Genomic DNA, 115,343 nt, shown 5'->3' on the forward strand with positions numbered 1-115,343 from the left:
CCGCCCCGAGCGCTCCCGACTCAGCCCGCTCACCCCGCGCCGCCCCGAGCGCTCCCGGCGCCGTCCGCTCACCCCGCGCCGCCCCGGGTTCTCCCGACTCAGCCCGCTCACCCCGCCGCCCCGAGCGCTCCCGGTTCAGCTCGCACTCCCCGCCGCCCCGAGCGCTCCCGGCTCAGCTCGCACTCCCCGCCGCCCCCATCGCTCCCGGCTCAGCTCGCACTCCCCGCCGCCCCCATCGCTCCCGGCTCAGCCCGCTCACCCCGCCACCCCCGGCTCTCCCGGCTCTCCCGGCTCAGCTCGCTCACCCCGCGCCGCCCCCAGCCCGCCGTCAAAGGCCAGCCGGGCCAAGCCACGCGTGCAACCCTATGTCCTCGTCGAACAAGCATCGCGTCCCCGCCCACGCTCCGGCAGCACCTCCCGATAATCATCTACTCACCCGATAATCATCATCTCAGAACCCGTATCCGGCAAGGCCGAAATGAGCAAATGATTATTTCGGTACCTTCCTCCGCCCCTGTAATGTGGAAGTTGTAGCACACCACAAATTTACGGAGGTCTATCCCATATGAAGAGAAAGTTAGTTTCGATTCCGCTTAGCGTCCTGTTAGTTTCCAGCTTTGCTTTGGCAGCATGCTCGGATGGAGGCAAGGCTACTCCTGCCGCTACGACCGGTACAGCCGCAACGGCAGCGCCGAAAGCAACAGCCGATAACACGCCAACGGCGATTACGATCATGGCTCCGCTCAACACGGCGCAGACGCCGCCGGATACGATTATTAAAGAGCTGGAGAAATTAACGAATACGAAGCTGACGTACCAATTTTTCCCGGCAGATACGTATGAGGAGAAATTGAACACAACATTTGCGACAGGTGCACTGCCGCAGGTGACGTACCTGAAAAACCAAGCGACCTTCATTCAGATGAAGTCAGCGATTCGTGACGGACAATTCTGGGAGATTGGGCCGCTGCTCAAGGATTTCCCGAATCTTAGCAAATTGAAATCGACAACGAATGACAACACCAAAGTAGATGGAAAGCTGTACACCCTGTATCGCGGTGTCGATATTGCGCGTCAAGGTCTTATTTATCGCAAAGACTGGGCTGACAAGCTGGGATTGAAGCCGCCTGCTACGACGGAAGATCTATATGCCATGATGAAGGCGTTCACCGAGAACGATCCGGATGGCAACGGGAAAAAGGATACGATCGGTTTAACGGATCGGAACGATCTGATCTATGGTGCTTTCAAAACGGTAGCGACTTGGTTAGGCGTGCCGAACAACTGGGGCGAGAAAGACGGCAAGCTGCAGCCGGAGTTCATGTTCCCGGAATATGTAGCGACGATGGATTATTTTAAAAAGCTGCGCAACGAAGGGCTGATCAACAAGGATTTCGCCGCAACGAGCAAAACAGATCAACAAAAGCTCTTCACCAACGGGACAGCCGGTATGTATATCGGGGCGATGACCGATGTATCGACACTCAATAAAGATTTGATCAAAAACGTGCCAACAGCCGTCGTCGATGTACACAGCATGGTCGCAGGACCAAACGGCAAATTCGCTTCATGGGCGCTTCCAGGCTTTGCGAACGTGGTGCTCTTCCCGAAATCCGCAATCAAAACAGAAGCTGAATTGAAGAAAGTTCTAGCTTTTTTTGACAAGATGATGACGCCGGAAGTGGCTAACCTCGCAAACTGGGGCATCAAAGATGTGAACTACAGCGTCATCGATAACAAAGCGAAGAAGCTGGATGAGGAGAAATGGACGCGTGAAGTGAAGCCGTTCACTGATGCAGCGATTGGCGATGAAGATACGTCGGGAAGATACTTGGGCATTCCTACGATTCCAGCGCAAGGCAAAGCAGATGAGCTGAAGATTGCTAACCTGAAATTTGCTGTGCAGGATCCGGTAGCTGCGTTGGATTCCAAAACGTATTTGGAAAAAGGGGTTCAATTGCAAGAAGTCATTAAAGACGCAACAAACAAATATATCTACGGAACAATCGATAAAGCTGGGTTTGACAAAGCGATTGAGGATTGGAAAAGCCGTGGAGGCAGCAAAATTATTGAAGAATACAACGCTTTGTACAAAAAATAAAAAATGCGCAGTCCGTCACACTGGTTGAAGTTGAATGTTGGGAGGGCTGCTGCACGAGCAGCAGTCTTCTCGTTGGTATGAATCACCCGGAAAGGAAGAAGTGATATGCAAGAAGTGAATGTGGCTAGGCGTGTGGTGGCGAGGAAACAAAGCAGTGAGCTGAGCAGACGGTTGTGGAAAAATAAATGGATTTACGTCATGCTGCTGCCGGGCGTGCTCTATTTTCTGATTTTCAAATATATCCCGATGTACGGACTCATCATTTCGTTTCAGAATTATAAGCCGTTCAAAGGGATTAGCGGAAGCGAGTGGGTTGGGTTTGAGCATTTCCATCGGCTGTTCACCGAACCGGATTTCTTTAACATTTTAAGCAATACACTGATCTTGTTTGTGATGAATCTTGTGTTTTATTTCCCGATTCCGATCATTATGGCGCTGATGCTGAATGAAGTGAAATCGGATTTTTTCAAAAAGACGTTTCAAACGGTTGTTTATCTGCCTCACTTTATGTCCTGGGTAATTATTGTTTCGATTAGTTTTGTCATGTTTACGATGGATGGCGGGATTATCAACGATTTGATTGAGTACTTCGGATTCGAGAAGATTAACTTCTTGCTGGCTCCTGAATGGTTCAGACCTATGTATATTCTGCAAGTCATTTGGCGGGAAGCTGGCTGGGGAACGATTATTTATTTGGCGGCGATTGCTTCCATTGACCCTCAACTCTATGAGGCTGCGCGTATGGATGGTGCGGGACGAATCAGACAGATGTGGCACATTACGCTGCCGGCGATTCGCAGTGTCATTATTGTTTTATTAATTTTGAAAATTGGTGCGGTTCTCGAACTCGGTTTTGAACATGTCTACTTGCTCCTTAACTCCATGAACCGAAATGTTGCGGAGATCATTGATACTTATGTATATACGGCTGGTTTGAAACAAGGTCAATTCAGTTACAGCGCGGCAATTGGACTGTTCAAATCGTTTATTGGACTGGCGCTAGTCATGCTGGTGAACCGAATTGCGAAGAAGATGGGCGAAGAGGGCGTTTATTAAATGGTAACGCTTAGGAGGTTAACACCATGGTTGAAGATAAAACATTAGGCGGCAGGATGTTCGGGATCATCAATTATTTGTTATTGACGATTATTGGTCTCGTTACGGTGATCCCTTTTGTACACGTTGTTGCAGGCTCGTTTACGACCAGCGCCGAAATGGCAGCTAAAAAGTTCGTCATCATTCCGACTGAATGGAGCATTGAGGCGTATCGCTTCATTTTCTCAACGAATACGATTTTCAAAGCGATGGGCGTCTCGATTGGTACTACGCTTGCTGGGACGATCATCAGTATGTTTATCACGGCTTTGATGGCCTATGGCCTTTCCCGCAGAGACGTGGATGGCAGGAAAGTGATTATGTTTCTGGTTGTGTTCACGATGTTGTTTCACGGCGGTTTGGTTCCGACCTTCTTGGTGGTTAAGGAATTAGGCATGATCGATACCTATGCGGCGCTTATCCTGCCTTCGGCGATCAGTGCGTTTAACTTAATTATTCTGAAAAATTTCTTCCAGAACATCCCCGAAGGATTGGAAGAGTCGGCGAAAATTGACGGCTGCAGCGACTTTGGCATCTTGTTCCGAATCGTACTGCCTTTATCCATGCCGGCGATCGCGACGATTTCGTTGTTCTACGCCGTAACGTATTGGAATACGTACCTTAGCGCAATTCTGTACTTGAATGAGAGCGCCAAATGGCCGATTCAAGTTCTTCTGAGACAGATTGTTGTGCTCGCCAGCGGGATGGACCACAGTGTGGATTTGGATAGTGTGACCCCGCCGCCTGCACAATCGATCAAAATGGCGGTTATCGTCGTGGCGACGCTGCCGATTTTGGCGGTGTATCCTTTCTTGCAAAAACATTTTGCTAAGGGAGCTATGATCGGTTCGATTAAGGGATAGAGGGAAGGAAATGAACATGCAGACACAGCAGACAGACAGTACGGAGATTCGCCGGCTTCTCACTGAAATGGATGGTTTGTTTGATGGTTATATGGCTTGGCTGGGCGGTCAGTATGACGCGGCGAGCGGCGGATTTTATTATGCCGCCAGCTCGAGAGGTCTTGCAAACGCGGAGCCAGACATCGAATCTACGGCTCAGGCTTTAAATATCCTTGAGCGATTCGGCTTGCTCGGCAATCTGCCAAGCGGGATGCGACAAGGATTGGTCCGTTTCTTTCAGCAGAAGCAGGACGCGGCTTCGGGCTACTTCTATGACGCTAATCCGCTGATGCGAAATGATGAAGTGATGGTGGCCCGGGCCATCAGCTACAGCTGCAACGCGCTGAGGAAGCTGGGCGGCCAGCCGCTCTATGCGCTGCCTTATGAGGCGCAGCAAGCGCCCGCTTACATGAGCTCGCCGGAATCCTATCTGGCGTGGCTGCAAGCCATCCCCCTGATGAACAGCTGGCGCGGCTGTGATCGATTGTCTACGTCCAGTGTGTACGTAGAGCAGGTTGAGCCTGCCGAGCGCAGAGCGGATTTCGCGCGGATCGCGTTCGACTTCTTCGCACGGAGTCAGGATATCCACTCGGGTTTATGGGGGCAGGGCTCCCATTATGTGCGGATCTCCGGCACATTCAAGCTGCACATTTTCTATGACCGCTTTCATGTGCCCCTGCCGAAAGAGGACCGCATCTATCAGAGCATCCTCTATGCGCTTAAGAATGAAGAAGCGGCGGATATGTGCTATATCCGCAATCCGATTCACTTATTATCCTATATGAAATTGGATATTCCGGCCCATGAGCTGCGCGAAATCATTGAGCTTACGCTGGCGAATATGAAACGTCTTCTGCGCGCAGATGGCGGGTTCTCCCGGGAGCTCGCCCACTCGCCGACAGCGCCCAATGTGGCGCAGGTCAAGCAGGGCGAGTACTACCCGGAGATGCCGCAGGCCGTTCATATCGGCGGCGGCATGGTGGAGGGCGATATGAACGCAGGGACGCAGGCGCTGCTGATTCGATCCGTCTGCTACCAGCTAGCTGGCATTGAAGCGCCGAGTTTGGAGGCGAGCCAGCATGTTTGGTACGCGAACACGAAGCCGTAAGCCGGTGGTTTAGGATGCCAGGGACTGCATCTTCCACGCCTAGAAAGTTATCCACAGAAGCCAAGAACACGCTATGGAATCATGGCATTTATCAGTTTGGCAATGCCTTGGCCGGCGTCTTCATCAGCCTTTATTTATGGAAGCTGACAAACGACCTCTGGATCAATGGCGCGTTCCAATTGATTATGCTGCTGTCTGCGCCGATTGCAACGGTGTATATCGGCAGAATCGCCAAAATCAAAGATCGCTTATATGCCTATCGGGCGGGTATTTATTTAACGGCTTTATTTTATGTGCTCATCTTGATTGTGCAGGAACGCATGGTGGATTACTATGTCTGGTTTGCCTGCTTGAAGGGAGTTTCTACAGCTTTCTACTGGCTGGGCAACTTCACGATGATTTCCGATGTGACGGATAATGAGAACCGGCATAAGTATTTAGGCTGGAATGCCATGGTCACGCATGTAGCGAATTTATCAGGACCTGCCTTGGCCGGTCTGATGATCGCAAGCTTTTCGGAGATGAAGGGGTATATCCTTGTTTTCGGGTTTTCCTCATTGATGTTTGTATTGGCCTCTGTACTTAGCTTGCATATCAAGAAAAAGCCAACACACCACACGGCCTATTATCTTAAATATACGCGTTTAATTTTGAAGAAACGCCCGGATTTCACAAGGTCGCTGGTGGGATGGTTCATTATTGGGCTTCCGCAAGGCATCATGATGTATGTGCCGGCTATCTTGCTTTTTCAAGTGCTGCCTCAAGAGTCGTGGGTCGGCTATTTGAACGCTTTTTTCCTCAGCTTATCCATTATTTCGAGTTATATCTTGTCTGTCAAAGGAAACGAAGCGTCAACGAATGCCTATTTATCCTTAGCGGCTTGGGGTTTTGTTGGTTCTGCGCTGGTTTTATTATGGGACATCTCCCTATGGACGGTCATCGTGTTTATGTGTGTTTCGTCTTTGTTCAAGCCGCTGCAAGCGAACACGTACACAGCCCATTATTATCAACTGATCGGCGATATGCCGCTCAAAGAGAACTTCCGGATCGAATCCATCGTTATTCGCGAGTCCGTTATCAACTGCGGCCGAGCTGCAGGCGTACTGCTTTTCATGCTGACAGCGGGGCAAATTGATCATGTGTGGCTGCCTTGGATCCTCGTATTGATCATGTTTATGCAAGTGTTTATAAGGCCGTTGATTCATAAAACAATTTAAGGATAGAGAGGGAATTCATTATGACGCAACACGATGTAAAATCACCTATCGAATGGGCCCAAGCTGCCTGCGATTCCATTATGAGCACCTACACACCTATGGAGCTGCCGCCTGCGGGGCGCTGGCATTACCATCAAGGTGTATTTTTGTGCGGTATGGAAATGTTGTGGGAAGCCCAGCAGGACGATCGTTATGATGCGTATGTTCAGGCGTACGTTGATGGCTTAATTGATGAGAACGGCAATCTTTACTTTGCACGGGATGAGCTCGATGCGGTGCAGGCGGGACTGCTTTTGTTCCGATTAGAGAAGAAGACAGGCCGCAAGAAATACCGGCTTGCTGCTGATAAGCTAAGAAGCTTGCTGAACACGCTGAACCTGACGTCTGAGGGTGGATACTGGCATAAAGACAAGTATGCCTACAACATGTGGCTGGATGGTTTGTATATGGCAGGCGTGTTCTCTTTGAAATATGCCAACGCCTACGGAGACCCTGCTTTGCGGGAAACTGTGCTGCATCAGGAAGCATTGATGCGCAAATATATGAAAGACGAAGAGACGGGACTGTACTACCATGCATGGGACGAAAGCCGGGCGATGCCTTGGGCGAACCAAGCAAACGGATGCTCGCCGGAATTCTGGGGGCGTTCTCTCGGTTGGTATGGTTTGGCTGTGGCGCAATTTCTCGATGAGCTGGCCGCGGATGACCCAGGTCGCGAAGCTTTAGTGAACTCTTTGCATGATTTCGTTCATGCGTTGATTCGTTATCAGGATGCGGAGAGTGGACTGTGGTATCAAGTTGTCGATAAAGGGGATCAGCCTGATAACTGGCTCGAAACCTCCTGTACAAGTCTTTTCGTCTACACGATTGCCAAAGCGATTAAGCATGGCGTTGTTGGTCAAGAGTGTGCGGCTGCTGCTGTGAAGGGATATGAAGGACTAATCCGCACGTTGCAATTCGATGAGCAGGAGCGGGTGATATTGCCGCTGATCTGCATCGGAACGTCGGCTGGGGACTACGAGAACTATGTGACGCGGCCAACCAGCGAGAACGATCTGCATGGCGTGGGAGCTTTCGTTATGGCGTGTGTAGAAGTGCAATCATTAGTCGAGTAAAGCTTTCAAGAAACGAACAGACGCAACAACTGATCACACAGCTGTTAGTCGTCTGTTCTTTTTTTAATAAAAATAAGAAGGAGCAATGAGACTTGATGAAGCAAAAACGGTGGATGGCAATTCTAATGTCAATGGTATTGTTGTGTTCGATGCTCCCAATGGCAGTGCTTGCGGCTGGACCAGCGATAAGCATTCCAAGTGGCAGCAGCTGGCTGGGAAGCGTGTTTGGCGATCTTGGCGGAGCGCCGACCGATACGAATTTTGCGATTACAGAAGATGCAGCCAAGGGAACAGTAGTACTTAAAAGCACTGGCGATAAAGGTAAAATTGCCACTAGTACAAGCGCCTCCGAAGGAATGGCGTATTATTATCAAGGCATTAGCCAAGCGGATAACTTCGAGTTGTCGGCCAAAGCTACGGTCAATACGTGGACAGCCAACGGTCAAGTTTCCTTCGGTATCATGCTGCGCAGCAATAAGCTGGATAATGCCTCTCAGTCATCCTACACTGGTGATTATGTCGCCGTAGGCGCACTGGACCAGAAGATGGAAGCTTTTTATAAACAGGGCGTTTTCAATAGCTCGACGAATCCGGTGAAGAAAATCACCAATTTTAGCGCAACTGCACCGGGAGTAGGCATTGGCTATGAACTCAGCATCAAAAAATCCGGCAATGTCTTCGTCGTGAGAATAGACAACGAAACAAGGGTCATCGACAATTTCACAGGAAGCCTTGCATATGCGGGTCTTTATGCAGCCAGAAATACGACGGTGACCTTCAGTGATGTTACATTCACAAAGGACACAAGATCTCCAATCCAATTGAAACTTGATTATTCCGCAATGAAAACCGATTATTTCGTAAGCGACAGCCTGGATCTAACCGGATTAAAAGTTACGGCGGTATACCCGGATAACCTTGAGAAGGAGCTTTCGGCAAGTGATTATATTGTCTCTGGATTTGATAATACCAAGGCAGGAGCCAGTTCCATTCTTGTCAATTTCAACGGACAAACGGCATCTGTTCCCTTACAGGTTAAGCCTTTAATCGTTACGGCTTTGGACATTCAATATCTCCCTGCCAAAACGGATTATTACCTTAACGAGGCTTTTGATCCGCAGGGCCTGACGGTGCTTGGACAGTATAACTACGGCAATGAGTGGGTGCCGCTGGCAAGCAGTCAATACGCTTTTTCCATTCCGGCTCAAGATGCAACCGTTTACAATTCTACCTATCAATTCAAAACAGCTGGTGTAAAAACGGTAACAGCGAGATCCACCGTCACTTCAACCACCTATAAGACGTTCGATGTTACGGTTAGAAATGCGCAATTAACAGGTTTGGATATCCAGCCTCCGCATAAGACAATGTACTTCGTCGGGGATTCCTTTGTACAAGACGGCTTAGCCGTAACGGGGAATTATAGCGACAATTCCAAGGAAAAGCTTCTGCGAAGCGAATATACGCTGACAGCGCCTGATATGAGTTCAGCAGGAACGAAAACTATCGAAGTTTCTACCTATAAAGGTGCGCCCAAAGGCACTTTCAGCATCACAGTAAATCCCCAAGCGATCGTAGGCAGCCAAGTCACAGCGTATCCGAAAACGACTTATCTGATTGGCGAAGCTTTTGATCCAGCAGGCATGGAGATATCGACGGTGTACAGCAGTAAGCTGGAGAAGCTGCCAGTTGGCCAATATACGCTAAATCTCGATGCTTTCGACAATACGAAGGCTGGTGTATATGAGATCCCGATTGTTCCTGTCTATACAGCGATTCCGCCAACCGTACTTAAAGTAACCGTGGCTGAACCTAAGGAGTATGCGTGGAAATCGATCCGGTTCGGTCAATCCACGTCGAGCACGAATAACACGGTCACATGGAATGAGGATGGTTCTGTTAAGCTGGTGGCTTTAGAGGGGGGCGGTAAAATAACCGGCGATCACGATGGCATCACCTTCTACTACACAGAGCTGGACGCGGTAAAAGATAACTTTGAATTATCGGCAGATATCAAAGTAATCGCTTATGCCAAAGAACCGCATGACGGTCAAGAATCTTTTGGAATTATGGCAAGGGATGCCATTGGTACACCTGGGGACTCCAGTGTATTCGCTTCGAACATAGCGGCTATCGGCGGCTATAGTGGTGGCACGACTAAACCGAACGGGACGCAATTGTTCGTTAGAACAGGCGTTACCGCCCCGAATGGCGGCAGCCAAGGGATACAAAACAGCATGCTGAGCTCGGTTAAACCAGCCTTAAGCAACACCTATCCAGCAGCCAATTATAAGCTCACGCTGATCAAAACGAACAATGGCTTCACGGGCCGTTTAAATAATGGGACTGAGGATAGCTTCTATGTGCCGGATATTATGACGGTTCAAGATGGCAGCAAGATGTATGTAGGCTTCTATACAGCGCGTCTTGCGACGATTGAGGTAAGCAATAAGCAATTGAAGGTGACGGCTGCTGAGACCGATGCTCCGAGAAAAGAACCGGTTAAACCATCAGTTACGCCTGATGTTAACTTTGAAGGGCTAACGCGGACTTCCTTGACGGCCTACTCGCTAGGGCTTAAGTCGAATGTAGACGGCAAGGTTACAATTAAAAGAGGATCGAGCTACATCGCGCAAGAAGCGGCTATGCAAGCAGGGAAGACGTTAACCTTGGCTACTACGGTTACCGCTAATACGTATACGAACTTTAGCGCGATTTTTGTACCTGACGACGACAAGCAGTCTCTGACTTCCTATGATAAAATCGTCAAAAACCTCACGGTGGATATGAAATCCTTCGATAACGGCGACATTTATGTTTCGCCGGCAGCAACCTCCGCAAGCGGCGGGGATGGTACAATAGGCAACCCGCTTGATCTGGATACGGCGATTGATTACGTCAAGGCAGGTCAGCGCATTCTTCTGCTGGATGGCCATTATGTGCGAAGCACCAAAATCAACATCCAAAAAGGCAACGACGGGACAGCCGAAGCGAGGAAGTACTTGATCGCAGCCCCAGGTGCCAAGCCAATCCTTGATTTTGACAAAAAATCAGAGGGTGCTGTGCTGAGCGGCCATTACTGGCACGTAAAAGGTATTGATTTTACCCGTTCAGCGGCTAATACCAAAGGCTTTACCGTTGGCGGCAGCAACAATATCGTGGAAAGCAGCAGATTTTATGACAATGGAGACACAGGTCTGCAAATTAGCCGTACAGATGAGTCGGAGTCGAACAAGGCGCTGTGGCCTTCCAACAATCTGATCCTTAACTGCGAATCCTTCGATAACGTGGATCCCTCCAATAATAATGCGGATGGCTTTGCTGCCAAGCTGACATCGGGTACGGGCAACATTTTCAGAGGCGATATTTCGCATAATAATATTGACGATGGCTGGGACTTGTACACGAAGGCAGGTACGGGCGCTATTGGCTCCGTTCTCATCGAAAACAGCATTGCTTATCAGAATGGCACTTTAACGAACGGCCGTGTCGGTGAAGGTGACAAAAACGGCTTTAAACTTGGCGGCGAAGGCATCCATGTACCGCATGTCATCCGTAACAGCCTAGCTTTCGGCAATGGCGCGTATGGCTTTGCGAGCAACAGCAACCCGGGCGTTAGAGCGGAGAGTACGAACATTGCGTTCAACAATGCCAAAGGGAATCTGAATTTTACAACGTACTCGGGCATTCAGACAGATTTTAGAATTGATGGCTTTATTTCTTATCAAAAAGATTACACAGCCAAAGATAACTATCCGGCACAATTAAACTCAGCTGCGAATTACTTCTTTAACGGAACCAAATCACTCAATCAATTAGGGGATCAGCTAACCGATGCTAACTTTGCGAGCTTGGTGCCAGTGCTGCCATATTTGAGAGATGTTGACGGCAGCATTATTCGGGGGGATTTCCTTAAATTGCTGACAGGCAAGCCAGACACACCGGATACCCCAGACACCCCAGACACACCGGGCACGCCAGGTACTTCAAACGCCACTTCGGGATCGTCAGGTGGAAGCTCAGTAGGTGCGATGGAAATTGTGTCTGGTGGAGTGTCTATCACAAGCCAGTCGATCAACAAGGTAACAGCTGGGAAAACCGTAGCTACCGTTGTGATTGACGATGAAGCTTTGACGAAAGCCATCAGAGCGGTGGAGAACAATGAGATTGCGAACCGTACTATTTTTATTGAAGTGAACAGCACCGAATTAGCAGCCCGGGTGGAAGTTCCGGCAAGTGTCTTGCGTGGATCAGCGGTGATACTCTCCATAAGAGCTAACGGTGTCGCGTACCATCTGCCTTCACAAGTGATCGATGTCGATGCTTTAGCCAAAGTGCTGGGAATCGATGCGGCGGGCGTGACGTTGGCTGTTGAAATCGAGCGGGATGCAGCCTCGGATTCATTGCTTGCGAAGATCAAAGAACAGGGTGTTGCCCTTCTTTCCAAACCGGTTGCCTTTCATCTTTCGGCTGAAGGCAATGGCAAGACGATTGCGGTGAACGATTTTGGGCGTACCTATGTAGCCCGCAGCTTGATGTTGGATAGAACCGTTGACGCTGATCAAGCGACTGCGGTCCTGATTCATCCGGAAACAGGGGGATTGACGTTTGTTCCGGCTATTTTCCGCGAGGCAAACGGCCAAACAGAAGTGACCCTGAAACGCCCTGGCAACAGCCTGTACGCGATTGTTCAGTCTTCAGCGAGCTTCGAGGATGTGAACGGACATTGGTCCCAAGCCGAGGTGGAATTGCTTGCTTCGAAGCGGGTCATCCAAGGCGTATCTGCCCACAGCTTTGCGCCGGATGCTCAGATTACGCGTGCTGAATTCGCCGCCCTTCTAGTCCGGGCGTTTGGTTTAAATGAAGAAACATCCACACGTTTCTCGGATGTGCCAGCAAACAGCTGGTACGCAGGGACCGTGGGCGCATCGGCTAAGGCTGGCTTCATTGATGGCTTTGAAGATGGCTCGTTCAAGCCAAATGAGCGAATCACGAGAGAACAGATGGCGATCATGATCAAGCGAGCAATGTCGCTCGCAGGTAGAACGACCGCAGTCGATCTTAAGCAGCTAGACAAATTTAGCGATAGTAAGGAACTAAGCACATGGTCCAAGGATGCTGTAGCTGGGGTGTTAAGCGCGGGTATTGTCAATGGTGTAACGGCAACAACCTTTGTCCCGGCAGCCCCTGCGACCCGTTCGGAAGCCGCTGTGATGCTGAAAAGACTATTGCAACTTGTTCAGTTTATTAATTGATTGGCAGAGGGCGCCCGTGGGGCGTCCTTTTTGCTGCTTCTATGAGAGGGCGAAGTTTCCCGCTCGTAGGTGCGCCGAGCCCGCGCAAAAGGCCGTCTCATCGCGCGAATGAGGCCAAATCCGCGGCCATCACAGATAATCCTCTGTCAGGCGAATCTGTATCTAGCAAAATAAGGAATCCCGCACAAAGTAAATTATGATAAGATATACTATTAGAAAAGCTAATTTATAGTGTTAGGTCCTGCTAGAAAAAGGGAATTTTGGTCCAGAACTCACTATCAGGAGGTACCAGATATGAAACGAACGTTAGTCATCAGCGATATTCATGGCTGTGTGGAAGAATTCAAACAATTGCTGGATACAGTAGTTTTTAATGCGGACGAGGACAAGCTTGTATTGCTTGGCGATTATGTAGATCGAGGGCCGGCTAGCCGGGAAGCGGTAGAATTCGTAATGCATTTGGTGCGGGAGAAAGGCGCCATAGCGCTCAAAGGAAATCATGATCAGCGATTCGTGGATGTTCTGGGAGGCGTAGACTCGCTTACCGAAATGAAGTTTTTCGAGCATGGAGGTATTCAGACGTTTAAAAGCTTCAGCCGTGCGGATAATCTGGATATTAAGCAATCCAAAGAGCGGATTATTGCTAATTGCAGCGATCATATTGCCTTTCTGAACAATCTTCCGCTGTATTACGAGGACGAGACCCATATTTATGTTCATGCTGGACTGAACCCTGCTTATACAGATTGGAAAACTCAACCGGAGCGGGATTTTTTGTGGATTCGGGCGCCTTTTGTCCAGCAGCGGACCGTCGTGAAGAAAACCGTCGTATTTGGGCATACGACCACCAAGGATATTCATGGCAAAGCCGATGTATGGTTTGATCGTGATAAAATCGGCATTGATGGCGGGTGCGCTTACGGCATGCAAATCAATTGCTTGGAAATTAAAGGTAAAAACAATTATAAGGCCTATTCGGTTGCTTCCAAAGGCAGCTGGAAATCATAGATAGCGGCTTAAGTACATTTTAGCAAGAAACATCAAGAAGCATAATTTGAAATAAAGTAAACTTTCTATAGAATGCTGGAGGGGGCACAGGATGGACGCCGATTACTACGTGCGGATTCAGAAGACTTTGGACTATATCGAAGATCATCTTTCGGCGCCGTTGTCTTTAGAGTGCTTGGCACGCGTGGCTTGCTTCTCTGAATTTCACTTTCATAGAGTCTTTCAAATCATGGTAGGAGAAGCTGTGATGGAGTATGTTCGGAAAAGAAGATTAGCCAAAGCGGCCTATCAAATTGCGCATACGGATACAAGGCTCATCGATATTGCCCTCGACAATGGGTTCCAGTCCCACGAGAATTTCACTCGAGCATTCAAAAAAATGTTTGAACGCACGCCGCTTGCTTACCGCAAACAAGGTATTGTGACGCCCGTTTATGCCAAAGTGAATGTGCTGCAACAGAAATTCAATCCCTATTTAGGAGGAATACGAATGGAATATCAACTGAAGACAAAACCCGCTTTCAAGCTGATTGGGTATGAGCTGCAAACGACCGTTAAAGAGGGGCAGAACCTCCGTGAGATTCCGGCTTTCTGGACCTCATATATCCAAGAGAATAAAGGGAGCCGCATAGGCAACCGTGTCCACGCTGACACACCAATTGAGCTGGGGCTTTGTACGGATTTCGATATGGAATCAGGGGCAATGTCTTATATCATTGGGATGGAGGCGACAAGCTTCGAGGGTGTGCCTGCCGATTTGGTATGTCGGGAATTTCCGGAAGCGAAATATGCTGTGTTTACGACCCCGAAGGTTGCGAAAGAACAATTTGCAGCTTCTATACAGAGCACATGGAAGGCTATTTTCGCAGAGTGGTTTCCTCATTCGGGTTATGAGCATGCAGGTGGAGTGGAGTTTGAACTGTACGATGAGCGCAGCGATCCTTTCCAAAATGAGCAGGTCGAGATGGATATTTATATCCCGATCAAGAGCAAATCAGCTGCATCCGTGTAATGAAACTAGCATGATTTGTCATAGAAATGAAATCTTGTTTTCATCTTAGTTTAAGGTTCGGGACCTATAATGAAATTCGACCCCCTTTTAAATATATATATACTTAAGACCTGCGGCCCGTTGCTGTGGGTCTCTTTTTTTGCGCGCGATTAGCTGTACAAAATAAAAAAAGGCTTCTCTCGCTTACCTCACCAGAGGATCACGGGAAAAGCCTGCAAAACGTCTTGCATTAAGCGCGCTTGGAACGCCCAATGACGACAATCAAAGCTAGGATAAGGAGGATCAAAGGCATCGCTGCTACGCTCATGCCTTGGCCTGACTTCAGATGCGTCAGCATAGCTCCGGCCATAATGACGACAATCACACCTGCTGAAGAGAAGGCGATGCGCGGCTTCCAGAAGCCGATGACAAGCCCGATGCCAGCGAGCAATTCTATCGTTCCGACGACATACATGAAACCAATTCCGTACCCATAGGTCGTGGTGAAAGCTTCCACCTGCATGGGAACGGCTGTTACTTTCATAAATCCAAACATTAAATAACTAATGGCTAAGAGAACCTGAAGAATACGAGTAACCCACTTCAATTCGGAAACACCTCAATTTTCATTGATTCCTTAAAAGGAAACCGATAGATAGCTAAGTGATCCAACTTCATAGCTGCGATGAATGACCTGGGGTGTGCGAGATGGATCTCCGCTTCCCATAGCAATATAAAGCGGAATGAAATGCTCTGGTCTTGGCACGGCCATTCGAGCATTGGGAGCTTGGCTTTCATAGTTGAACAAGGCTTCCAAGTTCTGAACTTGCATGTTGGTTATGAGCCACTCGTCGAAATCAACAGCCCAAGCATCCGGTTCTTTGGCTTCCCAGTTAAGAGCACGCAAGTTATGCACGGTAGCGCCGCTTCCGATAATCAAGATATCTTCTTGATCCAGGCCGCGCAGCGCTTCGCCGATGCGGTATTGCTCCGCCGGAGGCAAGTAAGGGTTGACGGAAATTTGAATAACCGGAACGGCTGGTGTCGGGAACATTCTCAGAAGAGGAACCCACGAGCCATGATCAAGCCCGCGTGCAGTGTCCAGGTTCACAGCGATGCCTTTGGCTTGAAACCGTGCGGCGATTTGACTAGCCAGCGCTTTATCGCCTTTGGCTGGGTATTTGATTTGAAACAGCTCGTCAGGGAAGCCGCGGAAATCATAAATCGTTTCATACACATCGTCGGAGGCCGAAATCGTCAGAACCTCTGTTTCCCAATGAGCGGTGAAAATTACAATGGCTTTCGGTGAAATGGATTTGCCATATTCGAGCAAGAATTGCGTACAGGCTGTATCCTGGATAGCCATCATAGGTGAGCCGTGCCCAACAAAAATAGGTGAAATCATCAGTAAACACTCCTCTTTAAGTTACAATTAATCACTTAGTTACTTTATGTAACTGATATTACGATATAATTTAGGTTTCGTCAAGTAACTAAATTACTTTTTGTAACCTTGTATATGGACGGCAACTTCCTCTATAATAAATAAAGATATAGAGGTGATAATGATGGAACAAATACCAATGCCAATGTGTCCCCGTTTCGAGAAAGCTGTCGAGATTCTCAGCAAACGCTGGACATCGCTCATCGTTTTTCAATTGCTGTCCGGCCCGCAGCGGTTCGCCCAGATCGACCATGCTCTGCCGAATATTAGCGGCAAGGTCTTATCGGAGAGGTTGAAGGAGCTGGAGCATGAAGGTATTGTACGAAGAGTAGTATTCCCGGAAATTCCGGTCCGTATTGAATATTCCCTATCTGAGAAAGGGCGGGCATTAGCTCCGATTTTTGGAGAGATCGCGAAGTGGTCTTCCGAATGGCTGCCGGTCCCGGAATAAGGGCAACGATAAAAAAGGTCATCCACCTGCTCAGCAGCAGGTAGATGACCTATTCGTCTTATTCGGGTTGATTCGGGTCGACGATTTCCAAAGCAGCAAAAGAGTTTCCGCCGCTTGTTTCATCGTCAGCTTCCACCAATCGTTTCAACACGTTTAATTTATTTTCCCAATAACGCTCATAATAAGCTAACCAACGCTTCAATTCCATGAGAGGTTCTGCCTCCAGCCTATAGCGGGTCTCGCGGCCAACCTTACGCTCTTTCACAAGGCCGGCATCGGCGAGGATGCGAAGATGCTTGGACACCGCGGTGCGGCTTATGGGAAAATGCCCGGAGATGACCGTGACCGGCATCTCTTGTTCACCTAACAGCTGCAGCACCTGACGGCGTGTCGGATCAGCAATGGCCTGAAAGACATCATGTTTCTGCGATGGGACAGCCATCTTAGGCCTCGACGTAAGCGGTAAGCGCCTTCGCCAGTCCGCCCCAGCCCTGCGACATAATCTCGCGAACAACCGTATGTGGTTGACCAAACTCAGTAACCTTGTTCACATCCCAGCCGGAGTGAGTGAGCGTGAATTCTGTTTTGCCGTCCAGCTCCGTTAATTCGAACGTGAGGGACCAGTCTTTGCCCCATTCGAACGACAAGCGGTTCGGAGGAGTGACATCCGTTACTTTACAAGGAGAATTGCCGAATGGACCAGCTTCCAAAATGAATTCATAGCCAATCTCAGGCTTGAAATTATTAGGCATGAACCAAGCGGCGATGCCTTCCGGCGTTGCAACGGCGTTCCAGACCTTTTGAATAGGCGCGTTGAAGACGATCGTTTGCTTAATATCCGGCAGTGTAGGTTGTGTTTGATTTTCCATAAGTTGAAAAGCCTCCAATGAGTGATTAAGATTTTGTTTTGACCTTGTCTTGATGACGCAAGCGCAAAGCAGACCATTTCTCGTCTACGGCGACATTGCTCACAATCGTGTAAGGGGAAATCTCTTCAATTCGTCTAAGCAAGCTGTCACGGTTGATGTCTGTCTTCACCTTAGAGCTTTGCTTCGGGTACGTAATCCAGACGACAGCATCCTCGTTCAGATAAGCGATTACTTGCGGTGTTCGTTCTATGACTTCAGCCGCATTATTCACGAAAAACTGAATGAAATCGTAAGTTCCACTCGGCTCCTCGGAATCTTCAATGCCAAGCTTGTAGCCTTCCGGTGCATGAAGCACGAGGGCTCGTCCTTGCTTATAGCGCAGCTTCTTCAGTAATTCCTCTTGCATCGTTCGTCATTCCTTTCGTCCATTCACAACGCGTATTGTACCCCGAATGAAGTGATGTGTTGCATTGAAGTGAGAATGCGAAACCTTTTGGTTACATAAAGGATTATACGAAACCTTTTGGTTTCGTGTCAAGAGGGTTTTTCAGCGCCAAAGCCGATCCGCCTTAACGAAGATCAGCTCCTGAAATTCTATTTTATAAATATCCGGCATGGTCGTTGATGCCCAAAAGCTAAAATCAAATCGCTTATCAAAATCATTCAACATCAATGTCATGATATCACCATGTGTACCGATGACGATGTTCTTTCCCTTATGCTCATTTAAAATAGTTAACATCACTTTATTAGCTCTTTTTTGAGCAGAGAAAGTGGATTCACCCTCAGGGAATGCATAATGAATATCCGTATATAACTTCAGTTTTGCGTCCTTGAACGTCCATTCGCTGATCTGACCGAGCTCTCGTTCCTTTAGATCTTCAAATAAGAGAATCTCCTTCTCGCCAGCGGCGGCTTGAATCGTTTGGATCGCTCTTTCATACGGACTTGAACAGAAAATATCAATGTGTTCCTTTTTCAAAAGTTCGCTTACTTGAAGGGAGTCTAATCTTCCTTTCTCAGATAATCCTCGCGTTCGCTCCATACCCTCTATGTAAGGTGATTCTGCATGTCTTACGAAGTAAATACATGTGTTTATTTGTAATCCCTACCTTCAAGTTTTACTACAATCATTGGGCATTTTCGTCAAAATGTCTATATTAGAACTCATGAAACAACGCCAAGTTTTTTCAACACCCTCTGAATCATGATATAGTGAGAGAAACATAAACATAGAGTGGAGTGAGGGAGAATTTATGATACGTTTTGCTGTTATTGGTACCAATTGGATCACAGAAGAGTTCATTCACGCTGCCCGTGAGACGGGGGAGTTCGATTTAACGGCTGTTTATTCGCGTACGGAGGAGAAAGCGGCGGAGTTTGCTCAAAAATTCGACATTAAACATCGATTTACGGATCTGGATGCTTTGGTGCAGAGCGAGGAATTCGATGCTGTTTATATCGCTAGTCCTAACTCGCTGCATGCGGAGTATGCAATTCATTGTATGAACCATGGCAAGCATGTGATTTGTGAGAAGCCCGCGGCGTCGAATACGGCTGAGCTGACGGCGATGATTCAAGCTGCGCGCAGCAATGAAGTTGTGTTCATGGAGGCGCTTAAGTCTACACTGCTTCCGAATTTTAAGGCTATCCAAGACAATTTACATAAGCTGGGTAAAATACGACGTTATTTTGCAAGCTATTGCCAATATTCCTCACGCTACGATGCGTATAAGCAAGGGACCGTGCTGAATGCTTTTAATCCAATTTTCTCTAACGGATCGATTATGGACTTAGGTGTCTACTGCATTTATCCGCTAGCGGTTCTATTTGGTGCGCCTGATCGTGTGCAAGCTAACGGCGTTTTGCTGGAATCGGGCGTGGATGGCGAGGGCAGCTTGCTGCTAAGCTACAAGGAAATGGATGCGATTATTATGCATTCCAAAATTTCGAGCTCCTACCTGCCGGCAGAGATCCAAGGTGAGAACGCGACAATGGTGATCGATAAAATTAACCAGCCTGAGAAGGTGGAAATCCGCTATCGCGACGGCTCTGTCGAAGATCTGACACAGGTGCAAGCCGTTCGCAATATGCGATATGAGGCAGAAGAATTTATCCGTTTGATTAAAACCAAAACGCTGGAATCCGCAACGAATTCCCATGCGAATTCGCTGATTACGGTGGGAATTATCGATGAGGCGCGCAAGCAGATGGGCCTTGTGTTTCCGGCTGATCGGAAATAACATCTGCTGAGATCTGCGGGTGATTCGCGGTTGCGATTTCTCGCGGGAAGAGAACAGGCGCTTACTTTCACTGAGAGGGAGGGAACTATGATCCTCTATTTCGGGGAAAAGGCTCATGTGGGTGGGTTAGGCGGAACTGAGATCCTCTATTTGAGAAGAATAGAGCGTTTTGGAGGCGAAAGCCTGGGAATAGGGGAACGTAGTTCCCTCTCAGTCGGTATTTAGGCAGATTAGGCTGGTTTAGCGTACTGTAGTTCCGTCTGAGCTGGAATTAGCTGCAAATGTGCTTGCGGGAGAATGCTTTGTTAGTCTCAGGAGGTAGTTCAAGTAACTGTAACCGGAACCTTCAACTTCCACTTTTAAAGTGGTGGTTGAAGGTTTTTTTTCTACGACTGACCAATTAAGCTCAGAAAATCCAGAAAGCACATCGAATTTCATGAGATCCAGCTATTCTGGGCATCTGGCGGAGTTTGATGTGTTTTTTTACAATGATATAAGGCGAATCGCTTTGTCGTTTATTGGAGGGGATCGTAAATAATTTGTCGAATATAAGGGCTCTCAAGGGATTTCATCTTTAGTAAAGGGGGGGAATTGTGGAATTGTGCTCAAAAGGACTTTGGTTGTTTGCCTGATTGGTTTGATTTCCTTTTTGTTAATCCCGCTATCTATCCTTAAGGATAATGATAAACAAATGAATACGCTGCAAGTCCGGGATGGCGTCATGGACCTCTCAGCTTGGAATTATAAGCAGAATAAGATCATCAGGCTGGACGGAACATGGGAATTTTATTGGAATCGATTATTAACCCCTGATGATTTCAAACAAGGTGGCACAGACAGGATTATGCCCACCGCATTTATGGAAGTACCCTCTACATGGAATGGTAAACGAATGGACGGTTACCCCTTGCCTGCTGATGGGTTTGCTACTTACCGGATTATGCTGAAACATGTGCCTTTCAGTGGAAGCTTTGCTTTAAGGAAAATGAATATACGTTTTTCCAGCGTGATGTATGTCAATGGACAAAAACTTGCCGAGGATGGAAAACCAGCAGCGTCGGCAGCGGATTATCGAGCAGGGAATGTTCCGCAGACCGTTTTCTTTGCTGCCGAAAAAGGCGATGTCGAAATTGTCATTCAGGTTGCCAACTATGATTATTTAAATGCAGGCATACCGATGTCGATTTATTTTGGCGAGCAGACCGCAATGATGGAACTCCTTCAGAAGAACATAGCCCATGAATTCAGCACGTTTGCTATTCTCGGCACCCTTGCTCTTATTTATATCATCTGCTTTGTGACGGCAGCATTATATGGAAAAAAAGATAATACCTTGTTGGTATTTGCAATTATTTGCTCGCTTTATGCCACTTTTAACGGCTTGATTGGGGAGCGGCCTCTCTTATTATTTTTAGACGGAATATCATTCGAGTTCATCTTTAAAGTAAAAGACATTTGTTCGCTTCTAAGCTTTATCGTCCTGACCATCTTTTTTTACCAATTGCAAAAAAGCATTGTCTCATTAAAGTTTACTCAAGTTGTCAGTATGGTGCTGGGCGGTTATCTCATTTTGGTGGCTATTCTCCCGATTCGCTTGTACATGGTGATTCAGCCTTATATTATTTTAGTGTATGAGCTGATGATTATTTGGTTGCTATTGAGAATTGCTGTGCTTTATATCCGAAGTGCCGAAAAGGATCGCTTGAAATCTTTCCTACTATTCATGGCTATCCTCTGTATTAACCTGTATTCGTTGGATGTCATCATGCTGGCCTTCTCGCTCAAAGAAAATCTCTGGCTGGGGCAATTCTATATTGTTATCTTTAATGCCATCCTTATCGTATTGATTGCGATTCGTTTTTTCGAGGCCTATCATACGATAGATGATATGAAAAATCAGCTCCTCCAACTAGACAAGATCAAAGATGATTTTCTTTCCAATACATCGCATGAGCTCAAAACGCCTTTAAATGCCATAGTTAGCATAACGGATTCCCTTCTCAAGGGAGTAGAGGGACCGGTTCCGGATAGGCAAGCACAGAATCTGGCTGTGGTCATGGACAGCGGAAAAAGATTAACTCATTTGGTCAACGAATTGCTCGATTATTCCAAAATGAAGCATGGAGATATTGCTCTGCTTAAGAGCAGTATGGATTTGAAAGCGGTTGTCGATTCCGTGATCAAAATGCATGGTTTTCTGCTTGCTGGGAAACCAATCACGCTTGTGAACGGAGTTTCCGAAGATATTCCTGCGGTATATGCGGATGGCAACCGATTGATACAGATTTTACATAATTTGATCGGCAATGCAGTCAATTTTACAGATCAGGGTGCCATCGAAGTCAGCGCTGAGGTGATCCGCGACATGGTTGAGGTTCGTGTGAGGGATACAGGCCTCGGGATCCCGCCGCATATGCAGGCTCGCATATGGAATGCCTTTGAACAGGCTGATCCTTCCGAAACTAAGAATGTTGGGGGAACGGGTCTCGGGTTAAGCATAACCAAAAAATTAGTAGAGCTTCACGGCGGTCAAATTCGTGTAGATTCTATTGAGAGACAAGGATCGGTATTTAGTTTCACGATTCCGTTATCCGTTGCGGCTTCGAGGAAAAGCAATAGATTCGCCGAGCATAAGGAACGTTCGCCGATCGATTTAAACATCTCCTATCCCGAGTATCCTATCTATGTTCAGGGGGAGAAAGACGAACCTATACTCGTGGTTGATGATGATTTCGCGAACCTCCAATCCATGATTAATTTACTTAAGCTGGAGGGATATTCCTTTGTTGTTGTGAATCGAGGACAGATGGCGCTGGATGAGTTATCGAAGAACAGGGACTTCTTTCTGGTTGTGCTGGATATGATGATGCCTGGCATGTCCGGCTTTGAAGTGCTGCAAGCGATCCGGGAAAGGTTCTCTCTCTTCGAACTGCCGGTGCTGATGTTGACGGCTAAAAATAGAGTTACCGATATGATTTTATCGATGGAACAAGGGGCGAATGATTTTGTCGGGAAGCCGTTTGAAGCCGAGGAGCTTTTGGCACGAGTGAGAAGCCTGACCCGACTGAAAGCTTCCGTGAAAAGCTCGAAGGAAGCCGAGATTGCTTTTTTGCGTTCCCAGATCAAGCCTCATTTCTTGTACAACGCGCTTAACTCCATCGCCGCACTTTGCATGGATGAGCCTCAACACGCGGAGGAGTTGACCCTGCAGCTTTCGCAGTATTTGAGAAGCAGCTTCGATTTTGAGCAATTGGATTCGCTAACCACTATCCAAAACGAGCTGGAGCTGGTACAAGCGTATATCAATATCGAGAAGGCTCGTTTTGGCGCCAGATTACAAGTGGAGTACGATGTGGATGCCAATCTGGATATCGGCCTTCCCCCGCTTATTTTGCAGCCGTTAGTGGAAAATGCGATACGGCACGGCCTGATGTCCAATTTTCGGGGAGGTACGGTCCATATATCGGTTAAACTGAACGCAGAAGGCATGGTCAACATTGTCGTAGCGGACAACGGATGCGGTATGAGCGAGAGCAAGCTTGAGGAAATACGGTTAACGGATACGGGAAGGAAGGGCGTTGGACTGTGGAACATAATCCGGCGTATCAAGCTTCTTTACGGAGCGGACATTCGCATCGAGAGCGAGGAGGGAGTAGGGACGAAGGTTTTCTTTGCCATTCCTGCACACCCGCCCAGACAGATTGGAGGATAATGCATGCTTCGTGCCATTATCGTAGATGATGAGGAATTATCGATAAAAAGGTTGAAAAATATCCTGATCGATAGCGGTGAGATCGAGATTTGCGGTATGTTTCTGAACCCGGTGGAAGCCTACGAGTTTGTGAAATCCAATCCGGTCGATGTTGCCTTCCTGGATATTTCTATGCCGGAAATTAACGGAATGAAGCTTTCCGGCCTGTTGTTTGAACTCGATGCTTCTCTAGACGTGGTTTTCGTAACCGGGCATGACAATTATGCCGTGCAAGCCTACGATATGAGCGCTATAGATTATTTATTAAAGCCTATAACTACCCAGCGAATGTCCAAAACATTGGACAAAATTAGAAAAAAACTTCGAGTCTCATCTGTTGAGCCTTCCATAGCGATTCACCTGCTCAATGGACTGAAGTTGTATCGTAGAGATCAGAATAAAGCGCAGATTAAGCTGAGAAGTCCGAAAACCGAAGAGCTTTTTGCTTTTCTTGTTTGCAAGAGAACCGTCAGCCGGGAAGAAATCATTGATACGTTATGGAGTGGTCTGGAACCGGAGAAGGCGTGGAAGAATCTGAACTCGACCTTGTACTATGTTCGCAAAGCGATCAGCGACAATAAGGCGGTACATTGTATTGTTGCAGACAGAAACGAAATTCGGATTGATGAGAGCGGCGTTTATTGCGACTTGTATGAATTGGAACGGTTAATAAAGAAGATTCGACTGGCCCCGACTAACAATGCCGAACTGTTCGAACAAGCGGAAGCGCTATATACGGGGCAGCTCTTAAAAGGAAAAGCCTATGAATGGGCGAGCGCTCCAATGCGTCAGCTCGAACAGAATTATATCTTACTGCTGGAAGCAGCTGCAAGACTCCATCTGCAGAGGAGTGAGCCGCTAAAATCCTTGCATTACTTTGGCGAAATTCTTAAATTGGATGCTCTGCGAGAAGACGTCAGCCATGAAATGATCCGGTTGTTGATCGAGCTTGGGAGGAGGAATGAAGCGCTGCGACAATATCGTATACTGGAAGCAACGCTGCAGCATGAGCTCGGAACGAAGCCCAATCCTAGTATTATAGACCTGATTACAAGTTAAATGAATGAATAGAAAGAGCCCGTGGGAATCAATTTTGATGCCGGGGCTCTTTTTTGTTTATTCCTTGTTTATCGTGTTTTTGTATAATAAACCCGAATATTGTCGAATTAAGATCCTAACGGTTTAATAGACTATTTTTTTAGAAGACCCATAATCATGTCATGAAGGAGATTCTGATCATGCACCTTGTCCCACAAAATAAAACTTGGAAACTAGCCGCCAAAATAGGTATGCTTGCCGGGACCTTGGCGTTGGCCATTCCATTTGCATCCCTTTCGTTGCCGGTTCAAGCACAGACAGTGAAAGTCAAACCTATTTTTACGAATAACATGAGCTGGGCCCCGCGCGATTCTGCGGCGGATACGGAATCGACGTTCAATTTTAACGTATCCGATCGATTTAATGGATGTACGGGACTAAGCCTTGTATCCAGCGCCCCCAGTTCGGCGACCGGATCATTAAACGGATTCACGGCAACGATTAAAGTGAACGCTCCGGGAACGCCAGTGTTTACGCTTAGCGGAACCGATACTCAGGGCAATCTGGTTACGGATACGTTTCAGGTGGAGATCAATAAGCTTGGCGACTTTACTGGCGATGGCGTTGTGACGACTGCGGACGCATTATTCATCTCTCGTTACCTTAGCGGCAAAGTCTTCGTAAGCGAAGATGAGATACTGATGATGGACATCAATGGGGATGGCGTTATTACGAATGCGGACGCTGTAGCACTGACTAGTTTATATGTCGGGGGATCGGGCAGCAGTTCGGGAGTTTTGAATTATACAGCCATTTTTAGAGATATCAATGATGTACCTATCGCCCGCAGCGTTAGTCTTGACGGTCGAGCGGAAATTGGCCAACAGTTGACGGGGAACTACACTTATTTCGATGTAGAGAAAACACCGGAAGGACCGAAGAAACTGCAATGGTATATCGGCAGTAAGGCGGACGGCAGTGATAAAGTGCCGATTGCGGGGGCTGTTACCTCCACTTACACGGTCAGAGAATCCGATGTGGGCAATTATTTGTTCTTTGGCGTTACCCCTGTCGAACTAAGTGGTTTAGCCGGGAAACAAGTGATTAGTGCCGCAAGCGCCAAGGTAGAGGATACTTCGGGCCCGGTTGCAACATTAATGGCTCCAGTTAATGGGCAGGTCAATGTGGATCCAGGTTTGTCGGCACTCAGCATCACTTTGAGTAAGAATATAACCGCTGCGGACAAACATATACAAATTCGCAAACTGTCTGATAACACAATCCTAGCCGACTATGCAGCGAACGATACAACTAAAATTACGATCAACGGCAATAAAATAGACATTCTTGTCACAGGACTACAGGAAAGCACGGATTATTATGTGGAAATCGAAGCCGGTGCGTTCAAAGACGTCTGGAATAATCCTTTTGGCGGCCTGAGTGGCAGCAGTGCCTGGAAATTCAGTACTTGGGACAAAACGCCGCCGAAGATTGCAGCGCTCACGCCGGGCAATCAAGCAGCGTCCGTCGATGCGGCACTATCATCGCTTAGCGTGACTTTTGATGAAAATGTTTCTGCGGCCAGCGGCAAAGAGGTGATCATCCGTCAATCTGCGGATCATCTTGCACTTGCTACCTATACGGCGAACGATACGAATTCCATTCATGTGAACGGCAAGGTGGTCACGATTTCCCTGCCTCCGTTGGCTGAGAACACAAGTTATTATGTAGAGATCGAAGCGGGAGCCTTCACGGATGCTTCAGGCAATCCATTCGGTGGACTAACGGGTATCAGTGCTTGGACGTTCACGACTTGGGACAAAACGCCTCCTGCGATTGTGGCTCTCTCCCCAGATAGAGGTGCGGTTTCCGTCGATGCGTCTCTGCCGTCCCTAACGGTGAATTTTAGTAAGAATGTTGCTGCAGTGAGCGGAAAATATGTGACATTACGCAAGACTTCGGATCAGAGCGAAGTTGCCAAACAATTAGTAACCGATACAGCTAATGTGTCGGTGGGCGGCGAGACGGTGACGATCAAGATTCCAGCCCTGATGGGCGGGACGGACTACTATGTGGAAATGGATGCAGGGGCATTCGTCGATGCTTTGAACACTCCGTTCGCAGGCCTCACGGGCAGCGGTGCCTGGTCATTTACAACGTCAGCAGTCACGGTAGCAGCAACGGTAACGGCTGAAACGGACCCCGTTTCGTTAACAGAAAACAATCTGGATGCGGCCCTGATCACACTCAGCGTGACTGGCGATACGTTTAAAGCTGCGGCAGATGAATCGGATTTTCAGTTGAACAATGCGCCTCCTGGCTTAAGCATTGCCTTAGCTTACGTTGACAACGGCAAAGCTTACTTATTACTGGAACATGATTGGCACGTCTTCTCAGGCGATATTACGAATTTTAGTGTCACCGCCAAGGCAAGTGCGCTGACGAAAGGGGTTGCCGCCACTTCGAACAGTATGAAGATTACAGCGGTGCCCCAAACGTTGAATCCTTTCTTTTCGGAGTATTTGGATGGAGGAGACGGCCGAATAGCCTTAGCGATTTATTATCCAGGTAACGGACAACCTTCAGATAAAGCGAGTGGTTATGAAGTAGAAGTACAGCGATATATGAAAGCTTCCAAATCGATCAGTTCGTATTCTAGATCTGTTTTCCCTATGTCTCCCCAAGTGCCTTATATCATGATAGACACTATCTTTTATGATGCGTTTGTTCTTTTGGATATCACGTATTTCAATGACGATATGCGGATGTACGACCCGAGTACGTATGTAACGACAGCTCTTCTTTTGAAAAAGAACGGTCAAGTGATTGATGTTCTGGGAACACCAAATGCAACTAGCGCCACGTCGATTTTGCCAGGAGGCGGAATTCTGACTCGTAAATCAGGGACCAAGGGCGGGATGACGACTTTTGCGCTGAATCATTGGGCAAAAACAAATATGGGTCCAACGATTTTCAAAAAATTCAATACTTTCACGTCGTAGTAATTAGATTTGTAGAATGGATACGGAGGTCAATTCATGCCTGGTTTAGTTAAAAATTGTCACAAAGTGATCATGTGGATATGTGCGACGCTGTTCTTGATCGGTATCAGCCAAAGTATCCCCGTTCAAGTGATGGCGGGGGCTCCGGCAAACGTTCAGTTCTCCATCCCATCGGTTCAAGGGATGGCCGGTCAGCAGATCGACATTCCTGTAACGGTTACTCCCGCGTATCCGGGCATTGCAGCCTACGGCTTACAGTTGGATTACGATATGAATGTACTGGAAGCGGTGAGCGTGACGCCATCGTATGGCAATGCATCCGGGACGGCATGCCTAGAGGATCAGGAGGGCTGCTTCCAAGCATCCATCAATTCGGCATCGGGATGGATTCGAATGGGATGGTTTGATATTTCTGGAGGCGACCTTCCGATTGTCGCGGCCAAACAACTATTTGTTGTTCATTTTAAGATTAAGAGCAGCATTCCCTCCGGCAGCACGCTGTTGTCAGTGGATGCTTCCAACCCGGAAAAACTTAACGTAACAGATGCTTCAGGCAACGACATGAGAGCACTTGTAACTATTGGCCAATCCGGTCTGGCCGATCTTAGCGCACTATCGACGACTACTGGCGAATTATCTCCTGTCTTTACAGCAGCGAACAACGCCTATCGTCAAAGTGTCAGTCAATCCGTATATACGACGAGTGTAACGGCGGTATTATATGACCCTGACGCAACGCTTAGAATTAATGGAGCGCCAGCAGTTAGCGGTGTGCCTTCGGCACCGATTGCACTTTCAACCGGCGACAATGCCATTCCGGTGGAGGTGACAGCGGCAAACGGCTCTTACACGAACACGTACACCGTTGTTGTTAATCGTGCGCCTTCAACTAACGCACAATTAAGCAGCCTAACCACAAGTGCAGGCGCGTTGTCACCCGTGTTTTCACCGATAACGACATCCTATAATGTTTATGTGGGTCAAAATGTCACTTCTCTTACCGTGAATGCTGCCGTTTATGAGCCTTCAGCCAAGCTCAGTGTTAATGATGTGAAGCTGAATAGCGGTACGGATTCGGAGAGTATCCCGCTGAAACCAGGCAATAACGCAATTATCGTTACGGTGAAAGCGCAAGACGACGCAACGAAGCAAGATTATACGGTGAATGTGTACCGTGCGCTCCCTGACCGAGATTCATCTTCGGACAACTCGCCGCATTCGAGTGACAGTGCTCCGACAGGTACGGATCCAACGTCCGGTAATCCAGAAGTTGCCATTATCGTAGACGGCGTGAAACAGGACAAACTAGCTAAAGCTTCTACTGAGAAAGCCGGAGATCGTACGATTACTACCGTTAAGCTGGATCAAAACAAGATCATTAGCAAGCTGGAGAAAGAAGGAATCAAAGTTATTACCATCCCAGTATCTGGAAACAGTGAAGTGGTAGTCGGTCAATTAACAGGTCAAATGGTGAAGCTGATGGAAACGAAGGAAGCCGTGCTCGAAATCAAAACCGACCGCGCTTCATATACGCTTCCTGCCAGTCAAATGAAAATTGATGATATTTCCTCTAAACTGGGAAGCAATATCAAGCTGCAGGACATTATTGTGAGTGTGAAAATCGCTTTGCCGTCAAAAGAAACGCTTGCTAGCATGCAGAAGACAGCGGCAGAGAACGGCGTTCATATGGCTGCGCCGCCTGTCAATTTTGAAGTCACGGCTGCATGGGGTGACAAGTCTGTGGATGTCCAGCGCTTTAATAACTACGTGGAGCGAATGATCACACTTCCGGCAGGGGTGCAAGCTTCACAAATCTCGACGGGGATTGTAGTGAACCCAGATGGTTCATTCTCTCATGTACCGACGAAAATTACGACGAAAGACGGCCATGACTACGCTGTTATTAACAGCTTGACGAACAGCACCTACGCCGTCGTGTATAGTCCCAAACAATTTGCCGATGTAGAGACCCATTGGAGCAAGCAGGATGTCAATGACATGGCCTCCCGACTCATTGTCCAAGGTGTAAATGAACAATCGTTCGTACCGGATCAATCGATTACACGAGCAGAATTTATATCTATTATGGTTCGATCGCTTGGCATTAAGCGGGGACTTAGTGCGGCTCTGCCCTCTGACGTTCGGAGCGAAGATTGGTATGCCGACGCGGCAGCAACGGCGCTGTCCTATCAGTTAGTAAGCGGTTATGAGGATGGCTCTTTCCGTCCGAATCAGACCATTACGCGAGCGGAAGCAGCCGTAATCTTGAATCAGGCCTCCAAGCTTGCCAAGCTTCCTCAAACCACTGTGGAAGAGGCAGCCAAGCAGCTGCAAAACTTCAATGATCATCAAGCTGTAGCAGACTGGGCTAAGCAAGCCATGGCGGGTGCGGTATCTAACGGTATTCTTCAAGGAGATCATCAAAGTCTTATGCCGCAGGATAACGTGACCCGTGCTCAGACGGCAGCGATGATGAGAAGATTGCTTCAGCAAGCAAATTTGATTAATAATTAAGGTTGTATTAGGGCTATCCGGCTGCGTCAAAGACGTGAGGATAGTCTTTTTTTACCCAAAACCACCGAACATAAACGGGGCTAAGTTTCTCTTTAATTCCGACTATTCCACTAAACTTTGTTTACAAAGCCAGTGGAAATATTTACAATTAAAGCACGGGGGCTCTTTTCGCTCTGAAAGTCCATTCCATTTACAGGCAAAGGTGATGATTATGAGTAAAACAAATCGAAGAATGATTCTGAATCTCATGCTGCACAATGCCGGATCACATCGAGGAGCATGGCGTCATGCGAGCACCAAAGTTGAGGAGATCCATGACATCAAGCATTTCCAGCGGCTGGCGCAAAAGGCAGAAGCTGCACGAATTGATTCGCTTTTTCTGGCGGATGGCTTGTCGGTTGAAGTCAAAGCTGTTCAGCATGGCCCCATATTTGGCTTTGAACCGTTAACGTTATTATCGGCTATTGCGGCGGTGACAGAGAACATTGGATTGATCGCTACCATGTCTACAAGCTTCAATGAACCGTATAATGTGGCGAGATTGTTCGCATCGCTTGATCATATTAGCAGAGGGCGTGCGGGGTGGAATATGGTGACGACGGGGGTGCAGCGAACTGCGCATAACTTCGGGAAGGAACAGCTGCCGTCCCATTCTCACCGCTATGCGAGGGCGCAGGAATTTGCCGATGTCGTGCTCAAGCTTTGGGATAGCTGGGAAGAAGATGCCCTTGTTCAAGATAAGGTGTCGGGAATTTATGCGAATGCCAATAAAGTCCATGATATTCATCATCAAGGGACCTACTTTACGGTGCGAGGTGCTCTTAACATTATGCGTCCGCCGCAAGGCAGGCCTATTCTTGTGCAGGCAGGCGCTTCTGACGAAGGGAAGAATTTGGCTGCGCGCTATGCCGAGCTTATTTTTACGGTTCAGCATACAATTGAGGAGGCTAGGCTTTTTTATCAAGATGTGAAAGCAAGGACGGCGAAGGAGGGGCGCTCTCCGGGCAGCATCAAAATTTTACCTGGTTTGCATGTTATCGTGGGGGCAACGGAAGCTGAAGCCAGGAAGAAGGCAAGCGAGCTAAGTGAGCTGGGCTCCATCGAACGTTCCGTGATGTCCCTGTCCAACCTGTTGGGGATTGACTTTTCGGTGTATGGGCTCGATGACCCGTTCCCTGAACTGCCGGAATCAACCCAAGTCAATGCGTATCAAACTTTCTATCAAATGGTGCTTAACATTGTGCAAAGGGAGAAGCTGACGCTGCGGGAATTTTTGACGAAACATTGGATAGGCAATGGTCAGCTCTGCATAGCCGGCACGGCCGAGCAAATAGCCGACGTGATGGAGGAGTGGTATACGACCGGTGCGGCGGATGGCTTTAGTGTGATGCCTCAGCTGTCTTTTGGGGGCGTGGAGGATTTTCTAGACCTAGTCGTACCGGAATTGCAGCGAAGAGGCTTGTTTCCGGAATCCTACACGGGCCGTACATTGCGTGAGAATTTAGGTCTATAATAGGGGTAAAAGGGGGATCAGATATGACCATTCATAATGAGTACGAACAGTCCGAGTATCCTAACCAACACTTGCTGGTCGATGCCCAGTGGGTGAAAGAAAACAGCAGCAACCCAGATATCGTTGTTTTGGATACGCGAACGCAAGGCTACGAATCCGGGCATATCCCTGGAGCTATCAGCTTGCCTGTGAAGGTAGTAAAGGATGCGGAGCGTCCTGTCTTCGCTGCTCCAGAGATAATTCAACGCGAACTTGAGAAGCGCGGAGTTAGTAGAGATACAACGATTATCGTGTACGACGATGGAGCGGGTGTATTTGCAACGCGCATCTTCTATGTGCTGGAATATTTCGGACTGAGGGATCGCGTGAAATTGCTGCACGGCGGTTACACGGCTTGGCTTGCAGCGGGCAGCGCAGTATCGACACAAGCTGCAGAGGTGACTGAAGGAAGGATTAATCTGGCTGCTCAAGATCAGCTAGTCGTTACCAAAGAGCGTATACAAAAGGGTGTGGATAACGCCATTCTATTGGATACTCGCTCAGCGCTCGAGTATACGGGGGCCGATCAGCGAACGAACCGGAAGGGCGGCCATATCAAGGGCGCGGTCCATAAAGAGTGGAAGGAAGCGCTAGGCCCTGCTGACGGTAACGGTGTTGTACATTTCAAGGATTACACAACATTAAAACAAGAATTCGAAACGCTTGGCGTGCGACCGGAGCATACGATTATTCCTTATTGCCAATCGAATCAGCGGGGAGCGCACACGTATTTTATTTTACGACTAATGGGTTATCCAGATATTCGTCCCTATGAGGGTTCATGGGATGAGTGGGGAAATGACGAGCATACGGAATGTGTCCGATGAAGGTTGAATAGAGAAGATCTATTTGACAGGATTTAGGGGGCGGTGTTACCATTCGTTAATAACCGAGTAAACAAATTGGAATTTAACAAATTGGCAACAGGAGGATGACCGATGAGCATTCAAAAAGTAACGGGCATTTCGAAAGAACGCAGGGAAAGAGCGTTCGGTGAAGCTTTGACGTACGAACAATTTATTGCAACTGCCCAAGTGAATGTCGACAGGCTGCAAGACAATTACGATCATTATGCATTAAGTGAGCAGGAGCTTGCCTATTTCGCAGGGCTTGCTGAGCCTGTTCATGTGTTGGTTCTGGCTCATGATTGGTGTGGAGATGTCGTTGCCAATTTGCCGCTGTTTGCCAAGATTGAGCAAGTGACAGGCAAGCTGAAGCTGCATATTTTGCTGCGTGACCCGGATAACCAAGATATTGCCGCCGCTTATTTGCAAGAGGATGGAAAAAATCACATTCCTACGTATGTCTTTTTTGATGAAGCGGGGGAGGAACTTGGCGTATTCATTGAACGCCCTGATGTGATAACGGCTCGTATTCGTGATTGGAAAGATGAATTCTGGGAGCAGCATCCGCAGTGGCAGGGACGGGATCTATCGCTTGCTGAACTAGATGAAGATGTGCGCCAAGCTTTTCTTAATTATTTGAAAGAGCAGCGACCCAAAGAACGAAACCAGGAGCAAACGGCCATTATTGAATTCTTGCGCACGATTCTTAACTAGGAGGAGTTTCCGATGCCTAATCAAGCAGCTCCGGCATTAGATCAGAATCATGCTTTCCCAGGAAAGACGTATGCGGAAGTGGTGTTAAGCCCCGCCTACGACCACGCCAAAGAGCAATTGCTAAGCCCTATGCTGGATATTCACAGAGCCCATTTGATTATGCTTCGCGAGCAGTTGTTAATTGATGAACAAGACGCCGACGCCATTGGGCGCGCTCTGCAAGCGTTAGATGCTGAGCGGCTTCGCACAGCTTCCTATACGGGGGAATTTGAGGATCTGTTTTTTGAAGTGGAGCAGGAGCTTCACTTATTGGCTGGCGAAGCGGCAGGCAATCTGCACATCGGGCGCAGCCGCAATGATATGGGGATCGCGATTTATCGGCTTACGCTGAGAGAGAAGCTGCTGCATACGTTGGAATCCGCCTTATTTCTGGAAGAGCATCTGCTGCAGTTTGCGCGTTCGCATGTGGATACGATCATGATTGGCTATACGCATACGCAGCAAGCTCAGCCAACAACGTTAGGCCACTATACGGCAGCTGTATCGGATAGTTTAAGTCGCGATATCCGCCGATTGCAAAATGCGTATGCGAATTGCAACCGCAGCAGCATGGGAGCGGCAGCGTTAACGACATCCGGATTCCCGCTTAACAGGCAGCGGATGGCAGAGCTGCTGGCTTTCGATGGTTTAATCGAGAATGCGTACGATGCCGTGAGCGGAGCCGATTATGTCGGTGAAATCGCGACGGTTGTGCAGCTTGCAGCGATTAATCTAGGCCGTTTCATTCAAGAGCTGCTGCTGTGGAGCACGCAGGAATTCGCGGTGCTGCAGGTGGCGGCGCCCTATGTTCAAATCAGCTCGATCATGCCGCAGAAACGAAATCCGGTTTCGATTGAACATATGCGTTCACTCTTGTCCAGTTGTGTTGGTCTTACACAAACGGTTTTAAGTATGATACATAATACACCTTTCGGCGATATTGTTGATACGGAGGACGATATGCAGCCATACGCCTGGAAAAGTCTTGCCGTTCTCTCATCGGTGTATCGGCTATTGGCGAATGTGATCGCAACGCTATCCATCAACAAGGAGGCGCTGGAGGCTAGGGCAGAAGCAAGCTTCTCTACCGTCACGGAGCTGGCAGATACTTTGGTGCGGGAGGAGAAGCTTTCCTTCCGCACGGCCCATCATATTGTCAGTGCTTCTGTGCGCAAAGCGCTGGCTAACGGCAATGACAAACGATTCTTGACCTTGGGTGTGCTGAACGAGTCAGCGCTGGAGGTCATTGGCAGGAAGTTGTCATTCAATGAGGAGAAACTAGCGCTGGCCTTGAATGCCAAACATTTCGTTCAGGTCAGGACATTGATCGGAGGACCCAACGCCAAGGAGGTGGAGCGGGCCTTGAATGGACAGACACAGCGATTAAACGACGATAATGCGTGGCTCACCGATAAAAGAAGAGCCATACGCGCTGCACAAGAGGATGTTGCGCGCGAGCTTCAGAAGCTGTTCCTATAAGAATTGACCGGACACCCGGAGATGAGTTTTCTTCTGTTGAGAAGATAGGGCACATCTCCTTTTTGTTGTCCAAACTTAGCTCTAAGACCAAGAGACACACAAGGAGGAACACCATGTTGTTTAAAAATGGTTTCAAAGTGTTTGATTTGCACGCCCATCTGCCTTATCCATGGCCTTGGGCGGCGCGCAACGAATTTATTGAGCTTCACAAAGCGGAGCGCAACGAACGCATGCGGCTCACCTGGGATTTCCCCAACCAGCCCGATTCAGAAGAGGAAGCCAGCCGTCCGCTCGTTGATCGCTGGATAGATGAATTGGATCGCTATCAGATTGGCGGGATCAATTTCCTTACGGCCTGGAGCAATGATGATCTCGCTGCGCAAATACAGCAATATCCAGATCGCATGACGGGCTTTGCCCACCATGCAATAGAGGAGCCTAATGCGGTTGAGGAGCTCCAGAGAGCTGTGGACGAACTTGGCTTGAAAGGCTATAAGCTCTTTGGTCCCTTAGTGGAGCTTCCTTTTCATGATCCGAAACTGACCCCGGTTTGGCGCTTTTTGGCGGAAAGAAAGCTGCCGGTGTTGATCCATTTTGGACTATTAGGTCATACGGGGGGCATTGCCCAGCATTTGAACATTAATCCTTTAGCGATCTTCAATGTAGCCAGGGAATATCCCGAAATTCCGTTCATTATTCCCCACTTTGGAGCTGGGTACTTCCAAGAGCTGCTGCATTTGTGCTGGAGCTGCCCCAATGTGCATATTGATACCTCGGGGTCCAATCAATGGATTCGCTGGAGTCCTTATGAATTGACACTGGAGACGTTATTTCGCAAGACGTACGAGCTGATTGGACCTGAACGCATTCTGTTTGGAACGGATTCGAGTGCGTTTCCACGAGGTTTCGTGAACCGTTATTTGCAGGATCAAGTAAGGGTAAGCAGGGATCTGCGTTTTTCGGAAACAGACATCGAGCTTATTTTTGGAAATAATGCCAGAAGACTGCTGAATATCAATCAACAAACACTTGTAAGTGGAGGAGAAAGAAGATGACAATCCATAACCGCGCAGCCAAGGGTGCGATCGTTTCATCCCTGGGTTTTGTAATTTTGTTAACCGGATGCTCGGCAGGAGGAAGTAAACCAGCATCGACGTCAGTCGCATCCAGCGCTGCTCCTAGTGCAACTCAGAGTGCTGCGGCAACCGCATCCAGTTCAGCTGAAAAGGTGACCATCGAATACTGGCAGTATCAGTTTCCCGCAAAGGTCGACCTGATCACAAAGCTAATCGCCGATTTTCAAAAGCAAAATCCGAATATAGAGGTCAAGCAGACGAACTTCCCGTATGATCAGTACAACGAAAAAGTAGCCACGCTCGTTCCAGCGGGGAAAGGTCCGGATGTTATCAATCTGTACTATGGCTGGCTGCCCAAATACGTTGCATCCGGCTATCTGCAGCCTTTGCCGGACAGCGCCTTCTCCGAGGATAAAATCAAGGCGGAGTTCTTCCCGTTCGTGGACACAGCGAAGCTGAACGGCAAGTATTATGCGATTCCGACAGCTGTTCGGACGCTCGCTTTATTTTACAATAAAGATCTATTCACCAAAGCGGGCCTTGATCCGAACAAACCGCCTGCGACGTGGGATGAACTGGTTTCACAGGGCAAGAAGCTGACAGAAAAGGATAAAAACGGCCAATATGTCGTTGAAGGACTAGCGTGGCAGCCGAATGCTCAACTGCATCACTGGTTCCGCGATGCGCTGGTTTATCAGGCTGGCGGCAAAGATATCAGCGATGATCGACGCAAAGTGTTGTGGAAAGAAACGTCTGCGGGTCTCGAGGCATTCAAGTATTTAATTGACCTGTCATTTGTGCATCAATTGGGAACCAAAGACTTCTACAATGATGATATTACAGCGTTCAAAGGCGGCCATGCGGCAATTACGATCGACGGATCTTTCCAACTCGGCGCGATCAAAAAGGATGCTCCAAACTTGAATTATGCCATTGCCCCTCTGCCTTCGTATAAAGATAAAGCGACACAGGTGTCCTTCTGGGCGAATGCCATCACCAAAAACGTGCAGGGCAAAAAGCTTGAAGCCGCAACGAAGTTCTTGCAATTTCTGACAAGCAAAGAAGTGCAGGAGCAGTGGGTTGAGAAGGTAGGGGAACTCCCGGCCAAGAAGGATGTAGCGCTGCAGGATATCTATAAAAAGGATGAGAAACTGGGGCCGTTCATTAGCCAGCTGTCTTATGCGCATGCGCATTATTTTGTAGATGAGAAGTTGGAAAAAGACTATTTCACGGATGCTGTCGATCAAGTGGTATTGAACAAAGTGCCCTACGACAAAGCTTATGACGAGCTCGTTGCCAAAACGCAAAAGCTATATGACGAGTATTGGGCTAAACAGGACAAAAAATAATGGTCAGGCATAAGTATGTCTTCGTCTACAGCTGCTTGCTGATTCCATTATTGTTTTTTCTAGGCATCCGTATCGCGCCTATCTTGTATTCGTTCAACATCAGTCTGCGGGAGTGGGATATGCTGTCGGAAGAAAAGCCCTTCATTGGGCTGCAAAATTTTGTTCAGCTGTTTCACGATGAGATCTTTCTCATTGCCTTGCGGAACACGGTTAAATACGTTGTTATTGGTGTGCCGGTGCAGCTGCTGGCTGGTCTCGCTATTGCGCTTTTGCTGCAGCGGGTGAATCGCTTCAAAGGTTTATTTCGCACCTTGTATTTTATCCCTTATGTCACAAGCGTTGTAGCTGTTAGTTGGGTGTTCCGATGGACGCTGTTGAAGAATGGCATTGTGAATGCTTGGCTGATTAAGCTTGGTTTGGAACCGCAGCTCTTTCTCGGCTCGCCTTCCCAAGGGATCTATGTCGTTATTGCCGTTATGATTTGGCAAAGTGTCGGTTTCCAAATGCTGATTTTCCTAACAGGCTTGGAGACGATCCCCAAATCCTATGAGGAAGCGGCGGCCATTGATGGTGCGAATAGTTGGCAGCGATTGTGGCATATCACCTTGCCTCTGCTGAATCCAGTCATTGTATTTTCGGTTGTCATCGCCAGTATAAGTTTCCTGCAATCTTTTACGCAGATCTTAAATATGACGGGCGGAGGGCCGCTGAACTCCACCATTTCTATGGTGCTTTATATTTATAATTTGGCTTTTAAGCATTTCAAAATGGGGGAGGCTGCCGCAGCAACCATCATCCTGTTCGTCATCATTCTCTCGTTGTCCCTGATCCAAATGAAAGTGCTGAACAGGCGAGTCGATTATGAGTAAAGGAGGCGGGGGTTCTGCGTAAAGCAGCTTGGTATTTGCTGTTGAGTGTGGGCAGTGTCGGGATGATTTTTCCGCTGGTTTGGATGATTGCTACGTCGTTGAAGGATTCAACGGGCGCTTTCTCGCTAAGCGTGATACCGACGGGGCTGACACTAGACAATTATGTGGAAGTGTTTAAAAAGACCCCGTTCACCCAGTGGGTTCGAAACAGCTTGGTTGTCGCTGTGATCACAACGTTAAGTGTTTGTCTTTTTGATACAGTCATCGGCTATGTATTAGCTAAATTCACTTTTGTCGGCAAGAAGCTGATTTTTGTTGCGATCCTTAGTACGCTGATGGTCCCTACCGAAATGTTGATCATTCCTTGGTATTTGCTGACGGTCAAGTTCGGGTGGGTAGATTCCTATGCGGGCATTTTATTTCCGGGCTTGATCTCGGCGTTTGGTATCTTCCTGATGAAACAGTTCTTGGAATCATTGCCTAGCGATCTATTGGATGCGGCCCGAATCGATGGCATGAACGAGTGGAGCATCATGCTGCGCATTGCCGTTCCGCTTGTGAAGCCGGCGCTCGCTACCTTGTGCATCCTGTCATTCTTAGGCAGCTGGAACGCGTTTATCTGGCCGCTGATCGTCACGCAAACTCCGGAGCATTTGACGATTCCGGTAGGGATTTCTTATTTCTCCAGCGAGCTGAAGGATCGCGCCAGCTGGGTGTTGGTGATGACTGGTGCCTCTTTGTCGGTCATCCCGCTCATTGTCTTGTTTTTCATTTTCCAGAAACAGATTATTCGGGGAATTGCTTTAACGGGTTTTAAATAAGTGATAAGGACCAGATGATACATAATGCCCAAGGCGAGCCATATGCCGCCCATCCATAGCGCATCTCGATCCAGCAGTGAAAGCAAATAGCCAATGAAGCCAGCGCCCAGCAGAGGGAGAACCAAGTACAGCATTGTTTGCTGCGGGGAACGCTGGCTTTCTTTGATGTACTTTTGCGCGATGACGGAGATGTTGACGAAGAAGAAGGCGGTTAGAGCGCCGAAATTAACGAATTTCACTGCGTTGTCCAGCGAGATAGCGAGAGCGAGCAGCGAGACGCAGCTGACGATCACGATGTTGATGACAGGTGTGTTGAACTTCGGATGAAGGAAGCCGAACACCTTCTTAGGCAGGATGGAATCGCGTCCCATGACGAAGAGCAGTCGGGAAACGCTGGTCACCGAGGATAAGCCTTGGGTAAAAATGGCGAGGATAAGCACGATAATGAACACAGAACTAAGCGCTGCGCCTCCGACTAGCTGGACAATTTCGAAGCCGGCTGAATCTAGGTTGATGAAGGTTAGGTGTGGATAAACGAGCTGTGTTAGTACGGACGGAACTAAGTAGAGAATGCTCGCTGTAAGGATGATAATCATGATCGCTCGAGGGATTGTTTTCTCTGAATTCCGCGTCTCTTCAGACATCGTTGTAACGGTGTCAAAGCCTAGGAAGGAGAAGCAGATGATGGACGCCCCGGCCAGAATGGTGGAGAAAGGCACATCCGATTGCAGGAATAGCTGCATGGGATGAACATCCCCGTTCAGATTACGGAACAGGAAGACACAGAAAACGGCAATAAACAAAATTTGAATCCAAACGAAAAGCTTGCTGATGTTAGCTGAGAATTTAATGCCGATGATATTCACGAGTGCGAGAACGATATTGAGGCCGATGATCCAGACATAAGCCGGAACCGACGGGAACTGCGCATGCAGATAGATGCCGAAGGTGAGACAAGCGATAATAGGAGAGAAGAAATAATCGAGCAGAAGCGCCCAACCGACTAGGAAACCTAAGTAGGGATGGATGCTTTTTTTCGTATAGGTGTAGGCGGAGCCGGATGTGGGAAAGGTTTTGGACATGACGCCATAGCTGTAAGCCGTGAAGAAAATAGCAATGAAGGCAAGCAGGTAAGCCTGCGTCAGCATTCCATGGGCGTTCTCGTAGGCAATGCCATAGATGGAGAAATAAATCATAGGCGTCATCCAGGCTAGTCCCATATAAACGACTTGGAATAAGCTTAAGGATTTACGGAGTTGGACTTCGGTTGTCATGTTGGTAACACTCCTTTTTTGTTGGTTTTCTTGATCAAGCAGGCATCTTATATGCAAAAAAGCCAAGGAGATATCTATGAAACAGATATCCTCCCGGGCTTTTGTCCCTCCGTGAACACAGGGTGAGCTGTGCGTTTTCTCTTGGACCAGACCGGCGTATGTACAACCACGGAACCCTAGAAAACAATGTATGTGATGAATCATTAGTTATGTTAATTACCTCTCATTTGTGTAAGTTAATATAACATACAATTCGTGTTTCGAGAAGCATTTTACATGAAAAATACAAATTTAATAGAAATTATTGACACGTATCCATGTTGATGTTATGTTTGATAACACAAAAGAATACGATTGTTTACTAGGGTTCCGCCGGTTGTTCCAACGCCGGGCTGGTCCGAGAGTAAACCGCTCTTCTCGAAGGGCGACACGGAAGGATAAAAACCTGGGAGATATCACCAAGACACCCAAAGTCTTGTGATGTCTCCCTTTTTGTTTAATTACATGACAAAGGAGTGGGCAGCATGACAACGATTTGGAGCATGACAATAGGCCCTGGAGGCAAATGGTCGGGTGCGATTGGCAGAGGGAAGTTAATTCGTTTTACAGCGCTGGAGGCGGGTGCGAATGTGTCCATACAATTGTTCCACGCCAAAGATTTGACGGAACGCTACAATATGCCCGATACGCTGAAGGCCCAGTATACGGCTCATCTAACCAAAGGCAACGTGCTCATGAGCGACAATGGCAGAGCGCTGGCAAGTATCGTGGAGGACAGTATTGGCTGGCATGATCCACTAAGCGGCTATACAAGTCGTGAAGCAACGGACGCCAAATATGGCGCTACGAATTACCAAGAGCTGCGAAATGATTGGCTGCGGAGCGGGCAGGAGAATTTCGCTGTGGAGCTGGTCCGCAACGGACTCAGCATGCGGGATATGATGCCGGTCGTGAATTTATTTTCCAAAGTGTTTTGCGATGAGCAGGGGAATATGCATTTTGGCCAGGACCATTGTCCGGCAGGCGCAGTCGTTACACTGCGAACGGAGCTGGATACGCTGCTTCTCGTTTCGAATACACCAAACCCGCTTGACCCCAGAACGTCTTATCCATCGGTGCCTGTCCGAATAGAAGTACTCAAGGCCGAGCCTGTGAATGAAGATGATTATTGTGTCAATTATCGTTCGGAGAATCGCCGGGCTTTTGAAAATACATGGGAATACCACACATTGCTAGGCTTATAAATCAGGCGGAGGAGGAACGAATATGGCGGTATTTAATCGAGTTGAAAGCCCTCGCAAGGTTGAGGATGCGGTGCATAGTGAAGTGATACAGGCAGGAGATGGCTGGATGCATGTTTTGAAGCCGGGGCAAGTGCTGCGTATTGTCGATCTGGAAGGGAACCAAGCAGCGGATACGCTGTTTTATGATGCTGATCATCCCGAGGATCATTATAGTGCGGTTGCCACGATTGCAGGCCAAGGCAATATATATCTGAGTACAGGATCGGTGCTGCGGGCGGAATCCGGCAAGGCACTGCTGAGAATCGTCGCAGACACCTGCGGCCGTCATGATACCGTCGGAGGTTCATGTTCAGCTCAAAGCAACACAGTGCGCTACTCGCACGATAAGCTGTCGATGCACAACTGCCGGGATACTTTTATGCTGCAGCTGGCCGGGCAGGATGGTGCGTACACGAAGCGCGATTTGGCGCCTAATATTAATTTCTTTATGAATGTACCTGTAACCGCAGACGGAGGGCTCAAGTTCGATGACGGCGTATCCGCTCCAGGATGCTATGTGGAAGTGGAGTCGCTTGGCAGCTCCATGGTGCTCATCAGTAACTGTCCGCAGCTGAATAATCCATGCAATGCTTATAATCCAACACCGATTCAGGTGCTTATATGGGAGAAATAGATAAAGAAACTTGAAGGAGTGTGATGGCGATGTTCACAAAAGTGCTAATTGCGAATCGCGGTGCGATTGCCGTGCGCATTGAGCGTACACTACGCAAGCTCGGAGTTGCCTCCGTTGCTGTTTATACACAGGCAGATCAAGACAGCTTGCACGTGGATGGCGCGGACGAAGCTGTTCTGATTGGTGAAGGTCCTGCCAAAGAAAGCTACTTGAACACAGAGTTGATTATGAAAATAGCGCTGGAAACCGGCGCCCAAGCGATTCATCCGGGCTATGGCTTCTTGAGCGAAAATGCCGACTTTGCCCGCGCTTGCCGCGAAAATGGACTTGTGTTCATCGGACCTACACCGGAGCAAATGGAGATGTTCGGACTTAAGCATTCAGCGCGTGAAATCGCGGAAAAAGCCGGCGTACCCATGCTGCCGGGCACTTCGCTTATAACGGAGCTTGAAGCGGCTCTTACGGAAGCGGCGCGGATTGGCTATCCGGTTATTCTCAAAAGCACCGCAGGCGGCGGCGGGATCGGCATGCGCGTATGTGCGGACGAAGCATCCTTAAGCGCTGCATTTGACGGCGTACGCCATTTGGCCGAGACGAATTTCAAAAACGGCGGGATGTTCCTTGAGAAATATATCGCAAGAGCGCGCCATGTGGAGGTGCAGATCTTCGGCAACAGCTTCGGTGAAGTTGTAACGTTAGGCGAGCGCGACTGCTCAATTCAGCGCCGTAATCAGAAGGTGATCGAAGAAAGCCCGGCTCCGAACTTGTCGGATGAAGTGCGCGAAGCGATGTTTGCTTCGGCGAAAAGGCTTGCCGCAGAAGTAGGTTACCGCAGTGCCGGGACGATTGAGTATCTCTATGATCCGCAAACGTGTGATTTTTATTTCTTGGAAGTGAATACGAGGCTTCAAGTAGAGCATGGCGTGACAGAGGAAGTGCTGGGTGTTGACCTCGTGGAGTGGATGGTGCGTGAAGCGGCGAATGAGCTGCAAGACATCCAGTCTTTGATTCGGAAGCCGCAAGGGCACAGCATGCAAGCGCGGATTTATGCCGAGGACTGCCTCCACCAGTTTCGTCCAAGTGCAGGGCAGCTGGACCGTGCGATATTCTCGAGTCAGTCGCGCAATGAGACGTGGGTGAGGGATGGCTTGAATGTAACGACACTTTATGACCCGATGCTGGCCAAAATTATTGTCCACGGCAAGGACCGCATGGACGCTATTCAGAAGCTGATCGAGGCGTTAGGTGAGACGCGCATGTATGGCCTTACGACGAATCTGCAATATTTGCAGGCTCTCCTTCAAGAGAAGGATTGCGTAGACGGGAACGTCTTCACGCAATTGCTGCAAACATTTGAGCCTGTGGAACAGGCTTTGGAGGTTGTGGATGGCGGCATCCAAACCACAGTACAGGACTTCCCGGGCCGCATCAGTCACTGGGATGTGGGAGTGCCGCCCTGCGGGCCGATGGATCCGTTCTCGTTCCGAATCGGCAACAAGCTGCTGGGCAACCCTGACGATGCCTGTGGTTTAGAGATGACACTGCGTGGAGGCTCGTATAAGTTCCGCAGCGATATGTGGTTCTGTGTCACCGGCGCAGATATGCAGGCGGAGCTGGATGGATCGGCGATTGCCACGTATAAGCCAGTGTTTGCGTCCCGTGGGCAAGTGCTCAGCTTTGGCGAAGCCAAAGAAGGTATGCGCACATACCTTCTGATCAGCGGTGGCTTGGATATGCCGACAATTCTAGGCAGCTCGTCCACATTTACACTAGGCGGCTTCGGTGGTCATGGCGGCCGTGCCTTGCGGACTGGGGATGTACTGGGTGTGAACAAGGGCGAAGGCCCTGCTCAAGAAGCTGTAGAGCTTCCCGCGCAGCATCGACCGGCAATGACACGTGAGTGGACGATTGGCGTTATCCCTGGACCGCATTGTACAGGTGAGTTTTTGCATGCGGAGTATTTGGATCAGTTAACCGAAACAAGCTGGGAAGTGCATTTCAACTCCTCAAGGACGGGCGTCCGCTTGAAAGGGCCTGCTCCGCTTTGGACGCGTGAAGATGGGGGCGAAGCGGGGCTTCACCCCTCCAATATTCATGATAATGCCTACGCCATCGGAACGCTTGATTTGACGGGAGATATGCCGATTCTGCTCGGTCCGGACGGTCCGAGTCTTGGCGGGTTCGTTTGTCCGGTGACGACGGCATCGGCTGAATTCTGGAAGCTCGGTCAGCTGCACCCCGGAGATACGATTCGTTTCCACTTGCTGACGCTTCCGGAAGCGGAGGCTTTGCGTGATTTGCAGGAAAGCAACTTGCGGGCAATCGGTGAAGGCGATCTGAGGCGGTTGGTGCACGTTCAGCTGCCTGCCATGAATGAAAAGATTACGCCGGAATATCCGCGCCTGTTCCATGAAGCGGCTAATCGCCGATTCCCAATCACCATCCGCTGCTGCGGCGATCAGAATTTGCTCGTGGAGTACGGGGAGCTTGAGCTGGATTTGCTGCTGCGGTTCCAAGTGCAGGCTTTGATGCAAGCGATTGTGGAAAGCGGCTCGATTCCTGTGCTGGATCTGACTCCGGGAATTCGCTCCCTGCAAATACACATTGATCCTTCTCGAATTACGGTCAGCGAAGCATGCGGCAAAGTCGTTGCTATTGACGCAGCGCTGCCTCCACTCGAGGAGTTCCGTGTTCCTTCGCGGATCGTCCGTTTGCCGCTTTCTTGGGATGATCCTGCTACGCAGCTGGCGATTCAACGCTACCAGCAGGGTGTGCGCCCGGATGCGCCGTGGTGTCCGAGCAATCTTGAATTTATTAGGCGGATTAACGGATTAGACACGATAGATGATGTGAAGAAAATTGTTTATGACGCTAACTATTTGGTGCTTGGATTAGGCGATGTTTATCTTGGGGCTCCCGTAGCTACACCAGTTGATCCGCGTCATCGTTTGGTCACGACGAAGTATAATCCTGCGCGTACATGGACACCGGAAAATGCCGTTGGCATCGGCGGAGCTTACATGTGTGTGTATGGGATGGAAGGTCCAGGCGGCTATCAATTCGTAGGACGGACCATTCAAATGTGGAATCGGCTGCGCTCCACCGAGAGCTTCAAAGCAGGGAAACCGTGGTTGTTGAGATTTTTTGATCAAATTCAATTCTATGAAGTCAGCGCAGAAGAGCTGCTGCAATTGCGTGAAGACTTCCCGAGAGGGCGGTACGAAGCAGATATTCAGGAAACAACCTTCGATTTGGGCGAATATCTAGCATTCCTAAGCGCAATTGAGGAGAATGTGGAAACGTTCCGATCGCAGCAGCAGATTGCTTTTAAAGAAGAGCGGGAGAGCTGGAAGGCAAAGGGCTTGGCGGAGTATGTATCCGAGCAGGAAACGGTGAACGAAGCGCCTGAGGATGAATTGCCGGCAGGCACGGTTGCTGTACGTGGCATTATGCCCGGAAGTGTGTGGAAGGTGCTCGTTTCGCCGGGTGAGCAAGTCAAGAAAGGCGACCAGCTGGCTATTCTGGAAAGCATGAAGATGGAATTCCCGCAGCATGCGCCTTGTGATGGCATTGTTTCGATCATTCAAGTGAAGCCGGGAGATCAGGTTTATGCCGGACAATTGATTTTGGGCATTGCACAATCTGCTTAGGGAGGGTGTTGGAGATGGGAAATGCAACTGATGTGAGTATCGATTTGCCCGATGAATTAACCATTCCTTGGCTGAGGGCTCAGTACAGGAACCAAGCGTTGACCCCGCAAGGTGTGGCGGCTGCTATTGTGCAGCGTGCTGCTGCGGATGCTGGGATGAATATATGGATTACCCCGCCTTCGATGGAGCGAATTCAGCCGTATTTGGACGGATTGGCGTTGATTCCCATGGAAGATGCTCCGCTTTGGGGGATTCCTTTTGCGATCAAGGATAACATTGATCTGGCAGGGGTGCCGACGACAGCTGGCTGTTCGGAGTATGTCTATACGCCGACGGAGCATGCGGGCGTCGTAGAAAGATTGATTGCCGCAGGAGCGATTCCGCTCGGCAAAACGAATTTGGACCAGTTCGCGACGGGACTCGTCGGCGCGAGAAGCCCTTACGGCGACACGCATAACGCGCTGCGGCCGGAGCTGATCAGCGGCGGCTCGAGCTCAGGCTCGGCCGTCTCGGTCGCCCGCGGCCAAGCGGCGTTCTCGCTTGGCACGGATACGGCAGGCTCAGGCCGTGTGCCTGCCGCCTTGAACCGCTTGGTTGGCTATAAGCCGAGTCTCGGCGCTTGGCCAACCAAAGGCGTAGTGCCGGCCTGTGCGAGTCTAGACTGTGTAACCGTCTTCGCGCACAGCTTGGAGGACGCGCTCGCCGTAGACGGCGTGGCGCGCGGGGTTCATGCTGATGACCCGTGGTCACGAAGTGTGACGAGGGAATCATCCGCACTTCCGAACCGGCTGTTCCTGCCGGACGGTCCGCTCAGTTTTTATGGCCCTTATGCCTCGGAGTACAGCGCTGCGTGGGACGCGGCAGTGGCGAGGCTGCAAGGGCTGGCGGAGAAAACGAAGGGCATCTCCATTGAATATGTAGATGTTGCGTTGTTCGCTCAAGCGGCAGCGATTCTCTATGAAGGGCCCTGGGTGGCCGAACGTTGGGCGGCCTTGGGCAGCTTTATTGAGGCGCATCCGGGAATTGCCTATCCGGTAACAGAGAAGATCCTTCGTTCCGGCGTCGCTGCCGAATATGATGCTGCTTCTGTGTTCACCGCAATGCACAAGCTGCAGCAATTTAAGCTGGAGGCCCGCCAACTGTTGAAGGGCGCAGTGCTCGTGATGCCAACTTGCGGAGGCACGTGGACCCGCGAGCAAGTGCTTGCTGATCCGATAAGCACGAATCGGGACATGGGACGCTACACGAATCATTGCAATCTGCTTGATTTGTGCGCGGTGGCTGTTCCGGCGGGTGAGGCGGCTTCGCGGACGCCTTTTGGCATTACACTCTTCGGGCTTGCCGAAGAGGAGGGTTTGATTTGCGGGGCAGCCGAGCTGATCTTGGCGAGCGAGGTGAAGGGTGAGGGTTTGGGTGAAGCTGTGCAATCGGTTGATGATAGGGCAAGTGATATGGGGAGCGTAGCGAGGGGTACCGGAGGAAGTGCTGCTGCAGGCATTCACGCAAATGACATGGGGAGCGTAGCGAGAGGTACCGGAGGAAGTGCTGCTGCAGGCATTCATGCAAATGACGTGGGGAGCGTGGCGAGAGGTACCGGAGGAAGTACTGCTGCTGGCAATCACGCAAATGACATAGGGAGCATGACAAGCGATATTGGAAAAGGGGCTCCGAATGTTGAGGCGAGCAGTGCTTCTGTACCAGCGGTGACACTGGTTGCGGTTTGCGGTTTGCACATGCGCGGCTACCCGCTGGAGAAACAGATGCTTGGCTGTGGCGCGCGTTTCATCCGGGAGGATGAAACGGCGGCGAAGTACAGCCTCGTGAAGCTGCCAACCACACCGGCGAAGCCGGGGTTGATCAAGCGGCAGCAGGGTGGCTCTGCCATCCTGCTGGAGGTTTGGGAGATGCCGCTGGAGGCCTTCGGCGGCTTCGCGGCGGCGATCCCGGCTCCGCTGGGGATCGGCAAGGTTGAGCTCCGGGACGGCACGGAAGTCCCAGGCTTCGTTTGTGAAGCTTACGCGGCTGTGGACGCGGAAGATGTCACTTCACTTGGCGGCTGGCGCCAAGTGGTTCCTTTATAAAGCCTACGCAGCTGAGGCTTGGACCTCGAGTGTATAGCGTATCTTAGTTTCATACTCCCGATGTGGGAGAGGGGGCTGTGATACGCTATTTGCGATTCCGCTGATGAAGCGGAACTAGATAAAATATTTCGGGGGACTTGGCAGCTCCCTGAAAAAAAAGAAGATTTTCAACACGCCGAAATGACGCTTCTCCTCGAACGAATGCTTATACTGCTGTAATTGACTCATACGTGATCTGGAGTAGCTAACTACATCGAGAGGCCGGAGAAGCCGACTCAACACGCCCCGATGATGCTTCTCCTCGAACGAATGCTAAGACTACCAAATTGACTCTTAGGTGGTCTGGAGTAGCTAACTACATCGAGAGGCCGAAAAAGCCGACTTAACACGTCCCGATGATGCTTCTCCTCGAACAAATGCTTATACTGCTGCAATTGACTCATACGTGATCTGGAGTAGCTAATGATCATTAAGAGGTGGTAGAAGCCAACTCAACTCGCTTGATCGAACCGTCAGGTTCGCCAAAGCCTGCAAAAGTGCAGGGATTTTCACCGAAATCGTGTGAAAAGTGAAAATGCCTGTGATTATGCAGGAATTTTTGGCATTTCTGTCTTATGTCCTGAAAAGACCTCGAAAAAGATGTACAATCGCAGGAATTTAATGATTTGGGCTAGTTCAAGGCTGAAAAAGATGCATAATCGCAGGAATTTAGCGATATGGGTTGGCAGAGGGTACTTAGTTGGGTGTGTAATCAAGGCTGGGCGATTTTCAATGGAAACAAAGTATGTCCTTAACGGGAATGTCATCTGAAATCATGCAGTTTTTCTTCATCTGACTCACCGGCGTTCTTCTTCGGACATCTGGCTGACTGTCATCGAGAGGCCGATAAAGCCGATTCAACACGCTGAAATGACGCTTCTCCTCGAACAGATGCTAAGACTTTTGAAATTCACTCATACGTGGTCTGAAGTAGCTAACTACATCGAGAGGCTGAAAAGCCACTCAACACGCCGCAATGATGCTTCTCCTCGAACGAATGCAAAGGCCGCTGAAATTGACTCATAGGTGATCTGGAGTAGCTAACTACATCGAGAGGCCGAAAAGCCGCTCAACACGCCAAAATGATCCTTCTCCTCGAACGAATGCAAAGACTCATAAGTGATCTGGAGTAGCTAATGGTCATTAAGAGGTGGTAGAAGCCGGCTCAACTCGCTTAACCGAACCGTCAGGTTCGCCAAAGCCTGCAAAAATGCAGGAATTTTCACCGAAATCGTGTGAAAAGTGAAAATGCCTGCGATTATGCAGGAATTTTTGGCATTTCTGTCTTATGTCCTGAAAAGACCTCGAAAAAGATGCACAATCGCAGGAATTTAATGATTTGGGCTAGTTCAAGGCTGAAAAAGATGCATAATCGCAGGAATTTAGCATTTTTGGCTGGCGGAGGATGTGTATAGGGTGTGTACTCAAGGTTGGGCCATTTCCAATGGAAACAGAGCATTGATACCCAAAGTGTTCCGCAAAATCCAGTTTGATCCGCGCTAAATCCAGCAACTACCAACGCACATAACAAAAAGAGGGCTGTCCCAGCAGCTCTCTGCATAAGGGACAATCCTCTTTTCACTAAGTTAAACGCGCTGTGAAGAACCTGTGATAACAGGCTTGGCGGCAGTTGATTGCCTAGACGACAAAGTCGTGATGACGAGTGCGATCCCAACGCCGATCGCGCCCATCCAAGTGACGGCGGTCAGGGAGATCTGACTAACGACAACGCCGCCGATGCCGGCTCCGGCCGCCATGGCCAATTGCATGACAGAGCTGTTCAAGCTAAGCATGATGCCTGACGACTCCGGAGCTAGCGTTACAAGGTTGTATTGCTGCGTAGGGCCGGAAGACCAAGCAGAGAAGGACCATAAGAGCAGCAACGGAAATACGATGATCGGCGAATGGGCAGCCAAAGTCAGGAGAACCAACGTAATCATGTGCAAAAGCATACCTGATCGCAAGGTGCGTTGGACGCCCCAACGATCTGTACTGAAGCCTCCGAGCTTGGAGCCGACTAGGCTGGCGATGCCGAAGGCGAACAGCGCGGTGCTTAATGTTTTTTCGCTCATTCCCGTTATTGACAAGAGGAACGGAGAAATATAGGTGTAGGCGATGGAGTAACCGCCGAGCCAAAAGAAGCTGACGGCCAAACCTATAGCTATTTTCGGGCTTTTCAACAATGCTAACTGTTTGCGGAGCGGAATGGCAGCTTCACTTTGCAAGGCGGGAATTGTCAGGGCGATGACAACTATAGCCAATAAACCGAGGGCGCCGATTCCGCCGAACACGACTTTCCAGTTGTAGGCGGTAGCCACCATTCTCCCCAGTGGGACCCCGACGATTAATGAAGCGGTGAAGCCCATGATAACCGTAGCAATGGCGCTTGCTTGTCTGCCTGAAGGAGCGATCATTGCCGCGATGCTCAGCGAGGTGACGACAACAACCCCGGCGCCAAGCGCCATCAATACGCGAGCGCTAACGAACAAGCCGAACCCTGGCATGATGAAGGCGAGGATGTTGGCTAGAATGAAGAGGCCGAGCGCATAGAGGAGCAGCTTTTTCCGATTCCAACCCGAGGTGAATGCCATGATGATCGGAGTACCCAAGGCGTAGACGAGGGAGAATACAGTAATTAGCTGGCCTGCAGCCACTAGCGAGATATGCATGGAGTCAGATATTTTATCCAAAATTCCAGCGATAATATACTCGGATGTTCCAACCAAAAAACTAAGAAGTGCTAATATATAAATTCGCCAAGTTTTTGACATGGGAAAACCTCTTTCTATTTACTATTTTTATTTTTCTAAAATCATCGAAATACAAGGTGGATTGCACCGTGAAAACTGTTGACCGGAATTACGATTATTGAATTTCTATATTTCTAAATATATAAAATTATTGAACAAAAAAAGTAAGCTAACGATTCAAATAAGGGACGAATTTATTCACGGTTTCCCAGTTCACACTGAAGTGGACGAACGTGCCTTTTTTCTCGGAATTCAACAGGCCGCAGTCGGTCAATTGTTTTAAATGATGAGACAGTGTGGATAAAGCGACCGATTCCAATCGGTTTTCCAGCTCAGCAGGGCATAAGTTGCTTTCTTTGATCAGCATTTCGAGAATTGTGTAGCGTGTTGGCTCGCCTAAAGCTTTATGAACCTTGACTGCTTGCTTGGCTTCCGGACTGACGTCGAACATTCAGGTGGCTCCTTTCGTTGCATTTAGTATTTCTATACTTGTCGAAATTAGAATAGCATGACTTTGGCTAAATGTAAATAAGGCTATGTTTCGGGGTGTAAAAAAGTGCGCGAAAGCAACTCATTAATTAAGTTGTCAGGCGAGCAGGCACCAAACGTTATTACGGGATTAGGAAGGAAGGGTTTGCTGAATTAATTAATGCAGTATATCGAGAGTTTCTGGGAGGACAGCTTGATGCGTTTGAAGGAAGCCGCGGAAGAGGGGGAAAGGAGAGAATCAGCAGTGAGGATACGATTAGGAGAGAGGTTTTTATCGAATGCCGTCAGGAGACTTTGTTCTCATTATTCACTGATCCTGTGAAATTAGTTCGTTGGATGGGGCGCCAGGTATGGCTTGATCCGATCATCGGTGGCAAAATTTCGCATTGATGTAAACGGCAGCGACATTGCCATGGGGGGATATAAGCAAATTGTCATGACATGGCGATCGGAGAAATCAAAAACAGTTCCGCCTGATGCTAGTACAGTTGAATTCTAGCTCCAAGTTTTTATAAACCTGCATTTGTGCATCTTTTTTACTCTTGGAATAGCCTCAATCATGAAATGCCTGCATTTGTACATGTTTTTGAGGCTTTTTTTGGATGAGAGGCTGAAAAAGATGAAAATACCTGCACAATTGCAGGAATCTACCTATTTTAGCCGAATTCGCACGGAAATTCCTGCACTTCTGCAGGTTTCTACGATCAGGAGAACCGAGTCCCTCCCTCTTTTTCACCACATTCAACCCCTCATCCTCCTGGCTAGGCAGCTTATTCACGCTTTTCCCAACTTATCCACATAGTTACCCACAGTATCAACATGTCCACAGAAGGGGCTGTGCATAAGGTTATTCTATTGTTGTGCACATATCCACAGCTAAAGTTATCCACACCTGCGTAATCATAAGGCTTGCAGACTTTTCAACAATTTTGTATGGTTATAAGAATGTCAGGTTACATTAACTACCAAATGCGAAGGGGCGGTGGAGCATCGATGAAGAAGATTTTCAGTATTTATCGAACAGATCTTATGAACTTGTGGAAAGTGCCCACAGGTCTTTTTCTCATGATTGCACTTGCTATCTTACCATCTGTTTATGCATGGATTAACCTTGAGGCGATGTGGGACCCCTATTCGAATACGTCGGGTATCAAGATTGCGGTGACGAGCAATGATCAAGGAGCTACGGTTGAGGATAAGTCCATTAATATCGGAAACGAGGTTGTGGATAATCTGAAAAACAATCATACGCTCGGGTGGACGTTCGTGAACGAACAGGACGCGCTCAACGGCGTTGAACGTGGGGATTATTATGCAAGCTTGATTATTCCAGCGGACTTCTCCAAGAAAATCACGAGTATCGTAGATGGCACTATGGAAAAGCCGGAAATTCTTTACACAGTTAATGAGAAGATCAACGCGGTAGCGCCCAAAATCACAAGCAAAGGCGCCTCCAGTGTCACGCAGCAAATCAGTGAAAATTTCATTAAAACTGTGAGCAGCTCGATTCTTACGCGAATGAAAGCGCTGGGCATCGATTTCGAGAAAGAACTGCCAACGATTCGCAATATGGAGACGAAGGTATTCGAGCTGGAGAAACGTTTGCCGGATATTCAGGCGATGGGGAACAAGGCGCTTGAAATTGAACAAAAGCTGCCCGAGATTAAACAAAAGGGTCAGAAGATCATCGATCTAGAACAGAAAATTCCTGATATTAATCGGGCGGCAGACACTATTCTGAAGATTGAGGAGCGCTGGCCGAAGATTCAGTCTGTGGCGCAGGAGGTTCTGCTCCTTCAGCAAAAGCTCCCTGAGATTCAGAAAGCGGCTGATCGCATTGCGGAGCTGGATCAGAATTTCGATAAGGTCGGGGATGCGCTCAATACGGCCATCGATAAATCTCGGAAAGCGGATGAAATCGTGAATGCGGCGATCAGCACATTGCCGAAGATTGACGCGATTGCTACGCAGGGCGGGGCTTTCGCTGATCAGCTTGCCGACTATTTACAGAAGAATGACGCGGCTTTCCAGGCGCTGATTCCTGTGGTGAAGCAGAATTTGATCCTGCTGCAGCAGACGGCAGATGCAGTTACCCAGTTGACGGGGCTGCTGCAGGATGTCAATATAGACCCGCAAAAGGTGCTCCCGGTGATGGCGGTGCTTAGCAAGCAGCTGACAACCGGCGTTGCGGTGATCGACAGAACGATTGACCTCTACACGCGGTTAAATACCTATTTGCCGAACGCGCCATTCAGTGACAATATCACAAGGCTAACAAGCATTAAAACGAATATGAACAACCAAATTCAAGCGCTGGGCAAGCTGCAAAACGCCATTGAACGCGGCGAGAAGCCAGCCAAGGATTTGGTGGATAACTTGAATACGTTGTCCAAAGAGGCAAGCGGCGCTATCGGAGGCTTGCTAGGCCGCTACGATAGCGAGATTGTGCCGAATATGACGAAGGCTTTGGCTCAAATCAAATCGGTCGCCCAGAATGCGGCGAGTGTGCTTCAAACACTGAAAACCCAACTGCCGAATATCAAAGAAATATTGCTGGATGCGCAGAGCGGGATTCATTTCGCGCAGACGCAGCTGGACGCGCTGCAGAAGGATCTGCCGGACATTCGGGCGAAGGTGCACGAAGCGTCTTCCACGCTGCAAAGCAAGCTGGCAGCGTTCACGACAGGGATTAACGAGGCTGTGCCGTTCATTCAGAACGATCTGCCCAAAGTTGAGCAGAAGCTGCATGAGGCATCGAATTTTGTTCGCAACGATCTGCCGGCCGCGGAGGATGAAATCCGCAAGGTTGCCGATCTCTACCAGACGAAATTCCCTGAGGTGGAGGATGCGGTGCATCTGGCCGCCAATCTGGTGCGCAGCGATTTGCCGGAGTTCGAAGCGGCGGTGCATAGAGCGGCTGATCAGATCCGCAAGGTGGAGGGCGGAGGCAGCATCGAGGAAATTCTTCGTTTGCTCCAGAACGATATCCAGAAGCAAAGTGATTTCTTATCGAATCCGGTATTGATTAAAGAGGATAAAAGATTCCCCATTCCGAATTATGGCTCGGCGATGTCGCCCTTTTACACAACGCTGTCTCTGTGGGTAGGCGCTATGCTGCTTGTATCCCTGATGAGAGTCGATGTGGATAACCCGGATGGGAAGCTCAAATCGTATCATATTTATTTTGGGCGGATGCTGATCTTCTTGACGGTTGGTTTTTTTCAAGCGTTGATCGTCACTTTGGGAGATTTGTATCTGCTGGGTACTTATGTCGTCGATAAGTTTTGGTTCGTTGTGTTTGCAGTGCTCATCAGTGCGGTGTTCATATCCATCACTTACACCCTTGTATCGGTTTTTGGGAATATAGGCAAAGGTGTGGCGATTATCTTCCTTGTGCTGCAGTTTTCCAGTTCAGGTGGAACTTTCCCGGTGAGCACGGCTTCGTCATTTTTCCAAAAGCTGAATCCTCTCGTGCCCTTCACCTATGCGGTTGGGGTGCTTCGTGAGACGGTGGGCGGCATGCAATGGTCTGTTGTGATTAAAGATGTCGTGTTCCTCTTTCTATTTATTGGGATTTGTTACGTTGTGGCGTTAGCTTTGAAAAAGCCGCTTAGCGGCTATACGAAGCGAGTAGCGGAGAAAGCGAAGAAGACGAATTTGATTTCCTAGGTTCTTCAGGAGACAACCGTTTCTATACAAGTGAAACCTAGCCGGTGGCTAGGTTTTTTTGTGAATTTTTCCATATCTTGCAACTATATGCGTTTTATTGCGTCAGTGATGTAAGAGGCGGTGAAGTTGATGAAGGTAAGAAAGCTACTTCTGCTATTGTTTGGACTCCTATTTCTGTTTCCGGCGAATACTTATGCCCTCTCCTGCGCGCAGCTGCCCTCGATCGAGCAAGCTTACGAGAAATATGATGCTGTTGTTATCGCTTATGTGGATGATATCGTTCGAAAACGGCAAAGCAACGAAATCCAGCTCACTGTATTGAACAGTTTCAAGGGCATTCAGGACCGGAAGCTTTCGGTGGAAGAGGATATGACATGGGGAACAAGTGAGAGAGGTACGCAGTATCTGTATTTTCTAAGGAAAAAAGACGGCGGCGGGTGGGAGAATCCGCTCTGCACCCCGATGCAGAAGGTGACAAGTGCGGCTAAGGCGTTGGATTTTTTGAAGGAAAAAGAGATTGCAATTAAGGATGCGGAGCTTCCCAAGGGAGCCCAGTCGACGAATTGGATTGAGGTTTCCATCCTCGTGCTCGCACTTGGATTATTGGGTTATGGACTGGTGCGCCGGGTAAAGCGGAGTAATAATAATTCGTCTTGAGGCGTAGCGGGGAAGATCGTGTTAACAGGCAGGCGTAGTCACGGGAATAGTCGGGGTGGATGGGGTGGATATACGCAACATTGCGAAGCATGCAAGTCCCAAACGGAACTGGAGTACGCTATTTTAGCTAAAATGGTTCAAATGACATCGCAAAGGGAAGTGTGGTACGCTATTTTCTTTATTTTCCAGCTATATGGACCAAATATAAGCGAATAGCGTACCTGAGTTCCCTTTCACGCAGATTTACGCTTGTTTTCTCGAAATAGCGTATCGTAGTTCCTTTTGATGCCCAACCTCCAACTCGTTGGAGGTTTTTGCAGGTTCATTGGGGTGAGTCGCCAAATGTATGTTTTACAAATTAAAACAAGCCTTTAGTCTAGGTTTTTTCACGACCTTTGGCTAATGAAAGACAGTACCTTAGTGCGTTTAGAATACCGCTGATCTCTTGTAAGATGAAGATAACGTAAAGGAGAGCGAGGAGTTCATGTGAGAAAAGCGTCGTGGTGGTCCTATGCGATGGCATGCAGTGCTTTGCTGTTAATTCCGCTTGTGGGTCTAATCTACGTTCACTTAAATCAAGCAACAGGCAGAGCTTATAGTCTAGTTACCGATTTAGATCGGCATATTCCGTTTATCAAAGGGTTTATTGTCCCATACTTATTATGGTACGGATTTTTACTTGTTGGATTCTTGTATCTCGCTTATAAAGATCGCCGCGTATATTTTTTTGCTATTTTGGAGTTCGTAGTGGGTCTTCTTCTGTGCTACGGGGTATATGCTATATATCAAACCACTATCCCTCGGCCGGAGCTAACCGTAACCGATTGGCTGCTGCGGATGGTTGAGTGGGTGTATCGCACGGATCAACCTTTCAACTGTTTTCCGAGCACGCATGTTTTAACTTCCTATCTTATGATGAGAGCCTATTTACGCTCGAAATCCATTAGGGTCGGTTATAAAATAGCCATTTCGAGCATGTCAGTGCTCATTATTATATCAACATTATTTGTGAAGCAGCATGTTTTGTTAGACCTTGTAGGGGCTGTTCTGGTCGCAGAGGGCGTTATATACGCGGTGGAACGAATTCGCAAAGGTTGGGGAGCTAAATCAATTGAAGTAAAAGTGCATACAAAGCAGCATAATATATGACGGGGGGCTTAGAAGATGAAACAGAGGGACAAACTATTAATCCTGACAGGCAGCTTAGGAGATGGACATAATAAAGCGGCACAGGCGATTCTGGAGGCGACGCGGTTCTATAAGCCAGGTGTGGAAGTGAAGGTGGTTGATTTCTTGGAGTGGACCCATCCTTATCTCCATTCCTTAGGCAAATACTGCTATATGCAATGGGTGAAAAGTCTGCCATCTGTGTATGGCTTCTTATATCGTAAAACACGGGATGATAATACGTTCTCACATATGTTTAAAAAGATGAAGTCGTTCAGCACAGACCGAATGCTGGAACTGCTGTATGACGAGAAGCCGACGGAGGTTGTCTGCACATTTCCTGGGGCAGCCGCGGCGATGTCTTACTTGAAGTGCAACGGGCTGACAACAGTGCCTACTGTAACGGTGATGACGGATTACACAGATCATAGCTATTGGGTCCATCCGGGAACAGACCGCTATTTGGTTGGCGCTGAGCATGTGAAGCAAGCTTTGCTGCGCTATCGTGTGCCGGAGCAGCGCATTGTGGTGACCGGGATTCCGATCCGGATGCCCTTTACAAGAGAATATGACCGGCTGGCGCTAAGAGATAAGCATGGTTTACATCGCGAAATGCCAACGGTGCTCGTTATGGGCGGCGGGCATGGCTTAATTGGCAAGCAGTTCAAGTCGGTATTGCAATCCGATGATTTGGCGGTGCCTGTACAGTTTGTTTTCGTCTGCGGGCGCAATGAGAAGCTGAAGCTGCAGCTGGAAGAGGAGCTGGGCGGCGAGAAAACGCGCCATCATGTGAAAGTAACCGGATTCGTCGACCACATTCATGAGCTGATGGCACTGTCTGATTTGATCGTAACAAAGCCTGGCGGGTTAACGATATCCGAGGCGATTGCACTGGAGCTCCCGATGATGCTGTATAAGCCGATTCCCGGCCAAGAACAAGGTAATGCAGCCTACCTGGTTGGTTTAGGGGCGGCCATTGAAGCGAAAAATGCCGTGGAATTGAAAAACCAACTGTTAGAGCTGATCGCCAATCAATCGCTGTTATCTAAGCTGAAACAAAATGTGAAATTAAATCAGCAGAACCAAGATGCGCTTCATACATTGAATGCTATCTTCGAGACGCGCCATCACTTCATCCCTCACACGGAGGGTGTGCAGTTCGCTATTGCAAATGGCTGATCGGCGCTTTCTCCCTCTTTTTATGCCGCGAAAACACCTTGTTTTTGCGTAAAAAAGAAGGAAATCATGTGATCGCTTTTTTCTGTCAAGTATCATGTCAATAATGACGTTCGCTTTTTCTATAAGAGGGAGAGGGAATTCACTTTACAATTTTAATTTGTCAAGTTTCGTCTTGAAGACGATAGCTGATGCAATTTTCAAGCAATCAACAAAAAGCCGCCAAACCCACTATGGAAGTGGGGTTGGCGGCTTTTTGTCGTTTAGGCATCTTCGCCTAAACCGTTGTTACTTATCCTCATGCATGGTGACGACGATATCCTGCGGGTAATTGCCAAAATGCTTGCCGAACAAGGTGATGCCGCCGCAATTTGGGGAGCTTTCGAGCGATGCGATGCGGAAGCTGATCTCTTTGGCGAAGGTGACGGATAAATCCTCGATGGTAACATCGGAGATTTTCGTGCCGTCCAGATAGGAACCGGAAGGGCTTACGGTTAAGACTTTTAGCAGACCGTGCTGCGTATTGCCGCTGCTCCACCAATCAGGGGAAAGGACGCCGCGCTGGGTGCCGAAATCGCCAGGACTCGTCCAAGCGCCAATAGGAATTTCATTGAGAAAGAAAGTGATGTCAGAAGGCCAGTTCTCATTGTAACCTGGCGCTTCGGAGCAAATTTCCAGTGAGATTTCCAAGGAACGCAGCTTTTGGTTGCTGTGTAGAAAGTTAGGGATGCGGTATTCCACATAGCCGCTGCCGAACCAGAGGATGCTTGCATGCACATGCCCTGGATCCGCGAAGTAGCGTGGATCATCCAGCACGCCGATGAGTTGAGTGGAAGAAGCAAGTCCGCATGTCGGTTTTACCTCGAACGAAGAATATTGGCCAATCGGAATGGATAACGTATTAGCTGGCAGCTCCTGCTGCTTTCTCGGTTTGAATTGCAGAACCGCTTGCTCGAGCTGCAGATGGCAGATTTTCTGTGTGCCGCGGATGCCGGTTGAATTTTCGGAGGCTACGATGCCTGCATGCTCCAGCTTCTGGATATGCTTCGTCACGATGGCCGAGGAAATGTCGAGCCGCTGGGAAAGCTGCTTAATGTTCAAAGACTCCTGCTGAAGGAGCTCGATGATGTTTACTCTGGTTTCAGAGGAGAAGCACTCGAGAAAAGACATGTTTTTCGTGGAAACTTCGATCTGCATAGGGCGGAAACCTCATTCTGATTATTTTTATCCATTGTATAACTTTGAAGTTAATTAAACAACAGGTATTGACAGGTTATTTGCTGCGTATTACAGTAATTATATAAAATATAAAGTTATTAAATTAACTTTTAAGTTAATCTAATTAAAAGGAGTCGTCCAAATGACATCGCATGTTTACATTCCTAATTATCCTAGACCACAGTTTGTACGGAAGGCTTGGACAGATTTAAACGGAACGTGGAATTTCCATTTTGATGATGCGAATGAGGGGGTTGCTGAGAAGTGGTTTGAGAAGCTTCCTTCGACACGCACGATTACCGTCCCATTTACGTATGAAACCGCAGCTAGCGGCATCAATGAGCCTGAGTTTCATCCGTATGTTTGGTACGAGCGGACGATCACGATTCCTGCAGAGCAGCAGAATAAGCGGATCATTCTTCACTTTCAAGCGGTTGATTATCACGCTCAGGTGTGGGTGAACGGCAGGAGTGTGGGCGAGCACAAAGGCGGATATGCCGCTTTTTCCTTCGATATTACGGACTATGTGGAAGTATCGGGTGATAACCGGGTGACTGTGCGCGTTCAGGATAGTGACAACTGTATGCAGCCTCGCGGCAAGCAGAGATGGATAAAAGATAACTTTGGCTGCTGGTATATTCAGACGACAGGAATTTGGCAATCCGTATGGGTGGAGTATGTGGCTCCCCAATATTTGAAATCGGTGAAAATGACCCCGAATATCGACAAGAATCAGCTGCAAATGCAGTACAATCTGCAAGGTGTGGAGCAGCTGGAGGGACTTGTTTTACAAACGACTATTCGCTTCGAGGGTCAGTTAATCAAAGAATCGCTTCTAGCCGTAGATCGAAGCAAGCTGAGTGCGGATATCCATTTGTATAGTGATCGTATCGGCGAGTGGAAAGTGAAGCATTGGCACCCAAATCATCCTCATTTATATGATGTGGAATTGGTTCTGTTGCAGGATGGCAAGCCGCTCGATACGGTGTATACTTACTTTGGGTTCAGGAAAGTGTCGATTGAGAAAGGGCAAGTATTGATTAATAATATGCCTTATTATCAGAAGCTTTTGCTGGATCAAGGCTACTGGCAAGAGTCTCATCTAACGCCGCCGTCAGAAGCAGCACTAATTGAAGATATTGATAAGACGATAGCGCTTGGCTTCAATGGCGTGCGCAAGCATCAAAAGCTGGAGGATCCCAGATTCTTATATTGGTGTGACCGCAAAGGGTTGCTCGTATGGTCGGAGATGGGGGCCACTTATGAATTTGGCGATGAGGCCGTCGAAAACTTTACGCGGGAATGGATGGAAGTTGTGCAGCAGCACTATAATCATCCAAGCATTGTGACATGGGTTCCTTTTAACGAGTCGTGGGGCGTGCCGAACATCAAGGTGGACCGGGCGCAGCAGCAATTCACGGAAGCGATCTATTATTTGACTAAATCCTTTGATCCTATGAGACCTGTAGTTGTCAATGACGGTTGGGAGCATACGATATCTGACATTATCACGCTGCATGATTACGAGGAGCTCGGCCGAGTGTTCTTTGAGCGTTACAAGGACAAAGACCATCTGCTGAGCAATCAGATCATTCATAACGATATTAAATATCCTTTTGCCGATGGGTATGCCTATAAGGGGCAGCCGGTGATGATTAGTGAATATGGCGGCATTGCTTTCTCCACGGATAAGGGATGGGGCTATGGGAATCAGGTGAAAACCGAAGAAGAGTTCCTTACGCGATATCGCAATATCACGCAGGCAATCCGGGATTTGGATTATGTGTGCGGCTTCTGCTATACACAGCTTACGGATGTTCAACAGGAGTTGAATGGACTGTTGACCATTGAGCGTGAGCCGAAAATTGCCTTTGAGAAAATTCGTGAAATCAATCAGTTGTAAATTTAAAAAAACATCCAATGCAGAGTGAATTCTCTGCCTTGGATGTTTTTATCTTTACATGCATGTGTGTGAACACTAGATTGTGTCAAGTTGTTTGCAGGAGTCTCTTTCAATCAGTTTTCCATAAATGGCTATTTTCTGGGGGCTCCCGCCATATTCAATTTTGCGAATGAGAAAGTCGACGGCCTCGCAGCCAAGCTGCTCGCGCTGAACTTGAATCGTTGTGAGGCGAGGCGTGATCAGCTGGGCTGCTTCAATGTCGTCGAAACCGGCGATGGAGATATTGTTCGGTACGTTATAGCCCCTGGACGTCACCGTTTGAATGAGCGAAATAGCAAGACGATCGTTGGCACATACCCAAGCTGTGGGCAGCGAAGGCATCGCATCGACAAAGGAGGCCAACTCGTCCATATTGGAGCTTTGTGCATCTAGGGATGGAGCATTCACTAGGCTGTGATCCATGTTGATGGTCAGTCCCGCGTCTGACATCGCCTGTTGAAATCCGTTCCAGCGTTCCTTGAAGCTTTTGGCTAAGTGAACTGCTCCGATGAACCCAATTTCCCGATGGCCCTTGGAGATCAGATAAGCCGTAAGCTTATAGGCCTCTTCGGTGTGGGCCGTCACGACGGCATCCAGCTGCAGGCTATCGTAATAATGGTCAACCGTCACGAGCGGCGTCTGCAAATCATGAAGCATACGGACATAGTCTAGCTGGAAAACGCCGATTGTCAGTATGCCATGGAACACCATTTCATGGTAGAGATCCGGCAGTGTCAGCTGCTGCTCCATCTCTTCGGCAACTCCGCAAATGATGGCGTTATAGCCATGTTCCTTGGCTTTTTTCTCAATGGACCAGAACACCTCGGAGAAAAAGATGGCATCCTGGGGGATATGTTCAGGGATAAGGACGAGCAGATGCTGCTGTTTCTTTTTGCTTCTGGACTCTGTCCGGTACTTCAGTTGATTCGCCGCTTCAAAAACACGGGCACGCAGTTCCTCGCTGACACCTGCTTTGTGGTTGAGAGCCAAGGAGACAGCATTCTTGGAAATGCCCAGCATATCGGCAATGTCTTGCATGGAGGTCTTCGAATTCATGGCGGTGTTCCCCTTAACCTTGATGTGGATCTGACTTGAATTTTATAAGTTAAGGAGAGTTTTGTAAAGTTATAAAAAAGATGACTGTGCTTTACAAAAAAAAGGGAACCGAATAGGTTAGTTTTCCAAAATGAACTGTTCCAGCTTTTTGAGCTTGTCGGATGAGGGCGGACCGGAATTGTCCAGATACAGGATCGAAGAGGGGGCAATGTTCCACTGAATTTCCTTGGGGAGGAGGGACGGACTGAACTGCTGCCAATGCTCCAGCTTCCACAAATCCAGCACAGACCCTCTTGCTCGAATTCGCTCTTGGTAGCTGGTCTCGTTCGGAAGATAAACGAAAATGGCTCTCACAGTGACGTCGCTAACAGTCGCTCCGATTCTGGAAAGTTCGTTGCCAAGCCAGAGCGGATCAGAGAGTTCTCGGGTGAATGGACCGATGACAACGGCATCTAAGCCGAGATCGAGATTCTCTAAAGCGGCGTCCATCGTAATGCGGTAACCCAAGTCGCGGCAATATGTTTTGTAGATGGGGGAATCCCGATCATCCGGATCTTGCCCGGCAAGGGGCATAATGGTTTCTGCCGCGGGACGCAGGAGTGTGTCCATATCAAGGAAAGCCCCGCCGTGATGGCGAGCCCAAGCTTTGGCAAGCGTTGTTTTGCCTGCGCCGGCAGGACCTAAGAAAAAGATGAGTTTGCGCATAGGTATACGTAGCCTCCGAAGTAGATTTGTGAAAATATTGTAACACAGGAGGGTAAAAACGGGATATTTTAAGCTAATCTTAAGCTAAATTTTATTTTATTTTAAGGATTAAGCCATAATTGGTTCATATCTTTGGAGTAAAATGCTTCAACAGGGGTTAAACCATACTGGAAGGATTCGATAGAGATGAAAAACAAAAAGAATCCACTTGTCGGAAGTGGACAGGGCACGTCAACCCTATCTATGTCAGCAGCAGAAACCCAAATGGAACAAATGTCAGCTACGATGCCGAAAGCGGAAAGGCCTACTTTTCAAAAAGCAAATTGGCCAACCGCAGGGTGGAGTATGAGAACGCCGGAGTCGCAAGGCATGCATGCGTCTGCCCTCGCTAAGATGTTCAAAATATTTCGCCATCAAGCCGTACATAGTGTGGCTGTCATTCGAAACGGATATTTAGTAGCAGAAGCCTATAACGATAGAACGAACCCAGAACTGCCGCAGGATATGAAATCCGTAACCAAAAGCGTAACTTCAGCCCTAATCGGTATTGCTTTGTCCGAGGGGAAGCTTGAAAGTGTAAATCAACAAGCAGCAGATTTCTTTCCTGAATGGGAGAGCGATCCATCGAAATCAACCATCACGATCAAGCATCTGCTCAGTATGACATCAGGGATAGCATGGGATAATAACAACGAACAATCATCCACAGAAATGATGTACTCACCAGATTGGGTTCAATATATATTGGAGCGAAGGGCTCGTGTTGCGCCAGGGACTTCGTTTAATTACAGCAATGGTGATGCGCATCTGCTCTCTGCCATGTTGAGTAGGGCTGTAGGAGAGACCATGTATGAGTATGCCCAATCGCGCTTATTCGGACCCCTCGGGATCACCAATACGAGCTGGAATCATGATCCGCAGGGACGCACCATCGGTGCGTGGGCGATGGCTTTAACTTTGCGAGACATGGCTAAGCTTGGTTATCTGTATTTGAACGAAGGCGAGTGGGAAGGTCAGGCGATTATTCCAAAAGCGTGGGTACACGAGTCGCTGAACAAAAAAGTAGCGCTGAATTACAGCAATGGCACGCAAGGCGGGTACGGCTTCTATTGGTGGTCCAAAACCTTGCCGCAAGGATTAATCAAAGGCAGTAAAAAAGCCTACGAGATGTTCTATGCCTCTGGCTCTGGCGGAAGACGGATTTATGTCGTGCCTGAACTGCAGCTTGTCGTGGCATTAACCGCGGAATCAGATGATGCCGATATGCCTGAACGCCTGCTGCATCAGGTGGTGCAAGCGATCCGCGCCGATAATCCGCTGCCGGAGAATGTGATCGCCGGTGATGAGCTGGAGCGGGCTGTACGTTTATTTAAAATGGAAATAGAGTCGTAACGATGCGTGATATAAAGAGGAGGGGCTGCTGCGGCGGCCCCTTTTTGGCATCTGGGCTTACAGGTGCAACGCTCGCATCAGTCCTGCATTCCAATCGGAGCTGAAGCTGGAATAACCAAAAGACGGGCTTTCGCCCGTCTCAAGGTATTCATTCAGCTTGTGCAATGCTGCAAGTTATTTTGCGGAAACAGACTTGAACCACTCGTTGACTTCCTTCGTTACTTGATCTCCGCCATTGGCTTTCCAACTGGCGACGAATTCGTCAAACGCATTCACGGGCAGTTTGCCGTAGATGATTTTGTTGAAGGTTTCCATTTCGGACTGACGCAGAAGGTTCCATTTGGAAATCATGGTTGGTGTCGCTGCACCGGTGAAATAGTTTTGCTTGCGAATGTCCATTTGCGACATGACGACTTTGGCCGCGTACCAGTTTTCCGGTTTGCGGAAATCTGCGAGCTGTTTCTCGTAAGGTGTCTCCGGCTTCTTGCCGTCTGCAAGCTTAACCAGCGTCTTCATATACAGATCCGGAATCCGCGCCGGTCCAGTTATGAATGTGAAGTCATTGCTGAAGTCTTTGATTTTGTCTTTATCACTGGTTGGTTTGCCGTCTACAATGTCCCAGTCATAACCTTGGGCAAAGCCGTTTTCGAATTTGCTGCCGGCAGGCGGATTGGCCAAGTTATCCAGCATGTAGTTGTAATACAGGAAAATCGCTTCTGGATGCTTAGCATCTTTATTGATCATGAAGCTGCTGTTCACGCCAGCATTTTGCCACTTCGTGCCTGCCAATCCATCTGGACCTGTAGGAACCGGATAGGCTTTGAACTTAGATCCTTTTATGTTTTTTAATAAATCTGGACCTGGCCAGTCCGGGATCCAGTTTGCTCCCGGCAGAACGCCTGCATTCCCTTTCGTCCAGAATTCACCCGTTTTATTCTCATCCCACAAAGCAGAGTCAGGATGAATATAGCCTTTGTTCATCCATTCTTGCAGTTTGGCAAGCGCTTGCTTGGAACCTGGATGAATGGAGCCGTATTCCAGATTTCCTTTGGCATCCTTGTTCCATTGCTCCTCAATCGTCCCATAAGCCCCGAATAACCAATCAAGCCCGCCCAACCATGTGTTCGTATTGCTTTTCAAGGAAATTGCGAGTGGATAGACGTCTTTCGGAGAAAGTCCGTCCGGGTTCTGATTCTTAAATTTATCCATCACATTTTCTAGCTCAGCAATTGTCTTGGGAGCTGTAAGATTCAGCTTCTCCATCCAATCTTCCCTGAGCCATAGCAAGGTATCGTCATTGTCGGTATATTCAAGAATAGGCAGGTTGTATTTCTTTCCATTTCTGGTGAAAGGGTACCACAGTTCTGGATGTTGAGTCGCATGGTCTTTCCAAATCTGGTTGGCATATTTATCAAATACGGTGTCAATTGCCATAAACTGACCAGAGTCGATCAGCTGGTTAGTTAGTACTGGGTCGGTAGGTACGTATACGAAATCAGGCAGCTTCTCGCCTGAAGCAATGGCCAACTGAAGTTTCTGCTTATATTGATCTCCGCCGGCAGGATACCAGGTATCTTTGTGCTTGATACCGAGTTGTTCCAACATCCAGCGATCGTGGACATTGTTTTCTTTGGTGTCGCCTTTGGCGTACTTCTTAGGTGCGGTGAACATGACGACAGTGCTGATCTCGATTGGTGGATCGTATTTGCCTTTGGCGAATCCAGCATCGGATACAGCGGCGTTTTTGGCATCCTTACTGTCTGTTTGACCGGTGTCAGCAGACTTTCCAGTACAGGCCGTGATCACGATAAGTGAAGTGGCTGCGAGCAGCAGCCATGATTTTTTGAATGTACCCATTATGGATTCCCCCTACGGTGTAAAATCGTTACATGTGTTACTTTACCAACTGGTGAGGGTGGGTATCTATATGATTTAATTAGTTTTCATAGGACTCTGTTATGCATTTAATTCCCATCACGATATTCTTGCGGTGTTACGCCGAATTGGCGTTTGAACACCTTGATAAAGTAAGCAGGGTCCATATAACCAACGTCCATGCTGATTTGATACACCTTTTTGTCGGTAGTCTTCAGCAAGTGACGAGCGCGATCCATGCGAAGAGAAGACATGTATTCACTAATTCCTTCGCCGGTTTCAATCTTATAAATTTTGGATAAATGCGTTGGATGCAAATTAACATGGTCGGCCAAAGCGCGCAGCGACACGTCAAGATGCAGGTTTTTCTCCGCATAATCTTGGACTTTTTTGACATACAGAGAGCGTATATCTTTGATGTCATTTGATGTACTCTCCTTAAGCTTATCGAGCACACCGAGCGACCATTTTCTAAGCTTGCTGATGGAGGAGAAAGCCTCCCCGCTTTGCAAAGGCTCAATCTCCGGTCCAAGTAATTTGGTCAAGGTATAGCCATTTCGATGCGCAAGATGAGTGAAGGAAGAGGCGATTAAATGCCCAGCCTCCATGCAGTGCTCCCAAGATTCAGACCATCGATCATCAAGTTCCGCGAATACAGCAACCAGTTTATCTTCCACGGCATCCCAGCGGCCCCCCTCAAGCAGGTTAATTAAAGAGGGAGGCATATGAATAGCGTCCAAAGTTCCCTTCGACACGTCATGCTCAAAGTCGCCCACTCGCATAATGAATTCCTGTTCATCCCCAACGATTTGCCGGAAATAAGCGGAAGCCTGTCTATAATGGTCTGGCAGCTGGTCCGGGAAGCGGAACCATTCCGTCATGACGATGGATAAAGAGCCCTTCAAAAATTGTTTCACTTTATACTGAAGCTTCATAGCCAGCTTTTCTAGTCTTGTTTCTTTCCCGACGACCGATTGGTCTTCCTTAATCTGAAGCAGAAAAGCAAGATACCCATGCTCCTCCTTAACTCCCCAGACCTCGGCGAATTCGCCAATAATCTCTTCCGCAATGTTGATGATGGCATATTCCATCAGATGCTGGCCATTGTTTTTATATTGTCCGAATTCTTCTTCCATCCGGACAAGGAGCAATGCGCATTCCCCGAAGTGGAACGGTAGTCCGTAGTTTTCCAGCTTGCGACTCCATTCGTCGGCCGGCATCCGGTGGCCTTGTAACGCATCAAGGAGAAGCTGCCCCCGGAGAAGAGGTAAATTTTCCCGTAATGTATATAGGGTGTGTTCATAGGAGCTAATGCTTTCCCACTCCATATTCAGTTGATCTATGGCTGCCTTGACTGCGTCAAACAATTCGTTGTCTGTCGGCGGTTTAAGCAGGTAGTCTACGGCCTGGTGACGGACAGCTTCTTTCGTAAATTCAAAGTCGGAATGACCGGACAGAATAATGCATTTTATTTTTTTATCAAACAAGCGAATGCGCTCTATCAGCTCGATGCCTGTCATTTCGGGCATAAGAATATCCGATATGACAATATCAATGGGATGCGTCTCGAGGATTTGAAGTGCCTCATGGGCGGAATACGCTTTATGCACCTGTTCGATGCCGAGCGTATGCCAAGGTTTGTGCATAGAGAGGTTGTCTACCCAGTGAGCTTCGTCGTCAACAATAATCATTTGCATGTTAAGAATCTCCTTGTATGAAGGGATGATGGCGATGTTCTTCTCCGGAGGCAAGTTCCCAAATGATTTCTGTACGGAATCCGCCGAGAAGTGATTTGGTGAAAAAGAGATAAGAGTGATCTCCGAATTGGTGAATGATTCGTTGATTGGTATTCCAAAGACCGCAGCCCATCTTCTCTTGCAAGGGCTCTCGCATTTTACGATTCAAAGCCTGCTGTTGATCCTCCGTCATTCCCGGGCCATCGTCATCAATATAAATCCTGCAGATGCCATCGGCTATCTCGCCGCTGATTCGAATTTCACCCGAGGAATACGATTTTCCCACCCCGTGAATGACGGCATTTTCTACGATCGGCTGCAGCATTAAGCGGGGAACTTGTTGGCTGAGCATCTCATCCGGAATATCGATATCATAGTGAATTCGGCCGTTTCGCAGCTTTTGAATATCCAGATAATTGACGATCAGTCGAATTTCTTCGTCCAAATTAGCTGTTTGCCGCTCCATTCGGGTCGTATAACGGTAATACGCGCTTAAATTATACGCCATAGAGACGACGGCCTCTTCGTTCTTCATTTGGGCCATATTCACGATATAACCGAGACAATTGTAAAGGAAATGAGGATTAATTTGGGCCTGCAATTGCTTCAGCGTTGCATCTCGGGCGCGGAGCTTCTCATTGAGTACATTCTCGATTAAGCCTTGAATTTGCTGCGACATATCATTAAAACGGTAAAATAAAAAGGAAAATTCATTCTGTACGTTGGCGTCGATTCTTACTGAGAAATCTCCCCGCTGTACGCTCTGCAAACCACGAATCAGCTTGCGAATCGGGCGTTGAACGTTCCGATAGAGCAGCACGGATGCCGATATGCCAACCACAAAAAGCAGGACCATCGATAAGTAGAATAAATTGCGGCTGAATGATATCGGCCCCAATATTTGATCGAGCGGTACGATATCAACCAGATGCCAATCCAATTGAGGTGATTTCACAGCACTAACCAAATAACTTTTGCCGGACAGCTTCACAACCTGCTGCATCGTATCGCCCAAAGACTGCCCGTCCAAATAATGGATAAGGTCGTTCGATAGCTGCTGGGATGCGCTGCGGTTCAGGATCGGACTTTCTCCTTTATGGTAAAAGAACGGATCTCCTTGACCGCCTGCTTTGTAGGCGTCCAGCATCGTCTGAATATTTTCATGGCTGAAGCTGGCTTCAACGATTAAATTGCTTCCAGTCAGTATATTTTGTTGACCGAAGGAATCCGTATAGAACCAATAAAAGGCTTTCATACCATCTGAGCTAACCGTTTCTCCATCCCCGTAAGTCCATTTCCCCGTCATATTTCGCTGCAAATAATTCTCGTCGTAATTGAAGGAGGGAATCGCATTCGTGATGGCTTCCTTGTTCTGTTGGGAAAAAACCGTGTACTTCACTGGCCAAATGTTCATAATGCCGGACTGCAGCACCATCTTTTCTTGAACCACAAATCTAGTCTGCATCCGGTCATAGCGGTCTTCCCAAATGTTGAGTCCATTGAATTTCTGAACATTGGGATCTTTGGAGAAGGTCATGACAAAGTCCATCATCTGATTGATCCGCGAGTCAATTTGGCTGGATAGGAAAGAAAGCTGCTTGATGTTCGATACCTGAAGGTCCTTGCTTATCACATCGAATGCAATTCGATTGGAATATGTAAATACAATAATAATCGGGATAAATAAAATTAAAATCAAACCGTTCATTTTGGCAAACAAACTAAATCTGGAACCGATTCTTCTTTTGACGAATGCCGCGCCTCGTTGTAGCTCCATAGATCGATCCCCCCGGAAAATGTCCCTAACAAAACCCTATCAATCCTAACAATGTCTTATAGTTGCAGGGTAGAGTTTGTTGATACTATATATATCAGGGATTTTCAAAATACACAAATGAGTATATATGGAACGGGGTAAGAGAGCTATGGATGCGAATACTGTACAGCAAGTGCCTCATAAGACCATCAAAAGCGTGAAAAAGAAAAGCAGCTACAAACAGCCATGGATGCTTCATTTCATGGTGCTGCCGGCTGTCATATTGGTGTTCATTTTTTCGTATCTTCCCATGTCAGGGATCATTATGGCATTTCAAGATTATAAAGCAGCACTCGGAATAACCGGCTCCCCGTTTGTTGGCTTAAAGCATTTTCGCTATATGTTGGAGAATGATTATTTCTTAAAAATTACGTGGAACACCCTGTTCTTTGCTTGTGCCAAAATCGTATTAAACTTAATCATTCCCTTTATTTTCGCCTTGTTCTTGAATGAAGTCAGGAATATGGGGCTCAAAAGGTCCATTCAAACACTTGTCTACTTTCCTCACTTTCTTTCTTGGGTTACGCTCGCAGGAATTCTGATTGACTTGCTCGCCCAGACGGGGCTTGTTAACCAGTTCCTTACCAGTGTGTTCGGCATCAAGCCGATTTTCTTTCTTGGAGACGGCAGTTGGTTCCGATTTACCATCATTTTCAGTGACGTCTGGAAGGAATTTGGGTTCAATACGATTTTCTTCTTAGCCGCGCTTACGGGCATTAATCCAGCGCTATATGAAGCAGCGGAAGTTGATGGAGCGAGTCGTATCAAGCAAGCGATGCACATTACCATTCCTTCACTGATCCCGATTGCCATCGTAGTAGCAACTTTGGCTCTGGGCAACGTACTGAATGCGAACTTCGACCAAGTGTTTAATCTCTATAGTCCTCTGATCTATCAGCAGGGAGATATTATCGACACGTTTGTGTACCGGGAAGGTCTGCTTAGCGGACAATTCAGCTTCGCCACAGCGGTTGGCCTTTTCAAATCAGTGATCAGCCTAGTCTTAATCCTGATATCCTACCGTCTTGCTTATCGATACGCGGGGTATCGAATCTTCTAAGTGAAAGCTTAAGAAGCCAGTTTTCTAGCGAAAACTTAGTAACGCTTACGATGCCCGTTTTCTGCGAAAACTTTAAGGAGGACAACACATGTATCACAAAACGCTATCGTATCGGATATTTTCCGTATTCAACAATACACTGTTAATCATCATCTCTGCTATGTGCCTGCTTCCATTGTTTCACTTGCTAATGGTGTCTTTGAGCTCAAATGCTCCTGCCAACGCTGGGTTGGTTACGTTCTGGCCGATTGGTTTTACCCTTGAAGCCTACGAAAAAACGTTTAGCAATGCCCACTTTCTTACATCGCTTGGGGTATCCATTAAACGGACAATTCTAGGAACAGCGCTTGCGATGTTCGTTAATTCAATTGCCGCTTACGCGCTCTCGAAAGATGCACGCATCTTCCGAGCCCGCACCGGCTATCTCTGGTATTTTGTCATCACCATGCTGTTCAATGGGGGCTTAATTCCAAATTATATCCTTATATATAAACTAGGCTTGATGAACACGATGCTGGCCCTTATCCTGCCAGGCATGGTTGCGGTCTATAACCTTATTCTGCTGCTTAACTTCTTCCGCAACGTTCCTAAAGACCTGGAGGAAGCTGCTTTTATTGACGGAGCTGGCCATTTTCGCACCTTCGTCATGATCTACTTGCCAATATCAATGCCGGCGATCGCGACGATTACGTTGTTTACGATGGTTGGACACTGGAACGCTTATTTTGACGGCCTGATCTATATGAAAGATTCGGAGCATCTGCCGCTTGCCAGCTTCATGCAAACCATTATTGTTCAAGCGGACATGTCGAAGATTGATCTGTCCTCGGTAGCCAATCAATCGCAACGGACGATTCGGGCATCCCAGATTTTCATCGGCGCACTGCCGATCTTGGTGGTTTACGCTTTCCTGCAAAGGTACTTTGTGAAAGGAATTTCGATTGGTGCTGTTAAGGAGTGATCGGTAACAATAATAGAAGAACGGCTCTGTTCGCGTCAAAAGCGAAAGAGCCGTTCTTCTATTTTCTTTTTTTTTATACATATACACTGCTGGGCCCTCAAATTTACTAGGACCAGTTCATAGAATAAGTCTGGCAAGCAGACGTTACACGATCTGTGGCAATAGAGTTGATTTTGATAATAATGATAAACCAACTAATTATTTAATATTTTTATAAAATGGTATAATATGGTATTAGTAGCAACCTGAATCCGTGAAAGTTAATAATCAAGCGTCTCACATAATTCAACTGTCACACAAGCGATTTTAATCATATTGAGCCATCGGAGGTAACCCATGAGCAGAATAGTGGATGAGCTAGAGCAGGCGGCGCGGAAGCAGATGAAAGCTTTCATAAAACGCATGCCCCTGGCGACCGTTTCCGTCGGAGTGACCTGCCCGGAGGGCCGAAGAATATGGACCATGCAGGGAACTAAAGTTCAAGACGATCACACAGCTTACCGATTCGAGATCGGATCGGTAACCAAGGTGTTTGTCGCGACGCTGCTCGCCGTACTGGTTGAGGAAGGCGGATTGCGCCTGACGGATACGGTGGGCCGGCTTGTGTCCGAAGTGAACGAAAGCTCATCGGCGGCGCACGTCACCCTGCAGGGGCTGGCTACCCATACATCGGGCCTTCCCCGTCTTCCCCCGAATCTGAACGCGACGATGACCGATAAGATGAACCCGTACCTTAACTTCACCGAACGCGATTTGCTGGAGGCGCTGAAGCAAGGACAACTGCTTGATAGGAACAAGTTCATTTACTCTAATTTGGGCTTCGGCCTGCTGGGCTTTATCTTGGCCCGGGTAACGGGGGGAACACTGGATCAAGCGATTCGCGAACGGATTACTGTGCCTCTCGGCTTAGTGGATACAGATAGCGGCGAACAAGGTCTGCTGCCCGTTCATTCTTCGACAGGCAAGCCCATAAAGCATTGGGATATGAACGCGCTGGCTGGTGCCGGCGCCTTGCACTCCACGCCGAGTGATATGCTCGCTTTTCTGGAAGCCAATCTGGAGACGAAAGCTCATGCTCCTCTAGCGTCGGCCTTCCGTCTTTGTCATGGCGACCGCAGCGCGACGCCGGTGCTAGGTTGGATGACCAAGCAGGCTAACCGCGGGGGGCGCATCCTGTGGCATAACGGCGCGACCTACGGTTCCCACAGCTTCGTCGGCTTAGATACGACTCGGCAAATCGGCGTGGCAGTACTGGTGAATAACGGCGTATCGATATGGAGATTGTTGGGGTTGGCCCCGATGCCTGCCGATCAGATCGGCATGACCTTGTTGAAAAAATAGGGCTAACACCACGAGTCGGCTCTGGCTTCTCTACCGGGCCGCTCGTCATGGTATATTTACGAGCCGTGATATTCTCAACGCGCTAGCTTTTCTTCGTGCGCAGCAGTAAATACAGGAAATAGGGCGCTCCGATGAACGAAGTCATAATCCCAACGGGGATTTCAATGGGCGGCATGAGCATCCGTCCTGCCGTATCGGCTGCTGTTACTAGAATGGCCCCCAGCAGTGCCGAGGTTGGAAGCAGCAAACGATAATTGGGCCCCACCAGCAGCCGAGCTAGGTGAGGAATAACTAAACCAACGAAGCCGATAGCACCGGCAACTGCCACTACACTTCCCGCCAGCCCTACGGCTAGAGCAATCAAGAACAGACGTACACGATCTGTCCGCATCCCTAAACTGCGAATCGTATAGACCAGTTATTAGATCAGTCCTTAAATAGGTAAGCGTAGATAGATGATGGGGTTGATTACTTTATTATTCCAAGTGGTATGAAGGGGCATTCAGATCAGTTCATCCAGGGGTAAAAGCCTGTGAAAATACAGGAATTTCCGGGCGAATTCGGTTGAAAAGTGGAAAAACCTGCAATAGTGCAGGCATTTTTATCTTTTTCAGCCGCTTATCCAGAAAAAGCCTCAAAAACCTGCACAAACGCAGGAATTTAACAGTTGAGGTTATTCCAAGAGCAAAAAAGATGCATAATTGCAGGTTTAGAGCATGCAACTGGAGCTAGAGCTCAGAGAAAGTAGGAGGCTCATCAAGAGACTATCTACACATATAAAATGTAAAAAAAGGGAAGTGTTTTATTTGGGAAAACATGTAAAAATATCATTAGTTAGTGTTTCCTTGGTTTTCATTTTGCTTTTTCTTGTTGGTGCAATCTATCTATCACCACATTCAAAAAGTCCTGAACAGGCACTTTCTGATTATCTTTACTCAGTAAAGAATCTCAACGTAGATAAGGCCGTCGCTTATATAGAAGATCCTTATTTTGAGGATAAAAAATCTTTAAAAGATTTCTATGACAAGGCATATAGAAGCGATAAGCTTACGGATTTTAGCGTTACAGATGTAAAACAAATTGATGAGAAAAGCATGGATATAACTTGTAATTTGAAAATTGATAGTATGGGAGAGACTAGTCATACATTTCATATGATTAATAAAGAGGGAGCATGGAAAGTTTATATTGAGCCGGCCACCATTCAACAAGATTCAATTGGGGGAGCAACATCCAAAACATCCGATGCTAGTAAGTAATTAGTTAATGGTTGTGATAATGACATGGCTACTGTGTTCTTCTTTTTGCATGCCACTTATTCCTTAAATAAATCGAAAGGAATATAATGGAATAAGCGTAAAGGGGGGAATTCGATGCATCTCTACCATTTTAGTGAAGAGTCGGATATTGACATTTTCGAACCAAGAGTAAAAGCAAACCGAACCAACATGCCTCCGGTTGTTTGGGCGATTGACCGGGAGCACGAGTTTACTTTTTTTGTACCCCGAGACTGTCCGAGAATTGTTTATAAAAAAGCTGAAGGGGTCAGCGCTGAGGATGAGGCTAAATTCTTCGGATTAAGCTCATCAGACATCATTATGACCGTTGAAACTCACTGGTATCAAGCGATTCGCGATGCAGTGGTTTACCGATACACGCTGCCAAGCGAGAGCTTTGAAGTATTTGACGCAACGGCCGGCTATTATATTTCTCAAAAGACAGTTAGGCCAACGCACAGAGAACCTTTAACCAATCTGATCGAGAAACTGATCGAAATGAACATTGAGCTGCGTTTTACGCCCAATCTGTTTCCACTTCGCGAGGCCATTTTGCGTTCAACGGTAAAGGATTTTGGGATACATAGATTTGAGAATGCAAGACAGCTGTAAGCGAGCAGCGGAAGGTATCATTTAAATAGGGAGGAGATATAGGTTGAATAAGAATTGCTTAGGATGCAGGTTAGCCAATGGACTAGAAGCTGCCCATATGGTTTATGAAGATGAAGTAATCGCTTGTTTTCTGGATATTGCCCCGTTGAACGAAGGTCATCTTCTCCTGCTGCCCAAGGAGCATCACTTGGATTTGGATGAATTAGATGAACGGACAGCAATGGCCATCATGAGGATGTCTGCCGCATTATCGAAGATGCTGAAGGAACTGTATCGGCCTGATGGCATCACAATTCTCCAAAATGGCGGGAAATTTAATGATCTAGGTCATTATCATATGCACGTATTTCCTAGATATGAAGATGATGGTTTTGCTTGGGTAGAGCCTGCAGATCGCAATAATAATCGAGGCCGTTTGGAAGAGACGAAGGCAGCCATAGATGGAATTAGTAAAAGGTATTTGCATAAGCCTATGGGTGAAAATGATGTGTAGCGCTAAAAAAAGCCGTACAAATAAATCTCTGATCATATTCCTAGTCCTTTCTATTATAATGACCGTTATTTCGATTCTACAGGTAATTATTAATATGCATGAATTAAGACCTGTGTGGTTGATAGCCATCTTACTTATCCCGATTCCGATCTATGTTTTTGTGGTGGTTGCCATCTCGCTGGATTTAGTAAAGCAGGATTATTTGATCATACATGGACGAATTATAACAAGGAGCGAAAATAAGATCGTAGTTCAATTATTGAATGGTAAAATGAAGACCTTTCGATTGAAAAATGATTTTCTGGACGCTATTGATGTAGAAAATGACATCGAAATAGTTTTTTATAAAAGGACGAGAGCGGTAATTGGGTTGAAGAATAGGGGAACCCATGAGAAATATACTTAAAAGTAAACGAAATATTATAAGTATTGCCATGCTGCTTATTCTTCTTATTATTGCTTGGACGAGCTACACATCCCTATCTAATCAAGTTGTAATATCCGACTACAATGTGGTCAGAGCTATCCGAATGGAAAAGTTCGTACACAGATTCAATGAAAAGCATAGTGATCGGTTGTTTTTCATGCAATCTACCATTGAAGGCGGTTACGTACTCTCAGATCTGCACCTTTCGAAAAATGAAATTACATTTACCATAGATTATTCTAGGGACTCCTACTCTACACAAGCATCTGATAGTATCAGTTGCAGAAGCATTAAGAGAAAAATAGAAAATTTCAACATTGTATATAGTTTGAGTCAATGCGATCAGTTTCCTAAGGACCAAGATATTCCGATTATTAGCTTGGGTATTAAGTGATATGTAAATGATGAAGGGGCTTGCTTTCTAGCAGCTCCTTTTATTTGTTTTTTTTAAAAGTTCTAATTGTTTATTGTTGTCGAAGTTTGTCATTTTGCTGTCATTGGGGTGTGCTAGAATAAACAAATTAATGATTAGGAGGAAAAAAATGAGAAAGAAAATTAAGACTTACTTGCCTTCGCTGCTGACTTTTTTGATGATTTTTTCGCTTTGTCAGTCAGTGCTTGGTGCGAGCCCGCAATCAGAAACAACGTATAATGGAACGAGTATAGGATTTAACGAAGGTGAAGATGATGCTGTATCAGGTCAAATACCTGTCGGATTCCAGTTTAATTTTTATGGAAATAAGTATGATCAAGCCTATGTGAATACGAATGGCCTTTTGATGTTTAAGGATGCTTCGGATGAATGTTGTACAACTGGTAATGAGCTTCCATTGGATTCACCTACTGATTATATCGCCCCTTTCTTTGATGACTTATATATGTCAGGTAGTGATGTGTTATACAGAACGCTAGGAAGCGCACCTAACCGAAAGTTCGTCATTCAGTGGACCAATATGAATTTTTGTTGTAATTCCTCCTCCCATATGGGTACTTTCCAAGCCATTTTGTATGAATCGACAAATGAAATTCAAATGCAATACCCAACGCTATCAGGGTCAGATGAAGCTCATGGCAGCAACGCTTTGATAGGTCTGCAATCCTATACTTCTGATCCGAAAAACGATACTTATTACACTAAGTACTCTCAAAGTACAAAGAGCATTACAGAAAAACAAGCGATTCGTTTTACGCCAGCCGGCAGCAATTCCTACACAATCAATGCAAGTGCCAATTATGATCCGATTTATCTCGTAAACAGCCCAGTTTCTTCGGATGCCACATTAAGCACACTCCAATTAAGCGGAGTCGAGCTTGATCAAGCGGTAAGAGGGGATCTGTATGACTATACCGCGTCTGTAAAGAATGAGGTTTCTGTTACGACAGTTACCTATACGACAGCTGAAAGTCATGCTACCGTCGATCTAATGCTCGATGGAAATCCCGTTTCTAATCCGATTAACTTACATGCAGGCTCTAATGTTATTAAAGTTAATGTTACTGCGGAAGATGGCACTGTGAAGCCCTATACGGTAACAATTATACGAGCGGCTTCAAATAATGCAGCTTTAAGTTCACTTCAATTAAGCGGTGTTAAGCTCGATCAAGCGGTAAGCGGGGATGTGTACGCCTATACCGCATCTGTCACGAATGATGTTTCTGTTACGACAGTTACCTATACGACAGTTGATAGTCATGCTGCCGTTGATCTTATGCTCAATGGAAATCCCGTGGCTAATCCGATTAACTTACATGCAGGCTCTAATGTTATTAATGTTAATGTTAAGGCGGAAGATGGAACCAAGAAGTCCTATACGGTAACTATTATACGAGCGGGTTCAAATAATGCAGCTTTAAGTTCGCTTCAATTAAGCGGTGTTAAGCTCGATCAAACGGTAAGCGGTGATGTATACGCCTATACCGCATCTGTCACAAATGATGTTTCTGTCACGACAGTTACTTATACGACGGTTGATAACCATGCAACAGCGGCTTTGCAGCTCAATGGGAAGCCAGTTAACAATCCAATAAATTTAAGTGTGGGTCCCAATATCATTAGTCTTGTAGTGACTGCACAGGATGGAACTACGAATACCTATACGATCACTGTCACAAGGGCGTCCCAGTTAGTTGCCGAGAAAGATAGATCAGAATCATCCGGTGGATCAAGTACACCAGCTCAACCAAATCCACCGGCCCAACCAAACCCATCTGACAAGCCCACAACAACTCCGACACAGGACATCAGCGTATTCAAGTCAGATATCGTTAATGTCGTTAAGAACATAGAGGCACGGATTCAACAAGCTGCAAAAAATCCAGTCCCAGCCGTTCTTTCGGACACCAAAGGACACTGGGCTGAAAAGACGATTGATACATTCGTGAAATTGCAAATCATTGATGGATACAAAGACGGTACATTCAATCCAGATGGTAAAATCACCAGAGCTGAATTTAGTGTGCTTCTAACCCGGGTGTTCGATATCCAAGGTGGCAGCCATCCTGGTACTGCAATGAAGGATGTTGGCGGCCACTGGGCGAAGGATGCCATCCAGAAGCTAGTAGAGGCAGGGATTATCAACGGATACGAAGATGGTACATTCAAGCCGGAAAATACGATTACCCGCGAGGAAATGGTTATTCTGTTGTCTCGCATCCTGAACCTGAATCAGGTAGCGAAGGATACGGCCAAAGGAAATTTTGATGATCTGAAAGGCTCATACGCTGCAAGCGAGATTATAGCTGGAGCACAAGCTGGTATCGTCAGCGGCGAAGCAGATGGCAAGTTTCATGCGAAAAACAACGCGACACGTGCCGAAGCGCTGCAAATCCTCTTGAATGCGCTGAAGCTCAGCCCGCAATTAAAGGGACTTTTGGATACATTGAACTAAATCAGGTTGTCATAACAAAAGGGCCATGTGCATGCACTTGGCTCTTTTGTTTTTTTGTTTTTTTGCCTCCAAGCCAACATGTAGTAGAATAGAAGGAACGGCAAGCAGAAGGGGAGTTTTTAAGTGAGTACAAGGCAGTTTACGGATTATGAATTAAGTGAGGATATTGTCAGGGCGCTCCATAGCTTAGGTTATGAGAAGCCAACGGATGTGCAGAACGAAGTGATCCCGATCGCGCTTCAGGAGAAGGATCTTACCGTGAAGTCGAGAACGGGGAGCGGGAAGACGGCGGCGTTCGGCATTCCGATCTGTGAGCTGGTGGAGTGGGAGGAGAACAGGCCGCAGGCCCTGATTCTGACACCGACGAGAGAACTGGCTGACCAGGTGAAGCAGGACGTTACGAATATCGGACGGTTTAAGCGGATTAAGGCGGTAGCTTTGTACGGGAAGCAGCCTTTTGCCAAGCAGAAGCTGGAGCTGCACCAGAAGTGCCACGTGGTCGTGGGCACACCGGGGCGTGTGCTTGATCATATTCAGAAAGGAACGCTTGATCTGGAGCGGCTGAAATATCTGGTCATTGATGAGGCGGATGAAATGCTGCGGATGGGCTTCATTGAGCAGGTAGGTGCGATTATTGATGAGCTGCCGACAGATCGCATGACGATGCTGTTCTCGGCAACGCTGCCTGCGGATGTCGAGAAATTATGCCATCAATATATGAAGAATCCGATCGATATTGAGATTCAAACGCCGGAAGCAGCCAAGGTTCAGATTGAACATACGCTGCTGACCGTACGCGAGAGCGATAAATTCAATGTGCTGAAGGATGTCTTCGTGGTGGAGAATCCGGACAATTGCATCATTTTCTGCCGGACACAGGAGCATGTGGACTACTTATTCCGCCAGCTGGATCAGATGGACTATCCTTGTGATAAAATCCATGGCGGCATGATGCAGGATGACCGTTTCCTGGTGATGAATGCGTTCAAACGAGGAGAGTTCCGTTTCTTGGTCGCCACGGATGTCGCTGCGCGCGGCATTGATGTGGAGGACATCACGCATGTTATCAACTACGATATTCCACTGGAAAAAGAGAGCTACGTCCATCGTATCGGAAGAACTGGACGAGCGGGCAAAACGGGCAAAGCCATCACATTGGTCACACCAAATGAAGATAAATTTCTAGCTGAAATCGAAGGCTACCTAGGTTTCGAAATTCCGCGCAAAGACACCCCTACAGCGGAAGCAGTGGCCGAGGGACAAGCCGCCTTTGATCAGAAGATGCAGGCTACGCCTGTGATCAAGCGGGATCGAAGCGACCAGCTGAATAAAGGAATTATGAAGCTTTATTTTAACGGCGGCAAAAAGAAGAAAATCAGAGCGGTGGACTTTGTAGGCACACTTGCCAAAATCGAAGGCGTATCGGCAGAGGATATCGGGATCATTACGATTCAAGACAACGTTTCGTATGTGGATATTTTGAATGGCAAAGGGCCATTGGTGCTCAAAATCATGCGAAATACGACGATTAAAGGCAAGCTGCTGAAAGTACACGAAGCGAATAAATAACTCTAGTATCCGGCTGGTCCAAGGGACCTTGTCGGATATTTTGTTTTCCGAAGGTTAAAATATTACTCAAACGAGTCAATTATGTGACTTACGATCACCCGCGGACCAAGGTAGACTAGAGAAAACACGACATGGGGTGAATTTCATGGCTACAAAAACACATACACAATCGGGCACCCTTTCATCTGTCAAAGTGAAGCGGAAAAGTTCGATGCGACAAATACGCGAGGACTTGATGGGTTACGCTTTCGTCAGTCCGATGGTACTGGGCTTGGTTATATTCACACTGTTTCCAATCATAGCTTCCTTTTTTCTCAGTTTTACGGATTGGAATTTTGTTGCCGGATTTTCGAAAACGAAATTTCTGGGTTTAGATAATTTTATCAAGCTTATCCATGATTCAGTATTTCTCTTATCCCTAAAAAATAATCTGATTTTAATGATTGTTGTACCCGTGACGCTGGCGATTTCAGTCGCTTTGGCAGTCATTATTGACAAGAAGATTCATCTTAAAGATTTATTGAAGGTTGTTTTTTTCATACCGTATATCTCAAGCATTGTTGCTGTAGCGATTGTATTTCAAGTATTATTTCACCCAACCTATGGGCCGATTAACCAAATCCTGATGTCCTGGGGGATGGACAACCCGCCGAAGTGGCTGGCTGATCCAGACTTTGCCTTGTACTGTGTGATGGGACTTATGGTATGGGTGCAAATTGGCTATAACATGATTATTTTCATGGCTGGACTTCAGTCCATTCCGAACGATCTCTACGAGGCCGCTGATATTGACGGCGCTTCAAAATGGAAGCAATTTTACAGTATCACCGTGCCATTGCTTTCACCAACAACATTCTTCTTGCTTATTACCGGCATCATTGGAACTTTCAAAGTATTCGACGTGATTTCGGTACTAACTGGGGGCGGGCCAGCGAATTCAACGACGGTCGTCGTTTATCGATTATATGAGACTGCTTTTGTTAATCTTCAATCGGGTTATGCTTCTGCGATGGCAGTTGTTCTGTTGATTCTAGTTCTGCTAATTACCTTGCTGCAATGGATCGGACAACGGAAATGGGTTAATTATTAAAAAGTAAGGAGGAATAACGGATGAGCAAGTATCAAGCTGCCAAAAAAACGCTTCTAACTATACTAATGTGCCTACTTGGCATATTGTTCATGTCACCCTTCCTGTGGATGATTTCAGCCTCTATGAAACCGGAAGCCGATGTGTTTATATATCCGATTCAGTGGATACCTAAGCATTGGAATGTAATTGAGAATTATACCAAAGTATGGACAGAGACGAAATTTGCTTTATTTTATTGGAATTCCATTAAGGTTACGGTTGGAACCACGGCTTTATCCGTACTTCTTTCCTCGATGGCGGCTTATGCGTTTTCGAAAATCAAATTCCGCGGCCGTCACGTGCTCTTTATTGTTGTTCTTGCCATCTATATGATTCCGAGCCAAGCGATTCTTGTTCCACAATTCCTGCTGTTTCGCTGGGTCGGCCTATACGATAGTCATTTTGGCTTAATTTTATTAGGGTCCTTCAGTGTATTAGGAACGTTCATGCTGCGCCAATTCTATATGGGGATTCATGAAGAGTTTATTGAATCAGCCAGAATAGATGGAGCTGGACATATTAGAATCTTCTTCTCCATCTGTACACCGCTTGTTGGTCCGGCGATTGCGACTTATGCGATTCTACGTTTTATCTGGACGTGGAACGATTACCAGAATCCGCTGATCTTCTTAAGATCCAAGGAATTATTCACACTCCCGCTGGGGATTCGCTCCTTTGCAGATTTGAACGGTGATTTCTATTCTCTCATTATGGCTGCTTCCGTTTCTGCTATCGTTCCTCTGCTTATAATTTTCATTATCGGTCAAAAGCAAGTTATCGAAGGAATTTCGATGGGTGGCGTTAAAGGCTGATTCACGCTTCTTCTAGCAGGATGTCAAAAAATATGCAGAAGAGGTCAAAATAGTGCCTCGTTTGTGGGAAACAGGTTTGTTACGATCGTGATGTAAAGGTTTTCATAAAACGATAATCATTTTGGAGGGGATCCTATGAAAAAGAGTTTATTAGTTCTAAGTGGTATCTTGGCCATCAGTACAGCACTTGCAGGCTGCGGCAAATCAGAAACGCCAGCTGCAACAGATAAAGGTGCTGGGACAGCTACCGCGGCAGCAAGCGCAGCTCCTAATAAAGCACCAGTTACAATTAAAGTACAAGCTTGGTATACCGAAGCACAAGGGAACTGGAATGCTACCGTTGAAGCTTACAATAAAACACACCCGAACGTGAAAGTCGTATATGAAGGAATGTCTGAAAAAGGCGATTCACAAGAAGGAATGAAAAAACTAGATTTGTTGGCGGCTTCCGGTGAGCAAATGGACGTTGTTATGTACTCCAGCGCATCCGATTTCGCTCAACGTGTTGGCGCAGGCATTTTGGAACCGCTTGATGAGTATTTGAAGAAAGATAACATTGTCGTCAAAGATGAATATAAAATTGATCCGGTTGTAAACGGGAAATACTATGCGCTGCCAGGTAAAATGATTGAATGGTTCGTTCTCTTGAACAAAGACAAATTGGACGAAGCGAAATTGCCTGTTCCTACGGACTGGACTTGGAATGATTACGCAGAGTATGCTAAAAAGTTGACTAAAGGCGAAGGTGCTGCGAAAACGTACGGTTCCTATTTCCACAGCTGGAAAGACTATGCGCTCTTGGCTTTGAACAATGATATGGATAACCCGTATCTCGTGAAATCCGATGGCACGCAAAACATCGACAATCCTAAAGTGCGTTATTCCCTTGACTTGCGCAACAAATTGGAAAACGTAGATAAAACATCCGTCCCTTACTTTGAAGTTGTTTCGCAAAAAATGGCTTACCGCGACGTCTTCTACGGCGGCAAAACAGCGATGCTGGCAACAGGCAACTGGATGGTTGGCGAGCTGGCGCTGAACGCGAAGTTCAAAACTGTATTTGCTCCATATCCGAAGTATGATGCCAAAGACACGAATGGTTTAACGGAAGTTGGCGCTGACTTCATGGGTGTTGCTGCGAATTCGAAGAATAAGCAAGCGGCTTATGACTTCGTAAAATGGTACACAACAGAAGGCATTCAAACACAAGGTCTGTTCTTCTCCGGTTGGAAAAAAGCCGACATCAGCAAGAACGTAGACGCGATCTTGAAAAGCGGCAAACCAGATCAAGTGGCTATGATTGATAAAGACTCCTTGCTGGCTACGCTGAAAGTGAACAAAGCAACGAAACTGGTTGTACCTCCAACTTACGCGCTTCAACAAGAGAAAGAATATTTAACGCAAGTGGAGCTGTTCTTGACAGGCAAGCAAGATTTGGAGAAAACGATTACGACAGCGAAAACCAAATTAGAAGATATCCGTAAAAGCAATGCCAAGTAATCGTTAACGATTATTGGTATACTGAAAAGAGGAGGCCTAAGGCTCCTCTTTTTCCTATTTTCATTCTGCTATATTCGAAAGGAAGGCGTGTGCGGCAGTGCCGAATTGGACTCGAACCTTATCGCTTCGCAATAAATTGGTACTGACGATTCTGATTTGTCTCGTTCTGCCATCTCTGGTTTCGATGAATGTCTCCAATCTTTTGACACGGGATGCGGTGAAGTCGCAAGTGACAGATAACTCCATCGAATCCATGCGTATTGTGAATCAGATTGTCAACGGGCAATTAAAAAATATGATTTATGTGATGAATTTCATTCAATTCGATGAAAAGCTGCAGCCCTCGATTCGTGATTTAGGCAGAGCGAACGCGGAAACGAAGCAAGGCGATATTCTACAGTACAAGCAAACGATAATGAATCGAATCAGCACGGTTATCGATACGTTCGGCAATCTGAATGTGACCCTGCTGCTTCCGAACCATGAGTATGTGGCTTCTTACACGACATTTTACTTTAATCCAAATGATTTTCTGAAAACAGAGTGGTTTCCTGCCGTAGAGCAAATTTCCGGGTATAACGTGAAATGGATTGGGGCAGAGCCCAACTACAGTCGTACGACAAGTCAGCCTTATTTGCTGGCAGCCGCCAAGCCGATCCGCATAAATGATATCACCTATGGGTATGTAATTGTAGGACTGGAAATGAACACGCTCCAGCAGTTGTTTGATCAATATAAAAATAATGAATCCATGGTCATCATTGACCAAAATGGGCGCATCATCGTCGATAAGGATTCAGATAAGATCGGTACGCAATTCGCTTATCAGGATCAGCTTCCTCCGGAGGATGGTTCTTCCTTCGTGAAGGTAGCCGGGGAAGATTATATTCTGCTTAGCAATCAAGTCACGCCGGATTGGCGGCTTGTGAGTCTGAGTCCTTACAAAACGGCAGCGCAAAAGATTGAGACATTCCGCAAGACGGATTTCTTTATTCAGATTTTCTTTTTGCTCTTGTTCGCCATCGTTCTTCTCTATATGGTGCGTACCCTGACCAAACCGATTGCGCGGCTTGTCCAAACCGTCGTCCGGATTGAATCCGGTCAGCTCAGTGAGCGCTCCAATATTAGCGGGGGAGATGAGGTTGGCCGTCTTGGTTATGTTTTTGACCGGATGATTGACCGCATTGAGCATATGATCGAAGAGAATCGTCATGAGCAGGAATTAAAGCGCGAAGCCGAGCTGGCGATGCTCCAAGCGCAAATTAATCCGCATTTCTTGTTTAATGTACTTAATTCTATCCGTTTGAAAATCATGATGAAGGGTGATTCGGAGAATGCCGAGCTGCTCAGCTCGTTGTCTTCGCTTTTACGCATGACGATCAATCGCAATAATGCTTACATTCCGCTGCATGAGGAGATTGAGATCAACGAGCATTATGTTCGGCTTCTGAATTCTCGGCATGGGGATCGCATCGTTTTGCATATCTCGGCAGCTTCTGACACACTTCTTGTGGAAATACCGCGATTCATGCTGCAACCGCTTATTGAGAATGCTTATATTCATGGGCTCAAAAGTAAATCCGGAGAAATTACGATTGCCTCCAGAATCTGTGAAGATGGCAGGCTGCAGGTGGAGGTCAGGGATTCAGGGATCGGGATGTCGCCTGAACGGCTCGCTACGTTGCGTAATTATTTGGATGTGCCGAGTCCGCTTAGCGAAGAAACGACCAGTCCAGCGTTGTCGGGGATCGGTCTTCATAATGTATTTGAACGGCTGCGTTTAATATATGGTCATCGGTTCGATTTTGAAATTAGCAGTGAGCAGGGACAAGGCACGCAGATTGTATTGCGCTTTCCGCAGCAGGCTCGGATGGAGGGGTAGCATGTACGAAATAATGATTGTGGATGACGATTTGCCGGTTCTGGAATTTCTGACCACGGCGATTGAATGGAACAAGCTCGGATTTCATCTGGCTGGCGCTTATGAGAATCCGTTAGATGCCCTTGAAGCGGGACGATTGGGCAAAATAGATGTGCTCATCAGCGATATTGGCATGCCCGAGATGAATGGCTTGGAGCTTATTGGCGGGATGCGGGATGTGCATCCTCATGTGAAGGCGGTTATTCTTTCCTGTCACGACGACTTTCAATATGCGCAAGCAGCAGTGAAATTGTCGGTGAGTGAATATGTGCTGAAAGAAACGATGAACGCAACGAACATTTCCGAGATGCTAAAAAGGTTAAAGGAACAGTTGGATGTGGAGAGTGGGGTCCTGTCCAAAAGTCTCAAGCTAGAAAAAGAGGCTGCCCTGAACCGCAGTTCGGCGAAGCGGCATTTTATTCGAAGCACGGTCAACGAACCGCTTTTTGATGCGGAGGAATGGATTGGGAAAGCCGAGGGATTCGGCATTCGGCTTGGGCAGCATGGCGTGCTGCCGGTGTTCGGCTATGTGAATCGGATGAAAGAGGCAGATCACCGGTTTCAATCCAAGGATCTCTTTGCGTACACCATTGAGAATATCGTGGAAGAACTGCTGGTCGAGCAGATGGATACCGCGCTGTTCACCTATGATACGGGAGAAATCATTTTGTTGTTTCCTCATTACGCCAAGCTGCATGTCAACAACACTCAGAAAGTGGAGCAGACGCTAAGACATCTGCAAAGCTGCCTGCAGCAGTATGTGAAGATGTCCTTCTCTTTCTTAACGGGGAAACCCGCCAAGGATCCGCGCTCGCTCAAGGATCAATTGATCCGGATGGCGGAAGTGAAGCACATGCGGTTTTATTTGCCGGAATCCTCTGTGCTCGCCCTGGAAAGTGTCAGAGATAGCTTTGGGGACGGAGGCTTGCTTTTAGCGCAATACGCTACGACACTGGACGAGTTTCGAAGCGTGGTATTCGATGAACGACTCGACTTGATTGATGTTTATGTCTCGAAGTGGATTGACTTCATTCAATATCACCGCTTTCGGCCAGTGGAGGTAAAGGAATGGCTCCTGAAAATGATCCTCGATGTGCGGATGCGACTGAAATCGCTTCAGCATTATCAGTCGACCTTTTCCTCCGAGCTGCTGCATCATGATGTCCACGAAATATCATCGATCCGCGAGCTCGAGCTGTGGCTGAAGGATTATCTGCAGCAAGCCATCAAGTGGGCAGGCCAAGTCTACCGCGAATCTCATAATCGTGAAATTCTGGAGTGCCAGCGCTTCGTTTATCACAACTTGCACACGAAGGTCTCTCTCGAAGATGCCGCGGCACATCTGCATCTGCATCCAAGCTATCTCAGCCGTTTATTCAAGAAGGAAACCGGCGAGAATTTCATCGAATACGTCACTCGGATGAAAATGGAGAAAGCCAAAGAACTGCTCGAAATCACCGATAAAACGGTGGAACAGATCTCCGACATGCTCGGCTACGAAAACAAAAACTATTTCGGCAAATTGTTCAAAGCACATACGGGCTTCGTGCCGAATGTATTCCGCGGCCAGTCCAAGGGCGCTCAGCAGGGGTAGTGGGGATGGCGCGGCCTGGTGAATGGTCGTGGCTGGTTGCGGCTTAAAGTGCGGATGTTCAGTAACTCAGAAAACTTCCCCCGTGCCCGTAACCCGTAACCCGTAACCCGTAACCCGTAACCCGTAACCCGTAACCCGTAACCCGTAACCCGTAACCCGTAACCCGTAACCCCCTAAAACAAATTAAAACAAGCCGAGCCTGCCGAAAAGGCAGGCTCGGCGCACAAAAAGCACCAACCCGCCGCCGAGCCAGCAGAAAAGGCAGTCTCAAAGCCAAAATCAAGCCAAAACCCCCCAAGAACCAGCCGAGCCAGCCAAAAAAGCAGTCTCGGCGCACAAAAAGCACCCACCCGCCGCTGAGCCCGCAAAAAAGGCAGTCTCAAAGCCAAAATCAAGCCAAAACCCCCCAAGAACCAGCCGAGCCAGCCCAAAAAGCAGTCTCGGCGCACAAAAAGTACCCACCCGCCGCTGAGCCTGCGAAAAAGGCAGTCTCAAAGCCCAAACCAAGCCAAAACCCCCCAAGAGCCAGCCGAGCCTGCAAAAAATTGAAAACGGTTACAGATAAAATAGAACGATATATATGAACAATTCAGAGCATCAGGTAGTGAACTTCCAGAAGGCAAGCCAATTGGACGCATTTAAAAGTAACAACAGGTTGGTCATTCTAAATCGATTCCCTTATCTTTACAAAAAAAACTCACTATTCCTTTTTGAACCATGGTAAAATAAAGGGCGGAACATGGCTTGTCTATCGATGAAGTCATAACTTATGTCACTGTTTTTGACTCAGCCCACGCTAAGGAGGAATCGTAATGAGTAGGTTAGCAAGATGGAAAGCAAAACTAGTAAAATCAGCACTCGCATTAACAGTAGCGTTACCGCTGCAGGTCTTGGTTACAAGTCCGCTGCAGGTCGTAATGGCCGAGGGACCGAGCGATCCGGCTCCGTTTATTGAAGCCAAAGTCGTGAATGAAAATGCAGGTAAAAAAGTATTGTTCGACAATACGCATGAGCAAACCGCTGGTGCAGCGGATTGGGTTATCGACGGCGGATTTTCGGATTTTGCCAATGCTTTGGCGAATAACGGGTATTATGTGAAAGAACTTCGCAAAACTACTCCGATAACATTGAGCGATTTGAGCGGCTATGATGTATTTGTGGTTGCAGAATCAAATGTCCCTTACAAAACAAGTGAACAAGCTGCGCTGGCACAATATGTCCAGGGAGGCGGCAGTATCTTCTTCATCGCAGATCATTATAATGCAGACCGCAACAAGAACCGTTGGGATGGTTCGGAAGTATTCAACGGCTATCGCCGTGGGGCATGGACGAATCCGGCAAAAGGCATGAGTGCCGAAGAAAGTGCTTCATCTGCTATGCAGGATGTTGCCAGCTCTGATTGGCTAGCGACGCAATTCGGATTGCGTTTCCGATACAATGCTTTGGGCGATATTGATGCGAATCAAATTGTAGCTCCAGAGCAAGCTTTTGGCATTACGACCGGCGTTTCCAAAGTTGCCATGCATGCGGGTTCAACCCTTGCTATTATCGATCCGACCAAAGCCAAAGGCATCGTCTACCTGCCGCAAACGAACGCAGCTTGGGCTAATGCAGTTGACCAAGGTGTATACAATGGAGGCGGCATTGCCGAGGGTCCTTATGTAGCGGTAGCAAAAGCTGGCGCAGGCAAGGCGGGCTTCATCGGGGATTCTTCACCGGTTGAAGATGCGACGCCGAAATATTTGCGCGAAGATACAGGCGCCAAAAAGACGACCTATGATGGCTTCAAAGAAGTAAATGACGGTACGCTGCTCGTTAATATGGTGAACTGGCTTTCCAAGAAAGAAAGCTACACAAGCCTGACTGAAGTAAGCGGCCTTCAACTGGACCAACCGACGGCCCTGCTGCCGTTTGAAGCACCTGCTGCTTCTACAGAACCGCAGCCAGAGCCTTGGGCAGCACCTGAAGCAGGCTACAAATGGTACGATCGCAGCACATTTAAACCCGGCTCCTATGGCGGACCAACCGCAACGGCGAGCGCTGCGTACAGCTTCGTGCATCAAGCTACATTGCCGAATGCGCAGGATTTTCAAATCCGTGTCGTAATTGACAACTTGCCTGCTGCAACAACCGTAACAGGATACAGCGCTGGCATTTATCTAGTAACCGGCGGGGCGCAGGTGGCAATGATTCAAAATGCCGACGGCACATGGCCAGCCGCTTACGGGTACAGCTCAACCTTCAGTCTGACCTCAGATATTAACGGTCATGCTTACAAAGATTTGAACGTTCGTATTAAGCAGGGTACGGCGGCGGCAGCTAACTTGCGGCTTCGCCAAAACAGCACGAACTTGAAAACAGAAGGCGTAACAATCGCCAACGTTCCGGCTGAGCCGCTGCCAGAAGAGCAGAACCCGATTCCGGCCAAGATTGCCATTTCGGATGCACGCGGTAAGTCAGCAGGCACATTGGTAACTGTCGAGGGTGTAGTAACGACGGAGCCTGGCGCTTTTGGCGGGCAAGCGTTCTATTTGCAGGATGCTACAGGCGGAATTTATGTGTTCCAAAACCTGAGCGGTTTCCACCTCGGTGATACGGTGAAGGTAACGGCTCCTACGGCCCTTTACAATACCGAGTTAGAGCTAACAGATCCTGTAGCCATTGCCAAGACAGGTGTTTCAGAAGTTCCAGCGGCAGCAGTTGTGGCAGCGGTGGGAGCGGACAACCAAGGGCAATTAGTTGAGCTGGACAATGTAACAATAAGCAATATTATCAGCGCAACACCAGCTGGATCTTTTGAGTTTGATGCGGCGAATGGCACAGCAAGTACGCATGTTCGCGTGGATACGCGCACTGGCTTATCACAAAGCACATTCCCTTATCAGGCTGGACAAACAGTTAACATCAAAGGTGTGGCAGCGATCTTCAAAGGTGTCTACCAATTGAAGCCAAGAGGGCTAAGTGATTTCTCGGCACAAGCTGATACGACGGCACCAGTAACAACAGCTGCATTATCCAGCACGGCGAATGCTCAGGGCTGGTTCAAAGATGATGTGACGGTCACACTTAGCGCAGTGGATAATCAAGCGGGTGCAATAACAACGAATTATAATATTAACAGTGGTGCTTCAACTGTGTATACAAGCCCATTCGTCGTTCAAACGGAAGGTCTTAACACGGTTGGGTTCTTCTCAACAGATGCTGCGGGCAATGCAGAAGCGGCTCAAAAGCTGCAAATCAAATTGGACAAAACCGCGCCAACGGCTGTATTAACAGAATCCGGTCATGCGGTTGGGAATGTAACGAATGCGAACACATTGAAATTTGAATTAGCCGCTTCAGATGCGCTTTCAGGGGTAGCTGAACAAACGTTGACGCTGGATGGCAACGCGATTACTAGCGGTCAAACGATTGCGGCTGGCAGCTTGGCAGTAGGTCAACATATCGTGCAATATCATGTAACGGATGCTGCTGGCAACGTAACGCAAGCTTCGCAAGCGTTCAATGTCGGAACAGGTGTAACGTTTAGTCAAGCTGCGCTTTCAGCAGCACAAACGTCATTGAAACCAGGCGAAACGACAGCTACGAGTCTTACTGGTACATTAAGCAATGGAGCGCCAGCGGATTTAAGCGGTGCAGCAGTAGTCTACACTTCAACGAATGCGGCAGTAGCTGCTGTGGATGCTCATGGAGTTGTTAGTGCAGTTGCGAATGGTACTGCGCAAATTACAGCTTCCGTAACGTTGAACGGAAAAACGGTACAAACGAATGCAGTAACCATCTCCGTTGCGAAGCCACTGTCTGTCGGAGCGCCAGGTAGTCCTGTTTTATCCGATAACAATGGGCAATCAGGCATCAAAGACGGCAACTACACAGTAACGATGAACATGTGGTGGGGCAACAACGGCTCCATTTTCAAACTCTACGAGAACGGCGTACTCATTAGCACACAAGCTTTGACAGACGTTTCTCCTGCGGCGCAAGTAGCTAAAGTGGATGTGAAGGGTAAAGGAAACGGCACTTATACGTATACAAGTGAACTTATCAATTCTTTCGGAACAACAAAAAGCAGTCCGCTGGTAGTGACCATCACGGAAGCTTCCCCAGGCAAACCGGTATTGTCCCAAGATAATTGGGATGGGGACGGCAACTACAAAGTAACCATGAACATGTGGTGGGGAACGAACGCGACAGAGTATCGTTTGTACGAAAACGGTGTCCTCGTGGATACGAAGACCCTAAAAGCAGCTTCACCTAACGCACAAAGCGCTGTAACGACGATTACCGGCAAAGCCATTGGCGTGTACGAGTACCGCAGCGAATTGGTCAGTGCGGGCGGCGTTACCTCGAGTGACAAGTTGACGGTTAACGTAACGAAGTAAGTACGTAAAGCCTCTGGCTGCTCTGAAAAGAGTGGTTAGAGGCTTTTTTGTTTTCTTTCACCAGACTATTCAGAAGCGTTTTGGATAAAAAACTTCTATTGATCCTTGTTTGACAGGTTTGAGAAGGCAATGGTAAATTTAGTGGCAGTTGCAACTAATTTTACTTTAGGTGGTGAAAGCATGGAATTCCGCTGGAAACGTAATCTGTTCATTTTATGGATTGGTGTATTTTTTTGTGGGATGGCTTATACGCTTTCGATACCTTTTATTCCACTTTTTTTGCAGGAAGAGCTGGGCATTCGTAGTGATGTTGAGGCTTGGTCAGGAGTGACCTTTTCAGTTGGCTTTTTGGCAAGCGCCTTGATTGCGCCCTATTGGGGATCGTTAGCGGACAAATATGGCAGGAAGCCGATGCTGATCCGATCCGGTTTTAGCCTATGTGTGGTTTATTTCATTACTTTTTTTGTACATGATCCCTATATCTTTATTATTGTTAGAATTTTGCAGGGGCTGATGGCAGGATTTATTCCTGCTGCTATTGCTTTAGTTGGCACGAATACGCCGGATAAACAGGTAGGCTACGCTTTGAGCGTAATGTCGACGGCGACGGCAACTGGCGGTATTCTCGGTCCGTTGGTTGGCGGTTTGCTTAGCCATTGGGTTGGAACACGGGAATGCTTTGTCGTGTCTGGCTGCATCATGCTCATTTCCGCAGCGATTGCCCTCATTTGGGTGAAAGAAGTCCATGAGAAGCCTAAAGGGGCTCGGCCCAGCGTTTTAGACGATTTGAAACAAGCCGCAGGCAACAAGCAGTTGATGCGGATATTCAGCATGACGCTTATAGTGGCGACGTCTGTTATGATTTTGGAGCCGTTGCTGACGCTCTACGTGGTTGAGATTGGCGGTAGTGCCAAGGGGGCATCCCTGAGCTCAGGCATCATTTTCTCAGCCGTAGGTATAGCTACCGTCATTATGGGGTCTAGGTGGGGAATCATCGGGCAGCGAATCGGTTATGACAAAACGCTTTATATTGGATTAATAGGCGGAGGCATCGGAAATCTCCTGCAGCTAGGCACGCATAATTTAATTGTGTTTGGCATGTTGAGGTTTAGCTATGGTTTGTTTTTTGCTGCAGTCTATCCGGCATTAAATGCACTTATTGTCCAATATGCCGATAACGAATTCCGTGGCAGAGCGATCAGCTTGAATCAAACAGCAAACCAGTTTGGCATGATGGCAGGGCCGCTGATTGGCGGGCTGCTGGGAGGATGGATCAGCATTCAATTTGTTTTTATCATAACGGGCGCAGCCCTGTTAGGGGCGGCACTAACGATGAAGTTAAACAGTCGGAGGGAAGCGAAGCAGTCGCTTTTTGGATAGACGGTCCCTAACATAATCTGCTGACGCAACTTCCTCTAGACAAAACCAGCACCCAATGTTAGCTTAAATTAACTACTTAATGAAAGTTGTGATCATCTATGTCCAATCCAATGGCTTCTCAAGCGAGCCTTTCTTCTAGTCGTCCGATTCGCTTGTGGATCGTGCTTGTGCTTGGTGCGCTGGCTTCCTTCGGTCCTCTCTCGTTAGACATGTATCTGCCGGCGCTGCCTGTCATCGCGAGCGATCTACATACCACAACCTCGCTGGCACAAATGAGCTTAACAGCCTGCATGATTGGCCTCTCCATTGGTCAACTGATTGCAGGATCGGTCAGTGATGTACGGGGCAGGCGCATACCGCTGCTGGTCGGGCTTGTTATTTACGCGCTTGCGTCTATTTTTTGTATGTTTGCACCGTCGATTTGGCTTTTTCTGCTCCTGCGATTTGTTCAGGGGATGGCGGGGGCAGCAGGAATCGTTATTTCGCGCGCCATTGTACGAGATATGTACGAAGGGGTGGAGATGACGAAGTTTTTTGCGCTGCTCATGCTCGTTAATGGGGCCGCGCCTATCCTTGCGCCTATTATAGGAGGACAATTGCTGGAGTTCACCTCTTGGCGTGGGGTTTTCCTTGTGCTGAGCTTAATTGGCGTGGTGATGTTCTTTGCGGTTGTGCTTGGGCTAAAAGAAACCCATCTGCCGGAGCGCCGCTCGAAAGGCGGGCTATCCAACACATTGCGAACGTTTCGCGGCTTGTTGACCGACCGTTTGTTCATGGGCTACGCGCTAACGCAAGGGCTCGTTTTTGCCGGCATGTTTGCCTATATTTCGGGCTCGCCGTTTGTTTTGCAAGAAATTTTTGGAGTTTCTCCGCAAATGTTCAGCTTGTGCTTCGCGATCAACGGCATCGGTGTAATCATCGCTGGGCAAGTGACGGGAAGGCTCGCAGGCAAAATAAGCGATGAACGATTGCTGGCGAGTGGGCTTGTAATGGCGGCATTTGGCGGCATCTTATTGCTTATCGCGACCCTTGCGGGTGCTGGGCTTTATGTCATTTTGACAGCCTTTTTCTTCATCGTTTCCAGTGTGGGTCCAGTATCCGTGGCAACCTCTTCTCTAGCACTCCAGAGCCAAGGGAAGACGGCAGGCAGCGCGGCAGCGTTGTTGGGCTTGCTCTCATTTATCATAGGAGGCATCATTGCCCCGCTTGTTGGTATTGGGGGAAGCCAGACCGCGGTTCCACTCGGCATTATCATTGCTGTGATGGAAGTGGGAGCGATCCTTTGCTTTGTTGTGCTAACCCGTACCAGAAGGCCATAGCGCAGTCCCTCAACTTTTTCTCATGAAGCGAAACGAGTTCTAATTTTCTTCACAATTAGCCTTTATACTGAAGAAAATACGACCAATTCATGAAAAAGGTGGAGTAAAAGATGAAGCAAATTCACAAGAAAGTACTGATTGGTACGCTCTCAGCAGCATTGCTATTAGGCGGCGGCTTCGTGCTTCAGCATAATCAAGTCTTCGCTGACGAGACGGCCAAAGCGACACCTGCGGCTCAGAAGGAAACATTCAAGGATCGAAATCATAAAGGCTTTGAAGGACACGGACCTGTTAAAGGCGGCTTTGAGTTCGGAAAAGGATCGCAAGATTACGCGGCAATTCTCGGAATCGACCCGTCTGTTCTGAAAGAAGAGATCAAACAAGGTAAAACGCTGGCTCAAATTGCACTCGACAAAGCCAATCTGACAGAGGAAGCTCTCCTTGGTAAATTAACGGAAGCTGAGACGAAGAAGATTGACGACGCTTTAAGCGCGGGTAAAATAAAGCAAGAACAGGCCGACAAACTCAAGTCGGGTCTGGCGGAGCGTTTGAAAAAAGTTGTCGAGGCTAAGCCGAAGACAATGAACTTCAAAGGAGCGCCTAGTCCAGGACAACGCCCAGGCGGTATGCCAGGAGGAATTTGGGGCAATCCGCAAGAAATTGCCAAAGTGCTGGGAATCACCGCAGAAGAGTTGAATTCGGAGCGCAAAGCCGGCAAGTCACTTGCCGAAATTGCTCAAGCCAAAGGCATAACGGAAGATGAGCTTATCGCCAAGCTGAAAGACAGCTTAACGGATGAACTTAAAAGCTTCGTCGAACGCAAAGGCGGAGAGCATCCAAGCGCCCCGCCCCGTCATGACGGACCGAAACATGTTGGAAAGTCTGATGTAGCATCAGCTCCAACCGACAAGAAATAACTACAAAAGGCTGCTCCTCTGATCGAAAGATCGAGAGGGGCGCCTTTTTTTCTTTGAGCAGCTGAATGGGCGATGGCTTCAAAACGCAAACGACGCCAACGATTCCTATTGCCTGATCGGATCGCCACTTAATACAACACACGCCACAAATAAAAAGTGGCATAAGCCTCCCACCCACTCCACCCTTCAGCAAGCTCTTGAATATGGGAGAGAGAAGGCTTCTGCTCCAAGCCAAGCACATGCTTGAGTGCGTTGTGCAAGCCCACATCAGCGAGTGGGAACGCCGCGGGGTTCCGCAAGCAGCGCATCAAGACGTAATTGGCTGTCCAGGGGCCAATGCCGCGAATGTGCAGCAGCTCTTTTTCCATTTCGGCAAAATCCTCTTTCCTAAAGAGCGCCTCTTTGGACAAAAACCCTTCCGCCATCAGCTTGGCAACACCGATCAAATACTCCGCCTTTTTCCCTGTGAATTGTAAAACGGTCAAAGCATCGGGTGTCAGCTCAGCAATCCGCTGCGGCGTAGGGAACGCCCAATAGGTTCGCCCCTCCCAATCGAATCGGGTGCCGAACGTTTCCACAAGACGCCTTTTGAGCGTATAGGCAAAAGTCAGATTGATCTGCTGTCCGATAATGCCCCAGCTCATCGCCTCGAACAGATCGGGAATCCCCATCAGTCGCAATCCATAGAAATCTTGCGTAACCTGACTCAAAATGGGATCACCCTTGGCTAAAGCGTAAAATGGCGCAAGATTTGTCCCCAGATCAAACCATTCCCACACATACCGCGCGACTTCCGCGCGCAATGCAGGGGTTACCATGGCTTGCTGATGCGTCAGCAAACGAATATGCAGAAGACGGTTGTCCTCACTGTTGACAGCGGTTAGCACAGAGTTATCCCCAATCCGGATAAGCTTGAAAATCTCCGAGTTATCCACATGGAAAAGACATTCATTGGTGGAGCGGGATAAATAACCGATATTCTGTTCATATCGAAAAGGCTCGGGGATTGGCAGCGTAAGCGTGCTCGTCAAATCGCACCATTGGAGGATGGAAGGGTTAAAAGGTTGATACGGCTGCATGGTTAGTTCTCCTTTGCCTGATTAAGTTTCTTCTTCTATTATCGTGGAAAGTGGCTTTTGTAATCTTGCTTTCTCATCTTCACACCCTTACAACGCCAGCTGGGTTTGGGTATACTGTGTGTAGAGGACGAGGAATTCTGAGAGGAGTGAAAGGCTGATGCACGAACGGTTTTGGCAAGCAATTGTGACGAATGATGCGGCCTATGACGGCACGTTTTATTATGCAGTGATGACAACCGGGATCTTCTGCAGACCTTCTTGCAAATCGAGACCGCCGAAGCGAGAGAACGTTCGGATTTTCATAGATCGCCAAGGAGCTATGGCCGAAAATTATCGTCCCTGCAAAAGATGCAGGCCAGACGGAGCCAGGCTGCCGGATGAAGAATGGGTGATGCTGATGAAGACCCATATCGAAGAACGATATGCCGAGCCGCTGACGCTCACCATCTTGGCAGACCACTTCTATGCTAGTGTGTATCACTTGCAGAGAACTTTCAAACGTGTGCTGGGCGTTACGCCACTCATATATCTTCAGCAAGTACGGATCGAGGCGGCTAAGCGGCTTTTGCATGAAACGGATCAAGCGGTGAGCGCGATTGGCGTTCAGGTGGGGATGCCGAATGCGGCACATTTTGCCACACTGTTTCAGAAAAAGACCGGTTTAACGCCAACGGAATTCCGTCAATCTATCTTCACCTAACCATAACCATAACCGTAACCGTAACCGTAACCGTAACCGTAACCGTAACCGTAACCGTAACCGTAACCGTAACCATAACCATAACCATAACCATAACCATAACCATAACCGAGGAGGGTTCGATGATGCAAACAGAACAGAAGAAACTGATCCATTGGGGGATTGTACGTATTAGTGAGAGCCATTTCATCCTTGCAGCAACGGATCGAGGTCTGTGCTATCTGCAATTTCATGAGAGTGATGCGGAGCCTCCTATTCATTGGGGGCGCAAGCAATTCCCCGAGTATAACTGGATAGAAGACAAGGAGAGTGTTCTCGAGCCTTACCTTGTTCAAATTGAGGAGTACTTGAGAGGACTACGTACCGAGTTTACACTCCCTTTGGACTTGCGCGGGACCGAATTTCAGCAAGGGGTGTGGCGTGCACTAAACGAGATTCCGCATGGGGTGACGCATAGCTATTCGGAAATCGCGCAGGCGCTGAATAAACCAAGCGCGGTCAGAGCAGTAGGCACAGCAATTGGCGCTAACCCGATACTCGTCGTGGTGCCATGCCACCGGGTAGTAGGGAAGAATGGCGCGCTTACCGGCTACCGGGGCGGATTGGTGAATAAGGAGAAGCTGTTGGAGTTGGAGGGAGCACGGATAGGGAAAGGTATATCAGAGGTAGCGAATGTGATGGGCTCGTAACAGGTCAGCGATTTGCGCATAATTCCTGCGATTGTGCAGGCTTTTGGGCTTGGTTCTGCCAAAAATCAAAGAATTCCTGCGATTGTGCAGGCTTTTTAAGTGTTTTCTTGATTCCAAGATGAAAATGCCAAAAAAGCCTGCATAATCGCAGGCCTTTCCCTTTTTTCACACCATCACGTTGAAAAAGCCTGCACATTTGCAGGCTTTTCAGAGTTGGTTAGCCATATGGGCAGCTTATCCTTAATGATATCCACCCTTGGTGGTCCAAACTCTAGATCTTTCCCATCCAAAAGGAACTAAGATCCGCTATATGAGCCAAAACGTGTATTTTCATATCCAGAAGGAACTACGGTCCGCTATTTCGCCGTATTTGCACTAAATCGCACAATTTGGACGAAATAGCGTACCTCAGTTCCCTTTCATCGAAATAATGCGTTATTTTCGGCAATTAGAGGATCATAGTTCCGTTTGGTGGAGGGGACATGCTGATGTGCGGGATGTGGATGAGGTATGCTAGTGGAGCTATGAGATGACGAGTTGAGGAATAGGTAGGTACGTAGTAGGTAGGTTAGGTAGAAAGTAGAAAGTAAAAGTAGTGAGTAGAAGAGGAAGAGTAAGAGTAAGTAGTAAGTAGTAAGTAGTAAGTAGTAAGTAGTAAGTAGTAAGAGTAAGAGTAAGAGTAAGAGTAAGAGTAAGAGGGGGCAGCTAGTGTCTATAAACGTAAATCATAAATCAGCGAAGCAGCTTCTGACCAAAGCCAGCGGCTTTCTAGAGGGCTATTCGCATACGTTAAACCCTTACACCGGGTGCGTCTTTGCCTGTTCTTACTGCTACGTGAGGCAGATGCCGGTGGCTCTTTTTCGCGAAGAGGGCTGGGGCGACTTCGTTGATGTTAAGGATAACGCAGCCGAGCTGCTAGCGAAGGAACTGGTCCGCGCCAAAAGCAAAGGGCCCGTTAAGATCTTCATGTCTTCGGCGACGGACCCGTACCAGTCGATTGAGCATAAGGAGCGGATTACCCGCTCGCTGCTGGAGGTGATGTCCGTGCATCCGCCGGACTTCTTGTTTGTGCAGACCCGCAGCCCGCTGGTAACGCGGGATGCGGATCTGTTCGAGCTGCTCGGCGACCGCGTAAGAGTCAGCATGACGGTTGAGACGGACCGCGAGGAGGTACGCCGAGCGTTCACCCCGTCCGCGCCGCCGATTCCGGCGCGGCTGCAAGCCCTGCGCGAGCTTGCGGCTCGCGGCATTCCCGTGCAGGCCACGATAGCGCCTGTGCTGCCAAGCTCGGAGCAATTCGCCGAGCGGTTGGCGGGCATCGTGGATCGTGTGTGCATCGACGACTATTTCATGGGCGATGGCAGTGGAGGCAAGCGCACGGAACGCATCGGCGTGCGCAAGATCTATGACGCGCTGGGGCTGACCGACTGGTACAGTCGGGATGCGTATAGGCGTGTACACGAACAGCTCCTGCGGCATTTTACGCAGGAGTGTGTGTTCTTAAGCCAGCAAGGCTTTTTACCCTGAGGCCTCTCCTCGCCTAATCCGTCAGCGCGAGCTACAGAGCTTCGCAGCATTTCCATCGGCTAGCCTCCGCGCGAGCCACGGAAAGCTCCGCCGCTTCACCCTCGTCTAACCCGCGAGCGACAGAGCTTCGCAGCATTTCCACCGGCTAACCTCCGCGCGAGCCACGGAAAGCTCCGCCGCTTCACCCTCGTCTAACCCGCCAGCGACGGAGCTTCACCATCGGCTAACCGGCGCGAGCGACGGAGCTCCGCAACTTCACCAAACGCCTAATCCGCCTGCGCCAAAAACGGAATCACATCCACTTGGCTGCGCATGCGCTGTTTGAATTCTTTGGGCGAGCATTGGTTGTGGCGTTTGAACAGCTTGTAGAATTGCGCCATGTTGAGGATGCCTACTTCATAGCTAACTTCCATAATGCTGAGGTCTCCGGTGAGAAGGAGGCGTTCGGCTTTTTTGATTCTTTTGTAATTTACGTAGTCGACGAAGGATATCCCCATGACCTTTTTGAAATACTTAATAAAGTAATGATAGCTTAAATTGAGTACGCTGCAGACGTCTTCAACCGTAATGCGCTCACTGAGATGTTTGTCAATGTAGTCCAGTGCTGGACGTACTCGGGAGATACCGGAGTCCTCGGTGACACCGGAGAAGTCGCGATGATCATTGCGCAGCAGCAAAAGCAGCAGATTCTTGATCGCTGCGCTGATGGCCAGCTCATAGCCAATCTTCCGAGACTGCGACTCTTCGTAAATTTGCATAACGAGGGTATAAGCTTCCTGTTTAACGGCAGGGTTGTCGCGGAATACCTCATTGAATGCCTCTAGCGGATGCGTCAGCTCGGAGAAGCGGTGCAGATAGGGCATGGTACTAAGGTCAAAATGCTGCTTGAGATCAAGCTGGAAAACGATTTGCCTCAAGGGACCTGGTGCATACGTATGCGTTCGATGCGGCTGGGAAGATCCGAAGACCATGATGTCTCCCGGCGTCATAACGGTGTAGTCATGCTTGGTTTGGACACCGAGCTGACCTTGGGCAACGAGCAGAAATTCAACTTGCATATGCGAATGCCAACCCCAATCTGAAGGAGGCCCAGCCTGCGGGGTTTCATGCATCATTTCCCATATTTTCAAAAAAAGCAAAGGGTTCTGATAAATGACTTCTTCATTTGTGATTTCAGTTAAGGGGCCAGGGCGATGGATAGGTTCCATGATTATGCATACCTCGCAATTCGTAAGTAGGACATTTTTGAATACGCGAAAAGTTAGTGAATGTAAGGGTTTATCAGGAATGAGTATACCACTGTTTAGGAGTAAAGGACACTATTGAATAAGAAGTAGGCAGAATCTTGTCTTTATTTTAGGCAGGGGACTGTCTATACTCAGAAGTATGAATGAATACGCTATCTTGGAGGGAATAAGAAGATGAGTCAGAAACTAAAAGTTACGGTATGGAACGAATTTCGTCATGAAAAAGAAAGTGAAATTGTACGCGCGGCTTACCCGGATGGTATTCACACAGCGATTGGTGAAGGGTTGGCAGGAGCTGTTGATGTCACTTATGCCACATTAGATGACGCTGAACACGGCTTGTCCGAAGAAGTTCTGAACAACACGGACGTTCTGATTTGGTGGGGACACAAAGCGCATGATGAAGTACAGGACGCTATCGTTGATCGCGTTCAAAAGCGTGTATGGGAAGGCATGGGACTCATTGTGCTGCACTCCGGACACTTCTCCAAAGTATTCAAAAAGCTGATGGGCACTTCCTGTGACCTCAAATGGCGTGAAGCCGACGAGAAGGAACGCCTTTGGGTTGTTGCTCCAGGTCATCCAATCGTTGAAGGAATCGGCGAGTACATCGATTTGGAAGCAGAGGAAATGTACGGTGAGCACTTCGATATTCCACAGCCGGATGAGTTGATCATGGTTTCTTGGTTCGAAGGCGGAGAGGTTTTCCGCAGCGGTTGTACGTTTAACCGTGGCAACGGGAAGATCTTCTACTTCCGTCCTGGACATGAAACTTACCGTACTTATTACAACGAGCAAATTCGCCGCGTCATCAGTAATGCGGTTCATTGGGCTGCTCCAACTACGCGTGAGTATCCGAAATACGGGAATCACAAACCGCTTGAAGTAATTAAACCAAAAGTTAACGCTTAATCTATAGGGCTTGCAGAAACCGATGTCGATGAATTCGATATCGGTTTTTTGACATGATTGAGAACGGCGCATGGCCATAAAGATCGATGATGTGCTTGTAAAATAAAGAAACGGCTTTTTCACGTTGATCCTTGGTGTGTTTAACTAATACAAATAACCAAAATACAAGAGGTAAAAAAGGGTGCAGAGCAAGGAAAGCAGCAAGGCCCATAGAAGGTGGATGTAATGCAATCGAAGCATAGCAAACATATTGAGGTCAAAAATCAACGACCACCAGCCATTCCAGCCAGCGTGATAGGTGATTCTCCCCAGTTTGTAGCCCAGCAATTCAATGATGATATACATCAGTGTCCATTTGAGGATATGCCGTATTTTCGATAATGTACCTGTCATTGGGAAGTTGGAGAGAAAGAGAAATGTAGTTATAGGATAGATGAGGAAGGTATGGAGCATTACGGTGCCGGTATAGTTTAAGAAAAAATCGGGCTCTAAATGCCATTCATAATGTTCTTCATGGGACACAAGCTCATAGAGAAGCTTTAAACAGGAGATATACAACATCGTTGGATAGTACTGTTTGAATTGCTTCCAGTCCCCCCAGCGCCAAGCCGCTGCTAATACCCACATAGAGATGATGATATGAATAGTAATGCTCCCCCTCGAAATCGTTCTGCGTATACTAATTTTTCCATATTTATGGAAAATAATTCGAGGTTAACAAAATAATTGGATGTAAATGGAAAAATATGCGGATACTGTAGTATCTCTGAACGAAAGTGATGATCTTTAGGATGCTTAATATCACTGATACCGATTCTCTGATTGAGCTGATATTCACAATACTCACAATTATTGGATCTTTGCTAATCATGCGTCATAACTGGAAAAGATACAGCGTTCTTTTTCTTATGAGTGCTGCTGTCAGTGTGATTCTTTGTTATGTCTTCGTAGAAACAGGACTCTACAGCTTTCCGATTCGACTACTCCCGAGCTTATCACCCATGCCTATAACGACGATTATTGCCGTGTTTTCCTTCTTCGTTTTGCTTGGTGTGAGGTTTAGTCCTGCTATGTGGGCTTGGAAAATTCCGTTTTACTGGGTTATGGTGCATGTCGGCATGCTGGGGGAAACGTTGGCTTTGCATAAAACGGAGCTTATTCACTACGTGAAATTTTGGGACGTTTGGGATTCTTACACCTGGTGGTGGATTTACCTGCTTGTTTTTGAATGGGTAGGAGGCATGGTCATACCGGCAGAAAGCCGGAAGTCCATGCACCATGAGTGGTTGCAGTATGGAAGATTAGGCTGGTTTTTGCTGCATTTTATTTTGATTTTGACGATTTTTTTAGGCGGATTTTATTTAGGAAGGGTCAGCAAATAAAAACATGCTGCTCCTTTGCTCTAAGTCAGCAAAGAGGCAGCGCGTTATAGTCTATGAGGCGTTCTGATCTTTTTTATTAGGGTTCTGCTGCGCAGGTGCAATATAGAACGAAACGCCTTTTCGATCATTCTCAGCGTGAATGGACATGCCATGGTGATCCATAATTTGCTTCACAATCGCTAGTCCGAGGCCGAATTGACCGTCTCCGCCTGAGCGGAAAGGTTCAAACATGTTGTCCGCGATGGATTGATCCAGAAGCGGGCCGTCGTTGCTCATCCGCAGCTCTGAGAGCAGGGAGCTTCCTTTTGGCGCGTGCTCATGCGCTTTTACTAGAATCTGAATGCGGCTTTTGGCATAGCGAAGCTGGTTGTCGAGCATGTTTTCCAAAGCAATTTTCCATTGCTCCTGATCACCCATCAGTTGGGTAGACGGGGCGAGATCCATTTCCCATTCGACTTCAGGTCGGCGATAGCGCAGCCGCTCTACAACATCTTCAATTACGGTTTGAATTTCGAAGGCTTTGAAAGGTTTATCCCTTGCGGTTACATAGTTCAGCTTATTCAGGAGCAGCAGATCGCGAATACGCTTCTCCAGCCGCTCGCCCTCTTTCATAATAACGCCTACACTGTCGCTCAGGGTTCCCTTCGGGAAGACGCCGTCTTGAATCGATTGCGCGTAGCTGCGTATGACCATGACAGGCGTTTTCAACTCATGCGAGGTATGCTGCAGGAAAAACTGCTGGGCATGATCCTGCCGCACGAGGCGCTGGCGCATAGATTCGATCGCTTTGGCAAGGCGGCCAATCTCATCTTTGCGACCTGTTTCGATGGGTTCATGCCAATCGCGTTCAGCCATGCGTCCCACATGGCGCTCCATTTGAATGAGCGGGCGTGTGAAGTAACGAGCCAGCAGCAAACAAGGGAGCCAGCTAATGACGATGAGCCCGACCATCATCAGCATCAGTCTGCCGAACATGGTCATGACCAGATCATTGCGGTAATTGCCCCAGGCATAAGACACGATAAAGTTCGGCTGCCCTTGAAACTGTTCTTTGCGAATGACATAGAAAATGCTTTTGTTGTCAATACTGCGAGTGTATTTTTCAACAGGAATCATCTGCGCTAATGCGTCTTTCTCCATAGCTTGCATAAAAGGTTCTCGGACTGTCGTAGTGGAGCTGATCGTTTGCTCAAGCGCGGTTCCGCTTATCATGAAATGGCGGATGGACGGTCCGCTCCATGTGCCAGTGAGCGGTGCCATCGTCTGTGTGGCCAGCGTGGAATCAGCCGGGATGCCAGCCGCTGCTGTCCCCATTTCTATTCGGGGAACAAGCATAAGGCCATTTTCGTCAGAAATCATGGGCTGAGCCCTCGAAGCCGTCATGGTGACGCGCGAAAAGGGCTGGGTAGGCAAGGAAGGCAATATAGGCGCTGCTGTTAACGTAGTAGTTTCCATTTTGAGGCCGCTTTGCGTATCAAACAAAATGTCATAAAGCTGCTCTGTGAAGAAGCCTTTTAATGTCCAAGGCAGCAGAAGTGCAAGAAGGGTAAAAATGAATAACGTTAACGCGGCGAATGCTCCCCAAAGTTTAAGAGCCAGCGGCCACTGCACGAGATTAAGTTTCATGCTTTCACCATCCTGTATCCGTACCCATACACGGTTTCTAAACGCAGATCCGGCAGCTTGCGGCGAACTCTGCGCACCAAATCGTCAACAACCCGATCCGTTCCGAAGTAATCCATTCCCCATACCGCGGTCAGCACTTGCTCACGTTCCAGAACTTGCCCATGGTGATTAATGAAGTAAAGCAGCAGTTCGAATTCTTTGGAAGTCAGCTCTAATTTGCTGCCCTGCTCATCTGTCACCGTGCGGGCTTGCTCATCGATCAAATAGGAGGCTAACGTCAGCTTGGAGCGCCGTTCTTGAGAGGCTGGCGCTCTCCCCGCGTAATGCCCGCCGTATACGCGCTCTAATAGCTTGCGCGTACGAATTACAAGCTCTCGAGGAAGAAAAGGCTTGGCCAAGTAATCATCACTCCCAAGCTCAAGACCGATAATCCGGTCAATATCCGCATCACGAGCAGATATGAAGATAACAGGCTGCGTCGGCTGATCGGCTTTAATCTCCCGCATCAGCTGATACCCGTCTACGCCGGGAAGCATAATATCGAGGACCCACAAGTCCGGCCGCTCTGCGATGGCGGATCTTGCCGAGGTTCCATCAGCGAACGAACGCACTTGCCACCCCTCTTTCTCCAAGTAGGCGGCTAATAATCCTCTTAGATGTTCTTCATCTTCCACTAAATAAATGTGATACATGATCGTTTCTCCTTCTTCTCTGTCCGCGATGGGGAAAAGGTGGAGCCGTTCGCAGTTTTTGCGCGCGGTTCCGCCGGATTCATACAGCCGATTTCATCTATTTTTTGGATTGTTCTGTCGATTCTGCTTTTGCTTTTTCTGCTGCTTCTTTGATTTTTACAGCCATCGTACGGATAGACTCTGTTTCACTTTTGTAATCCTTGAGCAGCTCAGGCAATAAGCTTTTGATTGTTGCCGCGTCGTCCGCTTCTACGGCTTCGGCAAGTTTTTGCTGGCGTTTAAAGGATTCTGTCGGTTCACCCTTCATTATAACACCCGAAGTCACGCCCTCAAATGGAATTGCTTGGACAGCTTCCTTACCGGACAATTCATCGCTGTTCAATCTTTTAACGAAAATTTTATTGCCAGAGGAAAGTTCTGCATCCTTCGACAGTTCGATGGCTGGGAGTGCTGGAATCGCTTCACCGGCTACAAAAGACTCGCTAGTCGTAGCGGCCGTAGTATCATCTTTAACTGCTGAACCGTCCACATTTTTCATAGTTACACTCCGGAAAGTGGCAATCTTCGGCAATTCGTTCTCTGCTTGTTTGCGATCCTCCAGTGCCTGTTTCCATTGCGTCAAAGTTTCTGGAGCGTAAGTACTGGCTAGGAGCTTCAAATAATTTCTTTGATGCGCGGGTTGGAACAACAAGCTGGCTGCACTTGCCTGTACTTGGAAGGCATTTGTACTGGTTGTTGTGTTTGCTGCGGTAAGCGTAGTAAGTTCTTTTGTTTCGGTATTGGAATCAGCGGCATAAGCGCTAACTGCTCCGAAGGCCATAGTTGCGGCGAAGGCTAGAAGACTTACTCGACTTGTGTAACGTTTGATTTGTGTTTTCATGGTAGAAAACTCCTCTCGATATATGTGATGGTGGGGAATGTGTTTCCCTTACTTCTTCACTTTACCGAAAGATTATGGACATCCTATCGTAACATTGTGGGAAATTGTGTGTGGGCGTGCCTGTATTGTGAACCGAAGTAAAGCTGGGATGAAATATGGCGGGTGCCTCGCCCAGCAGTGATGTAGCAAGGGAGCTCCCTTTCTAAGCGGGTACGATTGTTAACGTGGAAAATAAGGCGGGTGCCTATAATAAACATGCGATTATGCATCCTTTTTGCTTCAGAGATAGCCTCTATTGCTAAATTCCTGCGTTTCTGCATCTTTATCAGGTCTTTTCTTGATTAGAGAACCAAATTGCCGGAAATGCCTGCGCTTATGCAGGCATTTTCATTTTTATGGTGATTTTGCTGGAAATACCTGCACTTTCGCAGGTATTCCCTGTAAGGGATTAATTCACTTCAAGAAATGGACATTGAGCTAGTTTTAAGGTGCTTTGTGCTAATAGTGTGTTGTTAGTGATAATGCGGTGGTAGACAAAAAGAACCCTTGCGAGGGTTAGTCGCAAAGGTTTATCTCCCCCTCAGATGTCAGAGGGGGGAAGGAGCAAAAGACTGGTAAATTCATTAGAGCTAGCAAAGGTCTTCCGAGGACCAATAGCGGTCGGTGCATCAAAATCGTTTGGGAACCGATTAGACTACATCGGCTGACTGACATAGATACTAAGCTAAACCATAATCTTTCGCTAAACCGCCAAGACCGTCTCTGTATCCGCTGCCTACAGCTGAGAACTTCCACTCACCTGAATTTCTATATAGCTCGCCTACAACAACAGCAGTTTCAATTGAGAAATCTTCACCCAGGTCAAAGCGAATTAGTTCTTGGCCATCTACTTCATTAATTATACGAACATAAGCATTTGAAACTTGTCCAAAGTTTTGATTGCGCTCTGCTGCTTCGTGAATCGTAATAGCAAAAGCAATTTTATCGATACCTGCAGGAACCGTCGATAAATTAACTTTAACTTGCTCGTCATCACCATCGCCAGTACCTGTACGATTGTCACCATTATGTACAACGGATCCATTTTCATTTTCCTTGTTGTTATAGAAAACAAAGTTTTTTTCGTTATCCACTTTACCTGCAGCGTTTGTGCAAAATACAGAGCAATCAAGATCGAAAGCGCCGCCGCCATCGTATTTATTCGTGTCCCATCCAAGACCTACAAAGATTTTTGCAAGTCCAGGATTTGTTTTTGTAAGATCTACTTTCTGACCTTTAGATAGATTGATTGCCATTGAATGATTACCTCATTTTATTTTGTTTATTATTGGTAACGTTCAGCTAAGTCATCAATACGAGCTGCATGAGCTCCTTCGCCAATTGCATTAAATTTCCACTCGCCATTATTACGATATAATTCTCCCGTAATCAGCGCTGTCATAGTAGAGTAATTGTCAGTTAAATTAAAACGAATCAACTCTTGATTATTGGCAGCGTTCACCACTCGGACATAAGCGGATTTAATCATGCCAAAATGCTGGTTTCTTTCATCAGCTTCATAAATGTTCACCACTACAAGAATCTTATGAACATCTGATGGAACTCTGGCAAGATCAATTGAGATTTGTTCATCGTCGCCATCTCCATCGCCTGTCAAATTATCACCAGAATGCTTGACAGATTTGCAGTCACTGGCAAGGTTATAAAAACATACAACATTATCGAATTTCGCTAACTTGCCATGTTCATTAAGAAGAAGTGCAGAAGAATCACAATCAATGTCTTCATCAATTTCCTTTTTTTGGCCAAAGAATCCATTGGATTCACTTGTCGCTGGATCCCATCCGAGGCCAACTACAAGTTTAGAAAGACCAGTAGTGCCCTTAGTTAAGTCTATTTTTTGACCTTTTACGAGATTAATACTCATTGTCTAGGTCACCTCCTTTCAAGGGAATCAATCACTTATGAAACTAGTAGATCTGCTTGGTAAGCTAACCTTGCAAATTTCGACAGCGAAATTCTCTCTGCATGATACATACGACGGTGTTCTCAAATAGTTCCAAAAAAGAAATAATGTTCAACAAAAATTTATTAGGCATAAGTATATCACCTCTAATAGATCGGAGTGTTGTCCTGGCACCTTTTTGTCATAGGACAAATACTAAAAAACCAAAAGAACCTACCATCATCCAAAGGGATGAAGGTAGGTTCTTCTTCCAATCTTACAAGTTCAAATGCAGCTTCCGCGTGTTCAACATACCGTCCAAACCCGTAGGGTCTTGGCTTACTTTATATTGAACGAAGGTTTCGGCTGCTTCTGAAGTTCGAATGCGGAGCGGCTTGGGCTCCATGTCGACGAGCTTCGCCATGACATCAGCAACGGATTCCGGCGTTTGAGGGACAACATTCCGCTTCGCGAAGGCATCCATATATTGCATCAGCATCGGCTTGTATTCATCTTCTAGAATACCTCCGGTTTGCTGTACATGACCTAGCACCGTGCTGTTGAAGTTAGTTGCAATCGCGCCAGGCTCGAGCAGCGTGACATCAATATTGAAGGTAGGCTTGTAATAAGTGGCCAAGCTTTCCAATAAGCCTTCCACGGCGAATTTTGCCGCGCAATAAATTTCATTGAAGGGTTGCCCGACTAAACCGCCGACACTTGTTGTTGCAATAAGATGACCGCTCGCGGATTTGCGCAGAAGCGGCAGACCTGCACGAATCGTATGCATGACGCCATAGACATTCGTATCGAAGACATGATGGATTTCTTCCATAGTGGCTTGGCCCAATGCGCGAAGGAAGCCAAAGCCCGCATTGCAAAACAGAACATCAATCCGCCCCTCATTCCTGTCGATTTCAGCAAAAGCCTTATCCATCGACTCCGGGCTTGTGACTTCCATTTCCATGAAGTGAAGATTTGCCTGCTGAGCGTACAGAGCTCGATCCCGCTCTACCTGTCTTGTTCCAGCGTAAACCGTCCAACCTAATTCAGCGAATTTCAGTGCCGTTGCCAAGCCGATACCGGAGGATGCTCCGGTAATTGCCATAATTTTGCCCATCTATGATCACTCCAAATGTTGAATTTATAAACTGTTTAATAACTATACAATATACAAAGAAAACAAAATAGTCAAGTTTAAACTGGCAGCTGACAGCAAATAAATCGAATCGGCTTGAATGCCAATTCGATTCTTATCATTTGTTATAGCGGCAATTTCTCCAGCAATTTTTGGAGCTGAGCAAGTTCTTCTGCTGTATAAGGCTTGAAGAGCTGCTCGATTTTGTTATTATACGCCAGAAGAATCTCATTTATCAGCGTATTTCCTTTGTCGGTTACCTGAAGCAGATGACTCCGACGACTTGTCGGATGTGGCTTGCGAATAACTAGGTCCTGTTCTTCCAATTTATCCAACAGCTGTGTAATGGCACCTCGGGTTAATCCGAATTCGTTGGCGATGTCAACAGCGATGCAGTCCGGATGCTTGCGCAGAAATTCCAATGCATACATCATGATCGGCGTTATGTGAAAGGGGGGCAGCACTTGTGTCAAATAGGAGGAGATAGCATTTTTAATTTCGCGAAATTTGTACGTAATGACGAGGTTGTTATCCATGGCTTTGCCGCCCTTTTGTTTAGTTTCTATACATTATAGCAAGAGTGAGGGAGGGATTCCAAGCTAGTGGGATGCGATAGGCCAAAAAAGAGACCCACAGCAACGGGCTGCGGGTCTAAGTTTTATATTTTAAAGGGGGGTTGGTCTTTATTATAACCATGGTTCATTAAAAGAAGATGAAAATCATATTTCATTTTCATTACATTTTTGCTAATGGTAAAATAAAGCTAAGCATGCTTCTACATTTTACATAGCTGCGCAGAGTGGAGGTACCTATTGAAGCACTATTCCATGCGATCCCATTTGACGTTGACTTTCGCGATCGTGGCGATGATTCCGATTTTGATTCTTGGCAGTTTTCAAGTTTCACAAATTATGCATATTACCCAGGAGTCCAACCGGAATCAGCAAATGACCACCTACCGGCTTGGAGATGCGGTTCAAGATTATATGTATTATCACAGGAATGCGGTTGAAACCTTAGCGGCGACGATTACCGCCTCGGATGCGGCCTTTCGAACACGCGAGAGCTTAACACTGAAACTGCAATCCCTGCAAGACAACTTGGCTGGCTTTACGGGCATCTATGTCGTTGATCAAAATGGTGTGATTAAAGCAACCCATTCCGCGGCAAATCAAACGCTGATTGGCATGGATCTGAAAGATCGGGATTACACCATACGGGTGCAAGCAACCCCAAAGACCATTGTCTCTTCGTTGTTTCGCGCCCCCGAGGGAGCCGATCGGCCAGCTGTTGCGATTGCTGTACCGATCTATAAGGCCAACAAGCAGCCTGATGGCTTTGTTCTCGCTGTACTTGAGCTTGCTCCGATTAAGGAGCTGGTTACCAAATACGATTACGGTAAAGAGGCTTATCCGGTTGTACTGGACCATGCAGGCAAGCCGATTTATCATCCGAATGCCGCTTTGACGGAATCTTTGACGAGTTTGTCCAAGGAACCGGTGGTTCTGGATGCGCTGCGCGAGCACAAAGGCGAAGGAACCTATCAATTGAGCATCTCCGGGCAAAAAGAGCTAATCACCTACAAGGTGATTCCTGAAGTCGATTGGATTGTATGGGTCAGCAGATCCAAAGCCTCGGTTAATGCTGCCTTCACGGAATCACTGAGCCTAACGGTGCTGCTGCTCATCATCTCACTCATTCTGACCGTCCTGCTCGGAAGCTATTTGGCGAGACGTTTGAATGGTACGATTCATGCCTTGGTTGGCTATACCCAGCGTCTTGCGGGAGGCAGCTTTGTAGAGCGGGACAGTAAGGCCGTGCCACGTGGCGCACCCTTGGAGCTGCAATTGCTGGCGGATCATTTCTTCCGAATGGCTGAGCAAATCAAAGAAAATCAAGGTGCGCTTCTACAGCTGAACAGTGAACTGGAAGACCGCGTAGAGGAGCGAACCCAGCGCTTGCAGGACGAGCATGCCACATTAAATGCGGTGCTCGAGAGCATGTCCGACGCGATTGTCTTAATTGATGTGAACCAGCAGGTTGTTTATGCCAATCATCGAATGGCTGAAATTTTTGCGATTCCGATGCCAGAGCTGGCGATTATGCAGGAGGATGCACTTTTTGAACGGATTACCGATCTGCTGCCCGAACGCCAAGAGGAACTGCATAAGCTGACGGCAGGGCCCAGAGTTCAGGGGGCGTTTACCGTGCAGACCGAGCATGGCAAAGAGCGCTTTATGATGGTTTCAGCTTTCCAGGTAGCCCGGGATGGGCGGGTTTTTGGCCGCGGGTACGTATGGCGGGATATGACGAAAGAGCATGAAATTGATGCGCTCAAAAATGATCTGATTTCTCTGGCTTCCCATGAGTTCAAAACACCAATCACCAGCATACGCGGCGGAGTAGAAACGCTGCTGCGCGTCGACGCACAGTGGGAAGAAAGCTTTAAGCAGGAGCTGCTGGAAGGAATCCATGAGGATATCGGACGCATTCAGGACCTTATTGACGATTGGCTCGACATTTCCAAAATAGAATCAGGCGCAATGCGCATCAACCCGCAGCCCCTGCGTGTGGAAGCTATCGTGGAAAGCGCGATGAGAAGGCTGCCGCAGCAAGCGAGCGAAGCTCATACGCAATTCGAAGTGCAGCGTGCTGAAGATCTGCCGCTGATTTATGCCGATAAGCTTCGGATGGAGCAGGTGCTCGTAAACTTGTTCACCAATGCGGTTCGATATAATGAGCAGCATCCTATGATCCGAATCACCGCTGGGGCTGATGAGCGATTTGTGCATCTGGAGGTTCACGATAACGGGATCGGTATTTCCGCTGAGCATGTAGATAAATTATTCGATCGCTTTTACCGTGTGGATGTCTCCTCCAGCCGGCAAACAGGTGGAACGGGACTTGGCCTTGCGATATGCAAAGGCATTATGCAGGCGCACGGCGGAGAGATTGACGTTGTGAGCAAGCCTGGCGAAGGAAGCACCTTTAGCTTAGCCATACCGCGGTTCAGAGGGGAAGAAGAGCAGATATGAACAAGAAAAAAATCATGATCGTAGACGATGAACCCAAAATTGTCCGCTTCGTTGCGGCGAATCTCAAATCGTTGGATTTCGAAACGCTGACTTGCCAAAGCGGTGCTGAGGCCCTGGAGAAGGTTGAAGGCTTTGATCCGGATTTGATTCTGCTGGATTTGATGATGCCCGGCATGGATGGGTTCGAAGTGTTAAAAAGACTGCGCTCCTACTCCGGCGTTCCGGTCATTATGCTGACCGCACGCAGCAATGCGACAGACAAAGTGCAGGGGCTGAATCTGGGAGCGGATGATTATCTGACGAAGCCATTCTCGCTTGATGAGCTGTTCGCCCGGGTGAACGCCGTGCTTCGCCGGATGGATGGCCGCATGGCAGCGCCCGTCACGACAAGCGAGATCACGCTTGGTCTTGTGACGGCTAATCTGGCGCAGCGGCGCATCTGGGTTGGGGACACGGAGGTCAAGTTTACGGAGACGGAGTACAATCTCTTCGCTTTGCTCCTGCAGCATGCGGGCAAAGTCATGACGCATGAGCAGCTGCTCAGCGAAGTGTGGGGCAGTGAATACCGCGACGAAGTCGAGTACCTGCGGGTCACGATTGCGCGAATTCGCCAGAAGCTCAAAAGCCTTGCCGAAGGTCAGGAGCTGATTATAACCTACCCAGGAGTAGGTTATATGGCGAAGCAGGACTAGAAGCAGGGATGTGAAGTCCCGAGCGATTGCTGGAAGCGACACCGAAGGAAGCGTCGAAAGAAGCGCCGAAAGAAGCACCAGTAGATGCAACGAAAGAGCATTGAAAGTAACGCCGAAGAAACACCAGTAGAAGGGGAGAAGAAGCATCGAAAGAAGCGCCGAAAGGAGCATCGCAAGTAACGCCGAAAGTAACATCGAAAGAACCACTAAAAGAAGCACCAAAATAAGCACCAAAATAAGCACCAAAAGAAGTATCAAAAGAAGTATCAAAAGAAGTGCCAAAAGAAGTATCAAAAGAAGTACCAAAAGAAGTACCAAAAGAAGCACCAAAAGAAGCACCAGTAGAAGCGGCGAAAGAACCACGCAACACCGAAAGTAACACCAAAAGTAACACCAAAAGAAGCCCCCCTAGGGACCTGGCCCTTCAGCCGCTCACAAAAACTGCAAAAGTGCAGGCTTTTTCAACAAAATCGCCTAAAAAGAGAAAAAACCTGCGATTATGCAGGCTTTTTAATCATTTTCGTCCTTTTAATGAAAATGAGTCCTCAAAAGATGCGCTATCGCAGGAATTTGCAGAAAAAGTCGATTTAGAGGGTGAAAAGCCTGCACAATTGCAGGTTTATCACAATTACATTAGAGGCAGCTCTGTTAGTAGCTGTAAGTGCCCGCGGGTGCTGTAACACGAAAAAGCGAAATTTGTCCATGAGCGATTTCCGTCTCAGGGAGACAGCGATTGTTTGTTAGTGCCAACTCCGTGAAGGAGATCTGCGGAATTTCGATACTCGGTAAGTCATGCACGAGCTGCACATGTATTCCTCTTTTCAGCTATCGGCTCAACAATTGAACATCAAGCGGATAATCAGGCAGCTCCAGTTCGCGGATAGCGCCGGATTGCAGATCAACGACTGTCATCCCGTTCCAGCCAGTATCGGCATAAGTGACACCGCCAGTCAGGTAGGCATAATGACCGTCAGCGCTGCTTGCAACCATCTGATGCATGCGCGTAAGGGGGATGATTTTCTCCGTATAGGTGTTCACATCAAGGACGGTGAGGTTCGGTTTGCCTGTAGCGCTGCCAGCCGCTCCAATGCCGACGATGAGCATCTGCTTGCCGTCAGGTGTAAAGGCAACGCCTTCCTGATGCGTGTTGCCGGTCAGCGGTTTCGTTTCGTACTTGCCGCTGACCGGGTCAAGCACGACGAGCCCGCGGCCTTGGTAAGGCAGAAGCAGATGGCCGTCACCACGAACGACCGCATAATGTGGCTTCTCAAAGCCTCCTCGACCGAAGGGCGCAGCTTCCAGCGTGCGAGCTTTATGAGTTGAGGAATCTACAGCTGTCACCGAGTAAGAATCGTGGTCGATGCTGTACACTTCGCGGCCGTCAAGACTGGTGACGAGGTCAAAGGGACGGATGCCAATAGGGACGCTGCCGATCACGGCAAGCTTCGTGGTATCCATGATTTCAAGCTGGCTTTTGGTGCTACTGCCGGATACGTATACGCCTACGTAGACGAATTTCCCGTCAGGGGAGACAGCAATGCCCATACCCCCTGGACGATATTCGCCATATTGGGGCTTGCCTATTGCCGTTTGATACGGCACAAGCGCTACTCGTATTCGCGACTGCGTATCAACGACAGCGATGCCCTCCGCTGTAGAGACATAAGCGCGATGATTCGGTCCTTCTGCAATTGCAAAAGGAGCTTTGCCGACGATTAGTTTCTCAAAGTGACCCGTAGCTGGGTCTAAGAAAGAGATATAGTCACTTTTGGAGTGAGTAACCAGCAGGATTGGGGCTTGTGCTGGGTTTGTTAATGCTATATTTTCTTCGGTTGTATTCACAGTTGGCGTTGAAGCTGACGTAGATGTAGATGTAGATGTAGATGTAGATGTAGATGGTAATGTAGATGTAGATGGTAATGTAGACGTAGATGTGGTTGTAGATGATGTTGATATTGAGGTTGATGCTGACGGCGTTGCTGTTGGCGCAACAGAGGATGCCGCATTAGGAATAGAGCTTGTCGCCGTTACTTCAGTGGAAGCAGTCGCTATTGGCGAATTTGGGCTGACTCCAGTGGACGCATCAGAACGCACTCCACAACCGGCTAATACAACTAACAGGGTGAACAAAATCAACATATAACCGAATGGTTTATTTGCAAACAACACAGGCTGTCACCTCATTTTTAAAGTTATGCAACAGGGCTTTCACGGATTTCTCCAGATTCATCGCGGGGAGCGGGGCCATAAACGAGAAAAGAGCACCTTTTCCAAGGCACTCTTTCCTCTGCATTCAGAATGTTACTTTGCTAAAGTGACAGATGCTCCTGGAGTCGCTGTCGCCCAGTTACCAATTGGAGCAACGGTATAAGCTGTACCTGGCACTAGCTGAGCATTATTCAGCAATGCGAATGTGCCTACAGCTCCTTTACGCGAGGTCAACGTATACTCAGCTGTCAAAACCGTGCCATCTGCAGCGGTTAGACTCACTCGGCGAGAAACAAAAATCTCATCTTTCGGATCTTCTGAAAGGGTAACGGCAACCGTCTTGGCATCTACCGCGGCTGCGGATTGAATAGTAAGCGGAGCAATTTCTTTGGCCGTAAAGGTTGGATTTGCTATGGTTGCCCAGTCCGCTGAAACAGTGTAAGTCACGCCAGGTTTGAACGTTGCGCCATCTGGAAGTATAAATTTAGGTGCCTGTCTGCCATCCGTAGCTTGGGTGAAAAGCAGATAATTCGCAGTCATCGGGGCTCCGCCCTG

At 47.8% G+C, this 115,343-nt stretch carries 86 protein-coding genes, 2 pseudogenes and 2 riboswitches (1 of these 90 running past the window's edge); of the genes and pseudogenes, 58 read left to right on the forward strand and 30 right to left on the reverse strand.

Annotated elements, in window-relative coordinates; translation table 11 throughout:
* The first annotated feature begins 565 nt into the window (after nucleotides 1–565).
* The 9 genes from BC351_RS07385 to BC351_RS07425 all read left to right on the forward strand — a co-directional run bounded on the left by BC351_RS07385 (nucleotide 566) and on the right by BC351_RS07425 (nucleotide 14,813).
* Complete coding sequence (locus BC351_RS07385; RefSeq protein WP_079410243.1) at nucleotides 566–2,101, forward strand: extracellular solute-binding protein; 1,536 nt, start codon at nucleotides 566–568, stop codon at nucleotides 2,099–2,101.
* 105 nt (nucleotides 2,102–2,206) lie between these two features.
* Complete coding sequence (locus BC351_RS07390) at nucleotides 2,207–3,157, forward strand: ABC transporter permease (protein WP_079410245.1); 951 nt, start codon at nucleotides 2,207–2,209, stop codon at nucleotides 3,155–3,157.
* A 26-nt stretch (nucleotides 3,158–3,183) separates the two neighbouring features.
* The gene (locus BC351_RS07395) at nucleotides 3,184–4,059 is read left to right on the forward strand and encodes a carbohydrate ABC transporter permease (RefSeq protein WP_079410247.1); all 876 of its coding nucleotides are present in this window, start codon (nucleotides 3,184–3,186) and stop codon (nucleotides 4,057–4,059) included.
* 10 nt (nucleotides 4,060–4,069) lie between these two features.
* Nucleotides 4,070–5,206, forward strand: coding sequence for a hypothetical protein (locus tag BC351_RS07400; protein WP_244208915.1), 1,137 nt, complete (start codon nucleotides 4,070–4,072; stop codon nucleotides 5,204–5,206).
* 14 nt (nucleotides 5,207–5,220) lie between these two features.
* Complete coding sequence (locus tag BC351_RS07405; RefSeq protein ID WP_079410249.1) at nucleotides 5,221–6,423, forward strand: MFS transporter; 1,203 nt, start codon at nucleotides 5,221–5,223, stop codon at nucleotides 6,421–6,423.
* Nucleotides 6,424–6,443: 20 nt separating this feature from the next.
* Complete coding sequence (locus BC351_RS07410; protein WP_079410251.1) at nucleotides 6,444–7,538, forward strand: glycoside hydrolase family 88/105 protein; 1,095 nt, start codon at nucleotides 6,444–6,446, stop codon at nucleotides 7,536–7,538.
* A 95-nt stretch (nucleotides 7,539–7,633) separates the two neighbouring features.
* Nucleotides 7,634–12,793, forward strand: a complete 5,160-nt coding sequence (locus BC351_RS07415) for a bacterial Ig-like domain-containing protein (RefSeq protein ID WP_079410253.1) — start codon at nucleotides 7,634–7,636, stop codon at nucleotides 12,791–12,793.
* 294 nt (nucleotides 12,794–13,087) lie between these two features.
* Complete coding sequence (locus BC351_RS07420; protein WP_079410255.1) at nucleotides 13,088–13,801, forward strand: metallophosphoesterase family protein; 714 nt, start codon at nucleotides 13,088–13,090, stop codon at nucleotides 13,799–13,801.
* Between the two features lie 91 nt (nucleotides 13,802–13,892).
* Nucleotides 13,893–14,813 carry an AraC family transcriptional regulator gene (locus BC351_RS07425; protein ID WP_079410257.1) on the forward strand — a complete coding sequence of 307 codons (921 nt, stop codon included), beginning with the start codon at nucleotides 13,893–13,895 and terminating at the stop codon, nucleotides 14,811–14,813.
* A gap of 229 nt (nucleotides 14,814–15,042) precedes the next feature.
* Here the strand turns inward: BC351_RS07425 and BC351_RS07430 are convergent, their stop codons facing one another.
* Together BC351_RS07430 and BC351_RS07435 are read right to left on the reverse strand one after the other, a co-directional pair.
* Nucleotides 15,043–15,399 (reverse strand): DoxX family protein, encoded by a 357-nt coding sequence (locus BC351_RS07430; protein ID WP_079410259.1) that lies wholly within the window; start codon nucleotides 15,397–15,399, stop codon nucleotides 15,043–15,045.
* 30 nt (nucleotides 15,400–15,429) lie between these two features.
* Nucleotides 15,430–16,197 (reverse strand): DODA-type extradiol aromatic ring-opening family dioxygenase, encoded by a 768-nt coding sequence (locus tag BC351_RS07435; protein ID WP_079410261.1) that lies wholly within the window; start codon nucleotides 16,195–16,197, stop codon nucleotides 15,430–15,432.
* A 163-nt stretch (nucleotides 16,198–16,360) separates the two neighbouring features.
* On the opposite strand from BC351_RS07435, the gene BC351_RS07440 reads away from it, so the two are divergent.
* On the forward strand, nucleotides 16,361–16,687 hold the full coding sequence (locus BC351_RS07440) for a winged helix-turn-helix transcriptional regulator (RefSeq protein ID WP_079410262.1): 327 nt from the start codon (nucleotides 16,361–16,363) through the stop codon (nucleotides 16,685–16,687).
* A 58-nt stretch (nucleotides 16,688–16,745) separates the two neighbouring features.
* Here BC351_RS07440 and BC351_RS07445 read toward each other — a convergent pair whose 3' ends face one another.
* From BC351_RS07445 to BC351_RS07460, 4 genes are all read right to left on the reverse strand, one after another.
* Nucleotides 16,746–17,129, reverse strand: a complete 384-nt coding sequence (locus BC351_RS07445; RefSeq protein ID WP_079410264.1) for an ArsR/SmtB family transcription factor — start codon at nucleotides 17,127–17,129, stop codon at nucleotides 16,746–16,748.
* A 1-nt stretch (nucleotide 17,130) separates the two neighbouring features.
* Nucleotides 17,131–17,556 (reverse strand): SRPBCC family protein, encoded by a 426-nt coding sequence (locus tag BC351_RS07450; protein WP_079410266.1) that lies wholly within the window; start codon nucleotides 17,554–17,556, stop codon nucleotides 17,131–17,133.
* Nucleotides 17,557–17,581: 25 nt separating this feature from the next.
* Entirely contained in the window at nucleotides 17,582–17,962 is a 381-nt protein-coding gene (locus BC351_RS07455; RefSeq protein ID WP_079410268.1) for a hypothetical protein, read from the reverse strand.
* A gap of 141 nt (nucleotides 17,963–18,103) precedes the next feature.
* On the reverse strand, nucleotides 18,104–18,655 hold the full coding sequence (locus BC351_RS07460) for a histidine phosphatase family protein (RefSeq protein ID WP_079410270.1): 552 nt from the start codon (nucleotides 18,653–18,655) through the stop codon (nucleotides 18,104–18,106).
* A gap of 157 nt (nucleotides 18,656–18,812) precedes the next feature.
* On the opposite strand from BC351_RS07460, the gene BC351_RS07465 reads away from it, so the two are divergent.
* The 13 genes and pseudogenes from BC351_RS07465 to BC351_RS07525 all read left to right on the forward strand — a co-directional run.
* Nucleotides 18,813–19,799: a Gfo/Idh/MocA family protein gene (locus BC351_RS07465; RefSeq protein ID WP_079410272.1), complete on the forward strand. Its 987-nt coding sequence runs from the start codon at nucleotides 18,813–18,815 to the stop codon at nucleotides 19,797–19,799.
* Nucleotides 19,800–20,400: 601 nt separating this feature from the next.
* Nucleotides 20,401–23,511, forward strand: coding sequence for an ATP-binding protein (locus tag BC351_RS07470; RefSeq protein ID WP_079410274.1), 3,111 nt, complete (start codon nucleotides 20,401–20,403; stop codon nucleotides 23,509–23,511).
* Between the two features lie 3 nt (nucleotides 23,512–23,514).
* Complete coding sequence (locus BC351_RS07475; RefSeq protein WP_079410276.1) at nucleotides 23,515–24,609, forward strand: response regulator; 1,095 nt, start codon at nucleotides 23,515–23,517, stop codon at nucleotides 24,607–24,609.
* Between the two features lie 179 nt (nucleotides 24,610–24,788).
* Nucleotides 24,789–27,590 carry an Ig-like domain-containing protein gene (locus BC351_RS07480; protein ID WP_158082008.1) on the forward strand — a complete coding sequence of 934 codons (2,802 nt, stop codon included), beginning with the start codon at nucleotides 24,789–24,791 and terminating at the stop codon, nucleotides 27,588–27,590.
* A gap of 36 nt (nucleotides 27,591–27,626) precedes the next feature.
* A complete protein-coding gene (locus BC351_RS07485; protein WP_079410280.1) occupies nucleotides 27,627–30,104 on the forward strand; it encodes an S-layer homology domain-containing protein in 2,478 nt (825 codons plus the stop codon).
* A gap of 211 nt (nucleotides 30,105–30,315) precedes the next feature.
* Entirely contained in the window at nucleotides 30,316–31,617 is a 1,302-nt protein-coding gene (locus tag BC351_RS07490) for an LLM class flavin-dependent oxidoreductase (protein WP_079410282.1), read from the forward strand.
* 23 nt (nucleotides 31,618–31,640) lie between these two features.
* The gene (locus BC351_RS07495; RefSeq protein ID WP_079410284.1) at nucleotides 31,641–32,483 is read left to right on the forward strand and encodes a sulfurtransferase; all 843 of its coding nucleotides are present in this window, start codon (nucleotides 31,641–31,643) and stop codon (nucleotides 32,481–32,483) included.
* 111 nt (nucleotides 32,484–32,594) lie between these two features.
* Nucleotides 32,595–33,215, forward strand: coding sequence for a thioredoxin family protein (locus BC351_RS07500; protein WP_079410286.1), 621 nt, complete (start codon nucleotides 32,595–32,597; stop codon nucleotides 33,213–33,215).
* A gap of 12 nt (nucleotides 33,216–33,227) precedes the next feature.
* Complete coding sequence (argH, locus tag BC351_RS07505; protein ID WP_079410288.1) at nucleotides 33,228–34,733, forward strand: argininosuccinate lyase; 1,506 nt, start codon at nucleotides 33,228–33,230, stop codon at nucleotides 34,731–34,733.
* Nucleotides 34,734–34,846: 113 nt separating this feature from the next.
* On the forward strand, nucleotides 34,847–35,788 hold the full coding sequence (locus BC351_RS07510; RefSeq protein WP_079410290.1) for an amidohydrolase family protein: 942 nt from the start codon (nucleotides 34,847–34,849) through the stop codon (nucleotides 35,786–35,788).
* Entirely contained in the window at nucleotides 35,785–37,158 is a 1,374-nt protein-coding gene (locus tag BC351_RS07515) for an extracellular solute-binding protein (protein ID WP_079410292.1), read from the forward strand. The genes BC351_RS07510 and BC351_RS07515 overlap by 4 nt, the downstream gene beginning before the upstream one ends.
* A complete protein-coding gene (locus BC351_RS07520; RefSeq protein ID WP_079410294.1) occupies nucleotides 37,158–38,027 on the forward strand; it encodes a carbohydrate ABC transporter permease in 870 nt (289 codons plus the stop codon). The genes BC351_RS07515 and BC351_RS07520 overlap by 1 nt, the downstream gene beginning before the upstream one ends.
* Before the next feature lie 83 nt (nucleotides 38,028–38,110).
* Nucleotides 38,111–38,767, forward strand: a pseudogene (locus tag BC351_RS07525) (carbohydrate ABC transporter permease); the annotation flags it as partial.
* Here BC351_RS07525 and BC351_RS07530 read toward each other — a convergent pair.
* Nucleotides 38,704–40,122, reverse strand: a complete 1,419-nt coding sequence (locus BC351_RS07530; RefSeq protein WP_079410298.1) for an APC family permease — start codon at nucleotides 40,120–40,122, stop codon at nucleotides 38,704–38,706. The pseudogene BC351_RS07525 and the gene BC351_RS07530 overlap by 64 nt on opposite strands.
* Nucleotides 40,123–40,210: 88 nt before the next feature.
* Nucleotides 40,211–40,313: riboswitch (guanidine-I (ykkC/yxkD leader) on the reverse strand.
* A gap of 159 nt (nucleotides 40,314–40,472) precedes the next feature.
* A riboswitch (guanidine-I (ykkC/yxkD leader) is annotated at nucleotides 40,473–40,576 on the forward strand.
* Nucleotides 40,577–40,646: 70 nt separating this feature from the next.
* Here BC351_RS07530 and BC351_RS07535 point away from each other — a divergent pair.
* From BC351_RS07535 to BC351_RS07550, 4 genes are read left to right on the forward strand one after another with little or no spacing between them, the layout of a single operon-like run.
* Nucleotides 40,647–41,366 (forward strand): urea amidolyase associated protein UAAP1, encoded by a 720-nt coding sequence (locus BC351_RS07535; RefSeq protein WP_079410300.1) that lies wholly within the window; start codon nucleotides 40,647–40,649, stop codon nucleotides 41,364–41,366.
* 22 nt (nucleotides 41,367–41,388) lie between these two features.
* Nucleotides 41,389–42,039: an urea amidolyase associated protein UAAP2 gene (locus BC351_RS07540; protein WP_079410302.1), complete on the forward strand. Its 651-nt coding sequence runs from the start codon at nucleotides 41,389–41,391 to the stop codon at nucleotides 42,037–42,039.
* A 29-nt stretch (nucleotides 42,040–42,068) separates the two neighbouring features.
* The gene (gene uca, locus BC351_RS07545) at nucleotides 42,069–45,689 is read left to right on the forward strand and encodes an urea carboxylase (protein WP_079410304.1); all 3,621 of its coding nucleotides are present in this window, start codon (nucleotides 42,069–42,071) and stop codon (nucleotides 45,687–45,689) included.
* Between the two features lie 14 nt (nucleotides 45,690–45,703).
* Nucleotides 45,704–47,770, forward strand: coding sequence for an allophanate hydrolase (locus BC351_RS07550; RefSeq protein WP_079410306.1), 2,067 nt, complete (start codon nucleotides 45,704–45,706; stop codon nucleotides 47,768–47,770).
* Nucleotides 47,771–49,395: 1,625 nt separating this feature from the next.
* Here the strand turns inward: BC351_RS07550 and BC351_RS07560 are convergent.
* Together BC351_RS07560 and BC351_RS07565 are read right to left on the reverse strand one after the other, a co-directional pair.
* Nucleotides 49,396–50,580 (reverse strand): MFS transporter, encoded by a 1,185-nt coding sequence (locus tag BC351_RS07560; RefSeq protein WP_079410310.1) that lies wholly within the window; start codon nucleotides 50,578–50,580, stop codon nucleotides 49,396–49,398.
* 148 nt (nucleotides 50,581–50,728) lie between these two features.
* Nucleotides 50,729–51,010: an ArsR/SmtB family transcription factor gene (locus BC351_RS07565; protein ID WP_079410312.1), complete on the reverse strand. Its 282-nt coding sequence runs from the start codon at nucleotides 51,008–51,010 to the stop codon at nucleotides 50,729–50,731.
* Between the two features lie 1,031 nt (nucleotides 51,011–52,041).
* Between BC351_RS07565 and BC351_RS07575 the strand changes: the two genes are divergently transcribed.
* From BC351_RS07575 to BC351_RS07590, 4 genes are all read left to right on the forward strand, one after another.
* The gene (locus BC351_RS07575; protein ID WP_079410316.1) at nucleotides 52,042–54,717 is read left to right on the forward strand and encodes a YhgE/Pip domain-containing protein; all 2,676 of its coding nucleotides are present in this window, start codon (nucleotides 52,042–52,044) and stop codon (nucleotides 54,715–54,717) included.
* 129 nt (nucleotides 54,718–54,846) lie between these two features.
* A complete protein-coding gene (locus tag BC351_RS07580) occupies nucleotides 54,847–55,374 on the forward strand; it encodes a hypothetical protein (protein WP_079410318.1) in 528 nt (175 codons plus the stop codon).
* Between the two features lie 486 nt (nucleotides 55,375–55,860).
* Nucleotides 55,861–56,523 carry a phosphatase PAP2 family protein gene (locus BC351_RS07585; RefSeq protein WP_144028310.1) on the forward strand — a complete coding sequence of 221 codons (663 nt, stop codon included), beginning with the start codon at nucleotides 55,861–55,863 and terminating at the stop codon, nucleotides 56,521–56,523.
* Nucleotides 56,524–56,538: 15 nt separating this feature from the next.
* Nucleotides 56,539–57,720 (forward strand): MGDG synthase family glycosyltransferase, encoded by a 1,182-nt coding sequence (locus BC351_RS07590; protein ID WP_079410322.1) that lies wholly within the window; start codon nucleotides 56,539–56,541, stop codon nucleotides 57,718–57,720.
* Nucleotides 57,721–58,005: 285 nt separating this feature from the next.
* Here BC351_RS07590 and BC351_RS07595 read toward each other — a convergent pair whose 3' ends face one another.
* Entirely contained in the window at nucleotides 58,006–58,914 is a 909-nt protein-coding gene (locus BC351_RS07595; RefSeq protein ID WP_079410324.1) for an ArsR/SmtB family transcription factor, read from the reverse strand.
* A gap of 163 nt (nucleotides 58,915–59,077) precedes the next feature.
* Between BC351_RS07595 and BC351_RS07600 the strand changes: the two genes are divergently transcribed.
* Entirely contained in the window at nucleotides 59,078–60,838 is a 1,761-nt protein-coding gene (locus BC351_RS07600; protein WP_079410326.1) for a glycoside hydrolase family 2 protein, read from the forward strand.
* Between the two features lie 75 nt (nucleotides 60,839–60,913).
* Here the strand turns inward: BC351_RS07600 and BC351_RS07605 are convergent, their stop codons facing one another.
* On the reverse strand, nucleotides 60,914–61,933 hold the full coding sequence (locus tag BC351_RS07605; RefSeq protein WP_079410328.1) for a LacI family DNA-binding transcriptional regulator: 1,020 nt from the start codon (nucleotides 61,931–61,933) through the stop codon (nucleotides 60,914–60,916).
* A gap of 117 nt (nucleotides 61,934–62,050) precedes the next feature.
* A complete protein-coding gene (locus BC351_RS07610; RefSeq protein WP_079410330.1) occupies nucleotides 62,051–62,638 on the reverse strand; it encodes a P-loop nucleotide/nucleoside kinase family protein in 588 nt (195 codons plus the stop codon).
* Between the two features lie 186 nt (nucleotides 62,639–62,824).
* Here BC351_RS07610 and BC351_RS07615 point away from each other — a divergent pair, with 186 nt between their 5' ends.
* A complete protein-coding gene (locus BC351_RS07615) occupies nucleotides 62,825–64,030 on the forward strand; it encodes a serine hydrolase domain-containing protein (RefSeq protein ID WP_079410332.1) in 1,206 nt (401 codons plus the stop codon).
* Nucleotides 64,031–64,204: 174 nt separating this feature from the next.
* Here BC351_RS07615 and BC351_RS07620 read toward each other — a convergent pair whose 3' ends face one another.
* The 3 genes from BC351_RS07620 to BC351_RS07630 all read right to left on the reverse strand — a co-directional run bounded on the left by BC351_RS07620 (nucleotide 64,205) and on the right by BC351_RS07630 (nucleotide 69,418).
* Nucleotides 64,205–65,887: a type 2 periplasmic-binding domain-containing protein gene (locus BC351_RS07620; protein ID WP_079410334.1), complete on the reverse strand. Its 1,683-nt coding sequence runs from the start codon at nucleotides 65,885–65,887 to the stop codon at nucleotides 64,205–64,207.
* 107 nt (nucleotides 65,888–65,994) lie between these two features.
* Nucleotides 65,995–67,602 carry a response regulator transcription factor gene (locus BC351_RS07625; protein ID WP_079410336.1) on the reverse strand — a complete coding sequence of 536 codons (1,608 nt, stop codon included), beginning with the start codon at nucleotides 67,600–67,602 and terminating at the stop codon, nucleotides 65,995–65,997.
* A 1-nt stretch (nucleotide 67,603) separates the two neighbouring features.
* Nucleotides 67,604–69,418, reverse strand: coding sequence for a sensor histidine kinase (locus tag BC351_RS07630; RefSeq protein ID WP_244208917.1), 1,815 nt, complete (start codon nucleotides 69,416–69,418; stop codon nucleotides 67,604–67,606).
* Between the two features lie 148 nt (nucleotides 69,419–69,566).
* Here BC351_RS07630 and BC351_RS07635 point away from each other — a divergent pair, with 148 nt between their 5' ends.
* The 3 genes from BC351_RS07635 (at nucleotide 69,567) to BC351_RS07645 (ending at nucleotide 72,819) form a co-directional block, all read left to right on the forward strand.
* The gene (locus BC351_RS07635) at nucleotides 69,567–70,517 is read left to right on the forward strand and encodes an ABC transporter permease (RefSeq protein ID WP_079410338.1); all 951 of its coding nucleotides are present in this window, start codon (nucleotides 69,567–69,569) and stop codon (nucleotides 70,515–70,517) included.
* Between the two features lie 88 nt (nucleotides 70,518–70,605).
* Nucleotides 70,606–71,478 (forward strand): carbohydrate ABC transporter permease, encoded by an 873-nt coding sequence (locus BC351_RS07640; protein ID WP_079410340.1) that lies wholly within the window; start codon nucleotides 70,606–70,608, stop codon nucleotides 71,476–71,478.
* Nucleotides 71,479–71,814: 336 nt separating this feature from the next.
* Nucleotides 71,815–72,819 carry a serine hydrolase domain-containing protein gene (locus BC351_RS07645; RefSeq protein WP_079410342.1) on the forward strand — a complete coding sequence of 335 codons (1,005 nt, stop codon included), beginning with the start codon at nucleotides 71,815–71,817 and terminating at the stop codon, nucleotides 72,817–72,819.
* Nucleotides 72,820–72,901: 82 nt separating this feature from the next.
* On the opposite strand, the pseudogene BC351_RS07650 reads toward BC351_RS07645, so the two are convergent.
* Nucleotides 72,902–73,219: pseudogene (locus BC351_RS07650) on the reverse strand (FecCD family ABC transporter permease); the annotation flags it as partial.
* Between the two features lie 406 nt (nucleotides 73,220–73,625).
* Here BC351_RS07650 and BC351_RS07655 point away from each other — a divergent pair.
* From BC351_RS07655 to BC351_RS07735, 15 genes are all read left to right on the forward strand, one after another.
* Nucleotides 73,626–74,078, forward strand: a complete 453-nt coding sequence (locus BC351_RS07655; protein ID WP_158082009.1) for a DUF4878 domain-containing protein — start codon at nucleotides 73,626–73,628, stop codon at nucleotides 74,076–74,078.
* Nucleotides 74,079–74,192: 114 nt separating this feature from the next.
* Nucleotides 74,193–74,708 (forward strand): DUF6886 family protein, encoded by a 516-nt coding sequence (locus BC351_RS07660; protein WP_079410348.1) that lies wholly within the window; start codon nucleotides 74,193–74,195, stop codon nucleotides 74,706–74,708.
* A gap of 43 nt (nucleotides 74,709–74,751) precedes the next feature.
* Nucleotides 74,752–75,201 carry an HIT family protein gene (locus BC351_RS07665; protein ID WP_279628316.1) on the forward strand — a complete coding sequence of 150 codons (450 nt, stop codon included), beginning with the start codon at nucleotides 74,752–74,754 and terminating at the stop codon, nucleotides 75,199–75,201.
* A gap of 434 nt (nucleotides 75,202–75,635) precedes the next feature.
* Complete coding sequence (locus BC351_RS44275; protein WP_425270908.1) at nucleotides 75,636–76,022, forward strand: DUF4362 domain-containing protein; 387 nt, start codon at nucleotides 75,636–75,638, stop codon at nucleotides 76,020–76,022.
* A 148-nt stretch (nucleotides 76,023–76,170) separates the two neighbouring features.
* Nucleotides 76,171–78,516, forward strand: a complete 2,346-nt coding sequence (locus BC351_RS07680) for an S-layer homology domain-containing protein (RefSeq protein WP_244208918.1) — start codon at nucleotides 76,171–76,173, stop codon at nucleotides 78,514–78,516.
* A 123-nt stretch (nucleotides 78,517–78,639) separates the two neighbouring features.
* Nucleotides 78,640–80,085: a DEAD/DEAH box helicase gene (locus BC351_RS07685; RefSeq protein ID WP_079410356.1), complete on the forward strand. Its 1,446-nt coding sequence runs from the start codon at nucleotides 78,640–78,642 to the stop codon at nucleotides 80,083–80,085.
* A gap of 145 nt (nucleotides 80,086–80,230) precedes the next feature.
* On the forward strand, nucleotides 80,231–81,175 hold the full coding sequence (locus tag BC351_RS07690) for a carbohydrate ABC transporter permease (protein WP_079410358.1): 945 nt from the start codon (nucleotides 80,231–80,233) through the stop codon (nucleotides 81,173–81,175).
* A 20-nt stretch (nucleotides 81,176–81,195) separates the two neighbouring features.
* Nucleotides 81,196–82,026, forward strand: a complete 831-nt coding sequence (locus BC351_RS07695; protein WP_079410360.1) for a carbohydrate ABC transporter permease — start codon at nucleotides 81,196–81,198, stop codon at nucleotides 82,024–82,026.
* Between the two features lie 135 nt (nucleotides 82,027–82,161).
* Complete coding sequence (locus BC351_RS07700; protein WP_079410362.1) at nucleotides 82,162–83,526, forward strand: ABC transporter substrate-binding protein; 1,365 nt, start codon at nucleotides 82,162–82,164, stop codon at nucleotides 83,524–83,526.
* Nucleotides 83,527–83,623: 97 nt separating this feature from the next.
* Entirely contained in the window at nucleotides 83,624–85,408 is a 1,785-nt protein-coding gene (locus BC351_RS07705; RefSeq protein WP_079410364.1) for a cache domain-containing sensor histidine kinase, read from the forward strand.
* Between the two features lies 1 nt (nucleotide 85,409).
* Complete coding sequence (locus tag BC351_RS07710; RefSeq protein WP_158082010.1) at nucleotides 85,410–87,041, forward strand: helix-turn-helix domain-containing protein; 1,632 nt, start codon at nucleotides 85,410–85,412, stop codon at nucleotides 87,039–87,041.
* A gap of 812 nt (nucleotides 87,042–87,853) precedes the next feature.
* On the forward strand, nucleotides 87,854–91,423 hold the full coding sequence (locus BC351_RS07720) for an OmpL47-type beta-barrel domain-containing protein (RefSeq protein ID WP_079410370.1): 3,570 nt from the start codon (nucleotides 87,854–87,856) through the stop codon (nucleotides 91,421–91,423).
* Between the two features lie 180 nt (nucleotides 91,424–91,603).
* Nucleotides 91,604–92,803 (forward strand): MFS transporter, encoded by a 1,200-nt coding sequence (locus BC351_RS07725; protein ID WP_079410372.1) that lies wholly within the window; start codon nucleotides 91,604–91,606, stop codon nucleotides 92,801–92,803.
* Nucleotides 92,804–92,901: 98 nt separating this feature from the next.
* Complete coding sequence (locus BC351_RS07730; RefSeq protein ID WP_079410374.1) at nucleotides 92,902–94,122, forward strand: multidrug effflux MFS transporter; 1,221 nt, start codon at nucleotides 92,902–92,904, stop codon at nucleotides 94,120–94,122.
* A 110-nt stretch (nucleotides 94,123–94,232) separates the two neighbouring features.
* The gene (locus tag BC351_RS07735; protein ID WP_079410376.1) at nucleotides 94,233–95,039 is read left to right on the forward strand and encodes a hypothetical protein; all 807 of its coding nucleotides are present in this window, start codon (nucleotides 94,233–94,235) and stop codon (nucleotides 95,037–95,039) included.
* 128 nt (nucleotides 95,040–95,167) lie between these two features.
* Here BC351_RS07735 and BC351_RS07740 read toward each other — a convergent pair whose 3' ends face one another.
* Nucleotides 95,168–96,118, reverse strand: a complete 951-nt coding sequence (locus BC351_RS07740; RefSeq protein WP_079410378.1) for a DNA-3-methyladenine glycosylase family protein — start codon at nucleotides 96,116–96,118, stop codon at nucleotides 95,168–95,170.
* A 157-nt stretch (nucleotides 96,119–96,275) separates the two neighbouring features.
* Here BC351_RS07740 and BC351_RS07745 point away from each other — a divergent pair, with 157 nt between their 5' ends.
* From BC351_RS07745 to BC351_RS07755, 3 genes are all read left to right on the forward strand, one after another.
* Nucleotides 96,276–96,818, forward strand: coding sequence for a bifunctional transcriptional activator/DNA repair enzyme AdaA (locus BC351_RS07745; protein ID WP_079410380.1), 543 nt, complete (start codon nucleotides 96,276–96,278; stop codon nucleotides 96,816–96,818).
* Nucleotides 96,819–96,940: 122 nt separating this feature from the next.
* A complete protein-coding gene (locus BC351_RS07750; RefSeq protein ID WP_341865974.1) occupies nucleotides 96,941–97,507 on the forward strand; it encodes a methylated-DNA--[protein]-cysteine S-methyltransferase in 567 nt (188 codons plus the stop codon).
* Between the two features lie 708 nt (nucleotides 97,508–98,215).
* On the forward strand, nucleotides 98,216–99,034 hold the full coding sequence (locus BC351_RS07755) for an SPL family radical SAM protein (RefSeq protein WP_079410384.1): 819 nt from the start codon (nucleotides 98,216–98,218) through the stop codon (nucleotides 99,032–99,034).
* 266 nt (nucleotides 99,035–99,300) lie between these two features.
* On the opposite strand, the gene BC351_RS07760 is transcribed toward BC351_RS07755, so the two are convergent.
* A complete protein-coding gene (locus BC351_RS07760; RefSeq protein WP_079410386.1) occupies nucleotides 99,301–100,242 on the reverse strand; it encodes an AraC family transcriptional regulator in 942 nt (313 codons plus the stop codon).
* A gap of 213 nt (nucleotides 100,243–100,455) precedes the next feature.
* Here BC351_RS07760 and BC351_RS07765 point away from each other — a divergent pair, with 213 nt between their 5' ends.
* Entirely contained in the window at nucleotides 100,456–101,193 is a 738-nt protein-coding gene (locus BC351_RS07765) for a ThuA domain-containing protein (protein ID WP_079410388.1), read from the forward strand.
* Between the two features lie 144 nt (nucleotides 101,194–101,337).
* Here the strand turns inward: BC351_RS07765 and BC351_RS44280 are convergent, their stop codons facing one another.
* Nucleotides 101,338–101,820 carry a CBO0543 family protein gene (locus tag BC351_RS44280; RefSeq protein WP_079410390.1) on the reverse strand — a complete coding sequence of 161 codons (483 nt, stop codon included), beginning with the start codon at nucleotides 101,818–101,820 and terminating at the stop codon, nucleotides 101,338–101,340.
* 242 nt (nucleotides 101,821–102,062) lie between these two features.
* Between BC351_RS44280 and BC351_RS07775 the strand changes: the two genes are divergently transcribed.
* The gene (locus BC351_RS07775) at nucleotides 102,063–102,575 is read left to right on the forward strand and encodes a CBO0543 family protein (RefSeq protein WP_244208919.1); all 513 of its coding nucleotides are present in this window, start codon (nucleotides 102,063–102,065) and stop codon (nucleotides 102,573–102,575) included.
* A 51-nt stretch (nucleotides 102,576–102,626) separates the two neighbouring features.
* On the opposite strand, the gene BC351_RS07780 is transcribed toward BC351_RS07775, so the two are convergent.
* The 7 genes from BC351_RS07780 to BC351_RS07810 all read right to left on the reverse strand — a co-directional run bounded on the left by BC351_RS07780 (nucleotide 102,627) and on the right by BC351_RS07810 (nucleotide 109,389).
* Nucleotides 102,627–104,201: a HAMP domain-containing sensor histidine kinase gene (locus BC351_RS07780; RefSeq protein ID WP_079410394.1), complete on the reverse strand. Its 1,575-nt coding sequence runs from the start codon at nucleotides 104,199–104,201 to the stop codon at nucleotides 102,627–102,629.
* On the reverse strand, nucleotides 104,198–104,896 hold the full coding sequence (locus tag BC351_RS07785) for a response regulator transcription factor (protein ID WP_244208922.1): 699 nt from the start codon (nucleotides 104,894–104,896) through the stop codon (nucleotides 104,198–104,200). Before BC351_RS07785 ends, BC351_RS07780 begins: the two co-directional genes overlap by 4 nt.
* 94 nt (nucleotides 104,897–104,990) lie before the next feature.
* On the reverse strand, nucleotides 104,991–105,773 hold the full coding sequence (locus BC351_RS07790) for a hypothetical protein (protein WP_079410398.1): 783 nt from the start codon (nucleotides 105,771–105,773) through the stop codon (nucleotides 104,991–104,993).
* Nucleotides 105,774–106,492: 719 nt separating this feature from the next.
* Nucleotides 106,493–107,068 (reverse strand): TerD family protein, encoded by a 576-nt coding sequence (locus tag BC351_RS07795; protein ID WP_079410400.1) that lies wholly within the window; start codon nucleotides 107,066–107,068, stop codon nucleotides 106,493–106,495.
* Between the two features lie 29 nt (nucleotides 107,069–107,097).
* Entirely contained in the window at nucleotides 107,098–107,700 is a 603-nt protein-coding gene (locus BC351_RS07800; RefSeq protein ID WP_079410402.1) for a TerD family protein, read from the reverse strand.
* A gap of 295 nt (nucleotides 107,701–107,995) precedes the next feature.
* A complete protein-coding gene (locus BC351_RS07805; RefSeq protein WP_079410404.1) occupies nucleotides 107,996–108,835 on the reverse strand; it encodes an SDR family oxidoreductase in 840 nt (279 codons plus the stop codon).
* A gap of 143 nt (nucleotides 108,836–108,978) precedes the next feature.
* Nucleotides 108,979–109,389, reverse strand: a complete 411-nt coding sequence (locus tag BC351_RS07810; RefSeq protein ID WP_079410406.1) for a MarR family winged helix-turn-helix transcriptional regulator — start codon at nucleotides 109,387–109,389, stop codon at nucleotides 108,979–108,981.
* Between the two features lie 276 nt (nucleotides 109,390–109,665).
* Here BC351_RS07810 and BC351_RS07815 point away from each other — a divergent pair, with 276 nt between their 5' ends.
* Both BC351_RS07815 and BC351_RS07820 read left to right on the forward strand, forming a co-directional pair.
* Entirely contained in the window at nucleotides 109,666–111,888 is a 2,223-nt protein-coding gene (locus BC351_RS07815) for a sensor histidine kinase (protein ID WP_079410408.1), read from the forward strand.
* Nucleotides 111,885–112,580 (forward strand): response regulator transcription factor, encoded by a 696-nt coding sequence (locus BC351_RS07820; RefSeq protein WP_079410410.1) that lies wholly within the window; start codon nucleotides 111,885–111,887, stop codon nucleotides 112,578–112,580. Before BC351_RS07815 ends, BC351_RS07820 begins: the two co-directional genes overlap by 4 nt.
* Here the strand turns inward: BC351_RS07820 and BC351_RS42095 are convergent.
* The 4 genes from BC351_RS42095 to BC351_RS07845 form a co-directional block, all read right to left on the reverse strand.
* Entirely contained in the window at nucleotides 112,537–112,977 is a 441-nt protein-coding gene (locus BC351_RS42095; RefSeq protein ID WP_158082011.1) for a hypothetical protein, read from the reverse strand. The genes BC351_RS07820 and BC351_RS42095 overlap by 44 nt on opposite strands.
* Before the next feature lie 251 nt (nucleotides 112,978–113,228).
* Entirely contained in the window at nucleotides 113,229–113,387 is a 159-nt protein-coding gene (locus tag BC351_RS42100) for a hypothetical protein (RefSeq protein ID WP_158082012.1), read from the reverse strand.
* Nucleotides 113,388–113,405: 18 nt separating this feature from the next.
* Nucleotides 113,406–114,746: a YncE family protein gene (locus BC351_RS07835; protein WP_208629649.1), complete on the reverse strand. Its 1,341-nt coding sequence runs from the start codon at nucleotides 114,744–114,746 to the stop codon at nucleotides 113,406–113,408.
* 135 nt (nucleotides 114,747–114,881) lie between these two features.
* Nucleotides 114,882–115,343: the end of an S-layer homology domain-containing protein gene (locus tag BC351_RS07845; protein WP_079410418.1), read on the reverse strand. The gene runs 1,017 nt beyond the window's last position; only the last 462 of its 1,479 coding nucleotides appear in the window; its start codon lies beyond the right edge, outside the window; it ends in the stop codon at nucleotides 114,882–114,884.

It is taken from the genome of Paenibacillus ferrarius (assembly GCF_002027705.1).
Lineage (GTDB): Bacteria > Bacillota > Bacilli > Paenibacillales > NBRC-103111 > Paenibacillus_E > Paenibacillus_E ferrarius.

Excerpts from the sequence above, each read along its gene's own strand:
- BC351_RS07605 (WP_079410328.1), bottom strand. The coding sequence starts at position 61,933 with ATGAATTCGAAGACCTCCATGCAAGACATTGCCGATATGCTGGGCATT.
- BC351_RS07495 (WP_079410284.1), top strand. The coding sequence starts at position 31,641 with ATGACCATTCATAATGAGTACGAACAGTCCGAGTATCCTAACCAACAC.
- BC351_RS07805 (WP_079410404.1), bottom strand. The coding sequence starts at position 108,835 with ATGGGCAAAATTATGGCAATTACCGGAGCATCCTCCGGTATCGGCTTG.
- BC351_RS07445 (WP_079410264.1), bottom strand. The coding sequence starts at position 17,129 with ATGGCTGTCCCATCGCAGAAACATGATGTCTTTCAGGCCATTGCTGAT.
- BC351_RS07700 (WP_079410362.1), top strand. The coding sequence starts at position 82,162 with ATGAAAAAGAGTTTATTAGTTCTAAGTGGTATCTTGGCCATCAGTACA.
- BC351_RS07645 (WP_079410342.1), top strand. The coding sequence starts at position 71,815 with ATGAGCAGAATAGTGGATGAGCTAGAGCAGGCGGCGCGGAAGCAGATG.
- BC351_RS07405 (WP_079410249.1), top strand. The coding sequence starts at position 5,221 with ATGCCAGGGACTGCATCTTCCACGCCTAGAAAGTTATCCACAGAAGCC.
- BC351_RS07580 (WP_079410318.1), top strand. The coding sequence starts at position 54,847 with ATGAAGGTAAGAAAGCTACTTCTGCTATTGTTTGGACTCCTATTTCTG.
- BC351_RS07465 (WP_079410272.1), top strand. The coding sequence starts at position 18,813 with ATGATACGTTTTGCTGTTATTGGTACCAATTGGATCACAGAAGAGTTC.
- BC351_RS07600 (WP_079410326.1), top strand. The coding sequence starts at position 59,078 with ATGACATCGCATGTTTACATTCCTAATTATCCTAGACCACAGTTTGTA.
- BC351_RS07425 (WP_079410257.1), top strand. The coding sequence starts at position 13,893 with ATGGACGCCGATTACTACGTGCGGATTCAGAAGACTTTGGACTATATC.
- BC351_RS07620 (WP_079410334.1), bottom strand. The coding sequence starts at position 65,887 with ATGGGTACATTCAAAAAATCATGGCTGCTGCTCGCAGCCACTTCACTT.
- BC351_RS07745 (WP_079410380.1), top strand. The coding sequence starts at position 96,276 with ATGCACGAACGGTTTTGGCAAGCAATTGTGACGAATGATGCGGCCTAT.
- BC351_RS07790 (WP_079410398.1), bottom strand. The coding sequence starts at position 105,773 with ATGAAAACACAAATCAAACGTTACACAAGTCGAGTAAGTCTTCTAGCC.
- BC351_RS07595 (WP_079410324.1), bottom strand. The coding sequence starts at position 58,914 with ATGCAGATCGAAGTTTCCACGAAAAACATGTCTTTTCTCGAGTGCTTC.
- BC351_RS07510 (WP_079410290.1), top strand. The coding sequence starts at position 34,847 with ATGTTGTTTAAAAATGGTTTCAAAGTGTTTGATTTGCACGCCCATCTG.
- BC351_RS07455 (WP_079410268.1), bottom strand. The coding sequence starts at position 17,962 with ATGCAAGAGGAATTACTGAAGAAGCTGCGCTATAAGCAAGGACGAGCC.
- BC351_RS07630 (WP_244208917.1), bottom strand. The coding sequence starts at position 69,418 with ATGGAGCTACAACGAGGCGCGGCATTCGTCAAAAGAAGAATCGGTTCC.
- BC351_RS07640 (WP_079410340.1), top strand. The coding sequence starts at position 70,606 with ATGTATCACAAAACGCTATCGTATCGGATATTTTCCGTATTCAACAAT.
- BC351_RS07810 (WP_079410406.1), bottom strand. The coding sequence starts at position 109,389 with ATGGATAACAACCTCGTCATTACGTACAAATTTCGCGAAATTAAAAAT.
- BC351_RS07610 (WP_079410330.1), bottom strand. The coding sequence starts at position 62,638 with ATGCGCAAACTCATCTTTTTCTTAGGTCCTGCCGGCGCAGGCAAAACA.
- BC351_RS07515 (WP_079410292.1), top strand. The coding sequence starts at position 35,785 with ATGACAATCCATAACCGCGCAGCCAAGGGTGCGATCGTTTCATCCCTG.
- BC351_RS07500 (WP_079410286.1), top strand. The coding sequence starts at position 32,595 with ATGAGCATTCAAAAAGTAACGGGCATTTCGAAAGAACGCAGGGAAAGA.
- BC351_RS07780 (WP_079410394.1), bottom strand. The coding sequence starts at position 104,201 with ATGAAACTTAATCTCGTGCAGTGGCCGCTGGCTCTTAAACTTTGGGGA.
- BC351_RS07710 (WP_158082010.1), top strand. The coding sequence starts at position 85,410 with ATGTACGAAATAATGATTGTGGATGACGATTTGCCGGTTCTGGAATTT.
- BC351_RS07530 (WP_079410298.1), bottom strand. The coding sequence starts at position 40,122 with ATGACAACCGAAGTCCAACTCCGTAAATCCTTAAGCTTATTCCAAGTC.
- BC351_RS07550 (WP_079410306.1), top strand. The coding sequence starts at position 45,704 with ATGGGAAATGCAACTGATGTGAGTATCGATTTGCCCGATGAATTAACC.
- BC351_RS07750 (WP_341865974.1), top strand. The coding sequence starts at position 96,941 with ATGATGCAAACAGAACAGAAGAAACTGATCCATTGGGGGATTGTACGT.
- BC351_RS07625 (WP_079410336.1), bottom strand. The coding sequence starts at position 67,602 with ATGCAAATGATTATTGTTGACGACGAAGCTCACTGGGTAGACAACCTC.
- BC351_RS07695 (WP_079410360.1), top strand. The coding sequence starts at position 81,196 with ATGAGCAAGTATCAAGCTGCCAAAAAAACGCTTCTAACTATACTAATG.
- BC351_RS07410 (WP_079410251.1), top strand. The coding sequence starts at position 6,444 with ATGACGCAACACGATGTAAAATCACCTATCGAATGGGCCCAAGCTGCC.
- BC351_RS07535 (WP_079410300.1), top strand. The coding sequence starts at position 40,647 with ATGACAACGATTTGGAGCATGACAATAGGCCCTGGAGGCAAATGGTCG.
- BC351_RS44280 (WP_079410390.1), bottom strand. The coding sequence starts at position 101,820 with ATGTGGGTATTAGCAGCGGCTTGGCGCTGGGGGGACTGGAAGCAATTC.
- uca (WP_079410304.1), top strand. The coding sequence starts at position 42,069 with ATGTTCACAAAAGTGCTAATTGCGAATCGCGGTGCGATTGCCGTGCGC.
- BC351_RS07450 (WP_079410266.1), bottom strand. The coding sequence starts at position 17,556 with ATGGAAAATCAAACACAACCTACACTGCCGGATATTAAGCAAACGATC.
- BC351_RS07575 (WP_079410316.1), top strand. The coding sequence starts at position 52,042 with ATGAAGAAGATTTTCAGTATTTATCGAACAGATCTTATGAACTTGTGG.
- BC351_RS07740 (WP_079410378.1), bottom strand. The coding sequence starts at position 96,118 with ATGCAGCCGTATCAACCTTTTAACCCTTCCATCCTCCAATGGTGCGAT.
- BC351_RS07485 (WP_079410280.1), top strand. The coding sequence starts at position 27,627 with ATGCCTGGTTTAGTTAAAAATTGTCACAAAGTGATCATGTGGATATGT.
- argH (WP_079410288.1), top strand. The coding sequence starts at position 33,228 with ATGCCTAATCAAGCAGCTCCGGCATTAGATCAGAATCATGCTTTCCCA.
- BC351_RS07660 (WP_079410348.1), top strand. The coding sequence starts at position 74,193 with ATGCATCTCTACCATTTTAGTGAAGAGTCGGATATTGACATTTTCGAA.
- BC351_RS07490 (WP_079410282.1), top strand. The coding sequence starts at position 30,316 with ATGAGTAAAACAAATCGAAGAATGATTCTGAATCTCATGCTGCACAAT.
- BC351_RS07820 (WP_079410410.1), top strand. The coding sequence starts at position 111,885 with ATGAACAAGAAAAAAATCATGATCGTAGACGATGAACCCAAAATTGTC.
- BC351_RS07775 (WP_244208919.1), top strand. The coding sequence starts at position 102,063 with ATGCGTCATAACTGGAAAAGATACAGCGTTCTTTTTCTTATGAGTGCT.
- BC351_RS07735 (WP_079410376.1), top strand. The coding sequence starts at position 94,233 with ATGAAGCAAATTCACAAGAAAGTACTGATTGGTACGCTCTCAGCAGCA.
- BC351_RS07565 (WP_079410312.1), bottom strand. The coding sequence starts at position 51,010 with ATGTTCGACGTCAGTCCGGAAGCCAAGCAAGCAGTCAAGGTTCATAAA.
- BC351_RS07420 (WP_079410255.1), top strand. The coding sequence starts at position 13,088 with ATGAAACGAACGTTAGTCATCAGCGATATTCATGGCTGTGTGGAAGAA.
- BC351_RS07440 (WP_079410262.1), top strand. The coding sequence starts at position 16,361 with ATGGAACAAATACCAATGCCAATGTGTCCCCGTTTCGAGAAAGCTGTC.
- BC351_RS07480 (WP_158082008.1), top strand. The coding sequence starts at position 24,789 with ATGCACCTTGTCCCACAAAATAAAACTTGGAAACTAGCCGCCAAAATA.
- BC351_RS07400 (WP_244208915.1), top strand. The coding sequence starts at position 4,070 with ATGAACATGCAGACACAGCAGACAGACAGTACGGAGATTCGCCGGCTT.
- BC351_RS07720 (WP_079410370.1), top strand. The coding sequence starts at position 87,854 with ATGAGTAGGTTAGCAAGATGGAAAGCAAAACTAGTAAAATCAGCACTC.
- BC351_RS07385 (WP_079410243.1), top strand. The coding sequence starts at position 566 with ATGAAGAGAAAGTTAGTTTCGATTCCGCTTAGCGTCCTGTTAGTTTCC.
- BC351_RS07590 (WP_079410322.1), top strand. The coding sequence starts at position 56,539 with ATGAAACAGAGGGACAAACTATTAATCCTGACAGGCAGCTTAGGAGAT.
- BC351_RS07765 (WP_079410388.1), top strand. The coding sequence starts at position 100,456 with ATGAGTCAGAAACTAAAAGTTACGGTATGGAACGAATTTCGTCATGAA.
- BC351_RS07540 (WP_079410302.1), top strand. The coding sequence starts at position 41,389 with ATGGCGGTATTTAATCGAGTTGAAAGCCCTCGCAAGGTTGAGGATGCG.
- BC351_RS07560 (WP_079410310.1), bottom strand. The coding sequence starts at position 50,580 with ATGTCAAAAACTTGGCGAATTTATATATTAGCACTTCTTAGTTTTTTG.
- BC351_RS07475 (WP_079410276.1), top strand. The coding sequence starts at position 23,515 with ATGCTTCGTGCCATTATCGTAGATGATGAGGAATTATCGATAAAAAGG.
- BC351_RS07680 (WP_244208918.1), top strand. The coding sequence starts at position 76,171 with ATGAGAAAGAAAATTAAGACTTACTTGCCTTCGCTGCTGACTTTTTTG.
- BC351_RS07690 (WP_079410358.1), top strand. The coding sequence starts at position 80,231 with ATGGCTACAAAAACACATACACAATCGGGCACCCTTTCATCTGTCAAA.
- BC351_RS07520 (WP_079410294.1), top strand. The coding sequence starts at position 37,158 with ATGGTCAGGCATAAGTATGTCTTCGTCTACAGCTGCTTGCTGATTCCA.
- BC351_RS07395 (WP_079410247.1), top strand. The coding sequence starts at position 3,184 with ATGGTTGAAGATAAAACATTAGGCGGCAGGATGTTCGGGATCATCAAT.
- BC351_RS07725 (WP_079410372.1), top strand. The coding sequence starts at position 91,604 with ATGGAATTCCGCTGGAAACGTAATCTGTTCATTTTATGGATTGGTGTA.
- BC351_RS07760 (WP_079410386.1), bottom strand. The coding sequence starts at position 100,242 with ATGGAACCTATCCATCGCCCTGGCCCCTTAACTGAAATCACAAATGAA.
- BC351_RS07800 (WP_079410402.1), bottom strand. The coding sequence starts at position 107,700 with ATGAGTATTAATCTCGTAAAAGGTCAAAAAATAGACTTAACTAAGGGC.
- BC351_RS07730 (WP_079410374.1), top strand. The coding sequence starts at position 92,902 with ATGTCCAATCCAATGGCTTCTCAAGCGAGCCTTTCTTCTAGTCGTCCG.
- BC351_RS07435 (WP_079410261.1), bottom strand. The coding sequence starts at position 16,197 with ATGATTTCACCTATTTTTGTTGGGCACGGCTCACCTATGATGGCTATC.
- BC351_RS44275 (WP_425270908.1), top strand. The coding sequence starts at position 75,636 with ATGCTGCTTATTCTTCTTATTATTGCTTGGACGAGCTACACATCCCTA.
- BC351_RS07795 (WP_079410400.1), bottom strand. The coding sequence starts at position 107,068 with ATGGCAATCAATCTATCTAAAGGTCAGAAAGTAGATCTTACAAAAACA.
- BC351_RS07390 (WP_079410245.1), top strand. The coding sequence starts at position 2,207 with ATGCAAGAAGTGAATGTGGCTAGGCGTGTGGTGGCGAGGAAACAAAGC.
- BC351_RS07415 (WP_079410253.1), top strand. The coding sequence starts at position 7,634 with ATGAAGCAAAAACGGTGGATGGCAATTCTAATGTCAATGGTATTGTTG.
- BC351_RS07635 (WP_079410338.1), top strand. The coding sequence starts at position 69,567 with ATGGATGCGAATACTGTACAGCAAGTGCCTCATAAGACCATCAAAAGC.
- BC351_RS07615 (WP_079410332.1), top strand. The coding sequence starts at position 62,825 with ATGAAAAACAAAAAGAATCCACTTGTCGGAAGTGGACAGGGCACGTCA.